Annotated in this window: 95 protein-coding genes and 5 pseudogenes (1 of these 100 running past the window's edge); 51 read left to right on the top strand and 49 right to left on the bottom strand. The window is 71.2% G+C overall.

Features of this window, described 5'->3' with window-relative positions; translation table 11 throughout:
• The 12 genes from AB0M97_RS16545 to AB0M97_RS16490 all read left to right on the top strand — a co-directional run.
• Nucleotides 1–1162, top strand: partial view of an FAD-dependent monooxygenase gene (locus AB0M97_RS16545; RefSeq protein ID WP_365961564.1) — the 3' portion only. 329 nt of this gene lie to the left of the window's left edge; 1162 of the gene's 1491 nt are visible here — the last part of the coding sequence; its start codon lies off the left edge, out of view; its stop codon occupies nt 1160–1162.
• Nucleotides 1163–1191: 29 nt separating this feature from the next.
• A complete protein-coding gene (locus AB0M97_RS16540; protein ID WP_365961563.1) occupies nt 1192–2436 on the top strand; it encodes a cytochrome P450 in 1245 nt (414 codons plus the stop codon).
• A gap of 85 nt (nt 2437–2521) precedes the next feature.
• Nucleotides 2522–3754 (top strand): cytochrome P450, encoded by a 1233-nt coding sequence (locus AB0M97_RS16535; protein ID WP_365961562.1) that lies wholly within the window; start codon nt 2522–2524, stop codon nt 3752–3754.
• A gap of 308 nt (nt 3755–4062) precedes the next feature.
• The gene (locus AB0M97_RS16530) at nt 4063–4374 is read left to right on the top strand and encodes a hypothetical protein (protein ID WP_365961561.1); all 312 of its coding nucleotides are present in this window, start codon (nt 4063–4065) and stop codon (nt 4372–4374) included.
• Nucleotides 4371–5408 carry a LacI family DNA-binding transcriptional regulator gene (locus AB0M97_RS16525; protein ID WP_365961560.1) on the top strand — a complete coding sequence of 346 codons (1038 nt, stop codon included), beginning with the start codon at nt 4371–4373 and terminating at the stop codon, nt 5406–5408. The genes AB0M97_RS16530 and AB0M97_RS16525 overlap by 4 nt, the downstream gene beginning before the upstream one ends.
• A 253-nt stretch (nt 5409–5661) precedes the next feature.
• Nucleotides 5662–7020, top strand: a complete 1359-nt coding sequence (locus AB0M97_RS16520; protein ID WP_365961559.1) for an extracellular solute-binding protein — start codon at nt 5662–5664, stop codon at nt 7018–7020.
• Nucleotides 7021–7027: 7 nt separating this feature from the next.
• On the top strand, nt 7028–7984 hold the full coding sequence (locus AB0M97_RS16515; protein WP_365961558.1) for a sugar ABC transporter permease: 957 nt from the start codon (nt 7028–7030) through the stop codon (nt 7982–7984).
• Nucleotides 7981–8916 (top strand): carbohydrate ABC transporter permease, encoded by a 936-nt coding sequence (locus AB0M97_RS16510; protein WP_365961557.1) that lies wholly within the window; start codon nt 7981–7983, stop codon nt 8914–8916. The genes AB0M97_RS16515 and AB0M97_RS16510 overlap by 4 nt, the downstream gene beginning before the upstream one ends.
• Nucleotides 8916–9074, top strand: a complete 159-nt coding sequence (locus AB0M97_RS16505; RefSeq protein WP_365961556.1) for a hypothetical protein — start codon at nt 8916–8918, stop codon at nt 9072–9074. The genes AB0M97_RS16510 and AB0M97_RS16505 overlap by 1 nt, the downstream gene beginning before the upstream one ends.
• A gap of 249 nt (nt 9075–9323) precedes the next feature.
• A complete protein-coding gene (locus AB0M97_RS16500; RefSeq protein WP_365961555.1) occupies nt 9324–9560 on the top strand; it encodes a hypothetical protein in 237 nt (78 codons plus the stop codon).
• Complete coding sequence (locus AB0M97_RS16495) at nt 9557–10291, top strand: sugar-binding domain-containing protein (protein ID WP_365961554.1); 735 nt, start codon at nt 9557–9559, stop codon at nt 10289–10291. The genes AB0M97_RS16500 and AB0M97_RS16495 overlap by 4 nt, the downstream gene beginning before the upstream one ends.
• Nucleotides 10189–12108: a hypothetical protein gene (locus tag AB0M97_RS16490; protein ID WP_365961574.1), complete on the top strand. Its 1920-nt coding sequence runs from the start codon at nt 10189–10191 to the stop codon at nt 12106–12108. Before AB0M97_RS16495 ends, AB0M97_RS16490 begins: the two co-directional genes overlap by 103 nt.
• Before the next feature lie 217 nt (nt 12109–12325).
• On the opposite strand, the gene AB0M97_RS16485 is transcribed toward AB0M97_RS16490, so the two are convergent.
• Nucleotides 12326–15097: a glycosyl hydrolase gene (locus AB0M97_RS16485; RefSeq protein ID WP_365961553.1), complete on the bottom strand. Its 2772-nt coding sequence runs from the start codon at nt 15095–15097 to the stop codon at nt 12326–12328.
• A gap of 336 nt (nt 15098–15433) precedes the next feature.
• On the opposite strand from AB0M97_RS16485, the gene AB0M97_RS16480 reads away from it, so the two are divergent.
• The gene (locus AB0M97_RS16480; protein WP_365961552.1) at nt 15434–16519 is read left to right on the top strand and encodes an NAD/NADP octopine/nopaline dehydrogenase family protein; all 1086 of its coding nucleotides are present in this window, start codon (nt 15434–15436) and stop codon (nt 16517–16519) included.
• Between the two features lie 103 nt (nt 16520–16622).
• Here AB0M97_RS16480 and fxsT read toward each other — a convergent pair whose 3' ends face one another.
• The 6 genes from fxsT to AB0M97_RS16450 all read right to left on the bottom strand — a co-directional run bounded on the left by fxsT (nt 16623) and on the right by AB0M97_RS16450 (nt 24193).
• Complete coding sequence (gene fxsT / locus AB0M97_RS16475; RefSeq protein ID WP_365961551.1) at nt 16623–18686, bottom strand: FxSxx-COOH system tetratricopeptide repeat protein; 2064 nt, start codon at nt 18684–18686, stop codon at nt 16623–16625.
• 136 nt (nt 18687–18822) lie between these two features.
• The gene (fabG, locus tag AB0M97_RS16470) at nt 18823–19650 is read right to left on the bottom strand and encodes a 3-oxoacyl-[acyl-carrier-protein] reductase (RefSeq protein WP_365961550.1); all 828 of its coding nucleotides are present in this window, start codon (nt 19648–19650) and stop codon (nt 18823–18825) included.
• Nucleotides 19647–19916 carry an acyl carrier protein gene (locus tag AB0M97_RS16465; protein WP_365961549.1) on the bottom strand — a complete coding sequence of 90 codons (270 nt, stop codon included), beginning with the start codon at nt 19914–19916 and terminating at the stop codon, nt 19647–19649. Before AB0M97_RS16465 ends, fabG (AB0M97_RS16470) begins: the two co-directional genes overlap by 4 nt.
• Before the next feature lie 67 nt (nt 19917–19983).
• A complete protein-coding gene (locus tag AB0M97_RS16460; protein ID WP_365961548.1) occupies nt 19984–21048 on the bottom strand; it encodes a beta-ketoacyl synthase N-terminal-like domain-containing protein in 1065 nt (354 codons plus the stop codon).
• Nucleotides 21048–22259, bottom strand: a complete 1212-nt coding sequence (locus AB0M97_RS16455) for a beta-ketoacyl synthase N-terminal-like domain-containing protein (protein ID WP_365961547.1) — start codon at nt 22257–22259, stop codon at nt 21048–21050. Before AB0M97_RS16455 ends, AB0M97_RS16460 begins: the two co-directional genes overlap by 1 nt.
• On the bottom strand, nt 22256–24193 hold the full coding sequence (locus AB0M97_RS16450; protein WP_365961573.1) for an AMP-binding protein: 1938 nt from the start codon (nt 24191–24193) through the stop codon (nt 22256–22258). Before AB0M97_RS16450 ends, AB0M97_RS16455 begins: the two co-directional genes overlap by 4 nt.
• Before the next feature lie 405 nt (nt 24194–24598).
• On the opposite strand from AB0M97_RS16450, the gene AB0M97_RS16445 reads away from it, so the two are divergent.
• The 4 genes from AB0M97_RS16445 to asnB all read left to right on the top strand — a co-directional run bounded on the left by AB0M97_RS16445 (nt 24599) and on the right by asnB (nt 30500).
• On the top strand, nt 24599–26305 hold the full coding sequence (locus AB0M97_RS16445; protein WP_365961546.1) for an AMP-binding protein: 1707 nt from the start codon (nt 24599–24601) through the stop codon (nt 26303–26305).
• Nucleotides 26306–26508: 203 nt separating this feature from the next.
• A complete protein-coding gene (locus AB0M97_RS16440; protein ID WP_365961572.1) occupies nt 26509–26904 on the top strand; it encodes a hotdog fold thioesterase in 396 nt (131 codons plus the stop codon).
• A gap of 155 nt (nt 26905–27059) precedes the next feature.
• Nucleotides 27060–28529, top strand: coding sequence for an MFS transporter (locus AB0M97_RS16435; RefSeq protein WP_365961545.1), 1470 nt, complete (start codon nt 27060–27062; stop codon nt 28527–28529).
• Nucleotides 28530–28640: 111 nt separating this feature from the next.
• Nucleotides 28641–30500 carry an asparagine synthase (glutamine-hydrolyzing) gene (asnB, locus tag AB0M97_RS16430; protein WP_365961544.1) on the top strand — a complete coding sequence of 620 codons (1860 nt, stop codon included), beginning with the start codon at nt 28641–28643 and terminating at the stop codon, nt 30498–30500.
• 184 nt (nt 30501–30684) lie between these two features.
• Here asnB and AB0M97_RS16425 read toward each other — a convergent pair whose 3' ends face one another.
• Nucleotides 30685–31248, bottom strand: coding sequence for a snapalysin family zinc-dependent metalloprotease (locus AB0M97_RS16425; RefSeq protein WP_365961543.1), 564 nt, complete (start codon nt 31246–31248; stop codon nt 30685–30687).
• A 232-nt stretch (nt 31249–31480) separates the two neighbouring features.
• On the opposite strand from AB0M97_RS16425, the gene AB0M97_RS16420 reads away from it, so the two are divergent.
• On the top strand, nt 31481–31957 hold the full coding sequence (locus AB0M97_RS16420; RefSeq protein ID WP_365961542.1) for a hypothetical protein: 477 nt from the start codon (nt 31481–31483) through the stop codon (nt 31955–31957).
• 260 nt (nt 31958–32217) lie between these two features.
• On the top strand, nt 32218–32427 hold the full coding sequence (locus AB0M97_RS16415) for a hypothetical protein (protein WP_365961541.1): 210 nt from the start codon (nt 32218–32220) through the stop codon (nt 32425–32427).
• Nucleotides 32428–32665: 238 nt separating this feature from the next.
• On the opposite strand, the gene AB0M97_RS16410 is transcribed toward AB0M97_RS16415, so the two are convergent.
• Nucleotides 32666–33205: a DoxX family protein gene (locus tag AB0M97_RS16410; RefSeq protein ID WP_365961540.1), complete on the bottom strand. Its 540-nt coding sequence runs from the start codon at nt 33203–33205 to the stop codon at nt 32666–32668.
• Nucleotides 33206–34106: 901 nt separating this feature from the next.
• Here AB0M97_RS16410 and AB0M97_RS16405 point away from each other — a divergent pair.
• Nucleotides 34107–35021: a winged helix-turn-helix domain-containing protein gene (locus tag AB0M97_RS16405; protein WP_365961539.1), complete on the top strand. Its 915-nt coding sequence runs from the start codon at nt 34107–34109 to the stop codon at nt 35019–35021.
• Between the two features lie 47 nt (nt 35022–35068).
• Here the strand turns inward: AB0M97_RS16405 and AB0M97_RS16400 are convergent, their stop codons facing one another.
• The 4 genes from AB0M97_RS16400 to AB0M97_RS16385 form a co-directional block, all read right to left on the bottom strand.
• Entirely contained in the window at nt 35069–35941 is an 873-nt protein-coding gene (locus AB0M97_RS16400; RefSeq protein WP_365961538.1) for an alpha/beta hydrolase, read from the bottom strand.
• A 319-nt stretch (nt 35942–36260) separates the two neighbouring features.
• Nucleotides 36261–36836, bottom strand: a complete 576-nt coding sequence (locus AB0M97_RS16395) for a thermonuclease family protein (RefSeq protein WP_365961537.1) — start codon at nt 36834–36836, stop codon at nt 36261–36263.
• A gap of 717 nt (nt 36837–37553) precedes the next feature.
• The gene (locus AB0M97_RS16390; RefSeq protein ID WP_365961536.1) at nt 37554–38294 is read right to left on the bottom strand and encodes a peptidoglycan-binding domain-containing protein; all 741 of its coding nucleotides are present in this window, start codon (nt 38292–38294) and stop codon (nt 37554–37556) included.
• Complete coding sequence (locus AB0M97_RS16385; RefSeq protein ID WP_365961535.1) at nt 38294–38542, bottom strand: hypothetical protein; 249 nt, start codon at nt 38540–38542, stop codon at nt 38294–38296. The genes AB0M97_RS16390 and AB0M97_RS16385 overlap by 1 nt, the downstream gene beginning before the upstream one ends.
• Nucleotides 38543–38944: 402 nt before the next feature.
• On the opposite strand from AB0M97_RS16385, the gene AB0M97_RS16380 reads away from it, so the two are divergent.
• Genes AB0M97_RS16380 through panD form a run of 3 tightly spaced genes read left to right on the top strand, consistent with a single transcriptional unit; the run spans nt 38945 to nt 41581 of the window.
• Nucleotides 38945–39922, top strand: coding sequence for a hypothetical protein (locus AB0M97_RS16380; protein ID WP_365961534.1), 978 nt, complete (start codon nt 38945–38947; stop codon nt 39920–39922).
• Nucleotides 39923–39924: 2 nt separating this feature from the next.
• Nucleotides 39925–41157: a hypothetical protein gene (locus tag AB0M97_RS16375; RefSeq protein ID WP_365961533.1), complete on the top strand. Its 1233-nt coding sequence runs from the start codon at nt 39925–39927 to the stop codon at nt 41155–41157.
• A 16-nt stretch (nt 41158–41173) separates the two neighbouring features.
• Nucleotides 41174–41581, top strand: a complete 408-nt coding sequence (panD, locus tag AB0M97_RS16370) for an aspartate 1-decarboxylase (protein WP_365961532.1) — start codon at nt 41174–41176, stop codon at nt 41579–41581.
• Between the two features lie 40 nt (nt 41582–41621).
• Here the strand turns inward: panD and AB0M97_RS16365 are convergent, their stop codons facing one another.
• Complete coding sequence (locus AB0M97_RS16365) at nt 41622–42632, bottom strand: helix-turn-helix transcriptional regulator (protein WP_365961531.1); 1011 nt, start codon at nt 42630–42632, stop codon at nt 41622–41624.
• A gap of 302 nt (nt 42633–42934) precedes the next feature.
• Here AB0M97_RS16365 and AB0M97_RS16360 point away from each other — a divergent pair, with 302 nt between their 5' ends.
• From AB0M97_RS16360 to AB0M97_RS16325, 8 genes are all read left to right on the top strand, one after another.
• The gene (locus AB0M97_RS16360) at nt 42935–43762 is read left to right on the top strand and encodes an enoyl-CoA hydratase-related protein (protein ID WP_365961530.1); all 828 of its coding nucleotides are present in this window, start codon (nt 42935–42937) and stop codon (nt 43760–43762) included.
• A gap of 221 nt (nt 43763–43983) precedes the next feature.
• Nucleotides 43984–45144: a hypothetical protein gene (locus tag AB0M97_RS16355; protein WP_365961529.1), complete on the top strand. Its 1161-nt coding sequence runs from the start codon at nt 43984–43986 to the stop codon at nt 45142–45144.
• A gap of 49 nt (nt 45145–45193) precedes the next feature.
• A complete protein-coding gene (locus AB0M97_RS16350) occupies nt 45194–46438 on the top strand; it encodes an aminotransferase class I/II-fold pyridoxal phosphate-dependent enzyme (protein ID WP_365961528.1) in 1245 nt (414 codons plus the stop codon).
• Nucleotides 46439–46482: 44 nt separating this feature from the next.
• Entirely contained in the window at nt 46483–47574 is a 1092-nt protein-coding gene (gene dpgA, locus AB0M97_RS16345; protein WP_365961571.1) for a 3,5-dihydroxyphenylacetyl-CoA synthase DpgA, read from the top strand.
• Nucleotides 47575–47603: 29 nt separating this feature from the next.
• Complete coding sequence (gene dpgB, locus AB0M97_RS16340) at nt 47604–48320, top strand: enoyl-CoA-hydratase DpgB (protein WP_365961527.1); 717 nt, start codon at nt 47604–47606, stop codon at nt 48318–48320.
• A 16-nt stretch (nt 48321–48336) separates the two neighbouring features.
• Nucleotides 48337–49722, top strand: coding sequence for a (3,5-dihydroxyphenyl)acetyl-CoA 1,2-dioxygenase DpgC (dpgC, locus tag AB0M97_RS16335; protein WP_365961526.1), 1386 nt, complete (start codon nt 48337–48339; stop codon nt 49720–49722).
• Nucleotides 49719–51023, top strand: a complete 1305-nt coding sequence (locus AB0M97_RS16330) for a PLP-dependent aminotransferase family protein (RefSeq protein WP_365961525.1) — start codon at nt 49719–49721, stop codon at nt 51021–51023. Before dpgC ends, AB0M97_RS16330 begins: the two co-directional genes overlap by 4 nt.
• Before the next feature lie 38 nt (nt 51024–51061).
• A complete protein-coding gene (locus tag AB0M97_RS16325) occupies nt 51062–54223 on the top strand; it encodes an amidohydrolase family protein (RefSeq protein WP_365961524.1) in 3162 nt (1053 codons plus the stop codon).
• A 255-nt stretch (nt 54224–54478) separates the two neighbouring features.
• On the opposite strand, the gene AB0M97_RS16320 is transcribed toward AB0M97_RS16325, so the two are convergent.
• Complete coding sequence (locus tag AB0M97_RS16320) at nt 54479–55570, bottom strand: M23 family peptidase (protein ID WP_365961523.1); 1092 nt, start codon at nt 55568–55570, stop codon at nt 54479–54481.
• 603 nt (nt 55571–56173) lie between these two features.
• Between AB0M97_RS16320 and AB0M97_RS16315 the strand changes: the two genes are divergently transcribed.
• The 4 genes from AB0M97_RS16315 to AB0M97_RS16300 all read left to right on the top strand — a co-directional run bounded on the left by AB0M97_RS16315 (nt 56174) and on the right by AB0M97_RS16300 (nt 64228).
• Nucleotides 56174–56650 (top strand): ATP-binding protein, encoded by a 477-nt coding sequence (locus AB0M97_RS16315; RefSeq protein WP_365961522.1) that lies wholly within the window; start codon nt 56174–56176, stop codon nt 56648–56650.
• 114 nt (nt 56651–56764) lie between these two features.
• A complete protein-coding gene (locus tag AB0M97_RS16310; RefSeq protein WP_365961521.1) occupies nt 56765–56893 on the top strand; it encodes a hypothetical protein in 129 nt (42 codons plus the stop codon).
• 350 nt (nt 56894–57243) lie between these two features.
• Nucleotides 57244–61518, top strand: coding sequence for a HAMP domain-containing protein (locus tag AB0M97_RS16305; protein WP_365961520.1), 4275 nt, complete (start codon nt 57244–57246; stop codon nt 61516–61518).
• 343 nt (nt 61519–61861) lie between these two features.
• On the top strand, nt 61862–64228 hold the full coding sequence (locus tag AB0M97_RS16300; protein ID WP_365961570.1) for a SpoIIE family protein phosphatase: 2367 nt from the start codon (nt 61862–61864) through the stop codon (nt 64226–64228).
• A 155-nt stretch (nt 64229–64383) separates the two neighbouring features.
• Here AB0M97_RS16300 and AB0M97_RS16295 read toward each other — a convergent pair whose 3' ends face one another.
• The 11 genes from AB0M97_RS16295 to AB0M97_RS16245 all read right to left on the bottom strand — a co-directional run bounded on the left by AB0M97_RS16295 (nt 64384) and on the right by AB0M97_RS16245 (nt 78067).
• Nucleotides 64384–65427: a hypothetical protein gene (locus tag AB0M97_RS16295; protein WP_365961519.1), complete on the bottom strand. Its 1044-nt coding sequence runs from the start codon at nt 65425–65427 to the stop codon at nt 64384–64386.
• A gap of 5 nt (nt 65428–65432) precedes the next feature.
• A complete protein-coding gene (ddaH, locus tag AB0M97_RS16290) occupies nt 65433–66272 on the bottom strand; it encodes a dimethylargininase (protein WP_365961518.1) in 840 nt (279 codons plus the stop codon).
• A complete protein-coding gene (locus tag AB0M97_RS16285; RefSeq protein WP_365961517.1) occupies nt 66269–67003 on the bottom strand; it encodes a 4'-phosphopantetheinyl transferase superfamily protein in 735 nt (244 codons plus the stop codon). The genes ddaH and AB0M97_RS16285 overlap by 4 nt, the downstream gene beginning before the upstream one ends.
• Before the next feature lie 76 nt (nt 67004–67079).
• Nucleotides 67080–67784 carry a 3-oxoacyl-ACP reductase FabG gene (gene fabG / locus AB0M97_RS16280; RefSeq protein WP_365961516.1) on the bottom strand — a complete coding sequence of 235 codons (705 nt, stop codon included), beginning with the start codon at nt 67782–67784 and terminating at the stop codon, nt 67080–67082.
• Between the two features lie 102 nt (nt 67785–67886).
• Nucleotides 67887–71783: an amino acid adenylation domain-containing protein gene (locus tag AB0M97_RS16275; RefSeq protein WP_365961515.1), complete on the bottom strand. Its 3897-nt coding sequence runs from the start codon at nt 71781–71783 to the stop codon at nt 67887–67889.
• A 164-nt stretch (nt 71784–71947) separates the two neighbouring features.
• Nucleotides 71948–73228: a glutamate-1-semialdehyde 2,1-aminomutase gene (locus tag AB0M97_RS16270; protein ID WP_365961514.1), complete on the bottom strand. Its 1281-nt coding sequence runs from the start codon at nt 73226–73228 to the stop codon at nt 71948–71950.
• On the bottom strand, nt 73225–74436 hold the full coding sequence (locus AB0M97_RS16265; RefSeq protein WP_365961513.1) for an ATP-grasp domain-containing protein: 1212 nt from the start codon (nt 74434–74436) through the stop codon (nt 73225–73227). Before AB0M97_RS16265 ends, AB0M97_RS16270 begins: the two co-directional genes overlap by 4 nt.
• 32 nt (nt 74437–74468) lie before the next feature.
• Nucleotides 74469–75875 (bottom strand): MATE family efflux transporter, encoded by a 1407-nt coding sequence (locus tag AB0M97_RS16260; RefSeq protein WP_365961512.1) that lies wholly within the window; start codon nt 75873–75875, stop codon nt 74469–74471.
• Nucleotides 75876–75903: 28 nt separating this feature from the next.
• Nucleotides 75904–76164: a hypothetical protein gene (locus AB0M97_RS16255; RefSeq protein ID WP_365961511.1), complete on the bottom strand. Its 261-nt coding sequence runs from the start codon at nt 76162–76164 to the stop codon at nt 75904–75906.
• Nucleotides 76165–76199: 35 nt separating this feature from the next.
• The gene (locus AB0M97_RS16250) at nt 76200–77285 is read right to left on the bottom strand and encodes an aminoacyl--tRNA ligase-related protein (protein WP_365961510.1); all 1086 of its coding nucleotides are present in this window, start codon (nt 77283–77285) and stop codon (nt 76200–76202) included.
• 11 nt (nt 77286–77296) lie between these two features.
• Complete coding sequence (locus AB0M97_RS16245) at nt 77297–78067, bottom strand: 2OG-Fe dioxygenase family protein (protein ID WP_365961509.1); 771 nt, start codon at nt 78065–78067, stop codon at nt 77297–77299.
• Nucleotides 78068–78425: 358 nt separating this feature from the next.
• Here AB0M97_RS16245 and AB0M97_RS16240 point away from each other — a divergent pair, with 358 nt between their 5' ends.
• From AB0M97_RS16240 to AB0M97_RS16225, 4 genes are read left to right on the top strand one after another with little or no spacing between them, the layout of a single operon-like run.
• Complete coding sequence (locus AB0M97_RS16240; protein WP_365961508.1) at nt 78426–78671, top strand: acyl carrier protein; 246 nt, start codon at nt 78426–78428, stop codon at nt 78669–78671.
• Nucleotides 78672–78718: 47 nt separating this feature from the next.
• Nucleotides 78719–79585, top strand: coding sequence for a hypothetical protein (locus AB0M97_RS16235; protein WP_365961507.1), 867 nt, complete (start codon nt 78719–78721; stop codon nt 79583–79585).
• The gene (locus AB0M97_RS16230; protein WP_365961506.1) at nt 79582–80775 is read left to right on the top strand and encodes a beta-ketoacyl synthase N-terminal-like domain-containing protein; all 1194 of its coding nucleotides are present in this window, start codon (nt 79582–79584) and stop codon (nt 80773–80775) included. Before AB0M97_RS16235 ends, AB0M97_RS16230 begins: the two co-directional genes overlap by 4 nt.
• Nucleotides 80772–81578, top strand: a complete 807-nt coding sequence (locus AB0M97_RS16225; protein ID WP_365961505.1) for an enoyl-CoA hydratase/isomerase family protein — start codon at nt 80772–80774, stop codon at nt 81576–81578. Before AB0M97_RS16230 ends, AB0M97_RS16225 begins: the two co-directional genes overlap by 4 nt.
• Nucleotides 81579–82106: 528 nt before the next feature.
• Here the strand turns inward: AB0M97_RS16225 and AB0M97_RS16220 are convergent.
• The 8 genes from AB0M97_RS16220 to AB0M97_RS16185 all read right to left on the bottom strand — a co-directional run bounded on the left by AB0M97_RS16220 (nt 82107) and on the right by AB0M97_RS16185 (nt 90399).
• The gene (locus tag AB0M97_RS16220) at nt 82107–82676 is read right to left on the bottom strand and encodes a hypothetical protein (protein ID WP_365961504.1); all 570 of its coding nucleotides are present in this window, start codon (nt 82674–82676) and stop codon (nt 82107–82109) included.
• Between the two features lie 798 nt (nt 82677–83474).
• Entirely contained in the window at nt 83475–84569 is a 1095-nt protein-coding gene (locus AB0M97_RS16215) for a glutamate--cysteine ligase (RefSeq protein WP_365961503.1), read from the bottom strand.
• A 343-nt stretch (nt 84570–84912) separates the two neighbouring features.
• Nucleotides 84913–85503, bottom strand: a complete 591-nt coding sequence (locus tag AB0M97_RS16210; protein ID WP_365961502.1) for a hemerythrin domain-containing protein — start codon at nt 85501–85503, stop codon at nt 84913–84915.
• Nucleotides 85504–85514: 11 nt separating this feature from the next.
• Nucleotides 85515–86714 (bottom strand): hypothetical protein, encoded by a 1200-nt coding sequence (locus tag AB0M97_RS16205; protein WP_365961501.1) that lies wholly within the window; start codon nt 86712–86714, stop codon nt 85515–85517.
• Between the two features lie 498 nt (nt 86715–87212).
• Entirely contained in the window at nt 87213–87620 is a 408-nt protein-coding gene (locus tag AB0M97_RS16200; RefSeq protein WP_365961500.1) for a DUF4190 domain-containing protein, read from the bottom strand.
• A 420-nt stretch (nt 87621–88040) separates the two neighbouring features.
• Nucleotides 88041–88604: a TetR/AcrR family transcriptional regulator gene (locus AB0M97_RS16195; protein WP_365961499.1), complete on the bottom strand. Its 564-nt coding sequence runs from the start codon at nt 88602–88604 to the stop codon at nt 88041–88043.
• Between the two features lie 451 nt (nt 88605–89055).
• A complete protein-coding gene (locus AB0M97_RS16190; protein ID WP_365961498.1) occupies nt 89056–89991 on the bottom strand; it encodes an AraC family transcriptional regulator in 936 nt (311 codons plus the stop codon).
• A gap of 135 nt (nt 89992–90126) precedes the next feature.
• Nucleotides 90127–90399 (bottom strand): nitroreductase/quinone reductase family protein, encoded by a 273-nt coding sequence (locus tag AB0M97_RS16185; protein ID WP_365961497.1) that lies wholly within the window; start codon nt 90397–90399, stop codon nt 90127–90129.
• A 242-nt stretch (nt 90400–90641) separates the two neighbouring features.
• Between AB0M97_RS16185 and AB0M97_RS16180 the strand changes: the two genes are divergently transcribed.
• Together AB0M97_RS16180 and AB0M97_RS16175 are read left to right on the top strand one after the other, a co-directional pair.
• Nucleotides 90642–91562: an MBL fold metallo-hydrolase gene (locus AB0M97_RS16180; RefSeq protein WP_365961496.1), complete on the top strand. Its 921-nt coding sequence runs from the start codon at nt 90642–90644 to the stop codon at nt 91560–91562.
• Between the two features lie 450 nt (nt 91563–92012).
• Nucleotides 92013–92576, top strand: a complete 564-nt coding sequence (locus tag AB0M97_RS16175) for a hypothetical protein (RefSeq protein ID WP_365961495.1) — start codon at nt 92013–92015, stop codon at nt 92574–92576.
• Here AB0M97_RS16175 and AB0M97_RS16170 read toward each other — a convergent pair.
• The 8 genes and pseudogenes from AB0M97_RS16170 to AB0M97_RS16135 all read right to left on the bottom strand — a co-directional run.
• The gene (locus AB0M97_RS16170; RefSeq protein WP_365961494.1) at nt 92568–92975 is read right to left on the bottom strand and encodes a hypothetical protein; all 408 of its coding nucleotides are present in this window, start codon (nt 92973–92975) and stop codon (nt 92568–92570) included. The genes AB0M97_RS16175 and AB0M97_RS16170 overlap by 9 nt on opposite strands.
• Nucleotides 92976–93309: 334 nt before the next feature.
• Nucleotides 93310–93609, bottom strand: a complete 300-nt coding sequence (locus AB0M97_RS16165; protein WP_365961493.1) for a hypothetical protein — start codon at nt 93607–93609, stop codon at nt 93310–93312.
• A 47-nt stretch (nt 93610–93656) separates the two neighbouring features.
• Nucleotides 93657–95015: a carotenoid oxygenase family protein gene (locus AB0M97_RS16160; protein ID WP_365961492.1), complete on the bottom strand. Its 1359-nt coding sequence runs from the start codon at nt 95013–95015 to the stop codon at nt 93657–93659.
• Nucleotides 95016–95094: 79 nt separating this feature from the next.
• A complete protein-coding gene (locus tag AB0M97_RS16155) occupies nt 95095–96561 on the bottom strand; it encodes an MFS transporter (RefSeq protein ID WP_365961491.1) in 1467 nt (488 codons plus the stop codon).
• Nucleotides 96562–96718: 157 nt separating this feature from the next.
• Nucleotides 96719–97333: an ABC transporter permease gene (locus AB0M97_RS16150; RefSeq protein ID WP_365961490.1), complete on the bottom strand. Its 615-nt coding sequence runs from the start codon at nt 97331–97333 to the stop codon at nt 96719–96721.
• A 178-nt stretch (nt 97334–97511) separates the two neighbouring features.
• Complete coding sequence (locus AB0M97_RS16145) at nt 97512–98561, bottom strand: medium chain dehydrogenase/reductase family protein (RefSeq protein ID WP_365961489.1); 1050 nt, start codon at nt 98559–98561, stop codon at nt 97512–97514.
• A gap of 944 nt (nt 98562–99505) precedes the next feature.
• Nucleotides 99506–101041, bottom strand: coding sequence for a carboxylesterase family protein (locus AB0M97_RS16140; RefSeq protein ID WP_365961488.1), 1536 nt, complete (start codon nt 101039–101041; stop codon nt 99506–99508).
• An 878-nt stretch (nt 101042–101919) separates the two neighbouring features.
• Nucleotides 101920–102072, bottom strand: a pseudogene (locus AB0M97_RS16135) (IS5/IS1182 family transposase); the annotation flags it as partial.
• A gap of 201 nt (nt 102073–102273) precedes the next feature.
• Between AB0M97_RS16135 and AB0M97_RS16130 the strand changes: the two are divergent.
• On the top strand, nt 102274–102525 hold the full coding sequence (locus AB0M97_RS16130; protein ID WP_365961487.1) for a hypothetical protein: 252 nt from the start codon (nt 102274–102276) through the stop codon (nt 102523–102525).
• A gap of 81 nt (nt 102526–102606) precedes the next feature.
• Nucleotides 102607–103377 (top strand): annotated as a pseudogene (locus AB0M97_RS16125) (alpha/beta hydrolase); the annotation flags it as partial.
• Nucleotides 103378–103458: 81 nt separating this feature from the next.
• Here the strand turns inward: AB0M97_RS16125 and AB0M97_RS16120 are convergent.
• Nucleotides 103459–103689: pseudogene (locus tag AB0M97_RS16120) on the bottom strand (IS630 family transposase); the annotation flags it as partial.
• Between the two features lie 46 nt (nt 103690–103735).
• Here AB0M97_RS16120 and AB0M97_RS16115 point away from each other — a divergent pair.
• Nucleotides 103736–103891, top strand: a pseudogene (locus tag AB0M97_RS16115) (M1 family aminopeptidase); the annotation flags it as partial.
• Nucleotides 103892–104046: 155 nt separating this feature from the next.
• Here the strand turns inward: AB0M97_RS16115 and AB0M97_RS16110 are convergent.
• Complete coding sequence (locus AB0M97_RS16110; RefSeq protein ID WP_365961486.1) at nt 104047–104940, bottom strand: NAD(P)-dependent oxidoreductase; 894 nt, start codon at nt 104938–104940, stop codon at nt 104047–104049.
• 140 nt (nt 104941–105080) lie between these two features.
• Between AB0M97_RS16110 and AB0M97_RS16105 the strand changes: the two genes are divergently transcribed.
• Nucleotides 105081–105677 (top strand): TetR/AcrR family transcriptional regulator, encoded by a 597-nt coding sequence (locus tag AB0M97_RS16105; RefSeq protein ID WP_365961485.1) that lies wholly within the window; start codon nt 105081–105083, stop codon nt 105675–105677.
• A gap of 39 nt (nt 105678–105716) precedes the next feature.
• Here the strand turns inward: AB0M97_RS16105 and AB0M97_RS16100 are convergent.
• A pseudogene (locus tag AB0M97_RS16100) lies at nt 105717–106019 on the bottom strand (SpoIIE family protein phosphatase); the annotation flags it as partial.
• Nucleotides 106020–106330: 311 nt separating this feature from the next.
• Between AB0M97_RS16100 and AB0M97_RS16095 the strand changes: the two are divergent.
• From AB0M97_RS16095 to AB0M97_RS16075, 5 genes are all read left to right on the top strand, one after another.
• Nucleotides 106331–107551 (top strand): PP2C family protein-serine/threonine phosphatase, encoded by a 1221-nt coding sequence (locus AB0M97_RS16095; protein ID WP_365961484.1) that lies wholly within the window; start codon nt 106331–106333, stop codon nt 107549–107551.
• A 28-nt stretch (nt 107552–107579) separates the two neighbouring features.
• The gene (locus tag AB0M97_RS16090) at nt 107580–107966 is read left to right on the top strand and encodes an STAS domain-containing protein (protein WP_365961483.1); all 387 of its coding nucleotides are present in this window, start codon (nt 107580–107582) and stop codon (nt 107964–107966) included.
• Between the two features lie 576 nt (nt 107967–108542).
• A complete protein-coding gene (locus AB0M97_RS16085; RefSeq protein WP_365961482.1) occupies nt 108543–109742 on the top strand; it encodes a hypothetical protein in 1200 nt (399 codons plus the stop codon).
• Complete coding sequence (locus tag AB0M97_RS16080; RefSeq protein ID WP_365961481.1) at nt 109739–111163, top strand: substrate-binding domain-containing protein; 1425 nt, start codon at nt 109739–109741, stop codon at nt 111161–111163. Before AB0M97_RS16085 ends, AB0M97_RS16080 begins: the two co-directional genes overlap by 4 nt.
• Nucleotides 111150–111899 (top strand): hypothetical protein, encoded by a 750-nt coding sequence (locus AB0M97_RS16075; protein WP_365961480.1) that lies wholly within the window; start codon nt 111150–111152, stop codon nt 111897–111899. The genes AB0M97_RS16080 and AB0M97_RS16075 overlap by 14 nt, the downstream gene beginning before the upstream one ends.
• A 78-nt stretch (nt 111900–111977) precedes the next feature.
• Here AB0M97_RS16075 and AB0M97_RS16070 read toward each other — a convergent pair whose 3' ends face one another.
• The 3 genes from AB0M97_RS16070 to AB0M97_RS16060 all read right to left on the bottom strand — a co-directional run bounded on the left by AB0M97_RS16070 (nt 111978) and on the right by AB0M97_RS16060 (nt 113462).
• Nucleotides 111978–112787: a hypothetical protein gene (locus AB0M97_RS16070; RefSeq protein WP_365961479.1), complete on the bottom strand. Its 810-nt coding sequence runs from the start codon at nt 112785–112787 to the stop codon at nt 111978–111980.
• A 35-nt stretch (nt 112788–112822) separates the two neighbouring features.
• Nucleotides 112823–112996: a hypothetical protein gene (locus AB0M97_RS16065; protein WP_365961478.1), complete on the bottom strand. Its 174-nt coding sequence runs from the start codon at nt 112994–112996 to the stop codon at nt 112823–112825.
• A 76-nt stretch (nt 112997–113072) separates the two neighbouring features.
• Nucleotides 113073–113462, bottom strand: a complete 390-nt coding sequence (locus AB0M97_RS16060) for a hypothetical protein (RefSeq protein WP_365961477.1) — start codon at nt 113460–113462, stop codon at nt 113073–113075.
• A 161-nt stretch (nt 113463–113623) separates the two neighbouring features.
• On the opposite strand from AB0M97_RS16060, the gene AB0M97_RS16055 reads away from it, so the two are divergent.
• Nucleotides 113624–114199 carry a hypothetical protein gene (locus AB0M97_RS16055; protein WP_365961476.1) on the top strand — a complete coding sequence of 192 codons (576 nt, stop codon included), beginning with the start codon at nt 113624–113626 and terminating at the stop codon, nt 114197–114199.
• Between the two features lie 35 nt (nt 114200–114234).
• Here the strand turns inward: AB0M97_RS16055 and AB0M97_RS16050 are convergent, their stop codons facing one another.
• Complete coding sequence (locus AB0M97_RS16050) at nt 114235–115131, bottom strand: hypothetical protein (RefSeq protein WP_365961475.1); 897 nt, start codon at nt 115129–115131, stop codon at nt 114235–114237.
• Nucleotides 115132–115343 lie beyond the last annotated feature (212 nt).

The following is a 115343-nucleotide window of genomic DNA, read 5'->3' as shown; positions in this document are numbered from 1 at the left end:
GCTGGCCGACCGCGGCGTACACGTCGAGTGGGGCACGCGCGTCACCAAGGTCGCACCCGGCGAGCACACCGTCTCCGTCACCACGGCCCGCGCCGACGGCACCACCACCGACATCGAAGCGGACTGGGTGATCGGCGCCGACGGGCTGCGCAGCCAGGTGCGCGCCCAGCTCGGCATCGACTTCTCAGGAGCCCGCTTCCCGGCCACCTTCCTGCTCGCCGAGGGCACCATCGAAGGGAGGATCAGCACCGACGACATCCACTACTTCCTCGCCGACACCGGCGTCGCGCTCGTCGCTCCCATGCCCGGCGGCGCGTTCCGGGTCTCCGGCGCCGTCCCGGAGGGCACCGAGGCCACCGCCGAGCAGGCCCAGGCCCTGCTGGACGAGCGCGGCCCCGGCGGCCTGCGCCTCACCGACGTACGCCACGTGACGCTGTTCTCCAGCGACGAGCGGGTGGCCGGCGCGCTGCGCTCCGGCCGCTGCTTCCTCGTCGGCGACGCCGCACACGTGCACAGCCCCATCGGCGGACAGGGCCTCAACCTCGGCATCCCCGACACCCGCAACCTGGCCTGGAAACTCGCCGGCGTGGTGCACGGCCGGCTCCACGAGTCGGTCCTGGACAGCTACGACCCGGAACGGCGGGCCGTGATCGGGCAGACCCTGAAGGCCACCGGCCGGATGGCCCGGCAGGCCGTGGCCGGGCCGGTGGCCCGACACCTCCGCGACCTCACCTGGCGGCTGCTGAGCAGTACCGGCGTGCTGGCCCGCGGCTACGCGCCGATGCTGGCCGGCTGGCGCAGCCGCTACCCGGACGTGCTGTTCGGCGCCCCGGCCGGCGGCACGCGCCGCTCCCGCCCCCAGCCCGGCACCCGCCACCCCGGATGGCGGCCCAACCCCTCCGACGAGCTGGCCGGCCGCTTCCAGCTGCTCACCTACGGCGGCCAGGAGACCCAACTCGGCACCGCAGCCGCCGAACTGGCCGGCCGACTGCCCGAACTGGTCACGCACTTCCCGCTGGACGGCCGGACGCAACGGTTCGTACTGCTGCGCCCGGACGGCTACGTGGCCGCCTCCGGGGGAGCCGACCGGTTCGCCGAGGCCGCCGCGAAGCTTGCCGCACTGGCCCCCACCCCGTCGTCCCCGGCGCCGACCGCCGGGTGACGGCCGAGCCCCACAAGAAAGGACACGACATGGCGAACCCCGACGGTGATGCGGCCACCGGCTGTCCCGCGCACGCCGACGCCGCGGCAGGCCCCCGCCCGTGGACGCCCGGACTGCCCGAGCCCGGCCCGGTGGAGCAACTGCTGCTCCCCGACGGCAACCCGGTGTGGATGGTCACCAGATACGAGGACGCGCTCGCCGCGCTGACCAACCGCAAACTGAGCAAGAACCTCGACAACGCGCTGCCCGAGCTGTGGCCCTCGCTGAGCTACGACGGCAGCAAGTCCATCCTCAACCAGCACATGAACCTCGCCGACCCGCCCGAGCACACCCGGCTGCGCGGCCTGGTGTCCAAGGCGTTCACCCCGCGCCGGGTCGCCGACCTCGGCGAGCGGATCCAGCGGATCACCGACGAACTGCTCGACGCGGTCGCCGAGGCGGGCACCGCCGACCTCAAGGACGCGTTCATCGCCCCGCTGATCTCGACCGTGCTGTACGAGATGCTCGGCGTGCCGCTGGCCGACCGCCAGGAGTTCGAGCGCAACACCTACATCTTCGTCGGCCTGGGCAACTCCTCCAGCCCCGAGGAGGTCATCGCCTCGGTCGGCTGGTTCGAGCAGTACCTGACCGAGCTGACCGCGCAGCGCCGCGCCAACCCCGGCGACGACCTCATCTCCGGTCTGGTGCTGGCCAACGAGGACGGTGACGCCCTCGCCGACCTGGAGATCCGCTCCACGGTCATGCTGCTGCTGCTCGCCGGCGCGGAGACCACCATCAACCTGCTGACCAACGGCGTACTGGCGCTGCTGCGCAACCCCGGGCAGCTGGCCGAGCTGAAGAACGACCCCGAACTGCTCGGCCCGGCCGTCGAGGAACTGCTGCGGCTGACCAGCCCGGTGTTCACCGTCGTGTACCGCTTCGCCACGGAGGACATGGAGCTGGGCGGCGCGAGGATCAAGGCGGGCGAACACGTGATGATCTCGCTGGCCGCGGCCAACCACGACGCCGACCGGTTCAGCGACCCGGACAACCTGGACATCCACCGCGACGCCTCCAGGCACCTGGCGCTCGGCCACGGCACGCACTTCTGCATCGGCGCCCCGCTGGCCCGCCTCAAGGCCCGCATCGCCCTGCGGACCCTCTTCGACCGGTTCGACGACCTCCGGCTGGCGGTTCCGGAGAAGGAACTGACCTGGACGCCCAGCCTGGTGGCCAACAGCCTCGACCACCTGCCGGTGACCTTCACCGCGGCCACCCCGGCCCACACGGGCTGACACCCCGCCCGGCGCCCGAACCACGAACCACTACACAAGCTCCCGCGCGGCGACCACCGTCCGCGCGGAGTTGGGAACCGTGATCATGACCGAAGCACCGATGCTCGACCCGGATTTCATCACCCAGCTGCTGCCCTTCAACCCCTTCGACCCGGCGTTCCTGACCGACCCCTACCCGATCTACGCCCAGATCCGGGACAAGGGCCCGGTGACCCGCACCCCGCTGGGCCTGTGGGCGGTCACCGGGCACGAAGCCTGCTCCGCCGTACTGCGCGACCAGCGGTTCGGCTGGGGCGACGGCGCCACGGTCGCCGATCACTTCCGCACCGACGCCGACGGTTCGGTCGTCCGGCCGTTCATCTTCGCCGACCCGCCCGAGCACACCCGCATACGTGCCCTGGTCGGCAAGGCGTTCGCCGCCCGCCAGGTGGACCGGATGCGCGCCACCGCCGAGCGCGTCGTGCGCGAACTGATCGAGGCCGCCCGCGCCGAGGCGGGTGACGGCCCGATCGACCTGATGCGCGCGGTGGCGCACCCCCTGCCCGGCCGGATGCAGAACGCGCTGCTGGACGTCCCGGCCGAGCACGCCGCCCGGTTCGACGAGCTGTCCGCCGACATCGCCCGCGGCCTGGACCCGAGCTTCCTGCTCGCTCCCGAGGAGATCGCCAAGCGGGACAGCGCCCGCGCCGAACTGTACGAGTACATCGGCGAGCTGGCCGAACAGCGCCGGGCCAAGCCGGGCACCGACCTGATCAGCGAGCTGGTGGCGGTCGAGGACGACGGCGAGAAGCTGACCCCGCACGAGCTGGAGGTCACCTGCACGCTGCTGCTCTCGGCCGGGTACGCCACCACGGTCAACCTCATCGGCAACGGCATGTTCGCCCTGCTCAGCCGCCCCGAACAGCGGGACTGGCTGCGCGCCAACCCGGACCAGGTGCCCGGCGCGGTGGAGGAGATGCTGCGCTTCGACGCGCCGGTGCAGATGATCGCCCGGGTCGCCGTGGCCGAGGCCGAGATCGCCGGGCACACCGTCCAGCCGGGCGAACAGGTCATGCTGATGATCGGCGCGGCCAGCCACGACCCGGCCGTCTACGACGATCCCGACGAGCTGAAGCTGAACCGCCCGGCCGGCCGCAACCTGGGCTTCGGCCTGGGCATCCACTTCTGCGTCGGCGCCCCCCTGGCCCGCCTCACCGCACAGACCGCGGTGTCCGCCCTGACCGCGCTCGACCTGGAGCTGGTCACCGAGACACCGCCCCGGGTCCCCAACATCATCATGCGCGGCCTGGCGGAACTGCCCGTACGCATCACCGGCTGACCCGCGACACCCCGCACGTCAGGTGCCCGCCGGGGACATCCGGCGGGCACCTGACCGCACCCGGGCGCCGGAGGCCGCCCGGAACGGCCGGCCTCGGGCGGCCCCGCCGCACCCACCGCGGGCCACCGCACCCTCACCGAAGCCCTGTCACCCCCTCCGGCCGCCATCTGACCACCCACGGCGGCAGCCGGGGAATCGCCCTGCTGTACGGCCTCCTCGCGGTGGTCCACGCTGCCGCGAAGGCGGCAAAGCCGGACGCGTTGGGCATCACGCACACACCACACCCCGCCTTCGCTAGGGTGACGGACATGTCCCGGCTCGACGACTTGCTCCGCCTCGATGCTCCGGACCCTTACGCCCGCGTCGTGCCGCAGACGCGTCACCGGGGCGCCGTCACCGTCGCCTCCTGCCCACAACTGCCCGTCGACACCGACGACCGGTGCGCCCCGGACCGGGAGCAGGGACGCGCCTGTGCCGCCGTCAGGACCGGACTCGGCGTGCCCGCGCTCTCCGTCAGCACGCACCTGGACCGCACCGGCGAACCACGGGAGGACGACGACTGCGCGGCGCTGCGCCGGCGGTGGGCCGCCTGGCGTGCGGGCAGGGGGAAGGCCGGATGAGCGACCACGGCGGGTCGCGGGGCAAGCACGGCCGGGTCACCCTGCGCGACGTCGCCGAGGCCGCGGGCACCTCACGGTCCACCGCGTCGCGGGCACTGGCCGGCACCGGCTATGTGGCCAAGGCCATCAGGACCCGCGTCCGGGAGGCCGCCGACCGGCTGGGGTACGTGCCCGACGTCTCGGCCCGCACCCTGAAGGGACAGTCCAGCGGCCTGGTCGGACTGCTCGTGTCCGACCTGCGCAACCAGTTCTCCGCCCAGCTCGCCGCCGGGGTGGAACAGACGCTGGCCGCCGCCGGGCAGCAGCTGGTGCTCGTGGACGACCACGGCAGCGAGCAGAAGGCCGCCGACGGGGCGCGCGCCTTCCTGTCCATGCGGGCCGACGGCGTGCTCCTCGCACCGGTCGGCAGGGCAGCGACGCAGGCGCTGGTCGACCGCGGCATGACCGTGGTCGAGGTCGACCGCCGCTCGGGCGTGCGGGGCTGCGACTCCGTCACCATGGACAGTGGGCTCGGCGCCCGCGAGGCGGTCGGGCACCTGCTCGCCGAAGGGCACCGCCGGGTGGCCCTCATCACCGACGAGACGATGTGGGACACCGGGCAGGCACGACTGAAGGGCTACCGGGCCGCGCACCGGGAAGCCGGTGTGCCGGTGGCCAGGCGGCTCGTCCTCACCCTCGGGCTGCGCCCGGCCGACCCGGTCGGCGACGTGACCGCCTTCCTCGACCGGAACCCGGACATCACCGCGGTGTTCGCCGCGAACAACGTCGTCGGCGAGACGGTCTGGCAGGCCCTCAAGCGGCGTGGCTGCCGGGTGCCGCAGGAGTGCTCGCTCATCTGCTTCGACGACATGACGTGGATGCGGATGGTCGAACCCTGCGTCACCGCGGTCCGCCGGCCCGTCTACGACATGGGGGTGCGGGCGGCCGAGCTGCTGCTGCGGCGCATCGCCGGCACCCGCGGCAGGCCGGAGGCGCACGTGCTGCTGCCCGAACTGCTGGAACGCGGCTCGACTTCGGCACCGACAGCCGGCTGATCCGCCGGCCGCCCGGCCCCAACTGCCGCACCGCCGGGCCCCGGTGTGCCTTTCACTCCACCTCGGACAGGTGTCGAACCCGGCCGCGGAACCCTTTGTTCACCCATCATTGACGCCCATGACCCCTGTGCATACGTTCTCATGTGGGATCGATGCCATATCGGGGCGAGTTGCCGCCCCGTTCCGTCCCCACCTGTCCCCGGGCGCTTTCGGCCGCCCCCGCCGTGTCAGCCGCCACCTCAAGGGAGAGCGCATGGCCGCACCATCCCCGCAACGGACACGCCGTCGGCTCACCTGCGTCACCGCCGTGTACGGCCTGCTGTCCCTCACCGCCTGCGGCGGCGTCAGCCTCACCGGCGACGGCTCCAGCACCTTCACCACCATGGGCTACGGTCTGGGCGACGCCCTCGCGGGCGCCCGCATGGACGAGGCACGCAAGGCCCTCGGCATCGAGATCCAGGTCAACGAGGGCTCCTTCGACGAGCAGCAGTTCCTGTCCTCCGTCGCCGCCGACGACCCGCCGGACGTCGTCACCATGGACCGCGCGAAGATCGGCGGCTACGCCTCCCGCGGCGCGCTGCTCCCGCTCGACGCGTGCGTCAAGAAGGAAGGCATCGACCTCGGCGAGTACCGCGACACCGCCCTCGCCGAAGCCACCTTCGACGGAAAGCTCTACGGCCTGCCCAACTCCTACGACAGCCGCATCATGCTGATCAACGGGAGCCTGCTGAGGAAGCACGGCCTCACCCCGGAGGACTTCGACACCGCCGACTGGGGCAAGCTGGAGCGGATTACCAGGAAGCTGGTGAAGTTCGACGGGGACAAGCTCTCCCGCATCGGCTTCGACCCGAAGATCCCCGAGTTCTTCCCGATGTGGGTCGAGGCCAACGGCGGCTCACTGATCAGCGAGGACGGCCGCACCGCGACCGTCAACAGCTCCGAGGCCGTCGAGGCGCTCGCATACACCAGCCACCTGCTGAGGATCCAGGGCGGCTGGGGCAAGGTGAAGGCGCTGCGCGACTCCTTCGACATGTTCGGGTCGAAGAACCAGTTCACCCGCGAGCAGCTCGGCGGCTTCCCCATGGAGGACTGGTACGTCAACGTCCTCGCCCAGAACTCCCCGGAGACCGACCTCGTGACCGCCCCGTTCAAGGACCGCCGGGGCAACCCGGTCAACTGGACCACCGGCTACTCCTTCACCATCCCCAAGGGCACCGAGTACGCCGACGAGGCCTGCGCCTTCATCAAGACGATGACCTCCGCCCGCACCTGGGAGATCGGCGCCAGAGCCAAGCAGGAGGAGGCCAAGGAGGCCGGCGGCCCCTACGTCGGCGACTTCACCGGCAACGCCGTGGCCGACCGCACCATCGAGAAGCGGATCTGGAAACCCAGCGGCAACGAGCCGTTCGACCGCGCCACCCGCCTCCTGTTCGACGTCCAGGCCGACGGCTTCAGCGTCCCGGCCAACGCGGCCGGCAGCGAGTTCACCAGCGCCTGGCAGAAGGCCGTCAACCGCGTCCTGTCCGGCCAGCAGAGCCCGAAGGAGGCGCTCGACCAGGCCCAGAAGCAGGCCCAGAGCGTCCTCGACATCGCGAACCAGGGAAAGAGGTGAGCCGGACGTGACCGCACCCACCCCGGGCGACCCGCGGCCCCGCACCCGGGGCAGCCGCACGGCCGCCTGGAAGCGCCACGACACCCGCGCCGCCTACCTGTTCATCCTGCCCTGGATCCTCGGCTTCCTGATCTTCACCCTCGGCCCGGTGATCGCCAGCTTCGTCCTGTCGTTCACCAACTACGACGGCATCGGCGTCACACAGCACGTCGGCCTGGCCAACTACGAGCAGATCTTCGACGACCCGTCCGTGGCCAAGTCGATGACGAACACGCTCGTCTTCACGGCGCTGCGCGTCCCGCTGCAGATGGTGATCGCACTCGCGCTGGCCATGCTGCTGCTGCGCGTCGGCCGCGCCGCCGGCTTCTTCCGCACGGTCTTCTACCTGCCGGTGATGACCCCGGCCGTGGCGGTCGGCGTGCTGTTCCTGATGCTGTTCAACGGCAACGTCGGCGTCGTCAACAAGGCGCTCGAGGCCGTCGGCATCACCGGGCCGAGCTGGACCACCGACGGGCCGTGGATCAAACCCGGCCTGGTGCTGATCTCCCTGTGGGCCGTCGGCTCCACCGTGGTCATCCACTTCGCCGCGCTGCGCAACGTCCCGCAGGATTTGTACGAGGCGGCCGAACTCGACGGCGCCAACCGGTGGCACCGCTTCCGGCACGTGACACTGCCGCAGATCTCCGGAGCGCTGTTCTTCACCCTCGTCGTCAACACCATCGCCTCGCTGCAGACCTTCACCGAGGCCTACACCGCCTTCTACGGCACCGGGCAGGCCCAGTCGTACACCAGCGACGACGCCCTGTTCTACGTCGTCTACCTGTTCCAGCAGGCCTTCCAGTTCATGCACATGGGATATGCCTCGGCACTGGCCTGGCTGCTGTTCCTGGTGATCGTCGTCATCACCCTCGTCCAGTTCCGGCTCGGCAAACGCTTCGTCTACTACGAGGGGGACGAGCGATGACGGTCGTCGAGGAACACGGCACGGCGGAAGCCGGTCCGTCCGGCACCGGCGGCGCGAACCGGGCCCCCCGGCAGCGGCGCGCGGTCCGTGACCCGCACGGACCCGTCGGCCCGCTCGGCAGGACCGTACGGCTGGTGCTGCTGGTCCTCGTCTCCGTGGTCTTCCTGTACCCCTTCGTCTGGCTGCTGAGCGCCTCGTTCAAGCCGGTGCAGGAGGTGTTCGACAACGCGCTGATCCCGCACACGTTCCAGCCGGGCAACTACGCCGACATCTGGGACGCGTTCCCGCTGCTGACCTGGCTGTGGAACTCCACCGTCATCACCCTGGCCGCCGCGGTCGCCGTCACCGCCTCCAGCGGACTGGTGGCCTTCGGGTTCGCCTACTTCCGCTTCCCCGGCAGGAACGCCCTGTTCGGGCTGGTCATCGCCACCATGATGCTGCCCGCCACGGTGCTGATGGTGCCGCAGTACCTGATCTGGGACTGGCTGCGCCTGTCGAGCAGCCAGCTGCCGCTGTGGGCGCCGAACCTCTTCGGCAGCGCCTTCTACATCTTCCTGCTGCGCCAGTTCTTCCTCGGCCTGCCGCGCGAGCTGTTCGACGCCGCCCGGGTCGACGGCGCCGGCCACTGGGCGCTGTACTGGCGCATCGCCGCGCCACTGTGCAAGCCCGCGCTGCTGGTGACCTTCGTCTTCGAGATCCAGGCCGCGTGGACCGACCTGGTGCGCCCGCTGATCTATCTGCGCGACCCGGACCTCTACACCGTGCCGCGCGGACTGAAGGCCGTGCTCGACCAGTTCGGCGAGGGCGGCGAGTGGCGCTGGGAGATCGTCGCGACGGCCTCCGTCGTGGTCACCCTCCCGATGATCCTCGTCTTCTTCTTCTGCCAGCGGCACTTCACCGAGGGCATCGCCACACAGGGACGGAAGGGCTGATGGGGCGCCACCCCGGAGCGCGGCGAGCCGTGCTCGCGCTCGACATCGGGGGCACCAAACTCGCCGCCGGGGTCGTGACCGAGGACGGCACCGTGCTGTCGACCGAGATCTGCCCCACCCGGGCCCCGTACGCCGCCGCGTCGCCGCCCAGGCCATGAGGCCGGCGGCGGGCGCCGTACGGATCGTCCCGGCGACCGGCGGCGCACACGCGGGCCTGCTCGGCGCCGCCGCCGTCGCCTTCGAACGCCGGTCCGATCCGCCACCCGCCCGATCCAACCGCCCGACGGACCCACCGACACACGGAGCACGATGTCCGAGGACCCCCACAAGGTCGCCCAGCGCCTCGTCGAGGTGCACGAGGGCGACGGCCGGCTCCACACCTTCGGCCACCGGCAGGAGACGTCCGCATGACCGTGCAGCAGCCCATCGTCCGCAGCCGCACCCTCCGCCTCGTCGGCACCGCGCACCTCGACCCGGTGTGGCCGTGGCGCCGGCCGGAGAGCCTGCCCGAGACACGGGCAACCCTCCAGTCGGCCGCCGTCTGCATGAAGGAGTACCCGGACTCCGTGACGTTCCGCGTGCCCCGCGACCCGAGGGCGCCGGTCACGGAGACGGACCTGCCGGAGAGGACCGCCGGGCGGTGACGTCGTACCCCCTGTCCGGCGACGGCTGGGAGATCCGGGGCTGCCTGGGCGACACCCGGCGGTGGCTCAGCGGCCCCGGACGCCCGGCCGGCGAACCGGGATGGCTTCCCGCCCGGGTGCCCGGCTCGGTGCTGGACGACCTGCACCGGGCCGGGCAGGTGCCCGACCCGTACCACGCCGACAACAGCCTGGCGGCGGAGTGGGTGCCGCAGCGCACCTGGCTCTACCGCCGGGAGATCACCGCGGCACCGCTCGCCGGAGGGGAGCGGGCGGTGCTGCGGTTCGACGGCGTCGACCACGACGTGACCGTGCTCGTGGACGGACGGGAAGTGGCGCACCACAGCGGCATGTACCTGCCGTTCGAGGTGGACGTCACCGACCGGCTCGCGGCCGGCGGCACGCACCTGCTGGCCGTCGCCGTCCACCCCGCGCCGCACAGCGAGCCCCGGGTGGGCCGGACCGACCGGGTGCGCATCCACAAGTCCCGCATGGGCTACGGCTGGGACTTCTGCCCGCGCATGGTCCACCAGGGCATCTGGAAGCCGGTGACCCTGGAGATCGCGGGCCCCTGCGGCTGGTGGACGCGCACGTCGGCGCCGAGATCGGCGAACGGGCCGACAGCGCATCGGTGCGCATCTCCGCCACGGTGGAGGCGTGGGCCGCCGGGACGCTGTGGGCCGAGGTCCGCTCGCCCGAGGGCGGGACCGTCGCCGTGGCCGAACGCGCCGTGACGGCGGGGGACGGGTCCGTGGCCCTCGACCTGCCGGTCCCGTGGCCACGGCTGTGGTGGCCGAACGGGCACGGGGACCAGCCCCTGTACGACGTCGCAGTCACGCTGGCCGACACCACCGGGCGCACGGTGGGCGCACGCCGGGCCACCACCGGGTTCCGGCGGATCCGGCTGGTACCGAATCCCGGCGCGCCCGACGACGCCCTTCCGTACACCGTCGAGGTCAACGGCCGCCGCATCCACCTCAAGGGATGGAACTGGGTTCCGCGGGACGCCTGTTACGGCGTACCGCGGCCCGAGTGGCTGGAGCATCTGCTGCGGCTCGCCGCCGACGCGCACGTCACGCTGCTGCGGGTCTGGGGCGGCGGCCTGATCGAGACGGACGACTTCTACCGGTGGTGCGACCGGCTGGGGCTGCTGGTGTGGCAGGAGTTCAGCCTCTCCGGCTCCGGCATCGACAGCGTGCCCGCCGCCGACCCCGCCTACGTGGCGCTCATGGAACGCGAGGCACGCACCCTCGTACCGGCGCTGCGCCACCACCCCTCGCTCGCGGTCTGGGGCCCCGGGAGCGAACTGCACGACACGGCCGCCGCCCTGCCGCTGAACGAGCGGACGTCACCCGTCGTCGCCGCACTGGCCGCCGTCGTGTCGGAGCTGGACCCGTCCCGCGCCTGGCTGCCCGGATCGCCGTCCGGCCCCGTCTTCCTCAACCGCCTCGACCTGATCGAGGCCGCCCCGGACTCCCACCACGACGTGCACGGCCCCTGGGAGCACCAGGGCATCGGCGCACAGCACGCGCTGTACGACGCGGCCACCTGCCTGCTGCACAGCGAGTTCGGCGTCGAGGGCATGGCCAACCGCCGCACCTGGCGGGCCGTGGTGCCCGAGGACCGGCAGTGGCCGACCGGCCGGGACAACCCGCTCATGGAACACCTCGGCGGCTGGTGGAACAACACCTCCCTCGTCCAGGCGTCCTTCGGCGGCCGGCTCACCACCCCCGACCTCGTGCGGCGCGCCTCGCAGCAGCTCCAGTACGACGGACTGCGCTACGCCGTCGAGGCCGGTCTGCGCCGCGCGCCGCGCTGCAGCGGCACGATCCCCTGGCAGTTCGACGAGCCGTTCCCCAACGCCTGGTGCACTGCCGCCGTCGACCACCGCGGCGATCCGAAACCCGCCTACCACGGCGTGCGCCGCGCCTACCGCCCCGCGCACGTCTGCGCCCGCTTCGCCACCCAGGCGTGGCACGGACACCCGGCCTTCACGGCCGACCTGTGGGCCTGGGACCAGCACGGACGGGGCGAGAGCGTCACCGCCCGGCTCACGGACGCGTACGGGAAACTCCTCGCCGAGCACGGCCTTCCGCTCGGGCGCCCGGCGACCCCCGGGCCGCACACCTGCGTCCCCGCCGCCCGCGCGGGCACCTGGCACGTGCCGCTGGACGGCCTGGCCACCGACGTCTTCCTGCTCGACCTCGCCCTGCACGACGCCGACGGCTCGGTGCTCGCCGCGAACCGCTGGCTCCACACCCGCACCGCCGATCTGTCCCCGCTCCTCGACCTGCCCGAGGCACACATCGAGGTCACCGCGGGACCGGACCACGTGACCGTCACCCACACGGGGGGAGCGGCAGCCCTCGGCCTGGTCCTCACCGACGCCCGCCCGATCTCCGCCCCCGGCTGGGCCGTCTTCGGTGACAACATGCTCGACCTGCTTCCCGGCGAGCACGTCCGCATCCCCGTCGACTGGCGCCACGCCCCCGCCGAAGGCCGCGCGGTACGGCTGGAAGGATGGAACACCGGTGTCCTCGAACTCCACTGACGCTGTGGTGCCCGCTCGCGCTGTCGGCACGGATTGCTTCCGCGACCCGTGCCCCCCTTGCCGGCACATGCCGACTTACCGATTTACCGATATACCGACGTGCTGCCGGTTGCGGCCGCCAGCATGACACGCCGCGCGCACCACGCGACGGGCGAAGCGGGAGCGAAGCGGCGGGCACCGGCACGAAGCCAGTGCCCGCCGCCGGGTACCCGTCGGTTCAGCTGTAGGGGATCACCAGCACGGACTTGTCCGTGCCCGTCTGGAGCTTCGACGTGCCGTTGCCGATGGCGCTCCACACCTCGAGGCGCACGGTGCCGCCGTTGAGGTTGCCCAGTGCGCCGGTCGACGCCTTGAGGCCGCGTGCCTGCGTGTACTCCTCCCATCCGCTCACCGGGTCGGTGGCGAAGTAGTTGTACGTCTCGGTGCGGTCGAAGACGCCGTCGCCGGTCAGGTCGTAGCTGACCCGGGCCTGCTGGCCGAGCCCCACCGAGGTGCCCGCGTCGACCTGGAGCCGGAAGGCGGTCTGGGCGCCCGGGGTGAGCGTGCCGTTGACGCCGCGCACCTCGTAGACGAGCGGCTGGTACGGGGTGCCGTCGTGGTTGGCGCCGCCGGCCGAGGCGATGGTGTCGCTGCCCGCCGTGCCACCGGTCGCCGTGGTGAGGGTGCCGCCGCTGCGCAGCTGGAAGGTGTTGCCGGTCGGCGGTTGCGGGTCGGGGGTGCCCGAACCGGTTCCGCTGCCGGTCGCGGTGGAACGGGCCGGAACGGTGAGGGTCTTGCCGTCGGAGAAGGTGACGGTGCGGGCCGTCGCTCCGTGGTTGTGGGCCGCGTAGGTCCGGGTCGTTCCCTTGGTGAAGACGGCGGAGGTGGGGATGTCACCGGTCACGGTGGCGTCCGGGGCGCCGAGGGCGTCGAGGGTGTTGATCCAGTGGTAGGTGTGCGCCTTCGACTCGCCCTGTTCGGGGGTGTAGTCGGCGTGCCCGGCGTCCCACTTCGCCTTGGCCGCGCCCGGGTCGGCGAGGGACTGGAACTCCCAGAGGATGTCGCGCCATTCGACGGCCGGGCCGCCGTTCTCCCGTTCCATCTCGGCGATGTTGCGCCGGATCGCGGCCTTCTCACCGCCGAGGTGGAGCGAACCGCCGGTCACCGGCAGGACGTTGATGCCGTGGATCTCCTCGGGGTTGGCGGTCCACCAGGTCGAGTAGGCGGCGCCGCTGCCCCACACCATGCCGGCCGTGTCGTGACCGAAGGACGACGGGAAGACCTGCTCGTCGGCGTCGAACCAGTACTGGGCGATCGACTCCGACTCCGTGGTCAGCAGGTACGTGCCGAGGTCACGCAGCGAGGTGTCGCCGGTCGCGGAGCCCCACAGGACGAGGGCCGCGCTGAGGTTGGTGGACTCGGAGGAGGACTCCTGGTTGTTGCCGGCCGCGAAACCCTGGTGGCCGGAGGCCCAGCTGTGGCCGGCGTAGACGTCGAAGCCGCGCAGGAAGGGGAAGGCGGTGTCGGTGCGGCTGGGGTTGGCGGTGTCCCGTACGAGGGTCTTGACCATGCCGCCCCAGGCGGAGTCGGCGGCCCACCCCTGGTCGTACTGGGCGACGATCGCCGCCGCGTAGACGTAGTAGCTGTAGTGGAAGTGGTGGTCGTTGAGCTCGGTGTCGCTGCCGTAGGAGGCGGGGTAGCCGGTGAGCGTCTTCCAGTCCTTGTCGTAGCTGAACTCGTTCGCGCCTCCCGCCGTGAACCAGTCCTGGAGCTTGCCCTTGATCAGGCCGAGGAGCCTGTCGCGGATGCCGGTCTCGCCGATCTGCTCGGCGACGGGGACGAGTTGGGCGAGGCGGCCGAGGGCCTTGCCGGTCCAGTAGGTGTCGGAGGCTCCGGAGAAGGGGTCGGAGGCGTTCACGACCTCGTTCAGGTAGCCGCGCAGCCGGGCGGCGTCCACGCCGCTCGACTTGGGCAGCGCGGGCAGCACCGCCGCCGCCTTCTGGCTCGTGGTGAAGGTGGCCGACTCGCGGACCTTCATGGTGCCGCGCGGCGAGACGTAGGTGTGGGCGGTGAGGGGATCCGTGGTGTTCAGCCACTGGTGGCGGTAGAGCGCCTGGAGCGTGCCGCGCTCGGTGCCCTCCTTCGCCTCGGTGGTGAGCGTGTACGTGGCCCTGACGGTGCCGCCGGTGTAGCTCCAGGTGACCTTGGAACCGGTGACGAAGCTGTAGGCGTACTTCTTGAACGTCGCCAGCGCGCCCGTGGACGGCAGCACGGCGACGGAGAAGTAGTCCTTCGAGCCGAGACCCGCGGTGACGGTGGAGCCGGCGATGTTCCAGTCGCTGCCGGTCGGCGCGAAGAGGGCGTAGTGGTGCCCGGCGACGGTGATGCCGAGGACGTTGCCCTGGTCGGCGAAGACGGTGGGCGCGCCGGCCGTGGTGATCTGCGCGTTGCCGCCGGAGCCCTTGGCGTAGACGAACGGGGAGCCGTGGCCGATGGTGGTGCGCAGCGTGCGGGTGCCGTCGGACCACAGGGGAGTGACCGTCCAGTCGGACCAGTCGTCGGCCTTGGTGTCGGGCGAGTTGAGGCCGGTCAGCCCGACGGTGAGGTCGCGCTTGTGGGCGTACTCGTACTGGCGGCCGTCGCCGACGATCGCGGGGGAGGTCGGGTAGCCGATGTCGAGCCCGCCGGCCGTGGCCTGGTAGGTGAGGGGATGCCCGTACATGGGGGTCGAGTACGGGTTGTCGCCGTAGCGCTGGAAGGCGAGGGAGGACCACCAGTCGTTGGTGGGCACGGGCCGGGTGCGGGCGGTGGCGGTCAGCTTGGGCGTGACCGGCGTCCCGGTGTTGGTGGTGGGGCCGGACGTACCGGCGGGCCGGGTGTCGGAGTAGCTGCCGGAGCCCACCGGGACGGTGGCGGCGGCAGCCGGTACGGCGGCCGGTCCCAGGCCGACGGCGGCGAGGGCGGAGACCAGCAGCAGGACCGCTGCCGGTCTGGTGCGGGGGGATGGCATGGGGCACCTCAAGTCATCGCAGGAGGGGTCTGAGAGCGCTCTCAGATGGCCGGAACGTAAAGCCCATGTAATGCACGTGTCAATACATTGAACGCGGCGCACCGGTGGTGCCGGGCGCAAAATCCCCTATGTCTTTATGACTTGACGGTTTGGGGGTCCGGACTCCTCCGGTGCGTGAGGTCCGAGGTGCCGGATGGGGCGCCTCCCGGCCGGTGCGGCCGGTGCGGCCGGGGGTGTCTTCCCGGCCAACGCGGTCGGCCCCTCTACCCGGGGACCGTCGCGGCCGACATGCTGCCCATGCTGAGGCCACGGCCGATCTCCAGAAAGGAAAACCGGATGTCCACACAGTACTGGCCCGACGGGGTCGGAGTTCTGGGCGCGGGCGGTGAGGGTCTGGCCCTCGCCGCCCACTTGGCCGCACGCGGCGAGACAGTGCACCTCTGCACCAGAGACCCCGGCAGAATCGCGGGCATCACCAGAAGCCGCTCGATCCGCGCGCGTGGGGTCGTCGAAGGCGCCCTGCCGCTCGCCGCGGTCGGCAGCGACCCCGGCGAACTGGCCCGGCGCTGCCCGGTGCTGTTCGTCGCCACGGTGACCACCGCGTACCCGGCCGTCGCGGCCCGGCTCGCCCCCCACCTGGACTCCGGACACACCGTGGTGCTGTTCTCCGGCAAGCTCTGCGGCAGCGTCGAGTTCGCCCACGTCCTCGAACGGCACGGGACCCACGACGTCGATGTCCTGGAGACCGACGCCCTGTTCGCCGCGCGGCCCTGGGGCGACCACGGGGTCACCGTCCACGGCGTGAAACAGTGGAACCTCTTCACCGGCACACGCAGCGCCGTCACCAAGCGGCACACCGACCGCCTCCAGGACCTCTTCCCCGGCCTGCAGCCCGGGCGGAACGTCGTCCAGCGCGGGCTCACCGACTTCGGCGCCGTCGCCCACCCCTCCATCGCGCTCGCCAACATCAGCCGGATCGACCGTGGCGAGAAACTGCTGTTCTACCGTGAAGGGCTCTCGGAGCGGACCGTGGTCCTGCTGGAACAGACCGCGGCGGAGTTCCAGCAGGTCGGTGAGGCGTACGACGCACCGGTGCCGTCCGTCGCCGAACTCCTGGACCTGTACTACGGGTGCCAGGGCGAGACCGCGCTCGACGCGATGCGCACTGTCGTCCCCTACGGCACGATCACCGCACCGACCTCCCTCGACCATCGCTTCCTGCAGGAGGACGTGTCCTCGACGCTGGTGCCGATGACGGAACTCGCCCGCAAGGCCGGCTGTCCCACGCCCATGACGGACGCGCTGATCGGCTTCGCCTCGACGCTCTCCCACGAGGACTACCGCCACAGCGGACGCACGCTGGCCAGCATCGGCTGGGGAGGCCTGACGCATGAGCAGATCCGCGATGTCCTCAACGGCTGACGACGGGCACCCGGTTCGGAGAGCTGCCCTCTGGCCGCCGGCCACGGCCTGCGTGCGTCCCAGCCACGACCAGCCCTGCCCGGGGCGTCACGGCCCCGGCGGTTCACCCCTCCTCCAGCTGCTCCGCCAGCGCGACGGCCTCCTCGGTCTTCGGGTGCGTCGGGCCCAGTTGGCTGCGCAGGATCTGTGCGCCCCGGCGGGCGAAATCCGCCGCCGACGAGTCGTCCAGCGCATGCAGGGCCCGGGCCTTGAGCAGCAGGGCGTACCCGATGTACAGGTGGTCCGGGGGATAGCGGGCCTCGCGGATGCGCAGGGCCCGGGAGATCGGCGGCACGGCCGCGGCGGGGTCGCCGAGGTCGAGGTGGACGGTTGCCAGGGCGATCAGGTCGAAGCTCACGTACGGGTCGTCCGGTCCGTACGCCGCCTCGTCGATCCGCAGCGCCCGCTCGGCCAGCGGCAGCGCGGCCTCGTGCTCCCCGAGAAGGCACAGGGTGCGCGCGAGCGTCGCAAGGTCGGTGGCGATGGCGGGGCTCTCCGCCGGCAGGCGGGACTCGTGCAGGCGCAGCGCGCGTTCCGCCAGCGGGCGGGCCGTCTCCGGCGCGCCCAGGTCCCGGTGGATGTGGGCCAGCGTGATCAGGTCGAAGCCGACTTCCGCCTCCCGGCCCCTGAGCGCCTCGTCGAGCGCGAGGGCGCGTTCGCACAGCGGCAGCGCCGGCGCGAAGTCACCGATCAGCAGCAGGAACTCCGAGGCCAGCCGCAGCAGTACCGCGGTGTCCGCCGCGCCCCCGGCCGGTGGGTCGTCCCTGGTCACGGCCAGCACGTGCGGGAGCAGCGCGTGCCAGCGCGGCCGCGCGTCCGGGTCGCCGTGGACGTCGTGCGGTACGGCGGCCAGCAGTGCACGGCACAGCCGTACCCGGCTGGCCGCGAGCGCGTCGGCCGGCATCGCGGCCCGGATCGCCGCCTGGACGAGCCGGTGCAGCACCAGGGACGCGTTCTCGCGCCGTGCGAGCCCCAGTCCGGCGAGGGTGCCGACCGTCGTGTCCCATGCCAGCGGGTCGGCCGCCGCCGCGATCAGCGGTTCCGGGCCACCGGTGAACAGGTCCAACGGGATCGGCTCCGGCGCAAGCAGGGCGCACAGCTCCAGCAACCGCACGGCCTGCGGCCGCTCACGCTCCAGCCTGCCCACGCTGAGCTGCCACAGCGTGGCGACGACCACCGTCGGCCGGTCGGCCAGCTCGCCCTGCCCGATCATGTCCTCGAGCCGCGACGTCAGCAGGGCCAGGTAATCCTCCGGCGCCGTCTGGTGGAAATCCATGTAACCGGCTGCCTGCTCCAACGCGAGCGGCAGATCCCCCAGGTGCTCCGCGATCCGGTCCGCCGTCTCCGCGGTCGTGCCGGGCACCCGCCGGACCAGCAGGTCCACCGACTCCTGCCTGCCGAACACGCCGAGGTCCAGCACGTCACCCCGGCCCGACCAGCCACTCACTCTGGTCGTGACGATCACGTGGCCGTTCCTCGCCACGTCTCCCGACGGCAGCGCGTGCACGAGCGTGCCCGGCTTCTCCCCGTTGTCGAAGATGATCAGCCAGGGGCGGTGGTCCCGCAACTCGCCGTACACCCCCGGCACGAGCTGCTCCGAGTCCACCCCCACCAGGCCCAGTTCCCTGGCCAGTGGCATGAACTGCGACGCCAGCAGGTCGGGGTCCTCGGCGTCGACGAAGGCCACGAACCGGTACTTCGACAGGTGGCGGTAGGCGTACTCGACGGCGAGCTGCGTCTTGCCGACGCCTCCCATTCCGTGCACGACCTGGATCGCGGCCTCGCCCGCGGAGGTGAGGCGCCGCCGCAGCTCCCGCAGGGTGGCGTCACGGCCGGTGAAGTGAGGATTGCGCGGCGGCATCCGGTACGTCACGGGCCGGGCCGGGCGTGGGGTGCGGTCGTCCCGCGGCTCCGGCCGCAGCCCGATCAACGCGAGTGGCACCAGGAGCAGCAGAACCACCCACGGGTGGACGCGCACGAAGTCGAGGGGCCCGGGCCAGCGCCCCTGTCCGGAGGCGGCGTTGAAGGCGAGGCTGCCGACGAACAGCACGAGCAGACCGGCCACCGTGCTGATCAGTCTCCGCCACATGACTCCCTCACCGGCGCCGACGGCGACCACGACGACCACGGCCGAGGTGATCGTAGCCGAGAAGGCGCCGCGTCCGGTGGGCGATGGGGCGAGGCCGTGGCGTGCGGCGCGGGGCGCCCGCCGGGCACCCGCGGCGCCGCCGCCCCGACCACGCCGGCGCTTCGGACCCCGCTCCTCAGGGCAGCAGGCCGCCGTCGATGCCGAAGACCTGGCCGGTGATGTAGCCGGCGCGCTGGGACACCAGGAAGGACACCAGGTCGGCCACCTCCTCCGGGGTGCCGGGGCGGCCCAGCGGGATCCGTTCCAGCACCTTGTCCCTGGCCCTCTCCGGCATGGCCGCGGTCATGTCGGTCGTGATGAAACCGGGGGCCACCACGTTCGCCCGTATCCCGTAGCCGCCGCACTCCCGGGCGAGGGCCCGGGTGAAGCCGATGATGCCCGCCTTGGAAGCGGAGTAGTTCGTCTGCCCGGGTGTGCCGTACACCCCCGCGACGGACGACATGGTCACCACCGCGCCCCGGCGGCGCTTCATCATCGGGAACACCGCGGCACGGCAGACGTGGTACGTGCCGCTGAGGTTGGTGTCGATGACGTCGGTCCACTCCGCGTCCTGCATCCGGGCCAGCGGCCGGTCCCGGGTCACCCCCGCGGAGGTGACGACGGCGGCCGGCGGGCCCAGCTCGGACTCCACGGCGGAGACGAACTCCCTGACCCGGTCGGGGTCGGCGACGTCCACCTCCGCGGCGTGCACCCGGGCTCCGGCGCCGGTGGCCTCCTTGACCACCTGCTCGGCGGCGTCCGAGTGGGAACGGAAGCAGAACGCGACGTCGAACCCGTCCTGGGCCAGTCGGGTCACCACCGCGCGCCCGATGCCCCGCGAGCCGCCCGTCACCAGGGCGACCGGCCGCACGCCCGGCTCCGCCCCCTCGCCCGCTCGCGCGTCCGCCGCCGTACCCGGGTGCGCGTCCGGCGCCACGCCGGAGCCAGGACCCTGGGCCGTCATGCCGCCGACCCGGCGGCGAGCTGCTCCCGCACCAGCTCGCTGACCTGGCTGAAGGAACCCAGCTCCGAAAGGTCGTTCTCGTCGACCTTGATGCCGTAGCGCTCCTCCAGCCGCACCGAGATCTCGAGCGACACCAGCGAGTCGACTCCCAGGTCCTCCTGGAAGCGGGCCTCGTCGGTGATCTCGTCGACCTGAAGTTCCAGCGCCTCGGCGACCAGTGCGCGCAGTTCCTCGACGTCGAAGTCGACGTGGGTGTTGCTTGACATGAGCGTTCCGCCTTTCAGTGTCGGTACGTGCGGATCCGTCAGCACACGGACGTACAATGACGGTTCGTCAGGACGCTGCCGCCGCGGCGGTGGACTCCCGCTTCCGGGGCGCGGTGGGCCCGGTGGGCGGTGGGGTGAACAGCACGGCGGCCACGGCGTCGGCCTTCGGGTCGCCGGCCGTGGCGAGCACGGCCCCGCCGTCGGCCGTGCCCCCCGGCGCCGAACCGTCCGGGTCCAGCCGGGCCGCCGCGGCAGCGCACTGGAACACCCCCAACGCGCCTGAGCACGGCCCGAGCTGGGTTTCCAGGTCGCGGATCGTCACGTCCGCGCCCTGCGGGACGGCAGGGGTGTCCGGGTGCCCGGCGTGGTCCGCGCCGGTGAGCCACAGCGTCACCGGTCCGGCGGAGGAAGCACCGTCCGCCGCCGCACCTGCCGCCTCCGCCGACGCCGAGGAGACGGCCGTGGACAGGTCGCCCGCCCTGGCGCACCCGGCCACCGTGGCCAGCGGGCGCACCCCGCGCGCCGCCGCCCGGTCGGCGGACTCCAGCACGACACCGGCCGCCCCGTCCACGCTCTCCGTACCGAGCAGCCTGGTCACCGCCGGGCCCGACGGTTCCACCCCGACCACCAGCACGACCCGGGCCCGGCCCACCGCGAGCAGGTTGCGCGCCCAGTACAGGGCGTCCAGACCGCTGGTCGCGCCGTTGCACAGCGTGATGTTGGGGCCGCGCAGGCCGAAACGCATGGCGACCGAGCCGGCGATCACATTGCTGGAGGTCTGGGGCAGCCCGAGCGGGCTCAGGCCGGTGACGGTCTTCTCCGCGATGATGTCGGTGAACGCGCAGACGTTGTCCAGGATGCCCAGGTTGGAGCTGACGATCACCGCGATCTCGTCGCGCGGGACACGCAGTTCGGCACCGTCCCACACTCCGGCCGCGCGCAGCGCGGGTTCCGCCGCCCGCAGCGCCAGCCGGGACGCGCGGTCCTTGTGCCGCAGGTCGCGGCCGGTCAGACCCGTCGCGGGATCGAAACCGCCCTCGCGTACGGCGCCCAGCAGTTCGTCGGGGTGGGTGAGCCCGGGGATGGCGAGCCCCACCCCGGTCACCACCGTGTGCTGAGAGTGCCCGCCCATCACACCGCCTCCACGATCGCGACGGCGTTGATCCCGCCGAAACCGAACGCGTCCACCTGCGCCACCGTCAGATCCGCGGCCACCGCCGTGTCCCGCACCAGCCGCAGCCCGGTGGCCTCCTCGATCGGCTGGACCAGCCCCCGGACCGGAGGCACCTTGCCCCGCCGGAAGGCGAGCGCCGCCATCACCAGGCTGAGCAGCCCGGAGCCGCCGAGGGTGTGACCGGTCATCGACTTGATCGCGGTCATCAGCGGCCCGTCACCCCCGGCGAAGACCTGGGAGAGCACCTGGGCCTCGGTGCTGTCGTTGCGCGGGGTGCCGCTGCCGTGCAGCATCACCAGATCGATGTCCTCGGCGCGCACCCCGGCCCGGCGGTACGCTTCGCGCACCACCCAGGAGATCCCGTCCGGGTCGGGTGCCGTGGCGTGGTGGGCGTCGCAGTTCATGCTCACCGCACGCAGTCGGCAGTGCGCGGGAGCGGACGCCGTACCGGCGCGCTGGAGGACCACGGCCACCGCGCCCTCACCCATCAGCATGCCCCGGTGCGACACATCGAACGGGTTCAGCGCCTCGGGGACCTTGTTCTGCACCCGGTCCAGCGTGCCGAAGGCGCTCTCCCCGATCGCGTCCGTACCGGCCACCACCACGGTGTCGGCCAGGCCCAGTTCGATCATGTCGGCCGCCATGCCCAGCGAGTAGAGCGCCGCCGCGCAGGCGTTGGCAAAGGTGTACGAGTGCGGGGTACCGGTGCCGGAGCGCAGCGCGGTGCCGAAGTGCATCTGCTCGGGCCGAAGCGGCGTACCGTCGCGCCACCACAGTTCGGCGCTGCGCTGTTCCTGCAGTGTCGTGCCGACCAGGACCGGCACGTTCTCCAGCCCGTCCAGTCCCGCGTCCTTGGCGGCCTGGTCGACGACGGTGCGCAACCAGCGGGTGGCGCGCAGCGGTTCGTCGACTCCCGGCGTCGCGCGGTCGTCGATCTCGTACGCCTGCCGCGCCCGGTACCGGCTGGTGTCGAACACCCGCAGGCCCGACAGGCCGCTGCGGCCCGCGCAGAGCGCGTCGAAGATCTCCTCGGGGGTGTTACCCACCGAGGCCACCGCCCCCAGGCCGGTGATCTCCCAGCCCGCGGTGTTCCGCGCCCGGCCGCCGTGCCCGGTCGGTGCGCTGCCGGTGGCCGGCGCGTCCGGGGCCGTGACTCCCTCCCTGATCATGACCGCACCGCCTGCTGTCGCAGCCGGTAACGCGCCAGTTTGCCGGTGGCCGTTGAGGGCAGCATCTCGACGAACTCCATCCGTGACGGGCGTTTGTACGACTCCAGCCGGGTGCGCACCGCGCCCCGGATCGCTCTGCGCAACTCCTGGTGGTCGGCGCCGGCGACGGGGACGACGAAGGCCACCGCCTGTTCCAGTCCGTTCTCGTCGGTTCCGCCGACCACGCTGCACTCGGCGACGCCGTCCACGGACCGCACCACGCGCTCGATCTGGTCCGGGGCGACCTTGTAGCCGCCGAGGTTGAGGACGTCGTCGGTGCGGCAGATGTGCGCGATCGCGCCGCCGGGGAGGCGTCGTACCAGGTCACCGGTGTAGGCGCCGCCGTCGGCGAAGGTGGACCGGTTCTCCTGCGGACGGTTGAGGTAGCCGAGGGCGACCGTGGGACCGGCGATGTGCAGCCGTCCGTCGTCGCCCTCCGGCACGGGACGGCCCTGGTCGTCGCGGACGGTGACGGTCACCCCGGGGACCGGGCGGCCGATGGAGCCGGGCATCGGCTCCGACGGCGGGGTGGCGATCACGACGTGCATCACCTCGGTGGCCCCGAAGCAGTTCATCAGCTCGGTGCCGAACGCACGGCGGATACGGTCGGCCAGCTCGGGCGGGCAGTCCTCACCGGCGGAGAGGCACAGCCTCAGCGCGGCGGGGAACGACTCCGGTGACGCGGCGCCGCCGGGGGAGCGGGAGGTGTCCCGGTCCAGCGCGTCGAGCAGGCTGAGGTACATCCGCGGCACCGAGCAGAACACGGTCGGGCGGTGCCGGCGCAGCGCGGCGAGCACCTTGTAGAGGTCCACCGCACCACGGATCAGTACGATGCGCGCTCCGGCGGCCAGCGGGCAGAGCACCGAACTGCCCAGCCCGTAGCCGAAGGAGAGCCGGGCCGTGCACAGGACGGCGTCGTCCGGCCGCAGTCCCGCCACGCTGCCGAAGCCGTCCAGCATGGCGTTGATCCCGCCCGCCGAGTGGCGCACTCCCTTGGGATGGCCGGTGCTTCCCGAGGTGTACTGGATCAGCGCCTCGCGCTCCGGGGGCCAGACGGCGGCCGGAACCATCTCCCCGCCGGCCACTTCGGGGGCGCCGGACGCCAGGGAGCCACGTACCCGGTCACCCGTCAGTTGCGGCAAGTGGCCGAAGGCCGCCGCCAGTTCCTGCCGACGGTCGGGCACGCCGTCGAGATGGACGACTCCGGCCGCGCAGTCGTCGGCGAGGAACCGCAGTCGGGCCTCGTCCAGCAGCGGGCTCACCGGGACGGGCACGCACCCGTGCCACCACAGCCCCAGCAGGGCCACCACGGTCGCCACCGAGTCCTCGGCGAGGACCAGGCCACGCGAGCCGGGAGCCACTCCCAGGGTCCGCAGCATCCCGGCGTAATCCCGGGCCGCCTCGTACAACCGGGCGTACGACACCTCACCGACGTCCGGATCGACATAGCTGACCCGGTCGCCACGGCCGGCGTCGACATGACCACCGACCAGCCGTGCGACCAGGTCGACCGACGCCGGTGCCTTCCCCGGACCGGTCGGGCCGGCGGGCTCGGCCCGGGGCGCGGCTGAGGCGGCCGGCTGCGTCGGCGCGGTGGCCGCAGCGGGCTCGTCCCGGTCCCCGGGAACCCCGGGGCCGGTGGCCGGTCCGGTCGCCGGGACCCGGCTGTCGAGCAGGGCGGCCACGTCACGGACGCTGTCCATGGCCGCCGCCTCCTCCTCGGTGAGGGTGACGCCGAAATCCCTCTCGATACGTACGGAAATCTCGACCTTTTCGAGGGAGTCGACTTTCAGATGCTGCTGGAAGGAGGCGTCGGCAGGCACCTCTTCGATGTCCATTTCGAGCACGGTGGCCACGATGGCGCGCAGCCGATCATGTATATCGGTATTCCGCACAGGGAGCACGATGGACGCTCCTCGTCGAGATGTCGCATGGGGCGGAGAGAGCGGACGTGAATTCAACAGGCGCCGAACGGCAGCGTACACGCCTTCTGGCGGGCCATCGAAATAGTCCGGCATTATTCGTCAAGTAGCGCTCTCAGCAGCACAGTCAGGGCTTGTTCCGGTCTCTGCTCGCATTGATGCGGTTCGGCGGAGAGGTTTGCAGTACGGGAAGAGTGAACCTGACATATTCGACGACCGTGGCTGGCCCCGGAGAGCGGCGGCTCGTGAACATAATGCGACCGCCATTCCGAACGCCCGTCGCGGCACGCCGCAGCAATGCGGAGACACGCGCCCGGTTCGCAGCCCTTCATGGCCGTATTCAGAAAAGGCACTGGTCTTCTCAACGAGGACAGGTGAATGATGCCCCTCTCCGCACGCACCCTTCTGTCGCCCGAAGCCCGACTGCGGGCCGTGGATCTGCCCGGCCTCGGTGGCGGGAACGCCTGGCGCACGGCCGCGCGTCTGAGTCCCCGGCCCGACCTGCCGCTGATCATCGCGGACCGCCCCCTGGTCAACCTCGACGGCCAGGAGCAGGCCGAGTTCAGCATCAACCAGCTCGACGCGCTGGCCGACGCCTGGGCCGCCTGGTACCTCGACCGCGGGGTACGCCCCCGGGACCGGGTGGCGATCTACATCGAGGACTCCTTCGAGGACCAGCTGCACCTCGCCGCGCTGGCGCGGATCGGGGCGATCGGGCTGCTGATCAACGGCCGGATGCTGCCGGAACTGGCCCTGGGCCTGATGCGCCGCACCGAACCGGTGGGGCTCTACACCGACGCCCCGCACCTGGCCCTGCTGGACGGACGCCACCGCGAACTGCCCGGCCTGCGCTGGACCTGCGCCCGGGAGGAGGTCGGCACGCTCGGCCACCGCTCGCTGCCGGAGTCCGCGGAGTACCGGCACGCCGACGAGGACCCGGTGGTGCTCTGCCACTCCTCCGGGACCACCGGCAACCCCAAGCCGGTGATCTGGACGCACCGGCAGAGCGTGGCGGGCGCCCGCTTCCGGCTGGCGAACAACACCGAGTCCGAGGACGCGCTGATGCTGGCCGCCGCGCCGCAGACCCACTCCAGCGCCATCGCGTTCACCTTCTACGCACTGCTCGCCGGCCTGCCCACGGTCGCCTACTCGGACCCCGGCGGACCGGGCCTGGTGCGCGCCTGCGCCACCTACCGGCCCACGGCGGTACTGGCGTTCAACGAGGCGCTGGGCCGGCTGGCGACCATGGAGAAGGACCCGGCGGACTTCACCTCGGTGCAGGTGTGGCTGAACCTCGGCGACGCCGGCCACGACGCGCACATGCGCGAACTGATGCGGCTCGGCAGCACGACCGTGGACGGCCGTACGGTGCCGGGCTCGGTCATCGACGACGGGCTGGGCTCCTCCGAACTGGGCTGGGCGGCGATCCGCCGGGTGCTCACCCCCGACTCCCCGCCGCGCGCCCGCTACCTGGGTACCCGGGTCCCCATCGCGGAGGTGGCCGTGCTCCGCGAGGACGGCACCGAGGCCGGGCCGGGCGAGGTCGGCATGCTCGGCGTGCGCAGCGAGTCCCTGACACGCGGCTACTGGAACGACTCGGACACCACCTACCGCACCATGCTGGCCGGTTACTGGCTCTCCGGGGACCTGGTCTCCCGCACCGCGGACGGCGACTTCTTCCACGTCGACCGGATCGTCGACGCCATCCGCACGCCCGGCGGTGACGGCTACTCGGTGCTGATGGAGGAGGAGCTGCTGCTCAACCTCCCCCAGATAGAGGACTGCGCGGTGATCGCCGGCCGCCACGAGCAGACGACCGTACCGGTGGCCGTGGTCCGCCCCCGGGAGAGCGGCGTCGACCCCGAGGTGCTGCTGAAGCAGGTCAACGAGGTGCTGGCCCGCGTCGGCCAACCAGCCGTCGCCCTGCTGGAGTTGGCGGAGACCGAGGAGGACATCCCGCTCGGCCCGACCGGCAAGGTCCTCAAGCGCCGGCTCCGCGAGCGCTACGCCGAGCTGCACACCTACGTGCCGGCCCGGCCCGCCGCGCGGACGGAGGCCGCCCGGCTGACGACAGGCGCCGCCTGATGACCGCACGGCTGCCGGCCGGTTCCGCGACGGCGGGCGGCGAGGCGTCCCTCACGGGCGGGGGACAGGCCCCGCCCGGCGGCCCCGCGCCACACGCCGGGCCCCGCCCGACCACCGCGGACGCGTCCCCCGGGCCACCGGTCCCCACCTTCGCCCTGGCGGACGGCATCCCGCAGGACGACCCGAAGAGCACCGCCGACTGGATCAACCAGGCCGGCGCGCGGACCCTGGCCGGCCGGATGGGCATCACCTTCCAGGAAGCCACCGCGGAACGGCTGGTGGCCACCATGCCGGTGGCCGGCAACAGCCAGCTCTACGGAATGCTGCACGGCGGCGCCTCCGCGGTGCTCGCCGAGTCGCTCGGGTCGATCGGCGCCGCGCTGCACGCCGGCGCCGGCCGCATCGCGGTGGGCGTCGACATCAACGCCACCCACCACCGCGCCGTGCGCTCCGGCACGGTGACCGGCGTGGCCACCGCGCTGTTCCTGGGCCAGACCGGCGCCACCTACGAGGTGGTCGTCACCGACCGGTCCGGGCGGCGGGTGTGCACCGCGCGGATCACCTGCGCGCTGCGCGCCACCCGGCGAAAGCGGACGTGAGGAACCACCGTGTCACCGCACCTGGGAACCGCACCACCGACGCCGATCGATAGGCTCCTCTGCGGTCACGTGGCCGTTACCCGTCCGCCGAACCGCCCCGACGGTTCCTGTCCGTTTGCCCCACAGCACAGTGCTGCAGGCGTTTGAGGAGTCTCATGACCGACACCCACCCGCCCTCCTCCACCGGCAAGGAGGCAGCGCCGACGGGCTTACCCCCGCTGCGCATCAATCTGGTCCTGGTCGTCCTGCTTTCGGCCATGTTCATCGTGCAGTTCGACTTCTTCGTGGTCAATGTCGCCGCCCCGTCGCTGGAGGACAGCATCGGCGCCGGGCCGTCGGCGCTCGAACTCATCGTTGGCGGCTTCGCGTTCGCCTACGCCGGCGGCATGATCACCGGCGGCCGGCTGGGTGACCGGTACGGTCACCGCCGGCTGTTCACCATCGGGGCCGTCGCCCTGGGCATCACCTCCCTGCTGTGCGGTATCGCCGCCAACCCCGAGCAGCTGGTCGCCGCCCGGCTGGCGCAGGGCCTCGCCGCCGCGGTGATGGTGCCCCAGGTCCTCGCGGTGATCACGGCCGAGTTCCCCGACAGGGAGAAGCCGAAGGCCATGGCCTGGTACGGCGCGGCGGCCGGACTCGGCTCGATCGCCGGTCAGGTCCTCGGCGGGGCGATGATCTCCGCCGACTTCGCGGGCCTGGGATGGCGCAGCATCTTCCTGATCAACGTGCCGATCTGCCTGATGATCGTGATCGCGGCGCCGCGTGTCCTGCCCCCGCAGCGGCAGCGCAGCGACGTCGGCCTCGACCCGGCCGGAGCGATCGGCATCTCCGCGGCCCTGGCGCTGTTGCTGGTGCCGCTGACCATGGGCCACACCACCGACTGGCCGGTGTGGACCTGGATCTCCATGGCGCTCGCCGTCCCGGTGGCGGTGGTCACCCTGCGCTGGGAGCGGGACCTGGCGGGCCGGGGCGGCAACCCGGTGCTGGTGCTGTCGCTGTTCCGCAGCCTCTCCTTCCGGGGCGGGATGATCGCGAGCACCGCGTTCATGGTCTACTTCGGCAGCTTCATGTTCACCCTGACCCTGCTGCTGCAGGCGGGCATGGGGCTCAGCCCCGTGGAGGCCGGACTGGTCTTCTCCCCGATGGGTGTGCTGTTCACCGCGACCGCCATGGTCGGCTCGCGGCTCACCGACCGCTTCGGCATGAGCGCCCTGGTGGTGAGCAGCGCGGTGACCGGACTGGGCCTGCTGCTGCTCGCCGGCCGGCTCCACGTCAGCGGGGACGACACGAGCGTCGCCTGGGTGGTGCTGTGTCTCTGCCTGATCGGCGGCGGCAACGGCGTGGTCCTCCCGGCGCTGTTCGGCGCCGCGCTGATGCGGGTCAACCCGGAGGACGCCGGTGTCGCCTCCGGCATCCTCACCACCGCCCAGCAGTTCGCCAGCGCGGCGGGCGTGGCCATCATCGGTGCCGTCTTCTTCATGGTGGCCGGCAGCGACCCCGGCGGCGAGGACTACGCCGTCGCCATGGCCTGGGCCACCGCGGTCAGCGTCCTCATGGTCCTCGTGGTCATGAGGCTGACCTGGACGTTCAAGCGCTTCGCCGCCAGCGACACCGCTCAGGGCTGAGTACCGCTCGCAGCTGAGGGGTGCCGCGCGCCCGGACGTGTTCCCCGGCCCCGCTGGGCGGGGGAACACGTCCGGGCCCAGCAGGAGATGTCCCACTCAAGGAGTTGTCTCATGTGCGGAATAGCCGGATGGGTCTCCTACGACCCCGCGGAACCCGTTCAGCGCCAGGTGATCGACGCCATGACCCGGACCATGGCCTGCCGCGGCCCGGACGACCACGGGGTGTGGCTGGACGACCGGGTCGCCCTCGGCCACCGGCGCCTGGCGGTCATCGACCCCGAGGGCGGCAGCCAGCCGATGACCTTCAGCGACGGGGACCGCACGGTGGCGGCGCTGACCTACAGCGGCGAGGTCTTCAACCACCGCGAGCTGCGCGAGGAACTCACCCGCCTCGGCCACCGGTTCCGCACCAGCAGCGACACCGAGGTGGTGCTGCACGCCTACCTGGAGTGGGGCGAGGACTTCACCGAACGCCTCAACGGCATGTACGCCTTCGCCCTGTGGGAACCGCGCACCCGCGAACTGCTCCTGGTCCGCGACCGGTTGGGCATCAAGCCGCTCTACTACTTCCCGCTGCGCGACGGACTCCTCTTCGGCTCCGAACCCAAGGCGATCTTCGCCCACCCCGCCGCCCGGCCCGCCGTCAACAGCGAGGGCATGGCGGAGCTGCTCTCCTTCACCAAGACCCCCGGCCACGCCGTCTACAGCGGCATGCACGAACTGCGGCCCGGCCACACCCTGCGGGTCCGGCAGGAAGGGCTGCGCCTCAACCGCTACTGGCAGGTGGAGGCCCGGGAGCACACCGACGACCTCGACACCACCGTCGGCCGGATCCGGGACCTCCTCGACGACATCATCGCCCGCCAGCTGATCTCCGACGTCCCGCTGTGCACCCTGCTCTCCGGCGGCCTCGACTCCAGCGCGATCACCGCGCTCGCCGCCCGGCACCTGGAACGGACGGGTGACGGACCGGTCCGCTCCTTCGCCCTCGACTTCGCCGCCCACGCCGAGAACTTCCAGGCCGACGAGTGGCGCGGCACCCCCGACACCCCCTACGGGCACCTGCTGGCCCGGCACGTCGGCGCCGACCACACCGTGGTCACCCTCGACCCACCGGCGCTGATGGACCGTGCGCACCGGGAGGCGGTGATGCGCGCCCGGGACCTCCCGTTCGACCTGGGCGACGGAGACACCTCCCTCTACCTGCTGTTCAAGGCGGTCCGGCACCAGTCCACGGTCGCCCTGTCCGGGGAGTCCGCGGACGAGCTGTTCGGCGGCTACCGCTGGATCCACCACCCCGACTCCGTCGCCGCGCCCACCTTCCCCTGGCTGGCCCCGCCGTTCGGCACCGGCATCTCCGGCCCCGGCAGCGGACCGGGCGAGGCGCTCATCGACCGCGGCCTGATCCAGAAGATCGACCTCGCCGACTACCGCGCCCAGCGCTACCGGGAGGCACTCGCCGAGGTGCCGCACCTGCCCGGCGTCTCCGGCAGGGAACGCCGGATGCGCGAACTGTGCTACCTCCACCTGACCCGGTTCCTGCCCTGGATGCTGGACCGCAAGGACCGCGCCAGCATGGCGGTCGGCCTGGAGGTGCGGGTGCCGTTCTGCGACCACCGGCTGGTGGACTACGTCTTCAACACCCCCTGGTCGATGAAGACCTTCGACGGCCGGGAAAAGAGCCTGCTGCGGGCTGCCACCCGCGATCTGCTGCCGACGGAGATCGCCGACCGCGTCAAGGCGCCCTACCCCACCACCAAGGACCCCCGCTACCTGGAGGCGCTGCGCGCCGAGCTGGACCGGGTGACCCGCGACCCGGACAATCCGGTGCTCGCGCTGCTGGACCGGCCCACGCTCACCACCGCGGTCACCGAGGGCCTGTCCGCCGGCAACGGCCTGCGGACCAGCGCCGAACTGGTCCTGGCACTCGACTTCTGGCTGCGCTCCTACGACGTCCGCCTGGACTTCTGAACCCGGCTGGACTTCTGGCACACCCGGCGATCACCCACGGGCGCCTGGCACGCGCCCGTTCGCACCATGATCCGGCCCCGTATACCGGACGCGCCCCGGCCCGTCGTCGCCGTCATCGTCTGCCCCTTTGGTGTACCGGGGAACGGGGCGCGGGAACAGAATGTCCCCGCGCCCCGGACGGCGGTCAGTTGACGGTCAGCACGCCCTCACGGACACCCGCCGGGCGGGTGAGCATGCCCCCGAAGTTGCCCTCGACCGCAGCCCTCTCGGCCGAGTTCGGGTAGGGGTTCTTGCAGGAGACGCCCGCGCTGGAGCCCGACATCAGGCTCGTGCACGGGCCGGGCTTGCGATCGGGCAGGCCCAGGATGTGGCCGAGTTCGTGCGACGAGATCCGTATCGTGTCGTAGCCCTGGTTGACGGCCTGCCGCCCGATGTAGACGGTTCCGTTGCCGAGGGAGGTGGTCAGCGCACGGGGCCAGCCGTCGTCGGCGAGGACCCGGATGTTGGCGCGCTGTCCGAAAGCCACCGGGCGCAGTTCGACGTTGTTGACGCTCTCGTTCCAGATGGCGGCACCGCGGTCGACGGCGGCCTTGAACTCCGCCGAAGCACTGGCGTCATAGGTGATGACACGGGGTGCGAGGGTGCGGTCGTCCGGCGCGGCCGTCCCGGCGTGGGCCTGGCCACCGGCCAGGGTGAGGGCCGCCGTCAGAGCTGCGGCGAGACCGTGGGCAAAGGTGCGTGAGTGCATGGTCGACCTCCTGTGGGGAAGGTGGGCGTGCTCATGTCACGTGCTGCGGGACTTCACTGCCCAATCCCGGAGAGCGCCAATCCATCAAACCGGCGGGGGAGGGGCTGCGGGGTAAGCGCGGGGGTGGTCCACGAGCCGCAGGCCTGTCCGAAAACGCTCACGATCCATCGAGCAGCAAACTCGGAGTGCCGGCGTGAGGTGAACGGGGTCTCTGCTCGGCAGAATGAGCCACATGGCCGCAGACAAGGACCCAGCGTTCACACTGCCGCGAGGCGCGACGGGCTTCTTCCGGCCGAAGGACGGACCGCTGCCGCACACCGACCAGCGGACGTTCCGGGCAGCGCTGTATGCGGCCGCCCGGGAGGCCAGAGGCCGTGTGGGCGACGTGGAGGAACAGACGTATCCCCGTACGTTCCACACCGCGACGGTCATCGAGGACACAGGCGAATGGGTCATCCTGTGCCACGCCTACCATCCCTGGATCGCCTTCGCCCGGGAACACCGGGCCTGGTACACCGAGGAGTTCCTCACCCCGCCACCGTGGGCCCATGCCTTTGCCGACCTGGGGTTTGCCGTGCTTGACCGCGCGCAGCTCACTCTGTCGCTCTCGGACCTCGACACCTCGGTCCTGACGCAGGGCGAGTGGCGCGCCATTCGTCTCTACGGCATCACCACATTGGGCGGCGTGCTCTTCAACGCATGGGACTGACGTCGGCCACCCCCCAGTTGGCGCGGAGCCCTTCGACGATTGTCAAAGGCTGGCGGTATTTGGCCCCTGGAACGAAGGGTGTTGCCATGAGCAGCGCCGCGGGGGCCGCTCATCCGCCGCCGGCGGAGGGGATCGCAAAACCGCGCGGACTGCGCGCCCTGCTCGCCACCTTTGAGTGGGTCGCCGGACAGTGAACGATGACTGGGAAAATTCATGCGTATTCGACAGTGCCTTGCGACGGGTGTCTTCACCGCCGCGGCGTGCGCGTCAACGCTCGCCCTGGGCACCGATTCGCCGTCGCGGACGGCCACCCCGAACTGGTGAGCCACCCTGAAGTGGTCGCGGCCGCGCAGTCCGCGCCGACGTGGACGGCACCGAGCACCGCCGCACCGACGGAAGGGCACTACACCGTGCTCTGCTCTGGTGGCGGCTGCGCCGACGTCTCCCCGGAGAACGCCAGCCGCTGGTAGAACGCTTGAGGGCGGCGCGCCGTTCGCGCAGCTCCCTCCGGAGCGAACACGAAGGGGCGGGACGTCACTCCATGACGTCCCGCCCCTTCGTGTTCCCCCCTCTGCGGGTTCGGCAAAGCCACCCTGGCGCTGGCCACGCGAAGATGGGGAAGATCGCGGCGCCTCTGTCAGGGTGGCGTCCGACTGCCGCTCACTCCGTCGGCCGTCATCCCGGCATGGATCGCGTCGTCGGCGCCGGCTACGGCCCCTCGTCCCGCCGCCCGGCGCCGGACCGCGGCAGGTGAACGGCGACGGCCAACCCGGCCGCCACCAGCACGATGTTCTTGATCACGTACTGTCCGGCCATCGTCGGGGTGGCGATGTTCCCGTCCCACATCTCGGCGGGCAGGACGACCAGCGTCGTGAACGTCCCGGCCATGTGGGCGAAGAAGACCGCCAGGGTCAGCCGCAGCAGCAGACCGGTGACCAGCCCGGCCCCGATCATCAGCTCCAGCGTGGCCAGAAGTGGCCGGGACACGTCGGCGGGCACCCGGCCGGACGTCAGCTCGTTCATCACCCGGACGGCCATGTCCTCGGCAGGGCTGACGCTCGGCAGGAGCTTCAGCGCCCCGAACCACAGGAACAGCAGCCCGACGGACACCCTGAGCACGGCGAAACTGTGCCGCCGGTAGAGGGCGGGGAAGGTACGCGGACCGTCGGCGACTGCCGGGGTCTCCGAGACGGCGGTGGCCGGCCCTTCTGCGGCCGCCGCGACGATGCTTCGCTGGTCATGACTCATGCCGGGCACCCGGGAAGAAGGGCGGGACGGTACACCGTCGGCTGGCTGCTTGACCTCATGAGCGCCTCCGTGGGGAAGGTCGGCAGTCATGGGAGCGCTCCCATGCGTCCTCAGCGGACTGTACGGTCAGGGTCCGGGCGTGACAAGACGCGCCGTACGAGCCATTTCGGCCATCATGGGAGCGCTCCCGCGAGGGTCGGCCCGCAACCGGGTCGGCACCCATCTCGCAGGCGCGCAGAGAGGTTCGTCGGGCGATGGGACGGCCATGGGCCCAGCGCGCGACGGTGAGAGATCGACCTTCCAGCGCACTCCGTCGGAACGGCCCGGCCCGGAAACAGGACGACGGCGCGGACGTCGAGGAAGGGAAGCCGGCCAAAGGCCGGACAGGCACCGGGGCGATCCACCGGCTGGCATCCGGCGCCCACATGGTGGCCCGGCACAGCTCGTCAGCGAGCCGAGGCGGGACTCGTCCCTCCTCGGCCTGCAACGCAACGATCGAGGCGCCCGCCCACGCCGACGAGTGACGGTCGGCCAACGACCCCCGACACACCGCCGCCATGCTCACCCTTCCCCCGCCAGGGTGAGCATGGCGTCAGCGACCGTCTCGGTGGTCACCCGTCGGCGACCGGTGGCCCGCCTGCCGATCGGGGAGGACGGACCACGGGCGGATCAACCGATCGGCGGCGGGTTGTTGAGCGGGCTGAAGCCATACTCCCCCCGCCGCGGCAGGCCCTCCAGCCTTTCGAAGAGTCTCGAAAAGCGGCATCGGCGCCCCGCGGAGTTACAGTCGGCGTAGTCACTGACGAACGGGGGTTCTTCTGTGTCCGCCTACTCACAGCTGCACTTGGGACCGCTGGAGACGGTCGCCGTCTCTGTGGTACCTCAGCCGGGTGTCACACTGATGTCGCTGGTCGCGGATGTCTTCGGCGGCCGCTCGCAGGGCGTCCATCCCACCTGGAGGCGGGCCGTACGGGCGGCCGTCCCGGCCGACGCGGCGGGTGTCCTGCATCCGCTGTTCGCTCCCGAATACTCCCTGGTGCCCGACTGCCTGACGCCCACCGCCCCACTGTGGGAGACCGACCTGGCAGCCCAACTCGAACGTCTGCAGCAGGTCTCGCCGGACACACTGCTGGCGGAGCTGGAAGCGGACTTCCGCGGCACGGTTCCCCGGCAGTGGCAGGGTGTCGTGGACCGCCCGCAGGCGTTCATCACCGCGTACGCGGAAATTCTCCGCGCCGTCTGGGAGAGCTACGCCCCGGCCTGGGGCCTGGCCGGTTCCCTGCTCGCGCGGGAGACCGAACGCATCGGCGTCGCGGCGGTCAGCGACGCGCTGGAGCCGGTACTGGCCGGCATAGGCCCCCGCGTCCGCCTGGCCGGCCAGACACTGCGCCTGCCCGATCCCCACCCCGAGACGTTCGAACGGGCCGGCCGGCGCGTGGTGCTGGTCCCGATGGTCTCCGGCAACGGCGCCTCCGTGTTCAGCTTCGACCGCCCGGACGCCGTCTGGTTCGGCTACCCGGTCCCCGGCCTGAGCATCCTGTGGGGCGGGCGGTATCCCGAGCCCACCGCCGATGACGCCCTGACACTCGTGCTCGGCCCACTCAGGGCACGCATCCTGCGCGACCTCCAACGCCCGCACACGATGGGCCAGCTCGCGGCGGCCCTCGGGTACGCCCCGTCGACCGTCACCCACCACTGCGGCCAACTGGAGGCCGCCGGGCTCATCCACCGCACACGACAGGGCCAGCACGTCCAGGCGGGCCGCACCGCCCGGGGCGATGCCCTCGTCGACCTCCTGTCCACGTCCTGGTCATGACGGCGCTCTCGAGTGGCCGCTTGGCCGCTCAGCACCGGCACCGTTCCTCAGACCTTCCGCGCCAGCCAGTCCCGCAGTGCCGCGGTGACCCGCGCGGGGTGCTCCTCCATGGTCCAGTGGCCGGCGTCTTCGAGCATGGTCAGTTCCGCGCCGGGGATGTGCCGGGCCAACTCCAGGGCGATCGTCGGACTGAGGTAGGTGTCGGCGCGCCCCCAGATGACGGCTGTCGGGCAGGTGATGCCGCTGAGCCGGCGGCGCAGTTCGGGCCGGGCGGCGACGCGGTAGTCCGAGAAGTAGTGCAGCAGCCAGCGGCGACCCTCGACGGTCTCCATCCAGCCGATGTAGTCGTTGAGCACCTCGTCGTCGAGGTGGCCGCGGCGGACCAGGGGTCCGAGCGCTCGGCGGTGCACGGCGGCCAGCGGCAGCCGGGCCGCCAGTGACCGCACCCCGGGAGTCCGCCCGGCGAGGGTGAGCAGCCCGAACGCGGCATGCCAGCGCGGGGTGAAGGTGGCGTGGGCGCGGGTGTTGAGGAGAGCGAGGCGGCGGACCCGGCCGGGATGGTCCTGGGCCAGACCGAGGGCGAGGAAACCGCCGTAGTCGTGACCGGCGAGATTCACGGAGGGGCACGCGAGCGCGTCGAGCAGCCGGCCCAGCCGGGCGACCTCCGTGTCGAAGTCGAAGCGCAGGTCGAGGGGCCGGTCGGAGCGGCCCCAGCCGAGCAGGTCCGGCGCGATCACCCGGTGCTTGTGCGACAGCTCCGGGATCTGGTGACGCCAGCAGTCGTGACTGACCGGGTAGCCGTGCAGCAGCAGGACCGGTTCCCCGTCGGGCGGCCCGGACTCCCAGCAGGCGACCCGCGCGCCGTCCACCATGATCGTCCGGGTCGGTTCCGTCCGCGCCCCGGGGTGTTGCGTGCTCATCGTCTCTCCTCGCCGTACGCAGGTCGGCTCCGTCCCTCGGCGGGCCCGCGGGTACAACGAGGACGCGCGGGCCCGGTATTGACCGGATACCCGCCTGGGTGAACTCCACGGAGCGGGCGGTGAGACGCGGGCACCGCGCCTGGCCGCGGTCGGCGTCGGGTCGCCACTGGCTGACGAGCGGCGTGTCCGGTCCGTGTTGCCGCCAGGCTTCTGCGAGGCGCAAGAGGCGCAAGAGACGCGAAGCAGACGAGGCGGGTGGGGGCCGCTTCACCCCGCACGGCTGTGATCCTTCTGCCTGTGATGTCGAACAACGCTGGATTCAGTCGCTTTCGCAGCCGATGCCGTCACCGTCGCGGTCGAGCCGGTGCGGGTCGTCCGGGCCGACGACAACGGGGCCCGACAGGTCCTCGCAGTCCACGTCGGACCCGCTGGCGGGAGGGCCTTGGGTCAGGCCCGTCTCCGCCGGGGGTGACGAGGTGGTGACGCCTGGTGCCGTGGGAGGTTCCGATGTTTTAGGGCACGCCGCCCACAGTCCGGCAGCGACAGCCTGAGCCGAATCCGCGGCAGAGGAAATCCTGGTCCAGTACCTGTCGTTGGGTTCGAAGAGCACCGCCTCGGCGTGGCCACTGCGCGCCAGGGACTCGTTGACGAACACGCCGCGGTCGTTCCACACGTACAGCAGGTAGCGGTCGTACGGGTCCATGAGTTCGTCGTCGCGTTCCAGGCGTACGGTGCTGCCGGGTGGGACGAGTTCCGTGGTGCGGGCGCTGGCCTGGGCGGCGTAGCAGGAGCCCCGTTCCGGCGTGTCGATCTCCAGCAGACGGACGCGGGCCACGGTGTTCTTCGGCAGCAGCCGCCCGTCGCCGACCACATCGATGGTGTCCCCGTCGATCACGCGCTGCACTGTGGCAGCGGGCTTGCCGGGTGCCGGTGGCGGGGCACGGTGGGTCTCCTGTGTCCGGGCGGTCGACGGTGGTGCGGGGCTCGTCGACGGCGGGGTGCTCGACGTCATGGTGGCGGGCGACGACATCGGTGGGGGCGGCGGGGCGGCGGTGGAGATCGAGGAGGAGGCACCGGGTCCCGAGGGCGTCTCGGACCCGGTTCTCCGGCTGTCCTGCAGGGATACCACTGCGCCAAACCCTACGAAAAGGACGAAGGTGAGCAGCAATGAGATGACCCACGGGTACCAGGGGCGGTGCCGCGAGGGCGGGCCCGGCCGCCACCGTGCGTTGCGTCGCCAGGCACCGGGGTCGGGAGACGGAGAGGGGCACATACCGTCCTCCCAGGGGTGCGGGAGTCTCCCTCTCAGTAGACCACCGAATTCCTCGCCCGTCCCTGGCGCGCACCTGTCCCGAGTCGGCGGTGGCCGGCGACGCTGTCGCGGGTGATCGTGCGGTCGACCTCGACAGCCGTCCCGGGTGACAGTAGGCGCCGACCGGGAGGCTCCAGTCGTCCGCCCACACCGTGATCGTTGGTCCGCGAAGGGCGGGACGACCCAGATGTCCTGATCACCGCGGGTAAACAGTGCCCGCAGTTCCCCCCGCCCCCACCCAAGCCGCACGACAGCTGCTCGGGCACGGCACGGCACATCGGTCGGGCGAAGGCGCACCGGTCAGGAGAAAGCAGCACCCCAGGTTTTCGGACCGACAACGCCGTCCACCGTCAGCCCCCGGTCCGCCTGGAAGTCGCGGCACGCCGCGTCGGAGCCGGGGCCGTACTGGCCGTCCGTGGACAACGCGTACCCGAACCGCGTGTTCATTCGGTACTGCCACGTCGCCACGCTCGCGTGCACGAACGTCGGGGGCTGACGGAAACTCACCCCGGGGTACGGCAGCGGTCCGCCGCCGGGGTTCACCTCACCGCTCAGTACGCGCGCGTAGAGAGCGCCGGGGCACTCCGTCGCATGGTGGTCGCGGTGTCCGGTGATGGCGCGGGCCGCACCGCCCGATACGCGCAGCCGGTTGATGCCGTACCGGATCGCGTCGATCAACTGCGGGGTGATCGCGTCGTAGTTGCTGGAGGTGCCGCCGGTGAGCGCGCACACCGCGTACCAGTCGTCGTTGCCCTGAGTGGTGCCCTGCGCGGCGGTGCGTACGTACTCGCCCCGTCCCTGAAAGACGTAGCCGTGCACGCAGGCGAGGTGGCTGTAGGCGATGTCCGACCAGCCGTTGGTGTCCATGTGGTGGTTCTGGATGCCCCGTACCTGGGCGGCGCAGTCCGCGTGGCTCACCCTGGCGACCTTGACCGCGTCCACGTGGTGCACGACGACGCCGCCCTGCGAGGGGGTGATGTTGCTGCTGACATCGCGGGGTGCGCGGGCGCCCCACTGGGAGCGGGAGACGAAGGTGGCCATCAGTCGCGTGCTCCTCGGCCCGTGGCGCAGTCCACCGTGGCGTTGAGAGGCTCCGCGTGCGGACGGCGGACCGCGTCGGGCGCGTAGCGGGCGGCGGGGTGACGGGGGTGGGTGACCAGGGGCAGCTCACGGTACGGCGCCGGGACGGTGCCGGCGGCACGAGCGGTGCCGGAACATATGGCGGGCAGCGCGAGTGCGCAGCCGGTTGCGACGAGCAGGGCGGCGCGGCGTGACGGGCCGTGACTCAACGGGCCTCCAGGTGACAGCGGGGGGACTGTGATTGTCAGGAACGCGACAATGCGTCGTCAAGATGCCCGCAGTGTCGACACCGTGCAAGCGGCCGACCGACTCCGGCACCCCGGTCTGCCGACCGCGCCGGAACCGCCGATCGAACCGCGGGACTGCCGCCCCGGCCGGGCCGCAGCTGTCTGAAGCATCGGACCCGCCGGCCCCGCACAAGTACCGCCGTGTGCTGCGCGCCTCCCGAGACCCCCCTGTCGTATCGACGCCAGGCAAGGATCCGAGCCCGCCAAAGCCGGCGGAACCCATCGCTCCCCTGTAAGAGTTGCGGTGTTCGAGGCCACGCCCGTACCGAGCGCCACAGCGGTGACCGGGCCTGGCCGAAAGGGTTTTCGTGGGGGAATGGGATCATGGCGACTGAGCACGTGGTGACCTGGATCTGCCATCCGGACGACTTCCTTCCGGAGTATGTGGACAAGATCTCCGCGCAGATGGAGGAGCGCTGGGCCGAGCCGTGCGCGAAGCACGGCTTCTCCTTCCGCTTCGTCTCCGCCAATGAGCTGGTGCCCGCCTGCGGTGACCGGCCCCGGCTGTGGCACAACGGCGTCGACCTGCTGGAGACGCGCCGGGCGTACATCGTCGACGACGTCAGCGGCGATCCGCAGGCCACGCACTTCCTGCGGGGCGTCTACCGCGCCATCGACGCGAGCGACTCGGTGCTGCTCAACCGCTCCCTGGTGGGTTCCGAGAGCCTGGAGCGCGACAAGCTGGCCATCCTGGCGCGGGCGTCCGTCCTGGGTGTCAGGACGCCGAAGACGGTGGCCCTGCCCTTCGGCCGCTACGCGCGCAGAGGGCTGGACGTCGTCCGGGAGGAGATCGGCGAAGGCCCGTACATCCTCAAGGCGCGTGAGATGGGCATCGGCTTCGGAGTGCTGAAGCTGGACAGCTACGAGCAGCTGCGCGCGGCCGTCGACATCGTCTCGCAGACCGGCCAGAACTACATCGTGCAGGAGTACCTGCCCAACCGGGGCGACCTGCGGGTCGCGATGGTGGAGGGCACGTTCGCCGCGAGCATGCTGCGCACCCCGGCCGAGGGCTCCTACCTCTCCAACATCTCCCAGGGCGGCAGCGCCAGCGCCAACCCGGACGTGGCCGCGGTCATGCCCGATGTCGAGCGGATCGTCGCGAGCCTTCAGGCCGACTACCTCTGCGTGGACTGGCTGCTCACCGACGACGGCCCGGTCCTCGGGGAATGGGGAACGGCCATGGCCGAGTTCTCCAGTCTCCCCGAGCCCGCCCGGTCGCAGCTCGCCGACGCCTTCTTCGCCTGGGTCGGCCGGCTGCTCTTAGACAGCGAGGCCGTCGCCGCGGCCGACGGGACCCGGTGAGCATGGAGTCCACCGAGACCGCGCGGAGCGCCCGGCCGGCGACGGGGCACCCGCCCGCGGTCGCCGCGGGGCTGGGGTTCACCCTGCTGTCGAACGCCGGCCTGGCCATGGTGCTCACCCTGCTGCCGGTGGCGGTGCTGCACGGCGGCCGGATCGCCCCGACCGTCTTCTCGCTCGCGCTGTCGGTCCATGTCGGTGCGGCACTGGTGGGCGCGGTGTGCACCCCGCTCGTGTTCGGCCGGCTCCACTCCGCCTGGACGCTGACGATCGCGTCCACGCTGAAGGCGGCCGGCTTCGCCACCGTCGCCGTCAGTACGGCGGACGCCGCCCTGTTCCTCTTCGCGGTGCTGGCCGGTCTCGGCGTCGGCGTGTCCCGGCCCGCCGTGCGGTCGCTCCTGACGGCTGCGGCGCGCGAGGACCGGCGCAGCCAGGTGTTCCAGGTGTTCTTCATCCTCCTGAACCTGGCCTACGTCCTGGCACCCGTCGCGGCCGGCCCGGTCGGCCGGGCCGGGGTCCCCGCACTGGTGGGCCTCGTGGTGGTCGAGCTCGGCGTCGGCCTGACGGTCGGTCTGCTCGGCCGCGGGCTCGCCTTCGAGGTGCCCGCACCCGGCACGCGCGGCTTCGGGGCGAGCCTCACCGTCCTGAAGAACCGCGCCGCAGCCGTCGTACTGGTCTACACCTTCGCGATCTACTTCGCGATGGGCTTCCTGTACGCCATGATCCTGCTCTACGAGGTGGTCAACCCGGCGCAGGCCGGGCACCGCACGCTGTTCCTGAGCTACCAGCCGCTGGCCATCATCGCCATCCAGCTGGCCATGCTCCCCTTCTTCTCGAAACTGCCCCGGGGCGCGCTCTACCTGACCGTGGCCGTCGCGGGCGGCATCGGGCTGGTGCTGTCGTTCACCAGCGCTCTGGTCCTGATCCTCGCCGGACTCACCCTCTTCGCGGTGGCGGAGTGCCTGGCCTTCCCCAAGATCCAGGTGGAGGCCGCGGACACCGTGCCGCCGGACCAGTTGACCCAGGTGTTCGCCCTGGTGAGCGTGGTGACCGCGGTCGGCGAGATCGTCGGCAACATGACGGCGGGGCTCCTGGTCGGCGCCGGCTCCGGGCTGCCCGAGCCCGCCCACTCCGGAATGGCCGTCGGCCTGCTCGTGGGCCTGGTGCTCCTGATCGCCGGCATCGCGGTCACTCGCTCCGTAGCCCCGGACCGTCCGTCAGGCCTCTCTCAGCACTGAACCTGGAGACGTACCGATGTATCGCACGATGTTCAAGTCCAAGATCCACCGCGCCACGGTGACCCAGGCCGATCTGCACTACGTGGGATCGCTGACCATCGACGCGGATCTCATGGAGGCGGCCGACCTGCTGCCCGGCGAGAAGGTGCAGATCGTCGACATCGACAACGGCGCCCGTCTGGAGACCTACGTCATCGAGGGGGAGCGCGGCACGGGAGTGATCGGGATCAACGGCGCCGCGGCCCATCTGGTCCACCCCGAGGACCTCGTGATCATCATCAGCTACGCGCAGGTGCCCGAAACCGAGGCCAAGACGTTCGAGCCGCGCGTCGTCCACGTGGACGGGCAGAACCGGATCGTCGCCCTGGGCGCGGACCTGGGCGAGCCGGTGCCCGGTTCCCCGGAACTGCTGCGCGGCGACTGATGGCCCGGCCGACGGCTCCGCCGGGGCCCGGGACACCGGTTCACCGCCGGTCGTCGATGACCTTGCTGAGCAGGTAGCCCGCATGCAGCCGGTTGCGCGCTCCGAGCCGGGTCATGACGTCCGAGATGTGGCGCTGGCAGGTCCGCAGGGACATGCCCAGCCGACGGGCGATCACCTTGTCCTCCACGCCGTCCACCAGCAGCTGGGAAATGGTGAGCTTGATCTCCTCGGAGGCGCCCATCACCTGGCTCTTGTCGTAGGAGACCGGGAACGGGCTGGCCGTGGGCCAGACCCACTCGAATGCCTGGACGACGAAGTCCACGATGCTCCGGTCGCTGACGATCACGGCGCCCTGCGCGTTGCCGTGCAGGGGCAGCACCGCGGTCTCCCGGTCGAAGACGATCAGCCGCATGAACCCGTCGCTGAGCGTGCGGACCTGGGCGCCGAGAGGGGCCACATGCTTGACGTAGGCCCTGGTGGCCGGGCTGAACTGCGCGGTGTGCTGGTAGAGGGTCCGCATGCTGACGTTGCGGCCGAGGACCGACTCGGTCCGCCTGAGGGCTTCTTCGAGCACCTCGGTGGGGCGCGCGCCCCCGGGCTGGGAGGTCAGGATCTCCTGACGGGCGTCCGCCGACAGGCCGTTCAGCGCGCTGCGCACGGAGTCGATGTCCGGCAGGACCTCGATCTCGGGACGGCGGAGCCGCTTCGCGGGACTCTGCTCGTAGATCTCGGCGAGGGAATCCAGCCGCTCCATCATGTGCATGATGTGCTGCTGGCGCTCCGCCAGTTCCCTTACGGCGGGGGCGATGAGCTGGGCGCCGAAGATCCTCGGAGAGCTGGCGGTGTATCCGTCGCCGGCGGTGGGCCACAGGAGATGGAGACCGCACAGTGATCTCAACAGCTCCTCCGCTTCCTTCAGGTCCGAACCGATCGCGGAGGCGACCTCCGCCGGAGCGACCTTTTCCCTTGCGCAGGCGTACTCGTACGCCTGGAGGGCTCTGCCGTGTAACGGGAGAGGCGAGGCATCACCAGTGGTGCCCGAAATGTCCATTTGGATTCCTTTTGGGAAAATGAAGCGTGGTCGTATAGACCGTTTTCGCCGCCCATCATATCGGCGCGTCCGTGGTGATGCGACGTATCGGGCTGCTGGAAGTGGGGCCGCGCGAGGGAAAAGCAGAGTCTGTCAGAGAAATCGTCTTCACGGAGGAAAAATATAATGTCGCATTCTTTAGTGAGAATCTCGGCGACGGCCGGACCGGCTTTTTCCGCCGACCTGGTCGCCCGCGCAAACCCGGGCGTCTTCGGCCCGGAGGCCGCACCCGGGGCGTCCGCGCGTGATCTGGGCTGGGGCCGGTGACCGAGGGGAGGTTCGGTGAGTCGATCACCGTCCGCCGTCTGGAGCGCGGGCGGATCGCGGAGCTGGTGCTGGACCGGCCGCACGCGATGAACGCGGTCTCCATGGAGTTCGGAGCGTCACTGGCCGCCGCCACCACCGCCCTCGCGGGCGACCCTTCGGTCGGCGTCACCGTGATCACTTCCACCGCCGAGCGGGCCTTCTGCGTGGGCGCCGATCTCAAGGAGCGCCGGAACTACACCGAGTCGGACCGGGCCCGGGCCCGGCCGGTCAGCAGGGCCGCGTACGCCGGCGTACTGGCGCTGCCGATGCCCGTGATCGCGGCGGTGCACGGCTACGCACTCGGCGGCGGCTACGAGCTGGCGCTCTCCTGCGACGTCATCGTCGCCGACCCCGGCGCGGTCGTCGGCCTGCCCGAGACCGCCGTCGGCGTCATCCCCGGCGGCGGCGGAACCCAGCTGCTGCCGCGCCGCGTGGGCGCGGCCCGCGCCGCCCACCTGATCTTCAGCGGACGCCGGGTCCCGGCGGCCGAGGCACTCGAACTGGGCCTCGTGGACACCCTCTCCCCAGCGGGCGAGGTACGCGCGTCGGCGCTGGGCATCGCCCGCGCCTACGCGGCGAACTCTCCGGTGGCGCTGCGGGCGGCCAAGCGCGCGCTGAGGCTCGGACACGGCGGGGACCTCGCGACCGGCCTGGAGATAGAGGACGCGGCCTGGCATGCCGTGGCCTTCTCCGCCGACTGGCTCGAGGGGGTCGAAGCGTTCAACGAGAAGCGGCAGCCGAACTGGCCCGGCTACCGCGACATGGAATCCGTCACGGAACACTGATGAAAGCTGGCAGAGACGTGTTACGGGAAGTCGAATCATTCTCGGAACTGAGGCAAAAGACGCTCGGTGCAGCGTCCCGGATTCACCTGGCCGCCGATCTCGACGTGCTGACCAGGAGGCAACTGGAAGAAATCCAGCAGATCAATCTGGCGCACACCGTCGAGGCGCTCCGGAAGAATCCCGCCGCAGCCGCGAGATGGCCCGGAGCACTCGATGTCCGAGTGGCCCGCGATCTGGCCAGAATGCCGCTCTTCTCGCCGGTGGATCTGCAGAGCACCTGCCCACCGGGCACGCAGGACCTGGTCCTGGGCGACGGCGGTTCCGGGCTGGCCCTGCGCTCCAGTGGTACGTCCGGACGGCGCAAGGTCCTCTACCACTCCTGGGAGTTCGCCGAGAGGGTCGCCTTCCTCGGGGCCCGGGGCGTGCTCAGCGCGCTCGGGTCGAGCCCCCGCCGCGTCGCCAACTTCCTCTACCCGGCAGAGCTCAACGGCGCGTTCAGCTTCGCCCAGGACGTGACGCGGCTGCTCGACGCCCTGGCCTTCCCCATGGGCAGTAGCGCCCTGGGCTCTCCCGAGACCCCCGAGGTCCTGCGCGAACACGCGGTGGACACCGTCATCTGCTCGCCTTCCGCCGGCGTCAAGCTGCTCACCGAGGACACCGCCGGGGCCCTGGCCGCCGTACGCACCTTCCTCTACATCGGGGAGATCCTCGGGGAGAGCCGGGAGCGGCAGCTCGCCGAGGCCCGCCCCGACCTGCGGGTGCGGTCGCTCTCGTACTCCACCAGTGAGACCGGCCCCATCGGCTACCAGTGCGCCTACCAGACCGGCTCGACCCACCACCTGCACGAGGACGCCCTCGTGGTCGAGGTCATCGACACGGCCGCCGGGTGCGTCCAGCCCGACGGCCGGGTCGGCGAGGTCGTCGTCACCACGCTGACCGACTCCGGGATGCCGCTGCTGCGCTACCAGGTCGGCGACGACGGGTACATCGAAACCGGGCCCTGCCTGTGCGGCAGCGCCGCCCGCCGGCTGACCCTCGTCGGCCGCGTCCGCCAGTCGCTCAACGTGGACAGCACCACCATCTCCCAGGACCTGGTGATGGACCGGCTCGCCGTACTGGGCATCACCGACGCGGCGGACTGCCAGTTCCAGGTGCTGAAGCACGCCACGGGCTTCTCGATACGGCTGCTCGTCTCCGACCGCACCCCGTCCGGGCTGACGGCCGACGACGCCGTCGCCGCACTGCGCGGCGCCTACCACATGCAACGCGTCTTCACGGCCCCCTCCTACCGGGAGCTGACGGTGGAGCGGGTCGACAGCTCGCAGTTCCACCACACGGACCGCGGAAAGGTCCCGTTCTTCCACGAACACCACACCGACTGACGGAACCTCGGTTCCACTCCCCATACACCCGCATTCAGGAGCTGCTTCGATGCCTCGTACCACAGAACCCGCCAACTGGGTCGCGGCCCGTGTCAGCAAGACGTCGGGCGCGCTGACCCGAGCCATCGCGGACGACCTGACCGGTCACGTGTTCACCGCGAGGGACGGCAAGGAGGTGACTCTCAGCGGCGGCGAGCGCGCCGTCGAGTTCATCTCCTGCTCCTACCTCGGACTGGACACCCACCCCGCCCTCACCGAGGCCGCGGCCAGAACCGTGCGCCAGGTCGGCGTCCAGTTCTCCTCCTCCCGGACCCGTATGCGGTTCCAGGACCTGGAAACCCTGGAGCACATGCTCGGCACCGTCTACGGAGGCCGTCACGTCACCTGCTTCACCTCCGTCGGCAGCGTCCACCTCGGCGTGCTGCCCTTGTTAGGCACCGGCGTCCTGCCCAGCTACCCCGTCTCCCCGGACGGCGTCGCCTTCTTCGTGGAACGCACCGCGCACGCGTCCATCCAGGTACTGCGCGGCGTGCTCCAGCAGATAGGCACTGTCACCCGGTTCGACTTCGCCGACCCGGACGGCCTGGCCGACGCCATGGCCAAGGCCTACGCCTTCGGACGCACGCCGATCGTGCTCGTGGACGGCGTCGGATCCATGGGCGGCCTGATCAACGTCCGCCGGCTGTCCGAGCTGTGCGCGACCGTCGGCGGATACCTCTACGTGGACGACGCCCACGGCGTGTCCATCACCGGCCCGCGCGGCGCCGGCTACGCCTACGAGGAGTTCGGCGGCGCCGACGGCGACCTGCCCGAGTCCGTCATCCTGGTCGGCTCCCTCGCCAAGGCCTTCGGCGCAAGCAACGGCGGCTTCGTCGTGCTGAACACCGAGGAGGACACCGTCAAGCTGCGCAAGTTCGGCAATCCGCTGATCTTCGGCGGCCCGATCGCCCTGCCCGTGGTCAGCGCCTGCCGGGCCTCCGCCGAACTGCACCTCGACGGCACCGTGGCACGGCTCCAGAAAGACCTGTGGCGCAACACGGACCTCTTCGACTCCCTCACCGGCAACTCCCTCTTCAACGCCGGAACCCGGTCGCCGATCCGCGGTGCCCTCTTCTCCACGGAGGAGGACGCACTCGACACCGCCGCGCGGCTGCGCAAGGCCGGAGTCATCGTCACCCCGGCGTTCTTCCCGACGGTGGCCAAGGGCAGAGGCCTGATACGGATGGCCGTCTCCGCGGCCCACACCACCGAGCAGATCGAACTCGCCACCAGCGGACTGGGGAACGTGGCATGACGGCGTCCGCCTCCGGGGGCCCGTCCGTCACCGGACAGGAGCGGATGACAGCGGCGAACTTTGGCCCGAGGCCGGTGATCGTCGGATTCGGCACCGCCACACCCGCCAACTCCTACAGCCAGCGCGAGATGCTGGACCTCTTCGGCATCGAGGACCCCAAGGTCCGGTCGGTCTTCCTCAACAGCGCCATCGAACGCCGCTACCTCACCCTGCCACCCGAACTCCCGGACGGAACGCGCGCGACGGAGACGCAGGGCGAACTCCTCGCCAAGCACAAGGCACACGGGACACGCATCGGCGTGCAGGCCCTGGAGACCGCGCTCAAGCGGGCCGGGTGCGCGCTGTCCGACATCGGCCACCTCTGCTGCGTCTCCACCACCGGCCTGCTGACGCCCGGCTTCTCGGCCCTGCTGATCAAGGAACTGGGCCTGTCCACCTCGACCAGCCGGCTCGACGTCGTGGGCATGGGCTGCAACGCCGGGCTCAACGCGCTCAACGCCGTGGCGGGCTGGTCGGCGGCCAACCCCGGCCGCCTCGCCGTCATGGTGTGCGTGGAGGTCTGCTCGGCCGCCTACGTCTTCGACGGAACCATGCGCACCGCCGTCGTGAACAGCCTCTTCGGCGACGGCGCCGCCGCCGTCGCGATGATCACCGGCCCGCCGCGGGACGACACCGCCGAGGACAGCCCTCTGCCGGCCGGCACCGTGCTGAAGTTCGCCAGCCGCATCATCCCCGACGCGGTGGACGCCATGCGGTACGACTGGGACGACGACCAGGGCAAGTTCAGCTTCTACCTCGACCGCGACGTCCCGTACGTCGTCGGCGCGCACGCCGAGGACGTCGTCGACCGCCTCCTCGACGGCACCGGCCTGCGCCGCGGCGACATCGACCACTGGCTCGTGCACTCCGGCGGCAAGAAAGTGATCGACTCGGTGAAGGTCAACCTCGGCCTGCCGGCGCACGCGGTGCGCCACACCACCGGCGTGCTGCGCGACTACGGAAACCTCTCCAGCGGCTCCTTCCTCTTCTCCTACGAGCGGCTGATGGAGGAAGGACGAGTGAGCCGGGGCGACTACGGCGTGCTGATGACGATGGGGCCCGGCTCCACGATCGAGACGGCGCTCGTCCAGTGGTGACCACCAACCCGACCGAAGGAAGGACGACTGTGCCCACCACTCACCTCACCCACAGCCTCACCGACGGGGCGGCCGCCGTCCTGACCGTCGGCGGGAACGAGCAGCTCACGCCCGAACTCGTGTCCCGCGTCGCGGCCGTGGTCGCACAGACCGAGAGCGCCGACGGCGGAGTCGTCCTGTTGCTGCTGGGCGGCGACGCCGCCCCGACCGCGCAGGACCCGGCCGGCTTCACGCCCTCCGGGACCGGCATTCACCTCGTCAACACCTGGGAGCGCGCCCTGCGACGGCTGGAGAACGCCGGTCGTCCCACCCTCGCCGTCGCCGAGGGCGACTGCACGGGCCCCGCGCTCGAAGTGCTCCTCGTCGCCGACTACCGGCTCGCCGCCCCCGACGCGCGGCTGAGGCTCGCGGGCGCCGAGGACGGGGCCTGGCCGGGAACGGCCGTGCACCGGCTGGCCAACCAGATCGGCACGGCCCGGGCCCGCCGCCTGCTCCTGCTGCGCCCCTGGCTGAGCGCCGCCGAGGCCGTCGGCGACCTGGTGGACGAGACCGCCGGGAGCACGCGCGAGATCCGGGAGCGGGCCGCCGCCCTCGTGGACGAACTGTCCGCGCTGCCCGGCCAGGAGTGGTCGATCCGGCGCAGGCTGCTGTTCGACTCCGGCCTCAGCTACGAGGAGGCACTCGGCGCCCACCTCGCCGCGTGCGACCGCAGCCTGCGACGCCGGCAGCCGGCCACCCGCCCGTAACGTCGAGAGGAACGCTGTGCTGACCATCGGGTCACCCCGTCCCGCCCCCGCCGCCCGTCCGCTGCCGGACGGAGCGCTCGCCGACGCCGCCGCGGACCTTGCCGCCGACATCCGTGACCGCGAGGCCCCGCTGGCCGCGATGCCGCCCCGGACCGGCCGCTCGGCCGAGCAGCAGGAACAGGCCGCCCGGATCCACGAGGCGTGCCGGTCCCGGCGGGCCGGCTTCCTGCGGGCCCACGCGGAGGACGTCTACGACCACCTGACCGCGGGACGGACCCTGCGGCTCGGCCTCGCGCAGCTCGCGGTGGCAGCGGCGCAGGCCTTTCCCGGCCTCGTCCCCACCGCCGGACAGCTCGCGGACGAACTGAGCCACGTCCAGGAGGACAAGGAAGGCCGGGAGATCGACCAGGGAATCTTCTTCCGGGAGATCCTGCGGCTGCCCGGAGCCGGGGGACACCTGGTGGACGTCCTGCGCGACCCCAGCCCCGAGGCACTGGCGCTGCTGGACCGCTTCCGGGCGACGGGACGCGTCGACCTCGGCAAGGTCACGCTGGAGCGCCGCGGCGCGGGCGGACACGTCACCTTCCACAACGAGTCCTGCCTCAACGCCGAGGACAACGAACTGATCGCCCAGCTCGAGGTCGCCGTAGACCTCGTCCTGCTGGACGACGCGATCAAGGTCGGTGTCCTGCGCGGCGCGCCGATGACACACCCCCGCTACCGGGGGCGCCGGGTGTTCAGCGCCGGCATCAACCTCGCCGACCTCCACCGCGGCAGGATCTCCTTCGTCGACTTCCTGCTCCAGCGCGAACTGGGCTACATCAGCAAGATGCTCCGCGGCCTGTCGACCCGCGGGCAGCAGGACGCCTACCCGCCGCACGGCATCGAGAAGCCGTGGGCCGCGGCGGTGGACGGCTTCGCCATCGGCGGCGGGACCCAGCTCCTGCTCGTCATGGACAAGGTGGTCGCCGCCGCGGACTCCTACCTCAGTCTCCCGGCCGCCCAGGAAGGCATCGTCCCCGGCGCCGCGAACTTCCGCCTCGGCCGCCTCACCGGCGCCCGGGTCGCCCGCCAGATCGTCCTGGGCGGGCGCAAGCTGTGGGCCGGCGACCCGCAGGCGGCACTGCTGATCGACGAGGTCGTGGACCCCAAGGCGATGGACCGGGCCGTGGAGGACGCGGTGGAGCAGCTGGCCGCGCCCGCGGTGCTGGCCAACCGGCGGATGCTGCACCTGTCCGAGGAACCCGTGGACGCCTTCCGCGCCTACATGGCCGAGTTCTCGCTGGCCCAGGCACTGCGGCTGTACGGGGACGACGTGCTGGACAAGGTCGGCAGGTTCTCGGCCAGGTTCGCCGCCGCGGCGCACCGGCCCGACGCGCAGGCAGAGGCGGGAGACCAGTGACCGGGAAAGTACTCGAACGCGAGTCCCTGCACGCCTGCCTCGACTCGCCCGTCATGGGGTCGATCACTTTCCTCAACGAGGTGATGGGCCGCTTCCCGGACGCCATCTCGTTCGCGCCCGGCGCCCCGCACACCGCCTTCTTCGACGACATCGACATCCCGCTCCACATCGCCCGCTACCGGCGCTACCTGGAAGAGGAGCGCAGCCTGACGCCCGCGCAGGTGGACCGGCTGCTCTACCAGTACGGCCCCAGCCGCGGCCTGATCAACGAGCTGGTGGCGCAGGCCCTGCGGACCGACCACGGCATCGACGTCCCCGAGGAGTCGGTCGTCGTCACGGTGGGCTGCCAGGAGGCCATCCTGCTGGTTCTGCGCACCCTCTTCACCTCCTCCCGGGACCTGCTGGCCGTGGCCAACCCCTGCTTCGTCGGGCTCACCGGGGCGGCGAACCTGCTGGGCATCGACACGGTCGCGGTGGACGACACCGAAGAGTGCCTGGACTTCGCCCAGCTGGACGAGGTGTGCCGCCGGGCACGCGCGAGCGGCTCCCGCATCCGGGCCATGTACGTGGCACCGGACTTCTCCAACCCGTCGGGCAGCCGTCTCGGCCTGGCGGCACGCCACCGGCTCCTCGCGGTGGCCGAGCGGGAGGACTTCCTGCTGCTGGAGGACAACGCGTACGCCTTCACCGCCACGGACGCGGCAGCCCTGCCCCCGCTGAAGGCGCTGCCCGGCGGCGAGCGGGTCGTCCACCTGGGCACGTTCGCCAAGACGTGCATGCCCGGCGCCCGGGTCGGCTACGCGGTCGCCGACCAGCCGGTCCGGCAGCCCTCGGGCGGCATCGGCCTGCTCGCCGACGAACTCGCCACTGTCAAGAGCATGGTGACGGTCAACACCTCGCCGATCTCCCAGGCCGTCATCGGCGGCATCCTGCTTCAGCACCGGGGGTCGGTGGCCGAGGCCGCCCGCGCCAAGAGCGAGCTGTACCAGCGAAATCTGAGGGTGCTGCTGCACGCCCTGGACCGTCACCTCGGGGAAGGCGCCCGAGCCCCGGCCGGAGTCTCCTGGAACCGGCCCAGGGGAGGGTTCTTCGTCCGCCTGCGCCTCACCGTGCCGGCCGACGAGCCGCTGCTCGAACGCTCGGCCAAGGAATTCGGTGTGCTGTGGACACCCATGTCCCACTTCTACATCGGGTCCGGCGGCGACCACCAACTCAGGCTCGCCTGCAGCTATCTCGACCCGGAGCAGATCGAGGAGGGCGTTCACCGCCTGGCTCGTCTCCTGCGCGCTGTCTGCCCCTGAGCCACCCAGCTCACCGAACAGATCCGATGGGAATACCGATGGACCACGGCCACACCGACGCGAACGACGCACGCACACAAGGGGCGCAGAGCCCGGCGGGCCCCAGCCGGCGCCGGATCCTGCTCGGCGGCGGCGTGCTGGCCGCCGGCGCGCTGACCGGCGTGGGGCGGGCGGCGGCCGACGACCGGATACCGGAGAGCGGAGCGGACACAGCGCCTGTCAGGAAGCTCACGGTCTCGGAAGGGACCAACATCGCGGCAGCCCTCTCCCCGGACCGGTCCACGATCGCCGTCGACGTGCTCAGCGCGATCTGGACGCTCCCCTCGGCCGGGGGAACCGCCGTGCGGCTCACCGACGAGTTCCAGGACGCGACGCAGCCGCACTGGTCACCGGACGGCAGCGCGATCGTCTTCCAGTCCTTCCGCGACGGCACGTACCAGCTGTGGAGGGTCGGCCGCGACGGACAAGGGCTCGAGCAACTGACGAAGGACGACTACGACAACCGTGAGCCGCAGTTCTCACCCGACGGCAAGCGGATCGCCTTCACCTCCGACCAGTCGGGCAGCAACGACCTGTGGCTGCTGGACCCGGCCACCGGAGCGCGGACCCGCCTCACGACGGGCGACTCCGAGGAGGGCATGCCCGCCTGGGCCGCCGACGGCAGGCGCATCGTGTGCACCGTCGACGACTCCGCCATCGACGTCGTGGACGTCGCCACCGGCGAACGCACCCGGCTGATCGCCCCCACTCCGGGCGCCAAGGTCTTCGGCCCCGCGCTGAGCCCGGACGGCACCCGCGTCAGCTACGTCCGGTTCCTCGGCACGCGCGCCGACGTCATGGTGGACGACGAGGTCGTCGCCGCGGGCGAGGACGTCCACGCCGTGCGCACCTCCTGGGTGTCGGCCGATGAGCTGCTGTACACCGCGACCGGCGGCATCCGGCGCCTGCACCTGACCGAGAGTTCGCGGAAGGTGCCGTTCACCGCCACGGTCTCCCTGGCGCGCCCACCCTGGCGGCGCACGGTCAGGGACTTCACCGCACCGGGCGCGCAGCCCGTCAAGGGCATCGCCGGGCCCGTCGTCTCACCCGACGGCCGGCAGGTCGCGTTCCGCGCCCTCAACGCCCTGTGGGTGATGCGGATCGGCCACGCCCCCACCCGGCTCGCCGACGACGGATACTTCAACTCCGACCCCGACTGGTCCCCGGACAGCGCCTCGCTCGTCTACGCCAGCGACCGCTCCGGAACCGCCGCGCTGTGGCGCCAGGACGTGAAGGGCGGCGCACCCGTCCGGCTGACCAACCGGAGCGGCGCGCAGCTGACCCCCCGCTGGTCCCCGGACGGCACGAAGATCGCCTACCAGGACGAGAACGGCGGAACGTGGGTCCTGGAAATCGGCTCGGGGGTCGTCCGCCAGGTGCTGCCGGCCGTCTTCCAGCCCGGACGCCCCTCGTGGGCACCGGACGGCAGGCGGATCGTACTCGCCGCCAACAAGCCGTACTCCAAGCGGAACCGCGCGGGACTCAGCGAGGTCCTGTCGGTCGACCTGGAGACGGGCACCACCCGCTCGGAACCGGTGGCCGCCCACCGGTCGATCGCCACCCGTGGGGACGACGGCCCCGTGTGGACACCGGACGGCAGGTACTTCGTCTGCGTCCTGGAGAGCACGGCGTGGCGCGTCCCGGTGGACGCCACCGGACGGATCACCGGCCCACCCGAGCAGATCACCACGGAAGTCACCGACTCCGTCTCCGTGGACGGCTCCGGCACGCTCTTCTACCTCTCCAACGGCAGGCTGCGGAAGGTGCCCGTCACCGGGGGAACACCGCACACCGTGCCCGTCGACCTCTCCTACCGCCGGCCCGTCGCCGCGAGCACCACGGTCTTCCGGGCGGGCGCCCTGTGGGACGGCCGCAGCCGCGGCCTGCGCCGGGACGTGGACGTCGTGGTCCAGCGGGGCCGCGTCACCGAGGTGGTCCCCGCCGGGCAGGGACGCGGCGACAGGATCGTGGACGCCTCCGGCCTGACCCTCATGCCCGGCCTGATCGACGCCCACGTGCACTGGCACATACGCGGCCGGCAGTGGGGCGACCGCACCGGCCGCCTGCTCCTGTCGTACGGCATCACCACCGTCGTCTCCCCGGGAGATCCCGCCTACCAGATGGTGGAGACCCGGGAGGCCCTGGAGGCCGGCGCGAAGACCGGACCGCGGTTCTTCGGGACGGGCGACGCCCTGGACGGGGCCCGCGTCTTCTGGAACTTCGCCCGCCCGGTGCTCAGCGCCTCACAGCTCCAGCTGGAGATGGAACGGGCCCACGCCCTCGCGTACGACCTCGTCAAGACCTACATCCGGCTGCCCGCCCCGCTGGAGGCCGCCGCGACGCACCACGCCCACCTCGCAGGCACGCCGGTGACCTCGCACTATGCCTATCCGCAGGCGACGTACGGCATGGATTGCATGGAGCACACCGGCGGCGGCAACCGCGTCGGCTACTCCCAGACCCAGACCCGGCTGGGCCGTGCCTACCAGGACGCCATCGGCGTCCTGACGACCGCCGGAATGCCCGTCACCTCCACACTCATGAACTCGTCGGTCCTCCTGGCCGACGACCGCTCCCTCGTCGACGACGAGCGCACCAAGCGCTTCTACCCGCCATGGGACTACGACGCCCTGGTGGCGAAGGCCGACGCGGCGGGCGGTCCGACCGCCGAGCTGAACCGGGCCCTCCTCGCGGGCGGCGTCGACATGCTGCTGCGCGTCCAGCAGGGCGGCGGAACCGTGGTCGCCGGCTCCGACGCCCCCCTCGACGACCCGGCGATCTCCCTGCACCACAACCTCCGGGCGATGGTCCGGGGCGGCTTCACCCCGTACGAGGCCCTGCGCACCGCGACGGTGAACCCCGCCCGGCGGATGGGACTGGGCACGCAACTGGGCACGGTGTCGGCCGGAGCGCTCGCCGACTTCGTGTGCGTCGAGGGCGACCCCCTCAGCGACATCGACGCGGCGGCCAGGGTGCGCAGTGTGGTGGTGGGCGGCGTCGCCCGCACGGTGGCCTCCCTGATGGAGCCCTTCACGCCCCCGGCGGCCGGTGCGACGGCCCCGCCCACCAACCGCGCCGCCCGGTCCCTGGTCTCCGCGCAGACCGAGCACGCCCACGGCTGGCGCGATCCACGACCGAACGGGACGGGCTGCCTCTGCTGAGGCGAGCACCTCACCGACGACCGCATGGGCTCTGGCCAGGGCGCGCTGCGCGGTGTCGGGTGCGAGGCCGAGTTCGGCGGCTACGCGGGCCGCGGTGATGGTCGGCTCTCGTGCCAGGAGCTCGGTGAAGTGCCAGATGTGTCCGGCCGACACGGCGACGTACCAGGAGCAGAAGCGCATGGCGTTGACCACGTGCGTGGTGCAGGTGACTCCGCGCCCGGCGGTGGAGCCGGGCGCGGAGACGCGGGGCGGCTGTCAGCTGGTGCGGTTGTAGATCGCCGTGCCGGGGCAGGCGGTGGTGCCGAGGCGGGTGGCGCAGCCGGTGTACTGGCTGGAGCCGTTCCACCAGGTCCAGCCGCCGATGGTGCGGCCGTTCAGCCAGGTGTACTGGCCGGCGTAGTTGGCGTCGTACGTGCGCAGGCTCCAGTGCACATGGGCGCCGGTCGCGGAACCGCCTGCACAGGTGTCGGTGCCGATGGTGCCGAGCAGTGCGCTGCTGCCGATCGCCGTGCCGTTGTAGTAGGTCGCGTTCCACATGTGGTAGTAGTCCGTCGAGAAGCCGCCCGGGTGGATCACCCGGGTCCAGCCGCCGCCGGCGCCGCACATCGAGGTCGCCGTACCCTCCCGTGAGGAGCGGACCCGGCCGCTGGCGTTGCCACCGGCGAAGTCGAGGCTGCTCCAGTAGCCGGTCGAGCCGTCGCTGGAGTGCGCGCCGCCGGTCAGAGTCATGTAGTAGTCGGGCATCCAGGGCAGCAGCAGCCCGTTGGTGTTGGCCAGGGTCCCTACCGACGACGCCTGCTCCGGTGCCGTCACCTTGCGCTGCGCGTACGCCGTCATGGTCTGCCGCTCCGCCTTGCCGACCAGCGGGGACTCCGCCACGTGGTCGGCGAATTCGCGGTCGCCTTCCAGGCCGGAGACCCAGCGCCCGTCCTTGCGGTGGGCGATGTAGAGCCAGCCTTCCGGCTCGCCGTGGTGCGTGCGCGACGCCTCGACGTACGCGACACCACGGGCCCAGCCGGGCGAGACGGTACGGACGTCCACGACCACGTTGCGGCCCTCGGCGGCGAGCTTTCTCACGGCGGCCTTCGGGGCGAGGCCCTTCGCGTCGTGGGACCGGGAGAGGACGTCGGTGGAGACGGCGTCTATCAGCGCTTGGCGGCCGGCGCCGAGACGATCGGCGATCGCGGACGGCATCTTCACGGTGACACCGGAGGACGGCGACTGGGCGGCGGCCACCGGGGGTGCGACCGGGGCCCGGGGGATCGCCGTCGCCGAAGGAGCGGTGGCCAGCAGCCCGGTGACGGCGAGGGCGGCGACGGTGATTCTCACGGGCAGTGGGGAAAGCATGGGAGGTGCTCCTTCTGGGCTCGGGAGAACCTGCCGGGCGGACAGGTAGCCAGAGTGTGGCAGAGCACAGTCACGTCTACGAGATGGTGAAGCCAAGGCCTTGTCGATCGGACCGCCTTTGTTGCCCCCGAAGCCTTGCAGGGGGGCTACTTGCGGGTGCGTTGTCGTCATTTCCCCTGTATCGACGGGGAGTTGAAGGCTGAACCGTTGTGGGTGGAGTTGTCACCGGGCCATGGATGTGGCAGTTGAGCGGCCGCTGAGGGGCGTGGAGGAATCGCGTGAGAAGGCGCATCATGTGTTCGGCGTGGAGGAGGACGAGGACGGCTGCAAAGGTCCTCACAAAGGCGTTGGACGTGCCGGCCGGGCATACCGGCCGGCCGGCGACGGCGCACAGCTCATCGCGTCCTGCGGCCTCGGCGGGCCGTCCCCCCGCATCCTGACCACCCCGGCCGGGACACGAACCGCGCTCGACGCCCGACCCGGTGGCGCACAGCCGCATCGCGGGCGCCACCGTGCTGATCCGCAGTTGGGCCGCATCCGCCTGCGTACGCCTCATGTGAAGATTCCGGGGTAGACGAGCGGGCGCGGGGGTGGGTGAGACGCATGGAATTGACAGCAGGCGGCCACGACGGGGCCTCGCTGCGGGGAGCGGACGTCATATCGGTGTCCGGGGCGTTCGAGGGCAGCGAGGACATCGCCCTCGCCCGCGATCTGGCCCGCAGCTTCCTCATGGATGTGCAAGCCGTGCACGGGGTGTCGGTGTCCGGGCGTGCGATGGGCAACGTGCAGCTCGTCGTCAGCGAGCTGGTCACCAACGCTCGCAAGTACGCGCCCGGCCCCTGCCTGCTGACCTTGGAGATCAACGGCGGCGCGGTCAAGGTAACCGTGTGGGACAGCAACCCGACCCCGCCCGTGATCCTCGCGCCCGACCCGATGCGGATCGGCCGGCACGGGCTGGAGATCGTCATGGCGGTCGGCCAGAGCTTCACCATTCACCGCGAACCTGTCGGCAAACGGATCACCACGGCGATCATGCTGGCCGACGATCCCGGCCCAGACGCCACCGGATGCCGGCTGTGAACCCGCTCACCGGTACACCGCCCGTCGCCTCGCGGTCGGCACAGCCGCGACCGTGGCCACCGAGAGGGGCCGGACACCCTCCCGGCCCGGGAGGCGAGCGCGCCGGTCGGCCCGGTGCGCGGCGACGACGTGCACAGAACGGTACGCGGGCCGCAGACGGCGCACGTCACCACGTACGCGGTCCTGCGGCGGGTCGACCGGCCGATGGCCGGGCAGGAGGGGAGCACGGCCGGCCAGGTGTGACCGAGGCCGGCGCGGCGCATCGGCCGCGGAGCGCGTGCATGGACTCCGCCCCCGGCGCGGACACGGGTGCGACGCCTGGCGCGGGCCCAGCCGCCAAGCGGCCGAGGACTACGGTGAAGGGCACAGGCGCCGGACGGTTCCCGGACGCGGCCCAGCAGCGTGGCGAAGGCCCGCGGCAGCGCCGCGGACCAGCCGGTCCCCCGCCGCGTGCCGTACAGGGGCCCGTCGGGGGCCTGAGGGCGTCGGGGCGGCTTCGCGCGCGCCGACCGTACTCTTAACGTGCGAACATTTCACTGCGGGTGGGTGAAGGATCAGTCAGCGATGCCCCTGGGAGGGGAACGAGGGTGCGCATGTCCAGCAGCACGGGTGAGGCCATCGAGGCTGCTCCGGGTGATCATGAGTTGAGGCGGCTTCTGGCGGGTCTGACAGCCGTGCGGGACGGTGACTTCGGCACCCGGCTGCCGGAGGACGCCGACGGCCTCATGGGCGACATCGCCATGGTGTTCAACGGCATGGTCGACCAGTTGTCCGTGTTCACCTCGGAGGTCACCCGGGTCGCCCGTGAGGTGGGCACCGAGGGGACGCTCGGGGGCCAGGCGGAGGTGCCGGGGGTCTCCGGCACCTGGGCCGACCTGACCGACTCGGTCAACGCCATGGCGGGCAATCTGACCACCCAGGTCCGGGACATCGCCCAGGTGGCCACGGCGGTCGCCAAGGGCGATCTCTCCCAGAAGATCGACGTCCCCGCGCGCGGGGAGATCCTGGAGCTGAAGGAGACCGTCAACACGATGGTCGACCAGCTGTCCGCGTTCGCCGACGAGGTCACCCGTGTCGCCCGCGAGGTCGGCAGCGAGGGCCGCCTCGGCGGCCAGGCGAAGGTGCCCGGGGTCGCGGGCGTCTGGCGGGATCTGACCGACTCGGTCAACCTGATGGCGGGGAACCTGACGTCCCAGGTGCGCAATGTGGCGCAGGTCACGACAGCTGTGGCCAAGGGCAACCTCTCCCAGAAGATCACCGTGGATGCCCGCGGGGAGATCCTGGAGCTGAAGAACACCATCAACACGATGGTCGACCAGCTGTCCGCGTTCGCCGACGAGGTCACCCGCGTAGCCCGTGAGGTCGGCACCGACGGACGCCTCGGCGGCCAGGCTGACGTCAAGGGCGTCAAGGGCACCTGGCGCGACCTCACCGACTCGGTGAACTTCATGGCGGGGAACCTGACCTCGCAGGTGCGCAACGTCGCTCAGGTCGCCACCGCTGTGGCCAAGGGCGACCTCTCCCAGAAGATCACCGTGGATGCCCGCGGGGAGATCCTGGAGCTGAAGAACACCATCAACACGATGGTCGACCAGTTGTCCGCGTTCGCCGACGAGGCGACCCGCGTCGCCCGTGAGGTCGGCACCGAGGGACGCCTCGGCGGCCAGGCGCATGTGCGGGGCGTGTCGGGCACGTGGAAGGACCTCACCGACAACGTCAACGTGATGGCGTCCAACCTGACGGGCCAGGTCCGTTCGATCGCCCAGGTCGCCACGGCGGTCGCCCGCGGTGACCTGTCGCAGAAGATCACCGTCGAGGCCAAGGGCGAGGTCGCCGCCCTGGCGGACGCCATCAACACGATGGTGGACACGCTGTCCGCGTTCGCCGACGAGGTCACCCGTGTCGCGCGTGAGGTCGGCACCGAGGGACGCCTCGGCGGCCAGGCCCAGGTGCCGAACGTGGCGGGCACGTGGAAGGACCTCACCGACAACGTCAACTCGATGGCCAACAACCTCACCGGCCAGGTGCGCAACATCGCGCTGGTCACGACCGCGGTGGCCAGGGGCGACCTGTCGAAGAAGATCGACGTCGACGCGCGCGGGGAGATCCTGGAGCTGAAGACGACCATCAACACGATGGTCGACCAGTTGTCCGCGTTCGCCGACGAGGTCACGCGGGTCGCCCGTGAGGTCGGCACCGAGGGACGCCTCGGCGGCCAGGCCGAGGTCGAGGGCGTCTCCGGTACCTGGAAGCGTCTGACGGAGAACGTCAACGAGCTGGCCGGAAACCTGACCCGGCAGGTGCGCGCGATCGCCGAGGTGGCCAGCGCCGTCGCGGAGGGCGACCTGACCCGGTCGATCACCGTGGAGGCCTCCGGAGAGGTGGCCGAACTCAAGGACAACATCAATTCGATGGTGGAATCGCTGCGCGAGACCACCCGCGCCAACCAGGAGCAGGACTGGCTCAAGACCAACCTGGCGCGGATCGCCGGTCTCATGCAGGGCCACCGTGATCTGCCGGTGGTCGCCGAGCTGATCATGGACGAGCTGGTGCCGCTGGTCTCGGCGCAGTACGGCGCGTTCTACCTCGCCGAGGGCGGGGAGCAGGACGCCGAACTGCGGCTCGTCGGCTCCTACGGCCGCCCGGCGGACGACGCGCGCCCCGACCGCATCCCCATCGGCCGTTCCCTGGTCGGCCAGGCCGCCCGCAGCCGGCGCACGATCACGGTGGAGGAACTGCCGCCCAGCTATGTGACCATCTCCTCCGGGCTCGGCGAGACGGTGCCGACGTCCTTGCTGCTGCTGCCGATCCTCTTCGAGGAGCAGGTGCTCGGCGTCATCGAGCTGGCGTCCGTCACCTCGTTCACTGCGATCCACCGCGATCTGCTGGAGCAGCTCCGCGAAACCATCGGCGTCAACGTCAACACGATCGTGGCGAACGCACGTACCGACGAGCTGCTCGGTGAGTCCCAGCGTCTGACCGCCGAACTGCAGGCCCGGTCGGCGGAGTTGCAGGCGCAGCAGGAGGAGTTGCAGCACTCGAACGCCGAACTGGAGGAGAAGGCGTCGCTGCTCGCGGAGCAGAACCGCGACATCGAGGCGAAGAACCTCCAGATCGAGCAGGCCCGGCAGGAGCTGGAGACCCGGGCGCAGCAGCTCGCGCTGGCCTCGAAGTACAAGTCGGAGTTCCTGGCCAACATGAGTCACGAGCTGCGCACCCCCCTCAACAGCCTGCTGATCCTGGCCCAGTTGCTGGCCCAGAACCCCTCCGGCAACCTCACGCAGAAGCAAGTGGAGTACGCGGGCATCATCCACTCCGCGGGCTCCGACCTGCTCCAGCTGATCAATGACATCCTGGACCTGTCGAAGGTCGAGGCCGGGAAGATGGACGTGGCCCCGGAACGGGTGTCGTTGCGTCAGCTCATCGAGTACGTCGAGGTCACCTTCCGGCCGATGACGACCCAGAAGGGCCTGGACTTCACGGTGACCACCGCCCCCGGCGCCCCCGTGGACCTGCTCACCGACGACTCGCGGCTCCGGCAGGTGCTGCGCAACCTGCTGTCGAACGCGGTCAAGTTCACCGAACAGGGCAGCGTCGAGCTGGTCGTCCAGCCGGTCGCTGACGAGGACGTGCCCGCCGGCGTCGTCCGGGGCGGCCCCGTCGTGGCGTTCCGGGTGAAGGACACGGGCATCGGGATCCAGGAGCAGCAACTGGAGTCGATCTTCGGGGCCTTCCAGCAGGCGGACGGCACCACCAGCCGCAAGTACGGCGGCACGGGCCTGGGGTTGTCCATCACCCGGGAGATCGCGCATCTGCTGGGCGGTGCGGTGACGGTGGACAGCGCACCCGGACGCGGCAGCACGTTCACGCTGTTCCTGCCGGTGACTCGTCCCGACTTCGAGCAGCTGGCCGACCGGTATCCGGAGAAGCCGGCACAGCTGCTCCCCGCCGAGACCGTCGTCGACACCCCGGTGGCCGCGCGCCCGGACCTGACGGCCCGTCGGCGCGCGCGTCGGCTGCTCGTGGTGGAGGAGCGTCCCCGCGGACTGCTGACCCTCGTCGCCGAGAGCGTCGTCGCGGACGTGGCACGGCACAACCCGGACGAGGCCGTCCCGCGACCCGATGTGGAGCTGATCACCGCGGTCGGCGCCCAGGAGGCGGCGGGAGCACTGGCCGCCGAGCCGTGCCACTGCGTCCTGCTCGACCTGGCCATGTCCGACGGGGAGGCGATCCGCTTCCTGGAGGCGCTGCGGGGCGACTCCGCTCTCGCCGACGTGCCCGTACTGGTCCACAGCAGCCACCGGCTGGACGCGGCCCACGCCGAGGCGCTGCGCTCCCAGGTGGGCGGGGGAGTCCTCGAGGTGCTCTCCAGCCTCGACGAGTTGCGGGAGCGCATCGTGCTGCACCTCTCCGCCGACGAGCTCGGGGACATCCGTCCCCCGGGCCGGGCGGAGGAGCCGCAGGAGATGCCGTCGCGCCTCGCCGACGAGCCCTTCGCCGGGCGTACCGTCCTGGTCGTCGACGACGACGCGCGCAACCTCTTCGCGCTCAGCGGGATCCTGGAGCTGCACGGCTTCCAGGTGCTGCACGCGGAGGACGGCCGCAAGGGCATCGACACGCTGCTCGGCAACCCGCAGGTCGATGTGGTGTTGATGGACGTGATGATGCCGGAGATGGACGGGTACACGGCCACGGCCGAGATCCGCAGAATGCCCCAGTACGCGGACCTGCCCATCATCGCCGTCACCGCCAAGGCGATGCCCGGTGACCGGGAGAAGTCCCTGGCGTCGGGGGCGAGCGACTACGTCACCAAGCCGGTGGACACCCACGACCTGATCGCCTGCATCCGCCGCTGGCTGTCCCGGTGAGAGCGCCGCAGCACGCCCCGGCCCTTCGCCGGGGCGCACCCTGCCCGATCGTCGGCGCCTCCCGCGCCTCCCGCAGAGGAGCATTGTGAGCAAGCCCGACCGTCCCTCCCACGATGCGGCCGGTACCGAGCCGCCCGAGCACTCCTGGACCGCTTCGGCGGGCCCTTCGGCAGCGGCGTCGGCCGGGACCCCCGTATCCGGCCAGGTCGGCAGCCGCTCGCCGGGCGGCGGCGTGGACGCACCGGCACGGCAGGCAGCGATCCCGGCACCGTCTCGGACGTCCCCGCGGCTGCCCGGCGACGCGCCGGACGCCGGGCCGGGCGGGGGTGGCGCCGCGCAGGCCATGACCTTCGTCCCGGCGGGCGGCTTGCCGGGCGTCTCACCGGACTCCCCGGTCGGCAGGCTCGCCGCCACGGTCGCGCGGCTGCGGCGGCAGGTGCGGGAGGCACAGGCCGACGCGGAGGGGCGGGCGCTGATCGAGCTGGCCAAGGGCATCCTGGTGGAACGGCTGGGCTGTGGCCCGGCGCAGGCGGCCCGGCAGCTCGCCGAGCTGACCGAGCAGGCCCGGGTGACCCCTTTGGAGTTCGCCGTCGAGGTCATCAACCAGGCGGCCCGTGACCGGATGTCGGAGGTCACGCAGGGATTCCTCGACGCGACCGCGGACGATCGTGCGACGGAGCCCGGCCAGGCCGCCGTACGACTGCGCGCCGCGGAGAGCGGGGCGCTCGCCGCGTCCGACACCCAGGCCGTCGCCGACTCACTGCTGGAGCATGCGCTGCGTCCGCTGGGCGCGGCTGCCGTGGCCGTGTGGGCGGCGGGCTCGGACGGCTCGCTGACTCTCGCGGGCTGCGCGGGGTTCTCCCCGGCCGAGGCCGCCCGGTGGCACTACGTCCCGCCGGACGTCGTGACGGTGGCGCGCCGGGGGCTGACCGAGAGCAGCGGCCACTGGATCAGCTCGCTCGGAGAGCGGGGGCTCCCCACGGTGGGCCGCCAGTCGTATCCGGACGGCGGCCGCGTCGCGGTGCCCGCGGGCACCGGGGGACGCATTCACGGTGTCCTCGAGATCGCCTGGCCGGGGCCGCTGGAGCCGCAGCCCCCGCAGATCGTCCGGCAGGTGGAGGCCCTGGCCGAACTGTGCGCGCACACCCTGGAAACCAACGCGACGCATTCCACCGCGGAGCGACCCCGGGTCCATCCGGACACCGCGGAACTCATGGACCTCGCGGACGGACTGCACGACCCCGCCCTGGTGCTCGTGCCGCACTTCGACAGCGCCGGGAACTTGGCCGACTTCCGGATCCAGCACGTCAACACCCGCTTCCTCGACCCCGCGGGACGGCCCAGGGCGACAGTGAACGGGGCGCTGCTGCTGGAGACGTACCCGATGGCGGCCGGAGAGAGTGAGCTGTTCCGGAGCGTCGAACGGGTCTATGCCACCGGTGAGCCGTTCCGGGCCCGCCGTATGCAGCTCACGGCGCTGGTCGACCAAGTGCCGCTGTCGGCGGTGGCGGACATCAGCGTCACCCGCCACGGCGACAACGTGCTGTTGATCTGGCGCATCGAGGACGAAGCGGCACGCCTGGCAAGCCTGTTGCAGCACGCGCAGCGCCTCGGCCGCATCGGCGGTTTCGAGGAGAACCTGCTGACCGGCGGGATCACCTGGAACAACCAGATGTTCGATCTCTACGGCCGCCCACCCACAAGCCAGCCGGTGCCGTTGGAGGAACTGACCGCGCACGCCCACCCGGACGACGCGGTGACCATCGGCCGGTTCCTGCGTACCCTGCTGCACCACCGGCGGCCCGCCTCCGCCGCGTTCCGCCTGCAGCGGCCCGACGGGGTCACCCGGCAGCTGAGGGTGGTCGCCGAGCCCGTGCTGGACACCGACGGCCGGCTGTCCGCCGTCCGCGGGGCCTACCAGGACATCTCGGCGCAGCACTGGACGGAGGTCGCCCTGGCGGCCACCCGTGACCAGCTCGCCCACACCGAACAGCAGGCCGCCGAACGCAACCGGCTGACGCTTCAGTTGCAGCACGCGATCATGCCCCCGACGCAGACGCCGTTGCAGGTGCCCGGCATGGGCGTCGCGGTGCGGTACCGGCCCGCGGAGACCGAGCAACTGGTGGGCGGCGACTGGTACGACGCCGTGATCCTGCCGTCCGGGCTGGTGCTGCTGTGCGTGGGGGACGTGGCCGGACACGGGATAGAGGCCGCGACCAGCATGGTCGTCCTGCGCAACGCGCTGCGAGGGCTGGCGGTCACCGGGGCGGGCCCGGGCCAGCTGCTGTCCTGGCTCAACGTGGTGGCGCACCATCTCACCGGTGCCGTCACCGCCACCGCCGTGTGCGCCCTGTACGACCCTGAGCGGCGGACCCTGCGCTGGGCACGGGCCGGGCACCTGCCGCCCGTCCTGGTCCGCGGCACCGAGGCCGCGCCGCTGCCGCTGGTCAAGGGCATCCTGCTGGGCGCCCTGCCGCAGACAGAGTACGAGGAGGCCGAGGTGCAGCTCGCCCCCGAGGACACACTGCTCATGTACACGGACGGTCTCATCGAACGCCGGGACCGCTCCGTGGAGGAGTCACTGACCCACCTGCTCGCCACCGTGGGGACGGGACCGACCACGCTGGACCAGCAACTGGACCGGTTGCTGACCTACAGCAGGTCGGACACGGACGACGACACCTGCCTCGTGGGAGTCCGGGTCGCCTGATCCCCGGCCGGTACCGTCTTCGACCGCCCGAACGGAAGCAGCGCGACCGCCGAGGTGGACCGCACCGGCCACGCGGCTTCCTCGCGCCGGGTATCACCGCCCGGGGGAGAGCCCCGGGCGGCTCACGTCGGCCGGGGCTCGTGCCGCCCGGGTGTTCACGACGATCGGCGATGCGCCTGCGAGTCGTCCGACACGGACTCCCACAGGTTCTCGGTCACCCCATCCAACTGTTCGAACCGCTGTGTGATCCGCTTCAGCACCGACGGAGCGGTCGTCGCCTCGTAGCGCAGGGCGAGCACGCCCATGGCCTCCCAGTGCCGCGTCGCCTCCTCATGCAGGGCCAGGCTGCGCTCCGAGGCGCCGGCGACCCGCAGCGAGCGGGCCATCAGCCTCAGACTGGGCACCGCGTAGAGGACCGAGGCGTGGTGGAAGAGCCGACGGGCACCGAAGGCGGCACGCTCGGACGGCCCGGTGAAACACTCCTCACACAGCGCCTGGTAGCGGCGGATCGCCTCCCGGAACCGCGCCTCGGCGAAGAACCGCTCCGCCTGGCGGGTCAGCGCACCGCTCAGCTCCGCGCTGTCCGGCAGCCCTTCGCCGGCGGCTGCGGCCGGGTCCGCGGGCCCGGCCGCGCCGAAGTCGTCGGAGACGGCGTAGAAGAAGCCCATCGCGTCGTGCGCGTCGCTCTTGATCCGGTCGGCCGCCGACCGGACCAGGTCGTCCATGGTCACCACGGCCCGGCAGCTGAACGGCTGCGGGCCGACCACGAGACTGTCGTGCACGTCGACATGGCCGTGGTCGGCGGCGATTCCCCGGACCACGACCGCGTGCAGGTACGGGTTGTTGTCCCGGTAGACGTCGGCGTAGTTGAGGTGGGCCGTGTTGACCCACACGATGACCGCCCGGTGCCGTTCCAGGAGCGCCTCGAGCTGCAGGGCCGGCGCGTCGAAGGCGATGGGCTCCTTGTGCACGGTGAAACCCGACCGGGTCATGCCGAGCGCCCCGGCCTCCTCGACCGGGAAGATGTACTCCGGGTACCCCGACTCGTCCAGGCCCGCCTGGAACAGATAGCCGTCCCCCCGCTCGAAGACGGCCTGTTCCTCGACGGGACGGCCGACGATGCCGGCGAGGACCGAGTAGCTTCCGGTGAGGCAGTTGACGGCGGTCTCGTCGTACTGCTCGACGATGTGGCTGTCCATCGGCGTCAGCCCCGCAGTTCGAGCGTGCAGCACTTCACGCTGCCGCCGGCCTTGAGGAGTTCGGTCAGGTCCACTCCGATCGGTTCGAAACCGCGCTCGGCGAGCCGCCCGGCGAGTGCCGTGGCCGCCTTCGGCAGCAGCACGTGCTTGCCGTCGGAGAGCATGTTCAGCCCGAACACCGCCGCGTCCTCGTCCGTCGCGAGCACGGCGTCCGGGAACATCGCACGCAGCACCGCCCGGCTGCCCTCGGTGAACGCCTCCGGGTAGTACGCCACCTCGTCGTCGGACAGCACGGCGAGCGCGGTGTCCAGGTGGTAGTACGACGGGTTCACCAGCCGGAGGCCGGTGACGGGCAGCCCGAAGAACTCCTGCGCCTCGAAGTGCGAGCGCTGGTCGGTACGGAAGCCCGTGCCGGCGAGGAGCCGGCGGCCGACGACCAGGTAGTCGCCCTCGCCCTCGTTGATGTGTTCCGGCCAGTACAGCTCCTCGAAGCCCTGCCGCCGGAACCACTCCAGGTAGAGAGGGCCCTCTGCGGTGCGCTCGACGTGCCGGAAGCGGGCGCCGAACACCTTGCCGTCGACCACGGTGGCGCCGTTGGCCGCGAACACCATGTCCGGCAGCCCCGGGGCCGGCTCGATCTCGTGCACGGTGTGCCCGAGTTCCCGGTACAGGTCGCGCAGCCCCTCCCACTGGCGCAGCGCGAGGCGGCCGTCCACGGGTTTGCCAGGGTTCATCCACGGGTTGATGGAGTAGGTGACATCGAAGTGGCTCGGGGGGCACATCAGAAACCGGCGCGGGGTCGCCGTCCGGGTCCGGTCGCCTGCTGTGGACTGGTTCGCAGTCATGCGTGCTGCTCTCCTGAAGAGGGGAAACGAGGGGAACCGAGGTCGCTCCCGCCGCCGATGGCGGGGGCGGTGTGTGCGACGGCGGCGGCGATCAGGCGGCCGTCCGGGCTGCTCCAGTCGGCGAACCGCCAGTCGGCCGCCGTGCCGGAGGCCATGAGGTCCGTCCCGCGCAGTCCGCCGAGCGTCGTCACGCCCACCTTCACCAGGGCCTCCTTGCGCACCCACAGGCGCAGAAAGGACCTCGCGGGATCAGGGGATGCGCGGACCGCGGCGAGTTCGGCGGGCGCCAGGACCCGGGCGGCCACCCGCGGGGCGAACACCGCGTCCGCGGCGTCCTCCACATCCACGCCGACCGGGCCCGGCCCCGCGGCGGCGGCGACGGCGCCCCGGGCATGGGACAGGCTGACGCCCACGCCGGGCCGGCCGTACAGGAACGGCCGCCCGTGGTCCTCTCCACCGCACTGGGCACAGAGCTGACCGAGCATCAGGGCAGCGGGGCCCACGCCGAGCAGGCGCGCCGCGCACAGCCGTACCAGCACATGCGCGGCCACGTAGTCCTCGCGGGGCTTCCCCGCCGGCAGCCGGGCGGCGCGGTCGCGTTCGTACGGGGCGAGCGTGACCGTGTCCAGCAGCGGCAGGACGTCCGCGGTGGCGGCCACCAGGGCGAGGGGGGCGGTGGGCGTGGGCGCGGCGGTGCCCGGGTCCGTGGTGTGCGGCAGCCGGGTGGGCACGGTCTTTCCTCCTCGCGTGGGTCGGTCCGGCGGTCCGTGCTGCGGTGCCGGGTGGTACGGGCGCTGGCGCGCAGGGTCAGTGGCCCATGCCGACGCCCCCGTCGACGCGCAACAGGGTGCCGGTGACATAGCCCGCGTCCTCGCCGGTGAGGTAGCCGACCGCCGCGGCGACCTCGTCGGGGGTGGCCATGCGGCGCATCGGCACGGCCGCCAGCAGGCTCTGCCGCTTCTCCTCGGGCATCGCCGCCACCATGTCCGTGTCCGTGTAGCCGGGGGCGACGACGTTGACGGTGATGCCGTGGTCGGCCACCTCCAGCGCCAGTGACCGGGCGAAACCGATCATCCCTGCCTTGGATGCGGCGTAGTTGGTCTGCCCGACCGCGCCGGACAGCGCCACGACGGAGGACATCAGGACGATGCGCCCCCACCGGGCGCGCATCATGCCCCGAAGCACCGGCTTGATCCCGTGGAACGCGCCGAGCAGGTTGGTGCGCAGCGGTGCCTCGAAGTCCTCGGCGGTCATGGCGGCGAACGGCCGGTCCCGGGTGATGCCCGCGTTGTGGACCAGCACCTCCACCGGACCCAGTTCGGCCCTGACCTGTGCGCAGGCCTCGGTCACCGACCGCGCGTCGGTGACGTCGCAGCGCACGGCGGACAGCCCGGCGGGCGGCTCACCGGTGCGGTGGCTGACGGCGACCCGGTCGCCGCGTGCGGCCAGGTGCCGTGCGACGGCCAGGCCGATTCCGCGGTTCCCGCCCAGGACCAGGGCAGTACGGGACATGGTGCGAGCCCCTCTCCGTTTCGAGTGCCTCCCGTGCGGGAGTGGTTCCGTGCGCCCGTACGGGAAGCCGTCGGGGCCGGTGCTCGGGTCGTGCCGGGGTCGTCAGCGGCCCTGTTCCGAGGTGGTGGTGGTGTCGAGGGCGTCCAGCGCCTTGGCCACCAGGTCGCCGATCTCACGGGCGGGCCGGGCGTTCATCATCTCCAGGTGGGTGCAGGCGATCCGGTGCTCCAGCAGCCGGCCCTCGACGTACGGCAGCCACGGTTCGCTCAGGCTCAGCGCCCGGCCGGGTTCCTTGGCGGCGACGAAGAACAGCACGTCGCCGCGGTACCGTTCGGGTCGGAACTGCTCGCGCACCCGGATCAGGTTCGCCACGACCGCCAGCAGCCGCCGCTCGTCGGGCACGACCTGGCGTACGGCGGCCGTCTCCGCCTCGATCAGCTCCCACACGTCCGCCGGGGTCACTTCCTTGCCGGTGACCATCACCGTGTCCAGCATCGCGACCAGCTCGACCCGTTCTCCTTCGGCCTGCAGGCGGGCGGCCAGCGAGTGGGCGACCAAGCCTCCGAACGACCAGCCGAGCAACCGATAGGGGCCGTGCGGGCGGACGGCGCGGACCTGGCTCAGATAGTCGTCGAGCAGTTCCTGGTAGCCGGCGGACATCTCGTCGGCGGCGGTGATGCCGCGGGCCTGCAGGGCGTACACCGGCTGCTCGGCGTCCAGCCTGCGCATCAGCGCGGCGTAGCTCCAGCTGAGCCCGAATCCCGGGTGGACGCAGAACAGCGGGGGCCTGCTGCCACGGGTGCGCAGCGGCAGCAGCACCCCGAAGTCGTCGGCCGCGGCCTTCGCTCCGGGCGCGTTCGCGGGCGTGGCGGGGTCCGGGCGCAGCCGCTGGGCCAGGCCCTGCACCGTCGGTGTCTCGAACAGATCGCGCACGGTCAGCTCGGTGCCCAGGCGCGCGCAGATCCGGCGGATGAGCCGGATCGCCAGCAGTGAGTGCCCGCCGAGGTCGAAGAAGCTGTCGGTGGCCGACACCCCGGGCAGGCCGAGCGCCTCGGCGAACAGCGCGGCGAGGGCCATCTCGTCCGGGGTGCGGGACGGACGCCCGGCGCCGGTGCCGAAGCCGGGGTCGGGCAGCCGCCCGCGGTCCAGCTTGCCGGTCGGCGACAACGGCAGCGCGTCGAGCGGTACGACGGCGGCCGGGACCATGTACTCGGGCAGCAGCCGGGCGAGCGCGCCGCGCAGCCGGGCCGGGTCCGGTGTCGTGCCCGGTGCGGGCGTGACGTAGCCGACCAGCCGGCGTTCGCCCCGGCGGTCCTCGTGCACGACGACGACGGCCTGGGCCACCTCGGGTTGCCGGCCGAGGACCGCCTCCACCTCGCTGAGCTCCACCCTGAAGCCGCGGAGCTTGACCTGGTCGTCGCCGCGTCCGACGTACTGCAGTTGCCCGTCGCGCCGGCGCAGCACGATGTCACCGGAGCGGTACATTCTGGCTCCGGGCCCCCCGAAGGGGTCGGGCACGAAGCGGGCCTCGGTGAGGTCGGGGCGGCGCAGATAACCGCGGGTGACGCCGGCGCCGGCGATGTACAGCTCACCGGGCACCCCCACGGGCAGGGGCCGCATCCGGTCGTCCAGCACATACAGGCGGGTGTTGCGCAGCGGGCGGCCGATGGGCGGTGCTCCCTGTGCGGTCCCGTCCTCGTCGGTGCCGCCGGTGGCGGACGCGCTGGCGTACACGGTCGTCTCGGTGGGGCCGTAGGCGTTGACCAGCCGGGCGCCGGGCACGGAGACCCGCAGCCGGGCGGCGACCTGCGGGGACAGTGCCTCACCCGCGAGGACGAGGTGGTCGGCGCGCAGATCGGGGGCGCTGTCGGTGATCAGCCGGTCCAGCACCGAGGGCACGCCGCTGACGAGCGTGCCGTGCCAGCCGCCGCGTTCGCCTATCTCCAGCAGATCGCGGACGACTTCGATGCTGCCGCCGTTGAGCAACGGCCCGAGGATCTCGAACACGGAGACGTCGAAGCTCAGGGACGTGGCGGCGAGCACCCGCCCGAGCCCGTCGCCGAAGGCGTCGGCCGCCCAGGCGACGAGGTTGGCGATGTTGCGGTGGGTGACCGCGACACCCTTGGGCCGGCCGGTCGAGCCGGAGGTGTAGATGACGTAAGCGATGTGGTCGGCGGTCACCGCGGACTCGAACGTGTCCTCGCCGGGCGCGTCGAGAAACGCCGTCACCTGCCGGTCGTCCAGCAGCAGGACCGGGGGTGCGCCGGAGCCGGCGGGGAGGCTGCCGACGGCGGACGTCTCGCTGATCACCAGGGCGGGGGCGGCATCCCGCACCATGAACGCCAGCCGCTCCGGCGGATAGACCGGATCGAGCGGCACATAGGCGGCTCCGGCGCGCAGCACGGCGAGCAGGGCGACGACGGTGGCCGTGGAGCGGTGGGTCGCCAGACCCACGAAGTCGCCCTCGCGGACGCCGCGTTCGGCGAGCAGCCGGGCCATCCGTGCGGAGCGCCGGTCGAGGTCGCCGTAGCTGAGGCGGTCCGCACCGCACACGACGGCGGTGGCCTCGCCGCGACGGGCGGCCTGCCGCGCGAACAGGGCCGGGACGGTGTCGTCGGTGGGGGGCGCGCCGGTGTCGTTCCAGTGGTGCAGGACGCGCCGCCGCTCCTCCTCGTCCATCAGGTCCAGGTCGGCGAGGGGGGTGCGGGCATCGGCGCAAACCCCGGCCAGCAGGTTGGCGAGGTGGTCCGCGAGGGCCTGGACGGCGTCGTCGTCGAAGCGCTCGGTGTCGTACTCGACGTAGAAGCGGATGTCGTCGCCCGATTCCACGAAGGTGAGCATCAGCTCGAATGCGGCCGTGGTGTTGGCGATCGGCAGTGACTCCACCAGCAGCCCGGCCTCCGGCTCTTTCGCGGGGCCGGTGCGGACATGGTTGAGGGCCAGCTGGAACACCGGTTGACGGCCCGGGCTGCGGGGCGGATTGACGGCCTGGACCAGTTCCTGGAAGGCCACGGACTGATGGCGCAGCGCCTGGAAGGTACGGCCCTGGACCTGGCGCAGCAGCGGCAGGAAGTCCTCGTCGGCGTCGAACCTGACGCGTAGCGGCATGGTGTTGACCGTCAGGGCGACCAGGCCCTCGGAGCCCGGTTCCAACCGGGTGGACATCGGGACGCCGAGCACGATGTCGCGCTCACCGGTGTAGCGGCCGAACAGGGCGAAGGCGCCGGCGGCGAGCACGGAGAAGAGGCTGGCGCGGTGTTCGTCGGCCAGCTCGCGCAGCCGGCCCGCCACCGGCCCCGGCAGGTCCCGGCGGTGGGTGGCAGCGTGCCGACGGGTGGTGCCGCCCAGCCGCGCCATGGGAAGGTCCAGGGTGGCGGGGGCGCCGTCGAGCTCGGTGCGCCAGTGCTCCAGGGCCCGGGTGCGGCGCCGGTCGACGGCGCCGGTGAGCCGGGCGGCGACATGGTCGGCGTAGCCGAGGGCGGGCGGCGGCAGCGGGTTCGGCCGTCCCTCGGCGCAGGCCGCGTACAGGGGGGCGAACTCGCGGGTGAGCACGTCGAGGGAGTCGCCGTCGGCGATGCTGTGGTGCGCCACGAGCAGCAGGACGTGCCGCTGTTCGCCGAGCCGGAACAGGGTGGCCCGCAGCAGCGGCGCCCGGTCGAGCCGGAACGGCCGGTCCTGGGCCTCGGCGAAGTGCCGGTCGAGGACGGCGTCCGTGAGGTCCCGGTCCGGGGTGGTGAGGTCGACCTCCTCGACGGGCACGGTCACCGCGTCCGCGATGGTCTGCCGCGGCCCGCCCCGCTCGGTGATGCTCACCCGCAGCGCCTCGTGCCGCTCGGTCAGGGCGCGCAGCGCGCCGTCGACCGCGGCGCGGTCGAGCGGGCCGGTGAGCCGCAGCGCCAGGGCCAGGTTGTGGGTGCCCGGCCGGCCGTGCGCCGCCTCGGCGAACAGCACACTCTCCTGGGTGGGGAGGAGGGGGAGGTTCCTGGCCTCATGGTTCATGTCTGGTCCCGTCGGCAGGGGGCGGGCGGCAGGTGACGCATGCCGGCTTCGCGGAAGGGGTGCCTCTGAGGGCTTACCGATCCTGCCGGGGTGACAGGGCCTTGCGGGTTCCGTCACCCCGGCAGGATGCGTCGCTCGGATCCGGCCCGGTCCGAGCGCAGGGCCTAGGCCGGGGCGACCACGGGCGTGTTCGGGTCGGCGGCGAGGAGTTCGACGGCGCGGGCCGCGAAGTCCTCAAGGGTCTCGTCCGGCGTCGCGGCGGAGATGTACATCGGCTCCTCGATGTCCGGCGCCAAGTGGTAGTGGGCCTTCCGGAGACCCGCGTACAGCGTGGTGTACGGGGAGCGCGGCTGGGCCGCGACATCCGCCTTGCGGCGGACGGGGGTGCCGCGCGGGACGAAGATGAACGCGAAGATGCTGCCGGTCCGCACGAAGTGGAAGTCGAGCCCCTTCTCGGCCCGGTGGCGCTCGACTGCGGCCTCCAGCAGAGCGCCCTTGCGCTCCAGCTCCTCGTAGAAGCCGGGCTCCGCCAGCACGTCGAGCGTGGCCAGGCCGGCCGCCATGGTCAGCGGGTTGCCGGCCAGGGTGCCGCCCTGCAGGACCCGCTCCTCGTCGAGCAGCCGCATGATCTCGCGGCGGCCACCGAACGCGCCGACGGGCGTGCCACCGCCGATGATCTTGCCGAAGGCGGTGAGGTCGGGGGCGACCCCCAGCAGGTTGCTGACCGGACCGTAGGTGAGCCGGAAGCCGGTGATCACCTCGTCGTAGACCAGAACCGCGCCCTCGCGGTCGCAGATGCGGCGCAGACTGCGCAGGAAGCCGTCCTCGGGCAGCACGAGGGACATGTTGCAGGCGACGGGCTCGACCACGATCGCCGCGATCTCGCCGGGGTGCTCGGCGAAGGCCCGCTCGACGCTCGCCGTGTCGTTGTACTCCGCGTAGACGTTGGAACGCATCGCGGCCGGGTCGAGACCGGCGTCGCGCATGCGGGCCTCGTCCTTGTTCTGCACCAGGTCGAAGTGGCCGTGGTAACCGCCGTTGAAGCGCAGCACGCCGGTGCGTCCGGTATGGGCGCGGGCCAGGCGGATCGTGGACATCACGGCCTCGGTGCCGCTGCACACGAAGCGCAGCTGCTCCAGGTGGTCGGCGGTCGCGGTGATGCGCTCGGCCAACTCGATCTCCTGCAGGCAGTACGTGCCGAACAGAGTGCCGTTGGTGGCCTGGCGGGCGATGGCGGAGCTGACGGCCTGCGGTGCGTGCCCGAGGATCAGCGGCCCGAAGCCGTACATGAAGTCGACGTATCGGGTGCCGTCGATGTCGTGCAGGTACTGTCCGTGGGCCTCGGCGACGACCAGCGGTTCGGATTCCACAGTGCGGCAGGCGCGCAGCGGCGAGCTGGCGCCGATGGGGATGGTGTGCAGGGCGCGCTTGATTTCCGGCCTCATGAGGACTTTTCCGTTTCGGTCTCGATGGTGCAGTCGGTCATCAGGACATCCAGCAGTGCCTCCGCCTCTTGCCGGGTGTCACGTGCGAAGTACGCGGTCAGGACCGTCTCGAAGTTGAGCGGCGGAGCCAGCACGAACTGGCCGTCCTCACGGTGCAGGTGCACGGTGGTGACGTCGTTCTTGCGGCACACCTCGACCGCGCGGGCGGTGTTCTTGAGGAAGCCGCTGCGCTCGATGGGGGCGTCGTACTCCAGCGCCACGCGGTGGTGCAGCGGCTCCAGGGCGATGACGTCCCGGCCGAGCCGGTGCAGCAGGTCGTAGGCGTCGAGCCCGGTGCAGATGCGCAGTTGCTGGTAGGTGGTGGTCCCGCCGCCGCACAGGCGGGGGGCGAGTTCGAGGATGCGCAGCCCGCCCTGGCCGTCGAACCGGAACTCCGCGTGGAAGGGCGAGTTGTCCAGGCCGACGCCCGGGATCACGGTTTCCAGCAGCGCGGTGAAGTCACGGCCCAGCTCCGCGTCGAACGGCTCGGTCAGATAGGCCACTTCGTGGAAGAGCGGGCCGACCAGGGGTGGCAGCTTCCGGTGGATCTGCAACGGGATGATCCGGCCGTCGCTGACCATGCCGTCGACGGCGTACTCGTTGCCGTCGAGGTACTCCTCCGCGAGCATCCGGGACTGGCCCGAACCCTCCCGCAGCACGGTGCAGACGCGCTTGGTCTGCAAGAACGCCTTCGGGAACTCCTCCGGTGTCCCGGCCTTCACCACGCCCGCGCTGTAGAAGCCGTTCGAGGGCTTGACCACGACGGGGAAGGACAGGGCCTCGCGGACGGCGGCGAGCGCCTGGGGCGCCTTCGCCGACGGGTCCAGCTCGATGTGGCGGGTGATGTGGTCGCGGACCGCGGGGTGCGCCTTGAACCGGGTCTTGTCGGCGAGGCACAGCAGGGTGTCGATGTCCCGGGTGGGCATGCCCAGTTCACCGCGCAGCAGCTCCAGCTGGATCTGGTAGCTGTCGTGGAAGGAGATCACGTCGTCGATGCCGGCGAGTTCCACCGCGGCACGCGCGGCGTCGGCGACGGTGCGCCGCCAGTTCTCGCGGTCGTCGGCAGCGAGCTGCGGCGGGTCGAAGAAGCGGACGGTGAATCCCCGCTGTTGTGCGTAGTCGAGGTAGTCGCGGCAGTCTTCCTCGCGGCCGAGGAGGAGTACGTTCACGGAAAAGGCCACACTCTCTGTCTGATGGACGGTCAGGCGGTCTGCCGGACCGGATCGGTGGCGTGGAGCCTGTTCTCCTTGCCGGCGACGGCACGCCGGATGCGCCACAGGCAGACCGCCGCCATGGCCGCCTCGAAGGCGGAGAAGATCACCCACATGATCGGCAGCATGTCGGCGTCATCGCGGTTGAACAGCACGAACACGGTGATCGTGGGCACGCACAGACCCCACATGAGGACGACCCGCGTGACGAACCCGAAGCGGGCGAGCCCGAGGCACTCCAGGACGCCGGAGCCGACCATGGAGAACATGAACGCGGCGGAGTACGTCCACAGCACCCGCGAGGTGTCCACGGCGTGACCGGTGACGGCGGAGCCGGCCCCGTCGAGACCGAACGGGCTGAGCAGCAGGGACGGGGTGGCGATCTGGAGGACGGCGACCACGGCCACGTACGCACCGGAGATCGTCAGCGTGACCCGCATGATGTGCGGGATGTCGTGGTGCCGTCCGGCGCCGACGGCCTTGCCGCACAGGATGTTGCAGCCCATGCCGAGGCCGATCAGGGGAATGACTGCCGCGTAGTTCAGGGCCAGTGCGACGTTGTTCGCGGCCAGCGCCACCGACCCGAGGACGGCCGCCAGCCACACGAACGCCGTCTGCCCCAGTTCCTCCAGGCTGAGGGAGCCGCCCGCCGGGGCGCCGCGCCGCAGTCGCAGCCAGAGCGTCCGGGTGACCCGCTTGCTTCCCTGGCGCAGCAGCCGGCCGAAGCCCGCCGCGTAGCCGCGGGGCAGGCACACGACGTATCCGAGGCACATGACGGAGACGGCGCTGAGCGTGCCGAGGGCGGAGCCGCGCATGCCCAGCTCCGGCAGCCCGAAGCGGCCGAAGACCAGGCCGATCGTCATCACGACGCCGACCGCCTGCCCGATGATGCCGACGGTCATCGGGACCCGGGTGCGTCCCATGCCGTTGAAGTACGACGACAGCGCCATGTTGAGGGTCATGACGGAGCCGAAGAGGGTGGACAGGCCCAGGAACTCTGCCTCGAGCTCCTGAATGTGGGCGGGCTGGCCGCTCAGCTGCGGCACCCGGATCAGCAGCGGGGTGGCGATCAGCAGCAGCGCGGAGAGCAGCAGGCCGAGGACGAATCCGTTGGCGCCCTCGTCCATCGCGCCGCGCTCGTCACCGCGGCCGTTGGCCTGCGCCACGTAGGAGCGGGTGATGCCGACCGCCCCCGTGGTCACCATGATCACTGTGGTCGCGGTGAAGACGGCGGGCCCGGACGCCTGGAGGGTGTCCTCCGAGTAGCGGGCGAGGCAGATCCGGTCGACGAGCATCAGGATCAGGTTGCCGACCATGCCGAACATCAGTGGCACCGAGATGCGCACGACCTCGCGCATCGCCCTGAGGTCGAGCAGCCGCACGGGGGTGGTCCTCATCGCCTGCCACCGCCGCCGGGCGCACCGGTCACGGGGTCACTCCGGACTCCACGAGCAGCTCGTGGACGCTCTTGAGCAGCGCCTCGCGGTCCGACAGGTCGAAGGGCAGCACATCGCCGACGTCCAGCATGGCGTCGAGCCGCTCCTCCAGGCCGACCAGGAAGCGCATCTGGTCGAGCGAGCTGATGATGATCTGTGACGGTTCGGCGTCGGCCGGGACGTCCCGCGCCTGGGCGAGCTGTTCCAGCAGGTCGTCGACGACCTTCTTCAGGTCTTCCATGGAACTCATTCCCTTGATGGGTCGGGTCCGGTGTGCCGGCCGGGTCAGGCCGGGGTACCGAGCAGACCGTACGACAGCAGGGCATAGGTGAGCCGGTCCAGGCCGATCCCCGCGCAACAGGTGCCCTCGGTCCCCAACTCGCGCAGCCCGAAGGCGTCGGCGAAGACCTCGCCGTGCGCGTTGACGCTGGCCACGGACAGTTCGCCGGTGCCGAGCGGGACCCGTACCTCGAACTTGCTCTTGTTGAGCAGCTGGGCCTCGCGGGTCATGGTCGGCGCGTCACCGAAGAACGCGTCCGAGGCGCTGACGATGCGGTGCGGCACGCCGAGTTCGGCGAAGAACTCCGTGAACGCCTTGAGCATGCGCTCGAAGTCGTCCGCGACCTCCTCGGCGCCGCCCATCCGGACCAGTTCGAACATCCGGAACTCACCCAGCCGGGTCGGGCTGTGGTTGTGCGACTCGTGCCGGAAGACCGGCCCCTCGATGGCGAACAGCCCGGTGCCGTAGCGGTCTTTCAGCTCGGCCGCATTGGCGTAGACGTGGTAGCAGGTGACCGGGGTGAGGACGGTCCCGGCCGGCCGGTAGAAGGAGTCCAGCGCCTCGCTCTGGCCGGGCCGGAGCTGGGCGACGGTGACGCCGTCCCAGTAGTCGTCGCGGATCCGGGCGACCGCGTTCACCAGGTTCGGGAACTTCTGGTAGTAACCGGCCCTGACCAGCACCTCGCGGGCGAGCTGTGCCGGCCCGGTCAGCAGCGGCGCGCCGAACGGCTCGGCGAGCCGCTCCCGGCACAGCCGGCGCACCCGGTCCATCGCCGCCGCCCATTCCGGGCCCTGCAGATAGGCGCCCCGGACCGCGGCGATCCGGTGATCGTCCGGCACCGCGCAGGACAGTCCGGGACGCCCGGAGTGCTCGGCGACGACCGTGACCGGCACCTCGCGGTGACCGCGCAGGAAGTGGCGGACCATCTCGCCGAGTTCCGCTTCGGTCGGACCGTCCGCCACGACGACCTCGACACCCTTGTCCAGCAGTTCCACCGTGACGTCCCGATAGTGGAACGCAAGGGCCTTGCGCAGTTCGTCGGCGGCCTCGGCGCCCACCGGGCGCTCGTGGCGGTAACGCATGCCGTTCATGTGCCGCCCTCTCAGATGCGGTGGCGCATGGGCACCCAGTCGGCCAGCAGAATGGCCCGCTCGCCGGGCCGGTCGGCGCTGCCCTGGCGGATGGGACCGACGTAGTGGCTGACGAGGTGGTCCGTGATGGCGTACGCCTCCAGGGGGCGTTCCATCTGGAAGTCGGCGAGGCGGTCCGCGGGCGGGACGTCCTCCGGCTGCTTGCCCCGGTACTCGGGGGTGGCGATGAGGTTGGCGCCGCCCTCGGCGTTGTCCCGGTAGATCAGGTGGGCGAAGACGTACGGCTCGCCGTCCTGGTGCAGCTCGTTCGGGGAGGAGACGGCCTCTTGCCCCTCCTGATCGATGTGCAGCTTGATCAGGTGGACTCCGACGTACAGCGGCCAGACGGCGTCGTCCTCGCTCCAGCGGGTCTGGGAGTAGTCGAACTGGATGATGTCCAGCAGGAGCTTGTTGTTGCAGACCTCGTCACTGATGGCCGGCAGGTTCCGGGTGACGTTCACGTATTCCGGATTGTTGTCGCCCTGATAGTAGCCGTTCATGCCCTCACGGGCCTGGCTTTCCGTGGCCGGCATCCAGAAGAACTCCTTGGACCACGGCAGGAAGACGCCGCGGGCGTAACGCCGGTACCGGCCCGAGCCGACCGCGTACGGGTCCTCCGGGAGATCGTCGTAAGCGGCTCTGAGCGCCTTGTATGCGGCGTCCGTCTCGTCGATTCCGAATTCGGCGCCGAGATTCCAGCGGTCCCATCCCTGGCGCGAGAGAGTGGAATGGTTTCCAGACATGGAGAAATGCCCCCCGTTTCGAAAATTCACCAACGAGCAATGGAATCTAGTCCGGAGCCATGCGCGATTTCAACGTGACATGAATCACGAAACTATCCTTCGATGGAGCTATTTGGCCGAAAATCGCTGCGCCACCCTAGGGAAGTCCAGGCGTTTTTCCGTTACGCGGTCCGGTCGGCTTGGCTGAATCTTCACCACTGGGTGTGCTTTTCGGCCACGTGCGACGCATCTGTTTTCAGCCGTGTATTCGGCCCTCTTCGCGATGGGTGCAGTGTTCACTGGTCCTTCATTGACAAGCCGCTCGGCGCGTGGTTAGTGTCCGTATCCGTCAAGCGTCTCTATTAAAAAATGAGGAAAAATGTCGGACACCTTCATCGACGATCGCATTTCCGAGGTGCTGAAGCGGATCGCGGAACTTCCGGAAGCCTTTGAAATAACGGCTGATCAGGATCTGAAAACCTTGAACATCGATTCCCTCAAGCTGATCGACGTCGTCGTCCAGGTGGAGGCGGCCCTGGACATCGAACTCGGCGACGAATTCTCCCGCGACATCGTCACGGTGGGGGACCTCCAGCGGCACGTGAGCGAGCGGGTCGGCGGCTGACGTCCGCACGTCCTCGCCCACCCAACCAATCGCCATGGAGAGTTGTGTTGTTTGAGTTCTCCCTGGGCCCGGTCACCTTGTGCGCACCCGGCCCGACCAACGGCACGGACGACAGCCAGGGTCTGCCGCCCGACTGGCACGAGGTGATCGGCACCGCCGGCGACCAGTTCCGCGACGCTTTCACCCGGACCTGTCTGTATCTCGTCCTGGGCGCGGCCGACGCCTCCGGAGCGCGCGCGGACGGCGGCACCCGGACCGACGACACCGTGGTGATCGGCACGGAGTACGGCAACACCGCCGCACTGGCCCGGCTCCAGCGCTACGCCGCTGAAAAGGGAAAGCTGCTGTCCGCCCAGTACTTCCCCAACGCCACGTCGAGTTCGGCGTCGGCGTTCGTCAACCTCCGCGTCGGCGCGACCGGGCGCAGCATGACGATCAACGCGGGCGTGCTCACCCCGGTCGTCGTCCTGTGGCAGGCGCTCTCGGCCCTGGACCGCGAACGCTCCGCCGTCAGCCGTCTCCTCGTCGGCGACGTCTACGCGCGCGAGGCCGTCGCCGACGCCCAGCTCGACACGCCCGACGTCCCCTGCCGGGACGGCGTGGCCCACGCGTACCTGCACAAGGGCACCGACCTCACCGCGGAGTTCGACTTCGGCGCCGCCGAGGTTCCGCACCCGCGCCTGATGCGCACCGTGTGCAAGGCCGTCGCCCAGGGCACCGACACCGGCGACGCCGCGCCCGTCGCCTTCGCGGAGCGCAACAGCGCCTTCGCCACCCGCGCCTTCCTGGACCTCGTCCACACCCTGCGACCCACCGAGCGGGCCGTCCTTGAATGCCACGCCCCGGACGGCCGCCACGCCACCGTGACGGTGACCCGGCACCACACGAACAGCACGGCCAGGAGGTCCCCGTGAACCAGGGAGCAGCAAGGGTCTTCATCACCGGGCTCGGCATCATCTCACCGGCCGGCGCGGGCGCGGCACCTTTCTGGGACGACCTGTGTGCGGGCCGCAGCCGCTTCGTGGAACTGCCCCCGCTGTACGCCGGCATGAAACCCGGCATCCTCGGAGGCCGGGTGCCGCAGGAGGCCCGAAAGATCGCCCTCGCCCAGGTGGACCCGGTCACCCGGGAACGCCCGCGCGACGCGTCCGTCTTCGCGGAGTTCGCCGCGCTGGAGGCGCTGCGCGACGCCGGGCTGACCCCCGGGGACCAGGCGCTGCGCGACGCCGTCGTCTGCGTCGGCAGCAGCGACGGTCAGGCCGACGCGCTGGAGGACGTGGTCGCCGGGCGCCGGAGCGTGGCCGAGACCGGCGGTTTCTCCACCTACTCCATCGCCCAGGGCGTGGCCCGCACCGTCGGTGCCACCGGCCCGGTCTACCTGTTGCAGAGCACCTGCGCCTCCGCGAACGTGGCGCTGTCCTGCGCATGGGAGATGCTGCGCGCGGGCGTCGCCGACACGGCGGTCGTCGGGGGCTGCGACCCCTACTCGGAGAAGAACATCATCGGGTTCAACACCCTGCAGGCCATCGGCCCCACGCCCTGCAAGCCCTTCACCAGGAGCCGGCGCTACGTCACGCCGTCGGAAGGCGCGGGCATGTTCGTCCTCCAGACCGAGCGCGCCCTGCGCCCGGACGCCACCCCCTACGCCGAGGTGCTGGCCACCGCCGTCAGCAACGATGCGAGCCACCCCACCGCGCCCGACCGCGAGGGTGTCGCCGCCTGCCACCGCAGGTCGTTGGAAGAGGCCGGCCTGAAGGCCGACGACATCGACGTGATCTTCGCGCACGGCACCGGCAGCCGGGCCAACGACACCATTGAGGGCGGCATCTTCGCGGAGCAGTACCCGCGGGCCGCCGTCACCGCGATCAAGAGCACCATCGGGCATCTGATGGGCGCGGCCGGAGCGGCCGGCGCCGTGGCGGCCTGCCTGACGCTGCGGCACCGCCTGGTCCCGCCGACCGCGGTCGACCCCGACGACGTGGAGCTGGACCTCAACCTGGTCACCGGCGCCCCGCTGGCCGTGCCGGACCTGCGGCACGTCCAGAACAACGCCTTCGGCTTCGGGGGCAACAACGCGATCAGCATCTTCCGGAGCGTGTCATGACGCTCCCCTCGTCCCTCACGGGCGAGAACGCGGTCCTGCGGCTGACCTTCGACGGCCCGCTCGCCGTCCTCACGATGCACAGCCCGCCGATGAACCTGTTCGACGAGGCGATGTGGGGCGCGTGGGCGGACGCGGTTGCCTGGCTGACCGCCCACCCTCCGCGTGCCCTGCTCGTGCGCGCGGAGGGCCGCGTCGTCAGCGCCGGTGTCGACGTGCGCGTCTTCGCCGCCCTCGACCCGAGGGACGCCGAGGCTTTCTGGCGAGCCCAGTTGGGCATGGCACAGGCACTGGAGGCGCTGCCCTGCCCCACCGTGTTCGCCGCGCACTCGCTGACCCTCACCGCCGCCTTCGAACTGGCCCTGGCCTGCGACCTCCTGGTCGCCACGCCGCAGGCCCGGTTCGGCCTGGTCGAGCGGAAGATCGCGTTCACGCCCGCGATGGGCGGCACTCAGCGCCTGACGCAACGCGCCGGCCCGGCCCGGGCCCGCGAACTGGTCATGACCGGCGACCTGTACCGAGGGTCCGTGCTGGCCGACTGGGGCGTGGTCAACGTCCTCTTCCCCCCGGACCGCTTCGACACCGACGCGCACGCCTATGCGATGCGTTTCGCCACCGGGCCCACCCGGGCCCACGAGGCCACCAAGGACGTCGTCCGCCGGTACGTCGACGGCGGCATCTCCGCAGCCGATTCCGCCCTCCCCGCGCTCGCCGCGGCGGTGGCCGCCACCACCGACCACCGCCGTGCCGTCACCGCGTTCCTGACGGACGGCCCCGAACACGCGACGGACTACCAAGGGCGCTGATCAGTCGCCCACCAGTCATGTCGCTGAAGGCGTCCGCCCGAGTGCGGAGCGCCGGCCCCCGGAAACCGTCCGCCGGTGGCGCAGAACGAGCAGCGGGCCGTCTTGCGCCCTGCTCGGGGACCTCGACCGCCGGCACTGGAACGAGATCGGCGAGCCCACGTCTGTGGTCGTCAGCCGATGGCGAGGGCGCGGTGCGCGGTCCGGCGGGCGCGGTCGACGTCCGAGGCTGCTCCATCGTCCTCGGCGTTGCTGAGCCGCGGGCCGTGCAACGGGGACCGTCCGCCCGGCCCACGGCGTCTGCCGCTCCTGGTGGTGAGCCGGGTCGGAGTCCGGCGCGCAGCATGCGCACGGCCCAGGAGGGCCTGCTCGCCACTGGGCGGGCGGCCACCGGGCAGCGGCTGCACCGGGACGTGACCGCCAGGGCGCGGGCCCGCAGGAGGCGCGCGAGGGGGAGCAGGCCGGTGCCCGGCAGGCGGCGGTGAAGGCCCCGCGCCGAGACCGAGGCCGCGCAGGCTGCTGCCGTCGTCGTCAGGCCGGCAAATGGATCGCGGAGCGGGCCCGCTCCCACATGCCGGGGAGCTGTTCGCTCGGGCGCTGCTGTTCGCCGTGCAGGGCATTGAGCACCACCAGGCATCCGGTCAGAGCCGGCACCGCCCACTGTGCGGCGGCCAGCTGCCGCCGCGCCTTGTCGAGGTCGACCGGGTGCTTGTCCGCCTTCTCGGTGTCTGCGGGATCGGCGGAGGAGGCCAGCTCGACCTTCTTGCCCAGCACGCGGGCGTAGGCGGTGGCGGCCAGAGCTGCTGCGGTGACGACGGTCTTGGCCGTGGTGGAGGCGGCCACGCCCTGCTGGGTGGCGACACGGTGGGCGTTCGCGGCGAGCAGCCCGCCGCCGCCGAACAGGTGCGCGCCGATCGCCGCGGCGTTGACCGGAGCCCACTTCGCCCAGCCAGACGACGAGATCCGGTCTCGGGTCACCTCCGTTCCAGCTTCGTCCTGAGCCGCCCCGTTGAGGCCGATCGCCCCCATCAGCGAGCCACCGAACCAGGCGGCAAGGCCAAGATCATGCAGGCTGCGGACGGCGGTGTTGCGTTCAGACATACGATGCTCCTTCGAGGTGGGAGGAAGAGGGTTGGCTACCTGGACGGCGACCCCACACCACCCCACCCTCACGGGACTGCCAATGCCGCGCCATCACAGCAGGCCAGACGGGTGCATACCCCAGGAGCCCGGTGACCCCGCCCGCCACCTCCCAGCCGGCGAGAGCGGCGGGAACGCGGGAGGGGAGGTGCGCGGTGCAAGACGTCGGGACCGACGGCATCGCGGCGATGCGCGAGCAGGGCGACCTGGCAGTTCAGGCGGTCGCTGTGCCTCATGGGGGAGCGGGCCGGGCACATCCCGCGCTCAGGATCACCGCCAGACCGCGCAAGATCCCGACGTCGCGCCCGAGCGAGCCGTGCCGGCGTCCGAGCATCCGGAAAACTCGGCCCTGGCCGCCGCTTGCACGGCATCACGCGGACAGGCTGCGCCCGCCGCACTGCTGGGAGTGCTGCGGTCGATCATCGCCCCCCAGGCCGGACTGCGCGGACCGACCACCTGCGCCACGTTCACCGTCGTCCGCCTCACCAACGACCAGATCCGCCGCCGACGCCCTCGCCGCCCGCGGCGGACGGCCCCGGACAGCGCCACGCGGCCGTCCGCCCCGGCCGCCCGGATCACCGGCCACGCAGGAGAAGCCCGGCCCCGTCGCCCAGCACCTGGTACGGGCGCGGGGACGTTCCCCATACGGCCGGTGAGCGATGGTTGTGGCGCACGGGACGTCAGCGGCTCACCGGTCCGGCAGCCGACTGGCTGGCCGTGCACCGAGGGGAACGGGCGTGGTTTCGTGGTGGCGGCCGGTCAGGGCATGGTGCTCTTGCCGGTGACCAGGTCGATGACTGCGGGCAGGCCGCCTTCGGCGAGGGCGGCGCGCTGCCGGTCCGCGCCGGTGCCGCCCTGGAGGAGCCGGTGGACCAGGGCCGTCACCTGCCGGCTGTCGCCGGACGCGTCGAGCGCGGGAGCGACGTGGCGCAGCAGCTCGTACAGCATCTCGCCGGCCCGGCGCTGCCGGCCGCCCGGATCGACCAGGGTGCTGCTCAGCCCGTGGCGGGCCGCGTGCCACATGCTCGCCTGCAGCAGTTCCTGGTCGCAGTCGAGCGCGGGGGCGCCGGCGGCGACCTCGGCCAGCGCCGTCTCCACGAGGGCCCGGACCAGGCCCGTGAGCATCACCGCGTCGTCCGCGCGCAGCTGCACGTCCGGGCACCGCACCTCGACGGTGGGGTATCGCGCCGAAAGCCGGGCCTGCCAGTACAGCTGACCGGCGTCCGAGATCAGACCGCTGTCCAGCAGTTGCCGCACGCGCCGGTCGTGATCGGCGATGCCGGCGAAGCGCGGGGGCATGCCGCTGACCGGCCAGCGGCTGAAGATCACGGTGCGCCAGCTGGCGAAGCCGGTGTCGTGGCCGTCCCACAACGGGGAGTTCGCGGACAGGGCGGTGAGGGTCGGCAGCCACACCCGGATCCGGTTGAGGATCTGCACGCCGGTCTCCCGGCTGGACACACCTACGTGCACGTGCATGCCGTTGACCAGCTGCTCCGCCACCAACTGGGGCGCCTGAGCGAGCATGGCCCGGTACCGGGCCTGGTCGGTGACGGCCACGGGGTGACGGTGGCGCAGTGGGGGAGTGGCGCAGGCAGCGATCCGGCAGCCGTGCGCCTCGGCGGCCGCTCCGACGGCGTGCCGCAGCCGGAGCAGGTGTCCACCGACCTCCTCCAGCGTGCCGCACACCGGGGTGGCCACCTCGACCTGCGCCTGGAGCAGCTCGCACTGCACTTCCTGGTCGGCCACCAGGCGCCCCAGGCCGGCCGCGGCACGCACCTTGTCCGCCATGGGTACCGGCAGGCCCGTGACCGGGTCGAGCAGCAGGTACTCCTCTTCGACACCGATCGTCGTCATCGATGGCCTTCTGTTCCGCCCGGCTGTGGCACCGGACTGGCTCCCGATGCGCCTGGCCGGTGCATCGCACGGCGAAGACTCGGGGGAAGGGTCACTCGCGGTGCCCGAGTGCCGCGCCCGCTTCGGGGTAAACCACCACCCGCCGCCGACGGACTCGGCGAGGCTCTGCCGACGCGGTACCGCGCCGGCATCGCCTCGCCGAGCACCGCAACATGAGCGGATCTTCCCGGATGCCCTGTGCGTCGATCGCTCGGTGGTGGCCCAGAGACTCACTTCCGACGCCGGACCCTCGTACCCCCTTGGCGATCTTGAGGTCGGCCCGACTCGGCGGCTCCCCGGTATGTCAGCTCTTTCCCATGGCCTTGCGGACGGCGTCCTTCGTGCGGTCCATGAGCGCGGCCACCGGACCGAGGGCCATGTTGGCGGCGGCCGACTGGACACCGGGGTGGGGCCGGGTGGGGGCCATCGCCTCGGCGGCTTTGACGGCCTTGGCCATGGCGGCGAGGTTGGTGACGTCGGTGCTGCGGCGGATGTGCGAGAACTCGTAGCGCTCCTCCGCCCGCGCGTGCTCCTGCACCTCGGTGCGCAGCTGCATCAGCCGGGGCATGAACTTGGGGTCGTCGGTGTCCATGTCGTCCAGGGCCGCCAGCGTCTCCTTCGCCGACTTCTCCTCCGCCAGGCGATCCCTGACGATCGGCTCGCCACCCTCGACCGACCTGCGGACGAAGGGGTGGACGACCTCTTCTTCGGCGGTCTCGTGCACGGCCAGCAGGCGTACGAGGCGACGGAAGGCGTCCCGGCGCTCCTCACCCTGGCTCTGCTCGACCTCGTCGAAGAGGTTACGGATGTCGCCGTGCTGACGCATCAGCAGAGACACTACGTCGATGTCGGTTGCCTGGTCGTCGCCGGCCTGGGGCGTTTCGAGTTCGGACATGTGCGGCTGCCTCACTTCTCGCGCTGGGCGGGGTCGGGGTGCTCGCCCTCGGTCTGGACGCGGTACTCGCGGCCGAACATCTCGTCGTGCTCGGTCATCACCCGGTCGCTCGGCGGGGCCTCGCCACCGTGGATCTGCTCCTGCATCTTCTCGAACCGCTCGTGCGCCTCGCGGACGTATCCAGCGCCGAGGGTCGTGAGGTCCATCTGGGTGTCCAGCAGTTCGCGCACGTACTGCTTGTTCGGCTCGAAGGTGAGCACGTTCGGCAGCTCCGGCGCCAGAACCTCCTGCGGCTCGCGTCCGTCGTGGCGGCGCATCAGGTCACAGGCGATGTGCAGGTGCTCCAGCTCCATGTTCAGGTGCAGCTCCCAGACCGCCTTCACCCTGGGGTCGCTCTCCTGCTCCATGAAGGAGTAGTACAGGTAGCACTCGTTGTACTCGTGGTTGACCAGCTGCTCCCACCACGTCTCGCCCGGGTCCACGAGGGACTCGTAGTGGGTGACGTGCTCCTCCTCGATGAGCCCGATCTCCTGGTAGAGCTGGCGGGCGATCGGCTCCATGTAGGTGGGGCCGGTGTTCATGTAGAAGTTCATCGTCTGCTGTTCCGCCGACATGATCGTCAGCGCGTGCAGCTTCGACAGGGGGTTCGTGGCGTCCTTGTCGTACGGGTCGCGGACGTTGTCGACGGGATCGCGGTGGTGGAACCGGGTGGGCCGGCCCGGCATGACCTCGGTGAGGTTGTCGACGATCGCCTCCGCCTTGCGGTGCTCGATCATCTCGTAGAGGTTGGCGTACCGGTACAGGTGGTCGAAGTCCTCCAGCACACCGAACTGGTACGCCTGCTTCAGGTACGGGTCCGGCTCCATGCGCGCCACCCACGCCGTGAGGTCCACGGCGACCTGCTCGTAGGCGATCGTCGTCTCCAGCACCGACGAGACGCCCGGCAGGAGCCAGTTCACGACCTTCTGCTGCTGCGCCTCGATGTAGCGGGTCCGCGCCAGCTGCCGCTTCACCTCCGGGTCGACCGTGTTGCGGGCGAGCTGGTGGCTGAAGAGGATCGCCTCCACCTCGATGCCGTTCATGGCGATGATCCGGCACCGCGTGTAGGGGTCGCAGCGGTCGGGGTCGATGGGCTGCACGTTCAGCTCCCGCCAGCTGCGCAGCTGGCGGTCCAGCGGGATGCCCCGCTGCTCGAGGGGGTTGAAGGTCATGGGGGGTGCCTCCTGAGGCAGGGGGACTCGTGGGCCGGCGGGTACCCCGCCGCGGACGACGATCACAGGTCCACCTGCGAGTCTCGCCGTCACCGCCGGATTCCAGCCACCGCTCGCGCTCAGGGGGCGTGCGATTCCCCCTATCGGGTCAGCCGGTATGACAGTGTCGGCGCGCACTGTGGCAGGACCGGAGCGTGCGCACGGGGCGGCCCTCAGCGCCGGGCGGTTGCCGGACGGGAGGCCGCCCCACCGCCTGCCACGGATCAAGCTCGATACCGCCCTGCTCAACCCCGGCGATGGCTGGCGCTCGACCGCCGCAGTGGGATGAGGGATGGGCCGTGCCGGTCGTGGAGGACGCCGGTGCCGGCGTAGTGCCGTACCGCGGCCGACACGGTGACCAAGGGGAGAGCTGGCCGGCGCCCGGCTCGCGCCGGGCGCCGGCATGGGCCGTCACGCGGAAGGCGTTTCGGAGACGGCCCGACAGGGCTTCACCGCACGTCAGTTGCGGTTCGCGTCCTTCTCGAAGTCCTTGGCGCACTGCTCGCGCTCGGTCGCGGTGTCCGCGTGCTGGATGCAGTCGGAGTAGCTCTTGAACTCGTCGGAGTTGAACACCGCGACGCCCGCCGCCAGGAGGATCGACGAACCGATGATGGCGAGCGCGCCCGCCACGGCGCCGATCAGGGCCATCGCCCCATTGGTGGCCAGCCCGCGCTTCTTGCGGCGGTATCCGAGGATCCCGAATACCACGGCGAGCAGCCCCAGCACGATTCCGCCGAACACGGTCCAGAACAAGGCGACACCGACCAGTCCCAGCACCAGAGCCGCGATCCCGAATCCGTTGCGACGCTCGACCGTCGTGCCCGGTCCCGTCCCGCCTGTCGCGTAATGTCCTTGCGCCGATACCATTTTCTCCAACCTCCCTTTGCCGTTCGGTGACCGGCTGCCCCTCAGGAGCGCCGGTATGTCCGTCACTGACGAACTCGTTCCGCCTCCGCGTTGCGCCGCCTCGATCGGGCACTGCGCCCGCCGACGGTTTCCGTCTTGCGGGTCAACCGGACGTGCGGGGCATCGAGTTGCGCATCGGCAGGCGACTGCACCGACCTCACGACCACTCTCCGCCACACGTCGACGAAGCCTGTGCTCGGCGCGGCATGCTCTCAAGCCCCGGGCGGGGCCCCGAGCGTCTTCGAGGCGCGCCGCGAGCAAGAGCGCGGCGGAGGACACCGCCGCGTATCCGGCCGGGAAAAGATGTGGTTGACCACTCATCATCAGTGGTCAAAAGGGCGACTGCCCGTCCGTGGGCCCAGGCAGCCGCCGTTCCGCAGGTCAGTAGTGCGCGATGCCGGAGGCCAGGGTCCGGGTCCAGGGGGCGTCGACGCCGTCGACGTCGATGGAGACCAGGAGGTGACAGAGCATGCCCGTGGCGAAGAACTGCTGTACCTGTTCGTCACTGCCGCCGGACGCGCCGCGGACGTACTCGACCGTGCGGGCGTACCCCGCGCGCACCGCCTCCCGGACCGCGGGCTCGGATACGGCGGCCGCCTGGGCGTGCAACTGCACCAGCAGCAGGTCGTTGTCGCTGATCAGCCGTGCATAGGCGTCGCCCATCGAGTGCAGCACCGCCTCGGCCGAGCTGCCCCGGGCCTTCGCGGCGCCTTCCTCGAGGGCGGCGCGCACCTGGACGAAACACTGCTCGACCACCGCGGTGAACAGCGCCTCCTTGTTCGGGAAGAGACGGTAGACGTACGCCTGTGAGATGCCGGCCGCCTTGGCCACCTCGGTGGTCGTGGTCCCGAAGTAGCCTCGGGCCGCGAACGCCCCGATCGCGGTACGCAGGACGGTGTGCCTGCGTTCTTCGGCGGTGGACAGTCGGCGTCTTTCCTCACTCATGTGAGTACTCAACCACTCACTGACCGGTGCGTCAAGCGGCCAGGGCAGGAGCCGAGTGCGCCACCCTGTCGCCTCCGGACGGCCCGCGCCAGCGGCTGCCGCGGGCCGCCGTCGGTGCGCTCTCGCGCCGCGCGACGGCTCGAACCGCCGCGGCCCAGAACTCGTCGCCCCTCGATGACGCTTCTCGCACACATACGGCGCCCCTCACATTCCGGCCAACCCAACACATCCCACAAGCACCGCACCGCGAGCGGGAGAACCGGCCCTCATGCACCTGCTCACTGCTCCGGCTCCTCACACACGCAGGTCCGCCCCCACCGACAGGTGTCCGCACCCCGGCCGACCGCCACCACCCCGGACGGCCCCCGCCCTGTTGGAGTCCCGTAACGCCTGCCCGGTCCCGGACCCGCGCCGCAGCCCCCGTCCGGGACGGGCACGGCGCACGGGTGGGTCAACCGGCCACGGCGGGGGCCTTCATCGCCTGCTGCTCTTCACGCCAGCGTTTGCGGTAGCCGCCTGCCGCCTGACCGAATTCGCGCTTGAACGCGTTGGCGAAGGCGAACTGGGACGAATAGCCGACGCGCGTGGCGATGGACGCGAGAGGAGCGTCGGTCTCCCGCAACATCCGGGCGGCGGTGGCCAGTCGCCACCACGTCAGGTAGGCCAGGGGCGGCTGCCCGACGATCGCACTGAAGCGGCGGGCGAAGGCGGCGCGCGACAGGCCGACCCGCGCGCCAAGCTCCTGCACGGTCCAGGCCTTGGCCGGATCCTGATGCATGCTGTGCAGTACGGCGGCGATCGCGGGGTCCTCCAGCGCGGCCGGCCAGCCACGCCGCCTGGGCCCGGCGGCCCCGTCCGCGGTGTACGCGCGGATGATGTAGATGAGCAGGAGATCGAGCAGCGACGTCAGCGCCGCGCTGCTGCCCGGCGAGGGCTCCCTGAGGTCGCTCCCGAGAAGGTCGATGGCGGCGCGCAGGGAGGGGCGGCTTCCCCCCGAGGCGGGCAGGTGCACGACATCGGGCATCTCGGTCAGGAGCGGGTGCGTCCGCTCCTGGTCGAGACGGTAGGCGCCGCACAGCAGGTCCACCGGGCCGTCCTCCGCCACCGCCTGCGTCTCCGTCCCGCCGGGCAGCGCCTTGGCGGGCAGGGCGGGAACGGAGGTCAAGTAGTGCTTCGACCCGCGAGGCAGGAGGACGACGTCTCCGGCGGTGAGGGCCACGGGCGCGCCGTCGACCGGAACCAGCCAGCAGCTGCCGCGCAGGACGACATGGAAGCCCGCGCCGGGAAAAGGCCCGTGGCACTCGCTCCAGGTTCCCGACTTCAGAGCCCGAGCAGTGATCGGCCGACCGGTGCGCATCATCGTGATCACGTCACTCAGGACATCCATGGCCGGAACTGTAACTGACGTGATGGGCACGCACGAGTATGGATTACAGGGAAAGTCCGACTCAGAGTCTTGCTTCTCCGATCGACTGATCGCCAACCCGCTGATGCGGCGCACGGGCGTGGGACGGGCGGCCGGTCACCCAGGCTGCCCGTGGGGTTCCAGGACGACGACGGGGGTCACCCGGCCCGCGCGATGGCGGCAGGTCTCGAAGTGCCGGAACGCCGCGGCGGCCAGGGGCCAGAGCCGATCACGCTCCTGCGGACCGGCCACCCGGGTGCGTACGACGTGCCGCCGCGCGCCTCTCTGTACGACGGTGACCGGGTGTGCCAGGAGATTGCGGAGCCACGCGGGATGCCGGGGTGTCGCTCTTCGAGGCCACGATGACGACGTCGTCGCCGTCCATGACATGGATCAGCGGCGTGATCCTGAGGATTCCGCAGCGGGTCACCCCGTGCGCGGTGGTGCCGTCGGGCGGTGGTGCGGTCGAGCGAGCGGTGGGACAGGGGTCGGTGCCGCCGTCGCGGACCGGTCCCTCACAGAGACTCCCGCGTATAGATCGGCGCTCATGACGCATAGGAACGGCCTTGCGGCGGCCCTAGCTTGGCAGCAGGCGAGGCAGAACCCACCGCGTGATTCCTCTGGAGGCCACCATGCAAAGCAGCGTCACACTGGGCGACGTGAGTGTCACCCGAGTCGTCGAGTGGGAGGGTGACATCGCTCCCGCGCTGGACATCGTGCCCGGCAGTACACCGCAGTTGTGGGAGGAGAACCGGTCCTGGCTGGCCCCGGACTTCTGGGACCCGGAGTCGGGGCTCTACCGGGCGCACATGCAGACCTGGGTGGTCCGCAGCGGGGGCAGGACGATCCTCGTCGACACCGGCGCGGGCAACGACAAGGAGCGGCCGTACCTGCCCGTCTTCAGCCGGCTGAGCACCGGATTCCTCGACGACCTGGCGCGGGCCGGCGTGCGGCCCGAGGACGTGGACTACGTCATCAACACGCACGTCCACGCCGACCACGTTGGCTGGAACACCGTCCTGGCCGGCCGGGAGTGGGTGCCGACGTTCCCCAACGCCAAGTACCTGATCAACAAGACGGACTTCGAGTTCTGGAATCCCGTCAACGGCACGGACCGCAAGGCCGTCGCTTTCGGTCTGCCCGCCCATCTCGGCAATCAGAACATGTTCGAGGACAGCGTGGCCCCGGTGCACCAAGCCGGCCAGGCGGTGCTCTGGGAGGACAGTTACGTCATCGACGAGAACCTCCGCCTCGACCTCCAGGCCGGGCACACCCCCGGCTCCGCGGTGCTCACGCTGGAGTCCGGGACCGACCGTGCCGTGTTCGTCGGCGACATGATGCACAGTCCCGTGCAGATCCTCGATCCCGACCTGCACACCTGCTTCGACGAGGACCCCGGGCAGGCGAGTGCGACGCGCCGACGGGTGCTGGAATGGGCGGCCGACAACAACGCGCTGGTCCTCCCGGCCCACTTTCCCGGCACCGGCGCCGCCGAGGTCGAGCGGAACGGGAGCCACTTCTCCATCAAGGAGTGGGCCCCCTTCGGCCGCTGATCCACCTGTCGGTCGGACAGCGGAGAGCGGACGGTGCTGCCGGCCGTCCGCCGAGCGGGCCGTGCTGGGGTGAGCTAGTCGTCGGTGCGCGACTCCAGGCCGGTGAGGAGGTCCCCCTCGGTGGAGCGGGCGGTCAACATCAGGATGGCCAGGTTCTCGCGTTCCCCGCACGGCCTGATCTACGGGCCGGGGGGTTCCCCCTTGATCCCTGCAGCGGGCGCGCTGGGCACGGACGCTGGTGAACGCGGCCGACCGGACCGGCGCCGATCAAGGGCTCAGGCCCGGCTCCGGCCTGCGGCATCACCCGTCCGGGCCCGGCGGCGTGGCCGGTGCCCAGAACCTGGTGGAGACAGAGGGTGAACCGTTCGGACCGGCCGTTCGTAGGGCCGGGTGGAGGGCAGAAGGGAAAATATGGACGACGCACGCCTTCAACGGCACACACGTTTCCACGTGAAGCAGGAGATCGCCTTCATGGTCAACCGTTACGTGGTGACCGAGGCCGGGCCGGACGGATCCGACGGGGAGGTGGTCGCCTTCGCCCAGCAAAAGCGCATGGCGCTCAAGGAACAGGTGACCTTCTACACCGACGAGACGAAGAAGCAGGTCCTGTTCGGCTTCAGGGCCCGGAACGTGCTGGACCTGAAGTCCGGTTACGACGTGACGGACGCAGCGGGCGGGACGATCGGCTTCTTCCAGAAGAAGTTCGCCGCTTCCCTGGTGCGCTCGACCTGGCTGATGCGGCAGGGGGACGGGATGGAGTTGACCGGCAGGGAACGCAGCCAGGCGGTGGCCGTACTGCGGCGGGCGTGGGACGTGCTCCCCCTCGTCGACGCACTGCCGTTCGCGTGGCCGTACCACTTCGACTTCACCGCCGACGGCGACAGTCCGGTGATGTCCGTCGACAAGAAGTTCGGGCTGCGCGACCGCTACGTCGTCCACATCGCCTCTCCCGACCTCGACCGCCGACTCGCCATCGCGCAGGCCGTAGCCCTGGACGCGCTCCAGTCACGCTGACCCTGATCCCGCGCCGAGGGCCTGCGACGGGGCGTCGCCGGCCCCGACGGCGTCCGGGGCGAGGACACCGCGGGCGGCCAGAGCCGGTTGCAGGGCCCGCAGCGCATCGTAGGCCCGAGCCTCGACCGTGCCGGCCGGGATGCCGAGGAACTCGGACGGCGAGGCCACGCTGCGGCGGTCGCAGCACGGCTCCCGCACGATCTTGCGCTTCTGTGCGGTGAGGTCCCCAGCGCGGCCTGGACCAGGCACGCGGCTGGCAGCCGGTCCGCCCTGGCCGACGAGGAGGTCCGGGACGCCGAGGCCGACCGGACCGGCAGGGGCGTCCCGCGGACGGGAGGCGTCGGGGCGCGGCGCCGGCCGACGACGGTCGTCGGCCCGCGGACGGATCCCGGCAACCATGCCGGAAGAACCTCCGTGAGCGTGTCGGAATGCCGCACGGCAGGGCTGGCACGCCGGGGCGCCGTTCCGACCCGGTCCACGAGGCATTGGCGAGCCACGCGCGGCGGTCCGGCCGGTCCCGCCAACGCCCCGGAGCGGCGCTGCCAGCACGCTGATCGCGGCCTGACCACCGAGGACGACAAGGCGGCGCCCCGAACTCAAAAGATCGTCCGCGCTGCGAGACCGAGGCGATCAAGCAGTCCCAAGGCCCCGGACGAGCCGCACGGACAGGCGGAGGGCCCCGGCGAACTGAATCGCCGGGGCCCTCCGCATCAATCACGGTGCGCTGCGGCCGTCAGTCGCGCAGCACCAGCAGCAGCGCCGGGACGACGAGCAGCAGCAGCCAGGGCTCGACCAGGACGGCTACGCCCAGGCCACCGTAGACGGCCGCCTCAGTGGCGCGCTTGCGGGACTTCCTCTTCCTGGCCGGCGTGCTTCCCCGCGCGTCCAGCTCGTGCAGATCGGCCGCGAGCCCCTCGGACATGGGCCCGAGGGGATCGGGCTCGGTGAGGGAGACCAGCTCGGGATCGACGGCGGGACCGTGCGGTCGCTGCGCCTCCTGCGGCGCGCGCGACTCGTCGTACTGCTCGGACATGGGGTCCTCCAAGGGGTTGGTCGGGAACGAGCGGGGCGTTGCGGTGCTCAGCCGAGCTCGGAGTCGGCGATCCACGAGCCGTGGATCATCGCGGGCACCCGGCGGGGGAGGTGGATCGTGGCGACCGGGGGCACGGTGAGGTCGGAGGCGTCGAGGACGAGCAGCCTGGAGGCGTCGGTGTTGAGGTCGCTGACGACGGTCAGGAGGTATCCCTCGTCCTCGCCGGTGGTGCCCTCCGCCTGGACGAAGACCGCCTCGCTGGGCAGTTGGCCGGTGCCGAAGGGCAGGAGTTGGCGGGTGCCGGTGGTGCGGTCGTACTTCACCAGGGTGTGGTTGCCGATGCCGAGGTCGTCGGGGAAGGAGAGCGCGTACTGGTAGCGGTGTTCTCGGCCGGTGACGTTGTCGTTGATGGTGGGGAACTCGACCGTGAGGTCGTCGGTCTGCTGCTCCTTGACGGCCCCGACCACCAGGTCGACGGTCCAGCGGCGGCTGCGGGAGCCGGAGTTGGGTTCGGCGCCGCGGTCCGGTGCGCCGACCCACCAGTTCCAGGAACGCTGCCAGCCCTCGCGGCCCACCGTGGGGCCCTCGACGACGATGTGCCCGTGGGCGTCCTCGTAGGCGTTGGCGAAGTGCATGCCGTAGCCCTGGCCGATCTCGAACCAGCGGATCCGCCGGGCGCCGCCCGCTCCGCGCGGCATGACGCCGATCCGTGAGGCCTGTGCGTCGCTCCAGCCGTACGGGATGCCGGAGTGTTCGGCGGGGTCGAAGGTGACCGAGCCTTCGAGGAAGACCACGTAGTGCTCGGTGATGGCGAAGTCGTGTTTGAGTGCGGCGCTCGCGCCGGGTACTTCCTGGCTGTCCAGCACCTGGCCGTCGGCGGAGGCGACGTGGTGGATCAGGTACGGCGGGAAGGGGGAGGAGGCGAAGAAGTGCAGTTCGCCGGTGGCCGGGTCCTCCTTGGGGTGCGCGGTCATGGCGGAGGTGAGTCTGCCGCCGAAGTCGTAGGCCCCGACGGTCTCCAGATCGGCCGTCAGCTCGAAGGGCAGCGCCGCCTCCGACAGGGCCAGCAGCCGGCCACCGTGCTCGATGACGTGGGTGCCGGCGGTGCTGGCGGTGAGGTCGGGGCCGTGCTCGGTCATGTAGGGGGCGCCGTCCAGGGCGGGGGTGTGGACCCAGCGGTTGCGATACCACTCGGCGCGGCCGTCGCGCAGCCGGACGCCGTGCACCATGCCGCTGCCCTTGAACCAGTGGGTGGGGGTGATGCCGGGCTTGGGGTTGTGGCTGTTGCGGATCAGACGGCCGGACAGTTCGGGCGGCAGGGCGCCCTCGACGGTCAGGTCGGTCGCGGTGATCTCGTCGGCGACGGGGGCGTAGTGACCGGTCAAGTAGGGCTTGGCGACGCTCATGGGAAGGGCCTTTCGGAGTTGTTGCGGATGAGGTGTGCGGTGGGTGATCTGCGGGGTGCGCGAGGTGCGGGTGCGGTGGCTACCGCCGTCGGCGGGACGTGCCGCTGCGGCGGGCGAGGACGGGTACGAGGGCGGTGGCGACCAGCAGGATCAGGGCGGAGACCTCGAACGCGCTGCGGTAGCCGGCGGTCAGGGCCTGGAGGTGGGTGTGATGACCGGGGGAGGCCGCGGTGACGGAGGCGGCGAGGGTGCTCAGAGCCGCCAGTCCCACGGCGCCGCCGATCTGCCGGGTGGTGTTCACCAGGCCGCCCGCCAGCCCTGCGTCCACCGGCCGTACCCCGGTGACGGCGAGCGACGTCAGCTGGACGAAGGCGACGCTCAGGCCGAGACCGATGGCGATGCTGGGGCCCAGGACCGCCGACTCGTAACTGCTGTCGGTCGAGATGCGTGACAGCCACCCCATGCCGCCGGCCTCGACGAGCAGTGCCGCCGTCAGGGTGCGCACCGGGCCGAAACGACGGGCGAGGCCGGGGGCCAGCAACGAGCCCACCATGTTGGCAGCGGCCAGCGGAAGTTGGGCCAGGCCAGTGGCGAGCGGTCCGGTGCCGAGCACATGCTGCTGGTACAGCGGGAGGAAGAAGAACAGGGCGATCCACACGGACCCCAGCAATGCCATCAGGATGTTGCCGGTGGTGACCTGTCCCGCCGTGAACAGGCGCGGTGGCACCAGCGGATGCTTCTGGCGCCGTTCGATCGGCACGAACGCTGCCAGCAGGAGCGCGGCCAGGGCGAGGGGGACGAGGACCTGCGGACTGCTCCAGCCCTCGTCGCGGGCCAGGGTCAGTGCCCAGACGAGTGCGGTCAGGCCGAGCGTGACGGCGGCGGTGCCGAGGTGGTCGAACCGGCGCGCCGCCGTGCCGGGGCGCCGGAGCGCGGGCACCACGGCCGCGGTGCCCGCGAGGACCAGGGCCGCCCCGAGGGCACAGGCGTGGAAGATCCAGGACCAGCCCGCGACCTCGGCGAGTACACCGCCGAGCAGGACTCCTGCGGCGCCTCCGGCGCCCGTGACGATGCCCCACACCCCGAGGACCCGCCCTCGCCCGGGGCCGGACGGGAAGACACCCAGCACCAGGGCGAGTGCCGCCGGGGCGATGGCGGCGGCTCCGACACCCTGTGCGGCCCGGGCCGCGATCAGCACCTCCGAGGTCGTCGCCAGCCCGGCGGCGACGGACGCCCCGGTGAACAGGCCCAGTCCGCCGAGCAGGACGCGCCGACGCCCCAGCAGGTCGCTGAGGCTGCCGCCCGCCAGCAGCAGCGCTCCGAAGGCCAGGCCGTAGGCGTTGACCACCCATGTGGTGCCGGAGTCGGACAGTCCGACGCCGTCGCGGATCTGCGGCAGGGCGACGTTGACGATCGAGGTGCTCAGCAGGACGACGAACTGCGCCGACGCCAGGACGGCCAGAACGGCACCGGGCCGGACGGAAGGAGCGGAGGGCTGCTGGGTGATGGAGCCGGACGGGTGTGTGGCGCGGGCCTGAGTCTGCATCGTCGTTCCTCATAGTGTGATCAATCAATCACTTCGCCTCCGCGAACGGTGTCAAGCGGGGCAGGGTGACGCTGTGCGTCGTGGCGGGCAACCGGCCGGTGCCGGCGGTGGGGCCGGCTCGCGCGGGTCTCTCGCGCTGCCCCGGCCGATCCGCGTCTCAGGCCTGGCGCAGGGCGGCCTGGTAGCGGCGGGCCTCCCGCGAGGCGGCGACCAGGTAGGCGCCGCCTCCGGCCAGTGCCAGGGCCCAGTACAAATTCGCGCCGTCGAGGAACAGGGCGGCGGAGGAGGCCAGCGCGAGCCAGCTGCCGAGGGTGTACTGGAGTGCGTCACGGTAGACGGCGCCGGACGCGAGATAGAGAAGCCCGACGACGAGCCCTGAGGCGGTGGGCCACATGAGGGTGTGCACCTCGTGCTTGTCCAACGCCTCGCTCAGTGCGGTGATGATGAGGAACAACGCGCCGAATCCGATCACCCATGAGCCGGCCAGCAGGTTCCCGATCACCGCCTGCCGGCCCCGCACCCCGCGTTGCGCCTTGGCGGTGACGGCGCTGGTGACGGCGACCGCCCCGAGCAGGCCGACGGTCAGCAGCAGATTCGGTACCGCGGACGGCATGCCGACGAGCGGATCGTCGCCGTACGCGAGGGCGCTCGCACCGTGCCCGACGAGCCAAGCGAGGCCGAAACTCAGGTAGGAAGCCCGGTTGTTCAGGACCGGGTGGCGGGGGACCGGCAGAGTTCCGGACGCAGCGGGAACTTGCGTGGTGCTGGACATGGTGACCTCCAGGAGTGGGGCGAGGGGAGGGGAAAGGGGAGAAGTGGCGGGAAGCGCCGAAGCATGTGAGCTTCTGTTCGAACGCTCGACTGTGGTCACTCGTCTGCGGTGTCGCCGGCGGAACCATGCCGAGGAGGGATCTCTTCGGACCGCGCACCGGTCAGGTGAGCCGTGACCGCTACAGGGCCGAAGCGGCGTCCGGGGTGATCACGACCTTGCCGACGACGGTGCCGGACTCGGCATGCCGCAGTGCCGCGGCGGCCTCCCGCAGCGGGAAGACCCGGTCGATGCTCGCCTGGATCGTGCCGTCCCGCAGCAGGCCGAAGACCTGGGTGAGATCCTCGCGCAACTCGTCACGGAACTTCTGCCGGTGCCGTGCCTTGCCGGCCCAGAGGTTGAAGAAGTGGGCGTTGCGCCCGTTGGGCAGGGCGTTCCACAGCGCCAGCCGGGCGACGAGCCTGAGCACGGTGATCGTCCCGTTGCCCGACTGGTCACGGGTGGCGGCGCTGCCGTAGGAGACGAGGGTGCCGCCCGGGGCGAGCAAGCGCCAGGAGTCCTCGATGCCCTTGCCGCCGACATGGTCGAAGACCGCCGCGACCCCCTCAGGGGCCAGTTCGCGGACGCGGGCGGGCACGTCGTCGCGGTAGTCGACGGGGTGAGCGCCCAGCGCGGCGACGGCCTGCTGGTTGCGGGCCGAGGCCGTGCCGATGACGCGGATGCCGCCGGCACGGGCGAGCTGCGTCAGCACGCTGCCGACGCCCCCGTTGGCTCCGTGCACCACGACGGTGTCACCCGCGCGGGCCTTCGCCGTGCGGTGGAGCATGCGCCAGGCCGTCGCGCCGTTGGTCACCAGCGTCTCGGCCTCCGCCGCACTCACCGTGTCGGGGACCGGCACCAAGTCGGCCGTGTCGAGCAGGACGCGATCCGCCCAGCCGCCGGTCTTGGTGAGCGCGGCGACCCGCCGGCCGACCGCCAGGCCGCTGTCCCCGTTCGCCTCGGAGGGTCCCAGTTCCTCGATCACACCGACCAGGTCGTAGCCCGGGACGAAAGGAAAGGCCGGCATGTCGTAGTACTTGCCGCGCCGCATCTGCTGCTCGGCGAAGCTGACGCCGCTGGCCTCGACCCGGACCAGGGCCTGGCCCGGACCGGGTGCGGGAAGTTCCCGGACGCGGATTTCGAGGGTCTCCGGCTCTCCGACGGCGGGGAGGACGATTTCGGTGGCTTGCATGGCTGCTCCTTGTTGGCTGGGGCTGGGGCTGGGGAGGGGGTGTGGGGGTGAGGATCTGACTGGGTTGCCGGGTATCTTAGAGTGGTTCATCACTCACTTCCCACTTCGAAAAAGAGGGCGGCCGTTGCCGCCGCCGGATCCCGGGGTCGGCGGCAGACCGCGACGTCGGACGCCGGGGTGTGCGGCCGTTCCCTGCGCTCCGCAACGGTGGAGAGTCGACGCCTTGTGTCGGTCATGTGAGTAGTCAATCACTCATTCTCTAGGCTGTCAATGACGATTTTCCGGATCACCGTCGGCGGTGAGGACAAGGCGTGGAACTGGGGCCGGTGCGGCGAATCGATGTCCGTGACGTGCCGCTCCGGACCGGCGCCCGACGGCTGATGTCTGCGCTTTCGACCACCTGGTTGTCATGGTGAGCGGTGAAGGCGAGTTTCCGCCCTCTTGCAGGGTGCGCAGGGAAACCGCCGACGGCCACGTCGAGGTGGGCGTCACCTCGGCCGTCACGGGCGGGATTCACGGGCGGGATCTACACGCCTGCCGAGTACGAACCCCCCTACGCCCCCCTGGAGCGGTTCTGCGACGGCGGCGCGCCGGTCGATGAGTTGTTCGGGCGGCGTCGTGACCGTGCTGTCGGCAGCACCCCGTCGCGTCAGGAGGGTGAGGCTCTGCTGCGAAGTGGACCGGCGATCTGCCCCAGGACGAAGGAGGTCCGCTCGGCCACCGTCCGGCCCTGGACGGTGCCGTCGGCGCCGAGGGCGACGTGGCCGGAGAGCGGGAGGATCGTCCCTTGCGGACGGCGGGGGACAGCGGGGCAAGGAGAGTCGGCTCGCCCGGCGCCTCCGCGGGGGCCTTCCCGGAAGGGGAGGGCGGGGAGACATCGAAGACGTGGAGGACATGGAGAACGTGGACGACATGGAGAAGGGGACGACTCCTGGTGTGGGTACTCACGGGGACTCGTACAGGCGGGTCATGCGCAACGGGCCGCCCAGCGCGGAAGCGGGCACCGACGCCGTACCCGCGAGGTCTTCGGGGCATTGCCGGTCCGTCGGAATCCCGGAGTCGCCGGTGGACGCGAAGCGAACCCATGCCGTGTGCATCTCTCGCGCCAGTTCGCGGGGGACGGGGCCGGGGCCCAGCAGGTTGTGCGGGCCGTGCAGTGACGGCAGGTCCAGACGGTCGAAGACGAACGGCAGGTCCAGCGTGTGGCAGGCGCCGAGCGTGTCCCCGAAGGCGCCCGAGCGCCATCCGAACTCGTAGCGGAAGGTACGGGCGCCCGATGGCCCCGAGGCCGTGGCATGGGCACGGGCGAGGCTGCGGCTGCCGTTGCCGAAGAGGTGATCGCCCATGATCGCCGTGCGCAGGTCCGCGGGTGTGGTGCCGGGGCGCTCCTCGCGGTACGCGGCCAGCAGCCGGTCGGGACCGGAGGGGGAGACGCGGGAAGCCAGCGCGAGCAGGTCGTCCTCCGTGGTGGCTCCGAGCGCACCGGAAGGCGCCAGGTACAGGGCGGCTTCCTCCGTCGTGTTCCCGATGAGCAGGTCCACGCCCGCGCCGGCGCCGGCGGCCACCGCGTCGGAGGGCTGGCGTTCCAGCGTCGCCGGGTCCAGCACGGGCGCGAAGGGGGTCAGGCCCAGCAGCGGGTCCGGCTGCCCGTCGGCGGTGGTCAGGTCGAGTCCGGCGACGCGGGTGACGCCCTCGACCAGACGTTCGTCCGTGATCCCGGCGAAGGCCGCGGCCTCGGCGGGCACGCCCAGTTCGGCGGCGAGGGCCCGGGTGATGCGCTGGGCCTGTTCGGCGGTGAACGAGCCCTCCCCGGTGCCGCTCTGGACGACGGCACGGCGGAACAGGCCCTTGGCGGCCGGGGCCGCGAGCAGGGACGCCGTGATCGTCGCGCCGGCCGACTGGCCGTAGAGGGTCACGTTGTCCGGGTCGCCGCCGAGCGAGGCGATGTTCTCCTGGATCCAGGAGAGGGCCGCGATCACATCGAGCATGCCCCGGTTGGCCGGTGCGTCCGGCAGCAGGAGCCAACCGGGGGCGCCGAGGCGGTAGTTGCAGGTCACCAGGACGACGCCGTCGCGGGCGAACGCGGTCCCGTCGTACATCGGAGCGTCACCGGTCCCGGTGGTGAAGCCGCCGCCGTGCAGGAAGAGCATCACCGGCAGGCCGCGTGCTCCGGGGTCGGGTGTCCACACGCTGACGGTCAGATACTCGTCGCCGTGCCGCCGACCGGGGCCGGACAGGGCGGACAGGTCGATACCGCGGACGCGGCTGCCGGGCGGCGGTGCGGGCGCGGTGGGGCCAAGGACACTCGCGTCCCGCACGCCTTCCCACCGTGCGGGCGGCGCGGGTGCCTCGAAACGAGCAGCCCCGGTGAGCGGTGCCGCGTAGGGGATGCCGCGGAAGACGTGGACGCCGCCGCGCCGGACGCCTCGAAGGGTGCCCGCGGAGACGGTGACGGTGGTGGCCGGTGAGTGTGGGGACATGGGTTCCTTGCCCGGAACGGGTGGTTGCTGGAGAAAGGACGGAACGGACAGACGTGGTGCCGGGACGGGCTCAGCCTCGCCGAAGGGCGCCCCTGCCTTGATGGCTGATCAGGAGCCCAGGCGCTGCATACGGGGCGCCGACGAACACGGCGCTCTCGCCGCCGGACCGCGCCCCATCTGCTCGTGCGCCTCCACCACGGTCTCCGACGCCGGAGCGGCGGGCGCCCCAGCACGCGACGACACGGGTGATCCTGGCATCGTCCAGCCGGACGGAGTAGCACGAAGACATGCGAGAGCGCTCCCGGATCGGTGAGGACGGTCGCGGACACTGCCTGCACATGGGCAGACACGCGGCGTCCTCCCTCCTCCACGCTAGGCGCCGACCGGAAGACTCCCTATGTGTCAGAAACTCACCTCTATACGCCCGCGTCTTCTGTCGCACGAGCCGCACGGACATGCCCTCCGGCCCGCCCGCGAGTGGGTTCCGCGGGCGGAGGCGGGAAACCGGTCCTCACCAGGTGACTCACGGGCGACGTCTGCCACGATCACACCCAGGAGGAACCCGGCGGGGGTCCGCTCCCAGGACCGGTACGGGCAGCCACCGGTGCGTGGACAGGGGGCCGCTGGCGGACGCCGAACGACGATGGCTCGCGGGCGTAGAGGCCCAGTGCCGCAAGAAGCCGGGAGCCGCGTGCCGCCCGCGGGCTGGCGTTCCGGCAGTGCTGCAGGAGTGACATCAAGTGACATCACATGAAGGCTGCGCAGCCCTTCCATGCGGTTGACCACGGGTGCCGAGGCATGTACCGCCTACGACGGCTCCTTCCTCGACGGCTACAACACCAGCAGGCGCGAGGTTCAGGCCGCCACCGGGCGCAGCCGTCTTCCAAGGGCAGGCTCCAGGGCCGACCCTTGCGGAGCGGGTCGGCGCCTTTACGTCGCAGCGCGGTGACCAGCTTGCTGAACTGACGCGAACTCAGCCCGGTGAACGGGACTGTCCAGGAGGGCTCTGACGCCGTGATCACACCAGCCATGCGGCAGATCATTTCCGTTGCCGACATCTCTCCCTGCGACTGATCCTGGGCGCCAGGCACGTAAGGAGGACAGGATGGGGCTCATGCTCTTCCCCGGAGACGGCGACGTGGCCAGCCCTGACGTCTCCTGGTCCTACACCGGCTTCCACATGTTCAGGGAGTGGCTGGCCAGCGCAGAGGGGTTCGCCCTTGCTGAGATGCATGGGTTCGGTGGAGACCGTGCGTGGAGCAGTCTCCATCACGCTGGCACCGCTGCTTGACCATCCAGACGATGTCGGCTCTCTCACGACCGCTCAATGCGCAGCCATGCTGCCCAGACTGGAGGCGATCATCGATCAGCACCACCATGAGGACAGCGATCCCGTTCTCCAACGACGCGTCGACGACACCCGCCAACTGGTCACCGTCATGAAGTACTGCTTGGACAGGGGCGTTGAACTCCTCTTCGGCTGACCGCCGCAGGCATTCTCCTGTCGGAATCCCCCAGTTACGGGACAGCCCTTAGTGCTGTGACCGGCATGGTTCGCCGGGCTGATGGGTGGGGAAGTGGCGGTGCTGATCGGGAGGTGTTTCGAGCAGCCGCTGCGTAGGGTGTGCCGGATGACGCTCGCTCATGGTGTGGCCGGAGACGGTCCGGTGCTGGTGCTGTTGCATTCCGGGGTGGGTGACCGGCGGATGTGGGATGCCCAGTGGCCGGCTTTGATGGACGCCGGTTACCGGCTGGTGCGCTGTGATCTTCGGGGCTTCGGTGAGACTCCGGCGCCTGACCGGCCTCACAGCGACGCCGAGGATGTGCTGGCTTTCCTGAACGGTCTGGGCATCGCGCAGGCGGCACTGGTGGGGTCCTCGTACGGCGGGCAGGTCGCCTTGGAGATCGCCGCGCGCTGGCCGGATCGGGTGAGCGCCATGGGGTTGATCTGTTCCGCCCTGCCCGGTCATGAACCTTCTGCCGAACTGAGTGCGCTCGAAGAGCGCGAGGAAGCGCTGATCAGGGCGGGGGACATCGTCGGCGCGACGGAACTGATGGTCGAGACCTGGCTCGGCCCGGACGCCGACGAGACCGCCCGCGAGGCGGTACGCCAGATGCAGCGGCACGCCTTCGAGCTGCAGCTGGCCGCCGCTGAGGAGTTCGAGCCGGTCGAGGCCGTGGTTGATCTGGCGGCAATCCTTGCGCCCTGCCTTGTCCTGTCGGGCGCGCATGATGTGGCGGACTTCCGACAGATCGCTGCCCGACTGCGCCATCTGCTCGCGAACGCCGATCACGTCGAACTGCCATGGGCAGGTCACCTTCCCGGCCTGGAGCGGCCATCGGCCGTTACCGGTCTGCTGATCGGCTTTCTCAAGGGGAGAGTTCCTGTCGGTTGTGCCTGCTCGCGGCCCGTCCTGTCATGCGGCGTTGAGGAGGGGGCGTCCGCCCTGGCGGATGCCTTTCTCGCCGCGGATGCGGGCACGCTCCTTGCGCTGGGCGGCCAGCACGTCGGGAGGGCGGGTGCTGGCGTTGCGCCAGCGCACGCAGGCGTGCAGTGCACGGGTCTGGACGGTGTGGTTCGGATGGTTGGAGTCGGCCAGGGTGAACTGCCGCAGCGGACCGAAGTGCGCCTCGGTCGGGTTGGCCCAGGGGCGTTGGTCGGGGTGAAGCAGGACGAATGGCACGGGGCTTGGACGGCCGGTGGCCCACGAGCTGGCGCACCAGCGGTTCGGCAACAGCGTGACCATCGCGGACCGACGGCACGCCTGACTGAACGACCGGTCCGCCAAGTACGCGGAGTGGCTGTGGTCGCAGCGCTCGGGCGGGCACGCGACACAGCAACTCACCGCCCGTGGATCCACGCCCGCAGCAGGTCGTCCGGACGACACTCCCGCCGCCGCCCGGGCCGGGGCCCCCTGACCGGGCGGACGAACGTCCCCGTCACCCGGGCGGCGCGGTGACCACGGCGATTTCACCGGGCGGCTGCCCCGGATCCTGCGACCCGTCTACGGGCGCGGCGTGACGGGGACCGAGGCCGTCCGGGCCTCCAGGGCATGCAGGACCGCCACCATGTCCTCGGCGCCGTGACCCTGCGCGACCGTTTCCTCGTAGAGGGTGTGGCACACGTCGAGGAGCGGGGACGCCAGGTCCGCCGCGCGGGCGGCCTCGGCGATCAGGCGGTTGTTCTTGAGGACGTCCGCGGCGGCCGCCTGGACAGTGAAGTCGCGCTCCAGCAGCTTCGGCGCCTTGACCCGGGAGACGGCACTGGACATCGGCCCGGCGTCCAGGACGTCCCGCAGGAGCCGCTGGTCGACCCCGTGCCGGCCCGCGAAGTGGAACGCCTCGGCGAGCCCCGCCACCAGGGTGATCAGGAACAGGTTCACCGAGAACTTCATCAGCAGCGCGCCCGGGACCGCCCCGCACCCGAACGTCTCCCGGCACACCGGGGCGAGCAGGGGCCGTACGGCCGCCACGGCGTCGTCGTCACCCGCCAGCATCCCCACCAGTTCGCCCCGCTCCGCGGGGACACGCGACCCCGACACCGGGGCCTCGACGTACCGCCCGCCCGCGGCGCGGACGTCGTCCTGGAGACCGCACGAGTACGCCGCCGAGGTCGTGCCCATGTGGACGAGCATGCGACCGGCGACGCGCGCGGCGAAGTCCGGGCCGCCCCGCCCCAGCACCGCGTCGACGGCGGCCTCGTCGGCCAGCATGAGGAACACCGTGCCGGACCGCTCCAGGACCTCGGCCGCGCTCGCGGCGACCTCGGCGCCGGCGGCCCGCACCGGTGCGCACCGGTCCGCGGTGCGGTTCCACACCACGAGACGCGTCCCCGCACGGGCGAGGTTGAGCGCCATGGGCTGCCCCATGACCCCCAAACCGATGAAACCGACGTCCACGATGCACCGCCTCCTCCGGCCCGCGCGCGGGCCGAGCCGCCCCTGCCGCCCTCCGCTATGACAGCGGTCATAGTAGCCGCAGTATGACGCCGGTCATAGGGTGGCGTCGAAGCGGACGGACACGGCGGCGGAGGTCGACAATGGCGGTGCCCGAGCGGGGGCCGCGCGAGCGGATGGTGTTCAGCGCGGCCCAGCTGATCCGGCGCGAGGGAGTCGCCTCCACGGGCATGCGCGAGGTCGCCGCCGAGGCCGCCGCGCCGCGCGGATCGCTCCAGCACTACTTCCCCGGCGGCAAGACCCAGCTGGTCGACGAGGCCGTCGGCTGGGCGGGCCGCTACGCGGCGGGCCGTGTCGCGCGGTACCTGGCCGCGCTGCCGGAGCCGACCCCGAGCGGGCTGTTCGCCGCGATGGTGCGGCAGTGGACCGACGAGTACGAGGCCGCCGGCTTCGCCGGTGGCTGCCCGGTGGCGGCCGCCACCGTGGACTGCGCCGAGTCGGCCCCCTCGACCCGGGAGGCTGCCTCCGCCGCGTTCGCCGCCTGGACGGCGGCGGTCGTCCGGGCCCTGGTAGAGACGGGCGTGCCCGAGGAACGGGCGGGGGAGCTCGCCACACTCATGATCAGCTCCTTGGAGGGGGCGATCCTCCTCGCCCGGGCCGAACGGAACGTCCGTCCCCTGACGACCGTGGCCCGCGCACTCGGGCCGCTGCTCGACGCGGCGGTGCGCACCGACGGCTGACCGGCCGCGGCGCGTCCCGTCTCCACCCGGCGGTCGTCCCACCCGGATGCCCACGATGCACGTGTCGTCGTCCGTGTCCGACTCGCTGTAGGTCAGCAGGCGGTCCAGCCGCTGGTCGAGGGTGGTGAGGGCCGTGCGCGCGGTGGTCGGCAGATGGGTCAGCGACTCCTCCACGGGCCGGTCACGGAGTTCGATCAGGCCGTCCGTTCACATCAACAGCGCGTCTCCGGCGCCGAGCCCCCTCTCCTTCTCTTCATCCACGGCGTCGGGGACGGCACTCTCCTCGTACACGGCCTCGGGGACGGCACCGAACAGCATGCCTTCGCCCAGCGGCAGCGGAGCCGGGCAGCAAGCGACGCCGATGGCAGCTGGCTTGTTCCCGACCGCCGCAGCGCCGTCCGCTCCCGGCCCGCCCGCCCTGCCGCAGCCGCGGTGATCACGATGGGCCCGGCCCCCTTGGGCCCTGGCGGCGGGCCGGCGACGTCGGAGGTCCGGCCGCTACCGCGCAGTCTGTACTGCCTGGGAACGGGTACTCCGGTACCCGTGCGGTGCCTGAGGACCGGTATCACCTGAGCGGCCATGAAGGAGTCCCGACGTGGCACATCTGCCCATGGCGTGCACCACCGTGTCTGCCCGGCGAAGGGACCACGGGGGTGACTGAGAGCAGCGCGTCGCTGGTGCGGCTGATGCAGGCCAGCCATACGGCCACGCTCGAGCAGCTCCCGGGGATGATCGCCGAGCACGCCGCCGCGGCGGGCATGCGTGACGTGGCGGTCTTCGTGGCGGACGTCCGCGACACCGTGCTGCGCCAGCTCACCGGCAAGGGAACGGGCGCCGGGGAAGGCGGGGAGGAATTCACCGTGTCGGGCAGTCTGCCCGGCCAGGCCTTTCAGCGCGTGGAACTGCTTGCCGAATCCGCACAGGACGGGGCGGGTGAACGTGCGGACGGGCGGCGATGGTGGGTGGTGATCACCGACGGCGTGGAGCGGCTGGGTGTGCTGCGGGCCGACACCGACACCGACGATCAACCCGTCCGGCAGGCCTTGCGCGATCTGGCGTCCATGACGGCCCTGCTGCTGTTGAGCAAGCGTTCCTTCAGCGACTCCCACGCGCGCCTGGTGCGCACCGAGCCGATGAACGTGGCCGCGGAGATGCAGTGGAACCTCACCCCGCCGCCCGCCTACGCCGGGCACGGCGCCACCGTCGGAGCGGTGATGGAGCCCGCCTACCAGGTCGGCGGAGACGCCTTCGACTACGCGGTGGCCGGCAGCACCCTCCACCTGGGCGTCTTCGACGCCATGGGGCACGACACCACCGCCGGCATCACCGCCAATGTCGCCGTGGCCGCCTGCCGCAACGCCCGCCGCCAGGGCGCCTCGCTGACCGAGACCAGCCACCAGGTGGAACACACCCTGATCGAGCAGTTCAGCACCAGCCGCTACGCCACCGGCATCCTGGCCGATCTGGACATGGAGAGCGGCAGGCTGACGTGGATCAACCGCGGCCACCACCTGCCGATCCTGATCCGCGGCAACCGCTGGACCACCGAACTGTCCTGCCCCCCGGCCGGCCCCATGGGCGCCGACCTCGGCCTGCCGGTCACCGAGGCCACCGAACAGCTCGAACCCGGCGACCGCCTGCTGCTGTACACCGACGGCGTCATCGAGGCCCGCGACGCCGACGGGAAAGAGTTCGGCCGGGACCGCTTCGTCGACTTCATCCGCCGTCACCACTCCGGCCGGCACACCCTGCACGAGACCCTGCGCCGGTTGATGGCCGCCGTCATGGAACACCACGACGACAAGCTGGACGACGACGCCACCGTCCTGCTCACCGAATGGCGCGGCGGCCACCAACAGGAGCTGACCCCGTGACCCCCGACCCACGTCGAAAGGAACGCTGATGAGCGCCGACCGGCGGCCCGCCTCCTCCGACCGGCAGGACACCTTGCAGGTGCACGCCCGCTCCCTGGACGCCGACCGCTCCCTCGTAACGGCCGTCGGTGCCCTGGACCTGCAAACCGCTCCACAACTGGCCGGCACCCTGCAGCCACTGCTGCTCACCGCCGGCCACACGGTGCTGGTGGACCTGTCCGGTGTCGTATTCCTGGACTCCACCGGGCTCACCTGCCTGATCGCGGCCTACCGAACGACCAGGAACACCGGCGCCCGCCTGGCGCTCATCGCACCCAGCGAACGTGTACGCCACATGCTGGCACTGACCGGCACGGACCAGGTCCTGTCCAGCTACCCCACCCTGGACTCCGTCCCCGACGGACCGGCTTGGTGATCGCCCGATATCGGTGCCCGGGGGCCCGACCGCGGCCGCGGAGCTGGAAGCCGTCGTCGGAAACAATGACGACGGTCTGGCAGAGTCCTGGCGGGCGGTACAGGCGAGCGCCCGCCGCCGGCCTCCACCATCAGGCCGCTCTCGCCGACGACCACCCGCCACCGCCAAGCTGATCGCAGCTCGATCCCGGGCGCGATCCACGCCTTCACCGCGCGACGACCACCATGCTCTGACTCTGCTGCACGCAATCAGGTAGGCGAGCACGGCCGCCACCCGCCCCGTTCCCCAATCGCCGCCCCCGGTCAGGTAGTTGGCCCCGATCTTCCTCGTGGCAGTGACCTCGGTGGCGGTGACCGCGCAACGTGATCTGATGGGCGTCGGCTCCCCTCGGTTTCCCGCTCCACCGGCCTTCACCGCGCGCTTTCCGCTACATTTGACCGACGTTCCGGGCAGGGGCTTTCGGGCGTACCGCCATCACCGACGATCCTGGCCCGGCCACACGGGAGAACGCAGGTGTCACGGGGGAGGACGCAGGTGCCCGCCAACAGCCGCGCCACCGAAGAGCCGCGATTAACCGTGACCAGGCCCCCGCGTCGCCACCTGCGCAGAGCGCTGGCAGCGGCGCTGCCCGTCCCGGTCATCGGGCTGGTCCTGCTCGTGGCCTCCGGGAACCTGCTGCTGCCGGTGCGGACGGTGGTCACCATTGAGGCCAAGATGGCCTCCAAGAGGGACTTTTTCCAGGACCCCGAGGTTGAGCGGCTGCTCATGAAGCACGGCTTTCGCGTGCACATCACGAGCATGGGCTCGCGCGAGATCGCCAAGCAGGACTACGACGGATACGACGTCGTCTTCCCCTCCGGCCAGCCGGCCGCCGACCTGATCAGCCGGGAGCGCGCCCGGGCGAACCGTCCGGTGCTGCTGTACCGCCCGTTCGTCAGCCCCATCGTGCTCGCCACCTACCGGGACTACGCCGAGGTGCTCGCGGCGGAAGGCGTCGCGAAGCGCCTGCCGGGCTCGGGCGCCCCGCCGAAGTACTACACCCTCGACATGCGGAAGTTCCTCGACCTCGCGCGCGGCAAGAGGAAGGGCGTCCAGCGTGATCCAGAGGACGGCTACCGCTGGGACGAGATCGACGACAAGAACCACGTCAGCAATGGCAACAAGATCCTCGCCCAGACCTCGGACATCTGCGAGGCCAACTCCGCCGGCACCTACCTCGGGCTCGTGGCCTTCGTCGAGCACGGGAAGGACGCACCGGACAGCGAGGCCGAGGCCGAGCAACTCGCCCGCAAGATCAAGCCGCTCCTCGTCGAACAAGGCCTGCCGTCCTCCGAACGGGCCGACACGTATCTGTCCCCCGACGGGCCGGGCATCGCCCCGATCTCGGTGATCTACGAGCACCAGTTCCTCGCCCACCAGCTACGGCACAAGGCACAAAAGGGCGAGACCGACAACGAGCGCGTCCTGCTCTACCCGTCCACGCGCTTCGTCACCGAACCCCAACTCGTCGCGCTGACCGACGACGGCGCGCGGCTCGGCGCACTGGTCAGCGAAGACCCCGAACTCCAGCACCGCGCCATGGAGCTGGGCTTCCGGGTCCGCGGCGCCGGCAGCGGTGTGAGCAGCGACGAGCTCACCCGGTTCCTCACCGAGCGGCAGATCCCGGTGCCCACCACCTCCTCCGACGACACCCGCGCGGTCCTGCCCAACCTGCTCCTGCTGGAGAAGATGATCGAAATCGTCGGCGACTGCCCGGACCGGACGGGCAGCCCGTGAGGCGCGGCGCGGGCCTGCTGGCGCTCTGCCTGGCGCTCGTCGCCACCTTCCTCACCGCCTGCTCGGGCGACGCGGGCGACGACACGGTCCGGCTGCGCGTCCTCACCAGCCCCGACCTCGCCGTATTGAGCCCGCTGCTGGGCGAGTTGAAGGACGAGACCGGCGTCGACCTGCGCCTGAGCCACCGGACCGACGCCGAGACGAAGACCCCGGACCGCGACCGGTACGACCTCGCGTGGCTGTCCTCCGACCGCTACCTGCGACTCACCGACAGAAACGTGATCCGAGGACTGCAGCGCACGGCCACCATGACGTCCCCCGTCGTCATCGGCCTGAAGCCGGATGTGGCACGCGAGCTTCGCGCCCGAATGCCCGGCTCCCGGCTCACCTGGGCCCACATCGCCGACGCTGCCGCCACCGGCACCGTCCGCTTCGGCATGGCCGACCCCCGGCACGCCGGCAGCGGGCTCGCCGCCCTCGTCGGCGTCGCCACCGCCGCGGCCGGCACCGGAGCCGCGCTGCGCCCCGAGGACGTCTCGTGCGACCGGCTGCGCGGCTTCCGCTCCGGCCAGGCCCTCACCGCCGACACCGGCCCCGCCCTCGTCGACACCTACGTCGACCACCAGGACGAGGCCAACGCCCTCATCACCTACGAGTCCGATCTGCTCGCCCTCAACGCCTCCGGCCGCCTCGACAACCGCCTGGAGGTCGTCCGCCCCGAGGACGGCATGGTCCTGGCGGACTTCCCGCTGCTCCTGCTGAACCCGGTCCACCGCGCCGCGTACGACAAGGTCACGCAGTGGCTGCGGCGCGACTCGGTGCAGCGGCAGATCATGCGACACACCCTGCGCCGCCCGGTGAATACGACGGTCACCCGGGACGCGCGGCTGCGCGAACCGATCGGCAACGCGCTGTTCTACCCCGACCAACCGGCCGTCGTCGAAACGCTGCTGGCGCAATACGGCGACCCCGACCGCCGCACCACGAGCCAGGTGGTCTTCCTGCTCGACTTCTCCGCCTCGATGCGCGGCGCCCGAACGGCCGCCCTGCGCGAGGCCTTCGCCGGACTCAGCGGCGCGGACCCCTCCGCCTCCGGCAAGATCACCCGCTTCAACCGCGCCCCCGACCACGGCCACCGCACCGCCGCCTTTGAACCGGCCGCTGACCCCAACCCCTCCGTCCCTCTGCTCCTGATGACGGACGGCGAGAACAACGCCGACCTGTCCTACGCCGAGTTCGTACGCCGCCACAAGGCACTGCCCGCCGCCGTGGGCGCCGCCATCCCCACCTACCCCGTCCACTTCGGCCAGGCCGACGCAGGAGAACTGCGGCGCGCGGCGGCGAGGACGGGCGGACGGATGGTGAATGCCGCCGGCTCGCCCCTTTCCGAGGCTTTCAAGGAGACCCATGGCTGTCACTGACGCACTGTGGTGGAGCCTTTGGTGGCCGTGGATGACGGTCTGGCTGGTGACGGCCGCCGGCGCGGTGGCGCTCGCGGTGATCCTGATGCGCCATGCCCGGGAGCGGCGCAGGCACCTGCGGCGCTGGCAGTCGGCGTACAGCATCTGCCTGTATCTCGACGAGCAGGCGGTGATGGACCTGTACGAACTCGGCAACTATCGGTCCGCCCTGGAGGAGGCGGTCGAACTGCGGACGAAGGTCGACACGAGCGTCGGCCTCTGGAACCGGCTGCTGACGTGGCTGTTCCGGTTCCGGTTGAAGAGGGACGTCAGCCAGGAGACGTTCCGCAAGTTCGTGCGCAAGGACAAACCGATCAACGTGATCGGCGTGGTCATGGAGGCCTTGGACCGGGCCGACGCCATCGTCCACGCCGACCTGACCACGCTGACGGTCGTCCCGAACCGGAACCTCGCCGACAACCTGGCCGACGGCCGTGCGGTGACCCTGAGCCGCATCGGCGAATTCGTCTCGGTCAAAGGCGTGTTCTCGCGCGTGCCGGACGTGACGGAGGGATTCGTCCTGCGGGCCGAGTACGGCGAGGAACAGCCCCCGGTCTACATGCGCGTCGTAGCCCCTGGGAACGCACGCCGCTCCATCCCGGACGGCACCTTCACGGCCCGCTGCCTCGGCAAGATGACCGGCTGGCGCGAGGAGACCCGCGAGGTGACGCTGGAGGCGATCGCGATCTTCTGGTGACGACCGCCGATCACCGGGAGCCGAACTCGCCGATGCCATCCGCCTTTGAGTACGTCGGACGGCGCTCGAAGCAGACCATCACGGCACATCGAGCATCGCCCTCAACACGAGCACGTACGCAGTCACCAAGCGGAGGGCTGCTAACCCTTCTTCCGGGGCCTCACGGGGCCTCGGGGACCGGCCGCCTTCCTTTTCTGTAGTCCTGGCTGCGGCCAGGGCCCGCTCGGCAGCCCACCGGGGGTATCCGAGACGGGCGTGGACATCGCCGGCTGTCAAATCCGGGTCCTCCCGGAGGAGTCGGCTGACCGCAGCTGTGCGGGCTCGGGCCAGGGCGCGCTGCGCGGTGCTGGGCGCGACGCCGAGTTCGGCGGCTACGCGGGCTGCGGTGATGGACGGCTCGCGTGCCAGGAACTCGGCCGCGCGTACCGGGATGACGGCGCGGGACGTGGTTTCCCTGCTTCCTACGGGCCGGCCGGGGGAGGAGCCGAGGCCGGGGCGGGCGGCGAGCCATCGCAGGATTTCGCCGCGGCGCCAGTGCTCGACACCGGCAACGTGGACGGGGGCGGGCCGCGGCCGCATGCCGGGCAGGTTGGCGTAACGGTCCCACGTACGGGGCGCGACGCCGGCCAGATCGGCGGCCTCGTTGCGGTCCAGCAGATCGTCAGGGCTGTCCTGCGCCGGCAGAGGCGGGATCGGCAGGCCGGCGTCGTAGGCGTCTACCTGCTCGCCGTCCCACGGCTGCACCCGTGCTCGCGGCGAGCTGATGGGCTCGGGATGCCCTGGCCGCTTGTGCATCTTCTGGCTGCTCAACCTATTCGGGGTCTTGCCCGCAGCAGCGGCCAGGTCGGCCAACGTACGGACCAGGTGGGCACGGCCGGCGCGGATCACGATCGAGTCCCTACTGCTCGGGAGAGGCAACGGGATCATCCTGCTGCAGCTTGTACAGCTCGGGAACAGCTCACCGCCACCATCAGCGAATGGAAGTCGTCGCGGTCGATCCACGGGATTTGGGTCAGCTGGCCGTCGGGCAGGCCGACCCAGATCCGGCGGACGCCGTGGGGGTTGTAGTGGATCTCCCACCAGCGCAGGTCAGGCACTGGCGGCCAACCTCAGGGGGTGGACCCTTGAGGGTTGTCCCGCGAACGATCTCCCAGAGCGCGGACACGACCGGCCTCAACTGCGGCGGACCGGACCGACCCCAGCCAGCGCCGTCCCGAGAAGGACGTACGCGGCGAGGGCCATGACCGGTATGTGCCCGCCCGGGAAGTCGATGTCATCGATGTAGTACCCGGAGAGCCCCGCCCAGACCAGCCCGCCGACGAGCACGAGCGCGGCGTTGCCGGTCTCACCCATTATCCGCATGCCTGCCCACAGCAGGAGGGGCATGAGAGTCCAGGCAGCGGTTGTGGTGAGCAGGAACTCGAAGGCGCCGGAGAACATTGTGTGCTCGTCTGTGGCTCTACTGTCGCGGGCCCAGGTGTAACCGACGGACATCAGGGTGTGGCAGGCCGCGGTGGCGGCGGCGACGGTGAGGGCGCCTTTGGCATGTCGTATGTACGGCATGGCGGGAATCCTTGCTCTTCGCGGGCCGGTGGGCCCCAACGCGGGTGCGTTGGGACCCGTCGGTGTGTGCGGACGGTGGCCACAGGGGGCGTATGTCCTTCAGCCACTACAGGTCGCACTCCAAAGCGTCTGGTGTAGAGCCGAGCACCGGAGACTTTCGGGTGGCACGACTTCATCGACGGCGGGGGCGCATCGTTGTCCACCTCAGACCGGCCGGAGGTGACGATACCGCGGGTCGATTCGGGGTCACCGCACATCGCCTTGCCCTGGAAGTCCGGCGCGGAGTTGACGAAGGTGGCTCCGACCGACATCGCGAAGCCTTCATCTCCTGGTTCGGCTTCGGAGCGATATCGTCGTTCAGCCACGGCGCCTCCTCGGTCCCGATCCTCGGTTCCTACACCCGTGATGCACTGGCCGTTCCCGGACAGGAGCGGCGGGTAGCCCACGAGGTAGATCTTGGCCTGCGGCGCACGTTGCTTGTTCTGGTTGAAAACCTTGACGATCCGCGGCTTGACCTCATTGGTGATCCAGCCGGGCATGAAGTCCTTGAGCGGACCCCGCTTCTCGCCCGTGTCCGCGTTCTGTGTCTCGATCTCGGTGTTCTGACGGAGCATCGGTCCAGCTATAAGGACGCATTCCATCAACACGTCCCTGAACAGGGAGTCGTTGCCACCGATGGCGATTGTCACGATATCCGTGTTCTGACGACCGCTTTGATGCAGCGCTTGTGCAGGTGAACGCGGTTGGCGCGGGAGGAGTGCCAGCGAGGCCGTCAGGTGAGCCGGGCGCGCAGCGCGGCGGCGAGCCGGTCGGCGGCGCCTTCGGCATAGCCGAGAAAGAGGAACGGTTCCGTCACTTCGAGTTCCGCCACCCGCATCCGACCCTCGCCACCGTAGAGCAGGTCGACCCGCGCGTACACCAACGGCGCCGGCGCCGGAATCGACGCGATGACCCGCTCCGCAACCGCCCGGCACTCCTCATCCACAGGACAGGCAGTGACCTGCCAGCCGTCGTCGGCAGACTCGGGCATCACGAGTCCGTCGCGCAGGGTCTCCTCAGGAAGGTAGGGGCCGCGGCGTACAGCGTGACTGAACTCGCCGTTGAGATACACCAGCGACAACTCGCCCTCGGTGTCCACCGACTCCAGATAGGGCTGCACCAGCATGGGTCCGCCGCTGACTGCGTAGGCGGACGCCTTGTGCCGGTTCCGGGTGCGCATCGCACCGCTCCCGCCTGCCCCGACCGTGGGCTTGACCACGAGTTCGGTCCAGTCCTGCGGGATGGCCTCAGCCAGGGCGGTGTGGCTGTTGCACAGATGCGGGTCCACCCAGAGCGTGGGCACCACGTCGCAGCCGGCCTGCGCCAGATCACGCAGGTACGTTTTCTCAGAATTCCATTCAAGGATGTCCAGCGGGTTGATGAGTTCACAGCCGGCAGCTGCGCGCCGCATCGAGGCGAGAAATTCGCCGCGGCATTCCGCGTAGTCCCACGTGCTGTGCACGACCGCTGCGCGGAACGATGCCCAGGGCACGTCCGGGTGCTTCCACCGTACCGACCGCCAGGTCAGCCCGGCCTGCTCCAAACTGTGCGCTGTTGCGTCCAGATCGGGGTCGAACCCGTCGGAGGTGACGTAGGCGATGTCGGTCTTGCCGCTTTCGGAAGGTGCCACTAGCAGTCCTCAGTTTTTCTTGCGTGATTGAGCGAGGGGCCATGACGAGTCCTCCGGTGAGAAGGGATCTTTGCCAGTCCTCGACAGGGCCAACACGAGCTTCCTCCCGTCCCGCCGCTTAGAGGCCATTTCAGTTGGTGTGATCTTGCGGCAGTCTGGGGCGATGACTGCTGCGCTTGTCGAGCGGATGGCGCCGGAGGACCTGTGGGAGC

Source organism: Streptomyces sp. NPDC051207 (assembly GCF_040682395.1).
GTDB lineage: Bacteria > Actinomycetota > Actinomycetes > Streptomycetales > Streptomycetaceae > Streptomyces.
This window is presented reverse-complemented; position numbering and strand designations above follow the sequence as displayed.

Coding starts and splice junctions, on each gene's coding strand:
- AB0M97_RS16465 (WP_365961549.1), bottom strand. CDS start 19,916: ATGTCAAGCAACACCCACGTCGACTTCGACGTCGAGGAACTGCGCGCA.
- AB0M97_RS16090 (WP_365961483.1), top strand. CDS start 107,580: ATGAGCGCCGACCGGCGGCCCGCCTCCTCCGACCGGCAGGACACCTTG.
- ddaH (WP_365961518.1), bottom strand. CDS start 66,272: ATGACTGCGAACCAGTCCACAGCAGGCGACCGGACCCGGACGGCGACC.
- AB0M97_RS16530 (WP_365961561.1), top strand. CDS start 4,063: ATGTCCCGGCTCGACGACTTGCTCCGCCTCGATGCTCCGGACCCTTAC.
- AB0M97_RS16105 (WP_365961485.1), top strand. CDS start 105,081: ATGGCGGTGCCCGAGCGGGGGCCGCGCGAGCGGATGGTGTTCAGCGCG.
- AB0M97_RS16155 (WP_365961491.1), bottom strand. CDS start 96,561: ATGCAGACTCAGGCCCGCGCCACACACCCGTCCGGCTCCATCACCCAG.
- AB0M97_RS16245 (WP_365961509.1), bottom strand. CDS start 78,067: ATGTCTGGAAACCATTCCACTCTCTCGCGCCAGGGATGGGACCGCTGG.
- AB0M97_RS16145 (WP_365961489.1), bottom strand. CDS start 98,561: ATGCAAGCCACCGAAATCGTCCTCCCCGCCGTCGGAGAGCCGGAGACC.
- AB0M97_RS16190 (WP_365961498.1), bottom strand. CDS start 89,991: ATGGATGTCCTGAGTGACGTGATCACGATGATGCGCACCGGTCGGCCG.
- AB0M97_RS16350 (WP_365961528.1), top strand. CDS start 45,194: ATGCCTCGTACCACAGAACCCGCCAACTGGGTCGCGGCCCGTGTCAGC.
- AB0M97_RS16435 (WP_365961545.1), top strand. CDS start 27,060: ATGACCGACACCCACCCGCCCTCCTCCACCGGCAAGGAGGCAGCGCCG.
- AB0M97_RS16295 (WP_365961519.1), bottom strand. CDS start 65,427: ATGGACAGCCACATCGTCGAGCAGTACGACGAGACCGCCGTCAACTGC.
- AB0M97_RS16220 (WP_365961504.1), bottom strand. CDS start 82,676: ATGTCTGAACGCAACACCGCCGTCCGCAGCCTGCATGATCTTGGCCTT.
- AB0M97_RS16225 (WP_365961505.1), top strand. CDS start 80,772: ATGACGCTCCCCTCGTCCCTCACGGGCGAGAACGCGGTCCTGCGGCTG.
- AB0M97_RS16420 (WP_365961542.1), top strand. CDS start 31,481: ATGGCCGCAGACAAGGACCCAGCGTTCACACTGCCGCGAGGCGCGACG.
- AB0M97_RS16375 (WP_365961533.1), top strand. CDS start 39,925: ATGGAGTCCACCGAGACCGCGCGGAGCGCCCGGCCGGCGACGGGGCAC.
- AB0M97_RS16165 (WP_365961493.1), bottom strand. CDS start 93,609: ATGTCCGAGCAGTACGACGAGTCGCGCGCGCCGCAGGAGGCGCAGCGA.
- AB0M97_RS16060 (WP_365961477.1), bottom strand. CDS start 113,462: ATGCCGTACATACGACATGCCAAAGGCGCCCTCACCGTCGCCGCCGCC.
- AB0M97_RS16400 (WP_365961538.1), bottom strand. CDS start 35,941: ATGAGCACGCAACACCCCGGGGCGCGGACGGAACCGACCCGGACGATC.
- AB0M97_RS16480 (WP_365961552.1), top strand. CDS start 15,434: ATGTCCACACAGTACTGGCCCGACGGGGTCGGAGTTCTGGGCGCGGGC.
- AB0M97_RS16255 (WP_365961511.1), bottom strand. CDS start 76,164: ATGAGTTCCATGGAAGACCTGAAGAAGGTCGTCGACGACCTGCTGGAA.
- asnB (WP_365961544.1), top strand. CDS start 28,641: ATGTGCGGAATAGCCGGATGGGTCTCCTACGACCCCGCGGAACCCGTT.
- AB0M97_RS16210 (WP_365961502.1), bottom strand. CDS start 85,503: ATGTCCGAACTCGAAACGCCCCAGGCCGGCGACGACCAGGCAACCGAC.
- AB0M97_RS16205 (WP_365961501.1), bottom strand. CDS start 86,714: ATGACCTTCAACCCCCTCGAGCAGCGGGGCATCCCGCTGGACCGCCAG.
- AB0M97_RS16365 (WP_365961531.1), bottom strand. CDS start 42,632: ATGGACATTTCGGGCACCACTGGTGATGCCTCGCCTCTCCCGTTACAC.
- AB0M97_RS16320 (WP_365961523.1), bottom strand. CDS start 55,570: ATGCTTTCCCCACTGCCCGTGAGAATCACCGTCGCCGCCCTCGCCGTC.
- AB0M97_RS16510 (WP_365961557.1), top strand. CDS start 7,981: ATGACGGTCGTCGAGGAACACGGCACGGCGGAAGCCGGTCCGTCCGGC.
- AB0M97_RS16405 (WP_365961539.1), top strand. CDS start 34,107: ATGTCGCTGGTCGCGGATGTCTTCGGCGGCCGCTCGCAGGGCGTCCAT.
- AB0M97_RS16390 (WP_365961536.1), bottom strand. CDS start 38,294: ATGGCCACCTTCGTCTCCCGCTCCCAGTGGGGCGCCCGCGCACCCCGC.
- AB0M97_RS16170 (WP_365961494.1), bottom strand. CDS start 92,975: ATGGTTGCCGGGATCCGTCCGCGGGCCGACGACCGTCGTCGGCCGGCG.
- fabG (WP_365961516.1), bottom strand. CDS start 67,784: ATGTCCCGTACTGCCCTGGTCCTGGGCGGGAACCGCGGAATCGGCCTG.
- AB0M97_RS16380 (WP_365961534.1), top strand. CDS start 38,945: ATGGCGACTGAGCACGTGGTGACCTGGATCTGCCATCCGGACGACTTC.
- AB0M97_RS16325 (WP_365961524.1), top strand. CDS start 51,062: ATGGACCACGGCCACACCGACGCGAACGACGCACGCACACAAGGGGCG.
- AB0M97_RS16160 (WP_365961492.1), bottom strand. CDS start 95,015: ATGAGCGTCGCCAAGCCCTACTTGACCGGTCACTACGCCCCCGTCGCC.
- AB0M97_RS16250 (WP_365961510.1), bottom strand. CDS start 77,285: ATGAACGGCATGCGTTACCGCCACGAGCGCCCGGTGGGCGCCGAGGCC.
- AB0M97_RS16180 (WP_365961496.1), top strand. CDS start 90,642: ATGCAAAGCAGCGTCACACTGGGCGACGTGAGTGTCACCCGAGTCGTC.
- AB0M97_RS16485 (WP_365961553.1), bottom strand. CDS start 15,097: ATGCCATCCCCCCGCACCAGACCGGCAGCGGTCCTGCTGCTGGTCTCC.
- AB0M97_RS16275 (WP_365961515.1), bottom strand. CDS start 71,783: ATGAACCATGAGGCCAGGAACCTCCCCCTCCTCCCCACCCAGGAGAGT.
- AB0M97_RS16410 (WP_365961540.1), bottom strand. CDS start 33,205: ATGAGTCATGACCAGCGAAGCATCGTCGCGGCGGCCGCAGAAGGGCCG.
- AB0M97_RS16505 (WP_365961556.1), top strand. CDS start 8,916: ATGGGGCGCCACCCCGGAGCGCGGCGAGCCGTGCTCGCGCTCGACATC.
- AB0M97_RS16260 (WP_365961512.1), bottom strand. CDS start 75,875: ATGAGGACCACCCCCGTGCGGCTGCTCGACCTCAGGGCGATGCGCGAG.
- AB0M97_RS16455 (WP_365961547.1), bottom strand. CDS start 22,259: ATGATCAGGGAGGGAGTCACGGCCCCGGACGCGCCGGCCACCGGCAGC.
- AB0M97_RS16270 (WP_365961514.1), bottom strand. CDS start 73,228: ATGAGGCCGGAAATCAAGCGCGCCCTGCACACCATCCCCATCGGCGCC.
- AB0M97_RS16185 (WP_365961497.1), bottom strand. CDS start 90,399: ATGTCATGGACGGCGACGACGTCGTCATCGTGGCCTCGAAGAGCGACA.
- AB0M97_RS16195 (WP_365961499.1), bottom strand. CDS start 88,604: ATGAGTGAGGAAAGACGCCGACTGTCCACCGCCGAAGAACGCAGGCAC.
- AB0M97_RS16305 (WP_365961520.1), top strand. CDS start 57,244: ATGTCCAGCAGCACGGGTGAGGCCATCGAGGCTGCTCCGGGTGATCAT.
- AB0M97_RS16520 (WP_365961559.1), top strand. CDS start 5,662: ATGGCCGCACCATCCCCGCAACGGACACGCCGTCGGCTCACCTGCGTC.
- AB0M97_RS16525 (WP_365961560.1), top strand. CDS start 4,371: ATGAGCGACCACGGCGGGTCGCGGGGCAAGCACGGCCGGGTCACCCTG.
- AB0M97_RS16200 (WP_365961500.1), bottom strand. CDS start 87,620: ATGGTATCGGCGCAAGGACATTACGCGACAGGCGGGACGGGACCGGGC.
- AB0M97_RS16240 (WP_365961508.1), top strand. CDS start 78,426: ATGTCGGACACCTTCATCGACGATCGCATTTCCGAGGTGCTGAAGCGG.
- AB0M97_RS16540 (WP_365961563.1), top strand. CDS start 1,192: ATGGCGAACCCCGACGGTGATGCGGCCACCGGCTGTCCCGCGCACGCC.
- fabG (WP_365961550.1), bottom strand. CDS start 19,650: ATGACGGCCCAGGGTCCTGGCTCCGGCGTGGCGCCGGACGCGCACCCG.
- AB0M97_RS16140 (WP_365961488.1), bottom strand. CDS start 101,041: ATGTCCCCACACTCACCGGCCACCACCGTCACCGTCTCCGCGGGCACC.
- AB0M97_RS16315 (WP_365961522.1), top strand. CDS start 56,174: ATGGAATTGACAGCAGGCGGCCACGACGGGGCCTCGCTGCGGGGAGCG.
- dpgA (WP_365961571.1), top strand. CDS start 46,483: ATGACAGCGGCGAACTTTGGCCCGAGGCCGGTGATCGTCGGATTCGGC.
- AB0M97_RS16215 (WP_365961503.1), bottom strand. CDS start 84,569: ATGACGACGATCGGTGTCGAAGAGGAGTACCTGCTGCTCGACCCGGTC.
- AB0M97_RS16130 (WP_365961487.1), top strand. CDS start 102,274: ATGGGTTCGGTGGAGACCGTGCGTGGAGCAGTCTCCATCACGCTGGCA.
- AB0M97_RS16445 (WP_365961546.1), top strand. CDS start 24,599: ATGATGCCCCTCTCCGCACGCACCCTTCTGTCGCCCGAAGCCCGACTG.
- AB0M97_RS16425 (WP_365961543.1), bottom strand. CDS start 31,248: ATGCACTCACGCACCTTTGCCCACGGTCTCGCCGCAGCTCTGACGGCG.
- AB0M97_RS16500 (WP_365961555.1), top strand. CDS start 9,324: ATGACCGTGCAGCAGCCCATCGTCCGCAGCCGCACCCTCCGCCTCGTC.
- AB0M97_RS16150 (WP_365961490.1), bottom strand. CDS start 97,333: ATGTCCAGCACCACGCAAGTTCCCGCTGCGTCCGGAACTCTGCCGGTC.
- AB0M97_RS16535 (WP_365961562.1), top strand. CDS start 2,522: ATGACCGAAGCACCGATGCTCGACCCGGATTTCATCACCCAGCTGCTG.
- AB0M97_RS16300 (WP_365961570.1), top strand. CDS start 61,862: ATGACCTTCGTCCCGGCGGGCGGCTTGCCGGGCGTCTCACCGGACTCC.
- AB0M97_RS16075 (WP_365961480.1), top strand. CDS start 111,150: ATGGCTGTCACTGACGCACTGTGGTGGAGCCTTTGGTGGCCGTGGATG.
- panD (WP_365961532.1), top strand. CDS start 41,174: ATGTATCGCACGATGTTCAAGTCCAAGATCCACCGCGCCACGGTGACC.
- AB0M97_RS16460 (WP_365961548.1), bottom strand. CDS start 21,048: ATGGGCGGGCACTCTCAGCACACGGTGGTGACCGGGGTGGGGCTCGCC.